Raw genomic sequence first — 113,938 nt, forward strand, 5'->3', positions numbered from 1 at the left:
ACCAATACTAATTGCCCGTGAGGCTTGACCATATAACACCCAAGCAATTTGACTACTCTAACGAGCATCAGATTGCGGTGTGTGAAGACGAAAATGAACCGAAAGTTCGACGCTCACAAGCACCGAAAGCTGTCACATACCCAATTTGCTGAAGCGAGGCATAAGCCACGATTCAGTACCCGAATTTCTTGACGACCATAGAGCATTGGAACCACCTGATCCCATCCCGAACTCAGCAGTGAAACGATGCATCGCCGATGGTAGTGTGGGGTTTCCCCATGTGAGAGTAGGTCATCGTCAAGATTAAATTCCAAAACCCCATTTGCGAAAGCAGATGGGGTTTTGTTTTGGGCGGTCGAAAAGTCCCCAAATACTCGGCGTGATCACTTCATCGGTGCTTTCAGCTCCGCATTAATCTGGTTTTTCATACATGCTCGGTGGCGCTGGCACCCAAATGCGTTCGACGCGCTGAGCGCTCTCCAGTAGCTGCTAGAGGCTTGTAAGTGCGCGATGAATGGTAGGCGGGCATTGCGCTGACAGCGCGTGTCAGAGCGCGCCTGGAGAGGGGCGTTGGCGTGGTGCACCGCTCACAAAAGAACAGCTTTGCAGGTGATGCACTTTTCTACAGGCGAAAAAAAAGACCTTGAATTTCAAGGTCTTTTTTTAAGATGGTGCCCCGAGGGAGACTCGAACTCCCACTCCTTTCGAAAACGGATTTTGAATCCGCCGCGTCTACCAATTCCGCCATCAGGGCTCAATGGCGGCGAAGTATAGAGATGAGATTACCGTTGGTCAATCACCTTTCATGGTCAATTTTGACTAATTCCGCTAGACTTCCCGGCCCTGCTAGACGAACTCCATCATGCGCGTTGCTGACTTTACTTTTGAACTCCCTGATTCGCTGATCGCTCGCCACCCTTTGGCCGAGCGTCGCGCCAGTCGACTGCTGACCCTGGACGGGGTGAGTGGCGTCCTCGCACACCGTCAATTCACTGATTTGCTTGAGCATTTGCGCCCTGGCGATCTGATGGTGTTCAACAATACCCGAGTGATTCCGGCGCGGTTGTTTGGCCAGAAAGCATCTGGCGGCAAGCTGGAAATTCTGGTTGAGCGAGTACTGGACAGTCATCGCGTACTGGCCCATGTGCGCTCGAGCAAGTCGCCGAAACCGGGTTCTTCCATACTGATCGATGGCGGTGGCGAAGCCGAGATGGTGGCGCGTCATGATGCGCTGTTCGAACTAAAGTTTGCCGAAGAGGTATTGCCGCTGCTGGAGCGCGTCGGCCATATGCCGTTGCCTCCCTATATAGACCGTCCCGACGAAGACTCGGACCGCGAACGCTATCAGACGGTTTACTCCCAGCGCCTCGGCGCCGTTGCTGCACCGACCGCAGGCCTGCACTTCGATCAACCGCTGCTCGATGCGATTGCCGCCAAGGGCGTCGAGACCGCCTATGTGACCCTGCACGTGGGGGCCGGCACGTTTCAACCGGTGCGTGTGGATAACATCGAAGACCACCATATGCACAGCGAGTGGTTGGAAGTCAGCCAGGAAGTGGTGGACGCTGTCGCGGCGTGCAAGGCGCGTGGCGGACGCGTAGTCGCAGTGGGCACCACCAGTGTGCGCTCGTTGGAAAGCGCGGCCCGTGATGGCGTGCTCAAGCCGTTCAGCGGCGACACCGATATCTTTATCTTCCCAGGCCGGCCATTCCATGTGGTCGATTGCCTGGTGACCAACTTCCATCTGCCCGAATCCACGCTGTTGATGCTGGTTTCGGCATTTGCCGGTTACCCGGAAACCATGGCCGCTTATCAAGCCGCCATCGCCAACGAGTACCGTTTTTTCAGCTACGGTGATGCGATGTTTATCACCCGTAACCCGGCGCCGCGCGGCCCAGAGGAACAATCATGAGTCGTATGTCGTTTGAATTGCTGGCCACGGATGGTAAAGCTCGCCGCGGCCGTTTGACCTTCCCGCGCGGCACCGTCGAGACCCCGGCTTTCATGCCGGTCGGCACCTACGGCACCGTCAAAGGCATGCTGCCGCGTGACATCGTCGCCACCGGCGCCGAGATCATCCTCGGCAACACTTTCCACCTGTGGCTGCGCCCGGGCACCGAAGTGATCAAGAAGCATGGCGACCTGCATGACTTCATGAAGTGGCAAGGCCCGATCCTGACCGACTCGGGTGGTTTCCAGGTGTTCAGCTTGGGCGCCATGCGCAAGATCAAGGAGGAGGGCGTGACCTTCGCCTCGCCGGTGGACGGTTCCAAAGTGTTCATGGGCCCGGAAGAGTCGATGCAGGTCCAGCGTGACCTGGGCTCCGATATCGTGATGATTTTTGACGAGTGCACGCCGTACCCGGCTGACGAAGACGTCGCGCGGATCTCCATGGAGTTGTCCCTGCGTTGGGCCCAGCGTTCGAAGAATGCCCACGGCGACAACACCGCTGCGTTGTTCGGTATCGTCCAGGGCGGCATGCACGAAAGCCTGCGCAAACGCTCGCTGGAAGGCTTGGATAAGATCGGTTTTGACGGCCTGGCCATCGGCGGTTTGTCGGTGGGCGAGCCCAAGCACGAAATGATTAAGGTGCTGGATTACCTGCCGGGCCTGATGCCGGCTGACAAACCTCGTTACCTTATGGGCGTTGGCAAACCGGAAGATCTCGTAGAGGGTGTGCGCCGCGGTGTGGACATGTTCGATTGCGTGATGCCAACCCGTAATGCCCGCAATGGGCATCTGTTCATCGATACAGGCGTGCTGAAGATCCGTAACGCGTTCCATCGCCATGATGATTCGCCGCTGGATCCCACCTGTGATTGCTACACCTGCCAGAACTTCTCCCGTGCTTATCTGCACCATCTGGACAAGTGTGGGGAAATGCTGGGTAGCATGTTGAATACCATCCACAATTTGCGTCACTACCAAGTCCTGATGGCTGGTTTGCGCGAGGCTATTCAACAGGGTACATTGGCCGCCTTCGTCGATGCCTTCTATGCCAAGCGCGGGCTCCCTGTGCCGCCCTTGGACTGAGTTTTCCGACCCTAAGATTCACTATTTGCAACTGGAGTGCTAAATGAGCTTTTTTATCTCTAACGCCATGGCTGATGCCGCTGCGCCTGCTGCTGCCGGCCCTATGGGCGGTGGTTTCGAGTGGATTTTCCTGGTCGGCTTCCTGGTCATCTTCTACCTGATGATCTGGCGTCCACAGGCCAAGCGCGCCAAAGAGCAGAAAAACCTGCTGGGCAGCCTGCAGAAAGGTGACGAAGTTGTGACCACTGGCGGCATCGCCGGCAAGATCACCAAGGTTTCCGATGCTTTCGTGGTTCTGGAAGTTTCCGACACCGTAGAAATGAAGTTCCAGAAGGGCGCCATCGCCGCCACGCTGCCAAAAGGCACGCTCAAAGCGATCTGAGTAACAACCTTTACCAATCGACGGGGCGCGCAAGGCGCCCCGCGTTATAAGCGGGCGGCGTGATGCTGAACAAATACCCTCTGTGGAAATACGTACTGATCCTGGCGGTGCTGGCGATCGGTTTTATTTATTCCGCTCCCAATCTCTATCCTGATGACCCGGCGATCCAGATCACTGGCGCCAGCACTTCGCTGCAGGTCAATCAGGCCGACCTGGAACGCGCGAGCAAAGCGCTCGTTGACGCGGGTATCCAGGTCAAGGCGGCAACGTTGGCGGCTGATTCGAAGGGCGGCTTGCTGCGCCTGACCAAGGCAGAAGACCAATTGCCGGCCAAAGATGTCGTGCGCAAGGCCATGGGTGACGACTATGTTGTCGCACTCAACCTGGCACAGACCACGCCAACCTGGCTGCGCAAGATTGGCGCGCACCCGATGAAGCTGGGTCTGGACTTGTCCGGTGGCGTGCACTTCCTGCTGGAAGTCGACATGGACAAAGCCCTCGACGCTCGACTGAAGGTCTACGAAGGCGACGTGAAGAGCCTGCTGCGTAAAGAGCGCCTGCGTTATCGCAGCCTGCCGCAGCTCAACGGTGCCATCCAGCTGGGCTTCTCTGACGAAGCTTCCCGCGAACAGGCCCGTGCACTGATCCGCAAAAACTTCAACGATTTCGACATCGTACCGGCCGACCTCAACGGTCAACCTGTACTGCGTCTGGCGATGACCCCGGCCAAGCTGGCGGAAATCCGTGAATACTCCATCAAGCAGAACTTGACCACGGTACGTAACCGCGTCAACGAACTGGGTGTGGCTGAGCCAATCGTTCAGCGCCAGGGTGCCAACCGTATCGTGGTTGAACTGCCGGGCGTACAGGACACCGCTGAAGCCAAGCGTATCCTGGGTAAAACCGCCAACCTGGAATTCCGTCTGGCGGCTGAGCCGGGTGCTACTCGCGCCACTTCCGAAGAGTTCGAGTTCCGCGAAGGCAACCGTCCTCCTGCGTTGATCGAGCGTGGCTTGATCATCACCGGTGACCAGGTGACTGACGCCAAGGCTGGTTTTGGCGAGCACGGCACCCCTGAAGTTAACATCCGTCTGGATGGCCATGGCGGCGAACTGATGAGCCGCGCCACGCGCAGCAACGTCGGTCGCAGCATGGCGGTGATCTTCATCGAGCAACGCCCGGTGACCACCTATACCAAGCAGATGGTCAACGGCGTCGAGAAAGACGTGCCGGTTCAGACCTTCAAGGAAGAGAAGAAGATCATCAGCCTGGCGACCATCCAGTCGCCACTGGGTGCTCAATTCCGTATCACTGGCTTGAACGGCCAGGGCGAATCCTCGGAGCTGGCCCTGCTGCTGCGTGCCGGTGGCCTGGCTGCCCCAATGTACTTCGCTGAAGAACGTACCATCGGCCCGAGCCTGGGTGCCGACAACATCACCAAGGGTATCGACGCGGCCTTGTGGGGCATGCTGTTCGTGTCCCTGTTCATCATCGCCATCTACCGCTTCTTCGGTGTTATCGCCACCGTGGCCCTGGCGGGCAACATGGTCATGCTGCTGGCCCTGATGTCGCTGCTGGGCGCTACGCTGACCTTGCCAGGTATCGCCGGTATCGTACTCACCATGGGTATGGCGGTAGATGCCAACGTACTGATCTTCTCGCGGATTCGTGAAGAGATCGCCAATGGCATGACCGTACAGCGTGCAATCAACGAAGGCTTCGGCCGGGCATTTACCGCGATTCTCGACTCCAACCTGACCACATTGTTGGTGGGTGGGATTCTCTTCGCCATGGGTACCGGCCCGGTCAAGGGCTTTGCGGTGACCATGTCCCTCGGTATCTTTACCTCGATGTTCACGGCCATCATGGTGACCCGCGCAATGGTCAACCTGATCTATGGCGGGCGTGACTTCAAGAAGTTGTGGATTTAAGGGGCTGCCATGTTACGTACAATCAACTTCATGGGCGTTCGCAACGTTGCGTTCGGCGTCACCGTGCTCCTTACCGTTCTGGCGTTGTTCAGCTGGTTCCATAAGGGCCTGAACTACGGTCTGGACTTTACCGGCGGTACGCTCATCGAGCTGACCTACGAGAAACCGGCCGATGTGACCCTGGTGCGCAACGAGCTGGTCAAGGCCGGCTATCACGAAGCCATCGTGCAGAGCTTTGGTGCCACCACCGACCTGCTGGTGCGTATGCCTGGCGAAGACCCGCAACTGGGTCACCAGGTAGCCGAGGCCTTGCAGAAGGTCGGCGGCGACAACCCTGCGTCGGTCAAGCGTGTCGAGTTCGTGGGCCCGCAGGTCGGTGAAGAACTGCGCGACCAGGGCGGCCTCGGCATGCTGATGGCGCTGGTCGGCATCATGATCTACCTGGCGTTCCGCTTTCAGTGGAAGTTCGGTGTCGGCGCCATTGTGTCGCTGATCCATGACGTGATCGTCACCGTGGGTATCCTCGCGTACTTCCAGATCACGTTCGACCTGACCGTACTGGCCGCTGTACTGGCGATCATTGGTTACTCCCTCAACGACACCATCGTGGTATTCGACCGGGTTCGTGAGAACTTCCGTGTACTGCGCAAGGCGTCGCTGATCGAGAACATCAACGTCTCGACCACCCAGACCCTGTTGCGGACCATGGCGACGTCGATTTCCACTTTGCTGGCGATCGCTGCGCTGATGATTTTCGGTGGCGACAACCTGTGGGGCTTCTCCCTGGCGCTGTTCATCGGCGTTCTGGCGGGCACCTACTCGTCGATCTACATCGCCAACGTGGTGCTGATCTGGCTGAACCTCAACAGCGAAGACCTGATCCCTCCGGCCAGCACTGGCAAGGAGGTTGACGACCGTCCTTGATGGGCGTTTGTTGATCGGCTGTGACAAGAAAGGCGCGAGTATTGAACTCGCGCCTTTTTTTTTGCTCCAAGGCTGGGTATAGCGCGGACGTTTCGGTCCGCTTGTGATGGTCAGGAGGTTCACGTGAACAAGTCGTTGCTGGTTGGTGCGGTATTGGGTGCTGTCGGTGTGACTGCCGGGGGTGCTGTTGCCACCTACAGCCTGGTAAAAAGCGGCCCTGAGTATGCGCAAGTGCTGGCGGTGCAGCCGGTTAAAACCCAGATAAAAACTCCCCGTGAGGTCTGCAAGGACGTCACCGTGACCCGGCAGCGTCCGGTGCAGGATCAGCATCAAATCGCCGGTACGGTCGTAGGCGCCCTGGCGGGTGGTTTGCTCGGCAACCAGATCGGTGGCGGTAATGGCAAGAAGCTGGCGACTGTAGCCGGCGCGGTGGGTGGCGGTTACGCCGGTAACAAGGTTCAGGAAGGCATGCAGAACCGCGATACCTACACCACCACGCAAACCCGTTGTAACACCGTCAACGACATCAGCGACAAGGTGGTCGGGTACGACGTGCGTTACAACCTGGATGGCAAGGAAGGTTCCGTGCGTATGGAGCGTGACCCTGGCAGCCAGATTCCAGTCGACAAAGAGGGTCGCCTGATCCTGGGTCAGAACCAGCAGTAACCGGTTCTACAGGCATAAAAAAAGCACCCCTCGGGGTGCTTTTTTGTGCTCGCTCGCTTAGCGCTTCAGCGATGCAGGCAGGTGCGGCTGGATGGCCGTCAGTACTGCCTTGAAGCATTTGGTGTTGCCGGCAACGACGTGGCCTTTCTCAAGGAAATCGTGACCGCCCGTGAAGTCGCTCACCAAGCCACCTGCTTCTTGGATCAGCAGGGCGCCTGCAGCCATGTCCCACTCGGACAGGCCCGACTCCCAGAACGCATCGAAACGACCAGCAGCCACATAAGCCAGGTCCAGGCTCGCGGCACCGGCACGACGGATGCCGGCAGTCTGGCCAACGAGGGCGCGGAACATGCCCAGGTAGTTTTCCAGGTTGTCCATCTGGTCATCACGGAACGGGAAGCCGGTACCCAGCAGGGCGCCGTCCAGGCTGGTGCGACCGCTGACGCGAAGGCGACGACCATTCAGCTGGGCGCCACGGCCACGGCTGGCGGTGAATTCTTCTTGGCGGACTGGGTCCAGGACGACGGCGTGTTCCAGGCGACCACGGTATTTGCACGCGATGCTCACGGCAAAGTGCGGGATGCCGCGCAGGAAGTTGGTGGTGCCATCCAGTGGGTCGATGATCCACAGATAGTCTTCGCCTTCGCCGCTGCCTTTGTGCAAGCCGGTTTCTTCACCGAGGATGCCGTGGGTAGGGTAGGCCTTGCGCAGGGCATCGATGATTTTCTGTTCGGCGGCGCGATCCACCTCGGATACATAATCCTTGGCGTCTTTTTCGTCGACCTTGATGGTATCCAGGCGCTCGATGGAGCGGAAGATCAATTCACTGGCGCTGCGGGCGGCGCGCAGCGCGATATTCAGCATGGGCTGCATGGATGTGTCACCTAAGGTTGTTAAAGAAAGCCGAGCATTCTAGCAGAAACTTTCTTCAGGTGAAGGACGACGTTAGCTTTCATGGCATAACCTTAGGCTGTTCTGTAAGATTTGCTCCCCTTTCCCGTGTCCGAGAGCGCCTCCCTTGCTGCAAAACATTCGTGTCGTCTTGGTCAATACCAGTCATCCCGGTAACATCGGCGGGGTGGCGCGAGCCATGAAAAACATGGGGCTGACGCGCCTGGTGCTGGTCGAACCGCGTGTGTTCCCGCACCACGAGGCTGATGCCCGTGCGTCCGGCGCTAATGACCTTCTTGAAAAAGCCCAGGTCGTCGCTACCTTGGAAGATGCCTTGGTCGGCTGCAACCTGGTGCTCGGCACCAGTGCTCGCGACCGTCGCATCCCTTGGCCGCTGCTGGATCCGCGTGAATGCGGCACCAAAGTGGTCGAAGAAGCCGCCGGCGGCGCTGAAATAGCCTTGGTCTTTGGTCGTGAGGACTCCGGCCTGACCAATGAAGAGCTGCAGCGATGTCATTACCATGTGCATATCCCATCGGACCCTGAATTCAGCTCGCTGAACCTCGGGGCGGCGGTGCAGGTGTTGACCTACGAAGTGCGCATGGCCTGGCTGGCCGCTGCGGGTCAGCCGAGCAAGGTAGAGAAGGAAGAGGTCGCGTCGACCAAAAGTGGCGAGTTGGCCACCATGGACGAGTTGGAGCGGTTCTATGAACACTTGGAGCAAACCCTGGTGGCCATCGAATTCCTCGATCCGGAAAAGCCGCGGCACTTGATGGCACGCCTGCGTCGCCTTTACGGACGTAGCTCGGTCAGCCGGGCAGAAATGAACATATTGCGTGGCATCCTCACGGAAACCCAGAAAGCGGCCCGTGGCGAGCTTCTTAAGCGGAAGGATTAAAAATGTTCGAGCGTTTGCGAGAAGATATCCAAAGTGTTTTCCACCGTGACCCGGCGGCGCGCAACGCTTTTGAAGTGCTGACCTGCTATCCGGGCATGCACGCCATCTGGATTCACCGCCTTTCCGGTGCCCTGTGGGGCATGGGCTGGAAATGGCTGGCGCGGTTGGTGTCGAACTTCGGGCGGTGGATGACGGGGATCGAGATTCATCCGGGCGCCAAGGTGGGTCGTCGTTTCTTCATCGACCATGGCATGGGTATCGTGATTGGCGAGACTGCCGAGATCGGCGATGACGTGACCCTTTATCAGGGTGTGACCTTGGGCGGGACCAGTTGGAACAAGGGCAAGCGCCACCCAACTCTGGGTGATGGTGTGGTGGTAGGTGCGGGCGCGAAGGTGCTCGGCCCGTTCACTGTCGGCGCGGGCGCCAAGGTCGGCTCCAATGCGGTGGTGACCAAGGCTGTGCCGCCAGGTGCAACCGTTGTAGGTATTCCTGGCCGAATCATCGTCAAGCCGGAAGTCGGCGACGAGCAGGAAGCCAAGCGCAAGGCCATGGCTGAGAAAATCGGCTTCGATGCCTATGGCGTCAGCGAAGACATGCCTGACCCGGTGGCGCGAGCCATTGGCCAGTTGCTGGATCACCTGCAAGCGGTGGACGGCAAGCTGGATGGCATGTGCGGTGCGCTGAAGGACCTGGGCAGTCCGTACTGTGCGAAGGATCTGCCTGAGCTGCGCGAAGAAGACTTCGCCGAGATCAAGGCCGAAACCAACCAGCAAGCTAGCTAAAGTACTTATTCCTGTAGGAGTCCGGCTTGCCGGCGATGGCGTCGTTAAGGTCGCTATCGCCGGCAAGCCGGGCTCCTACAAGGTTTACGCTTTATCGGCCACATGATGTTGAATGTGCCATTACCTCTCGCACCCTGCTATGATTCGCGCGCCCTTTTTACGGGTAATCCTGACTAAAGTACTAGGTCTTATAGTTGACTTAAATACTCGGGAATCGCATACTTGCCCACATTCTGAAACACCTTGGTAATTGTCCATGAGACTGACTACAAAAGGCCGATACGCGGTGACCGCCATGCTTGACCTGGCTTTGCACGCGCAAACTGGGCCGGTGTCCCTGGCCGATATCTCCGAGCGCCAAGGCATTTCCCTGTCCTATCTCGAGCAACTGTTTGCCAAGTTGCGCCGTAGCAACCTGGTTTCCAGTGTCCGCGGCCCAGGCGGCGGCTATCAGTTGTCCCGCGACATGCAGGGTATCCAGGTGGCTCAGGTGATCGACGCGGTCAACGAATCCGTCGACGCCACCAAATGCCAGGGCCTGGGTGATTGCCACGCCGGCGACACCTGCCTGACACACCACCTGTGGTGTGACTTGAGCCTGCAGATCCATGAGTTTTTGAGTGGTATCAGCTTGGCTGATCTTGTGACTCGCCGTGAGGTGCAAGAAGTAGCCCAGCGTCAGGACCAGCGCCGTTGCAACACCAAGGCGCCGCGTCTGGACAAGATCGAAGCGTCCGCCGTCGAGTGACAGCCGAAGAGCTAACGGCACGCCAGCCAGCCTGATTTAGGAGAAAGTCCATGAAATTGCCGATTTACCTTGATTACTCAGCGACCACCCCGGTTGATCCGCGTGTCGCGCAAAAGATGAGCGAATGCCTGCTGGTTGACGGAAACTTCGGCAACCCGGCCTCCCGTTCCCATGTATTCGGCTGGAAAGCCGAGGAAGCGGTCGAGAACGCTCGTCGCCAAGTCGCTGACCTGGTCAACGCCGACCCACGGGAAATCGTCTGGACCTCCGGTGCTACCGAGTCTGACAACCTGGCAATCAAGGGCGCGGCGCATTTCTATGCGACCAAGGGCAAACACCTGATCACCACCAAGATTGAGCACAAGGCTGTCCTCGACACCATGCGCCAACTGGAGCGTGAAGGTTTCGAGGTCACCTACCTCGAGCCAACCACCGACGGTATCGTCACCCCGGCCATGATCGAAGCGGCCCTGCGTGAAGACACCATCCTGGTTTCCGTGATCCACGTGAACAACGAAATCGGCACCATCAACGACATCGCGGCCATCGGCGAGCTGACCCGCTCGAAGGGCATCCTGCTGCACGTCGACGCTGCTCAGTCCACCGGCAAGGTCGACATCGACCTGTCGAAACTGAAAGTCGACCTGATGTCGTTCTCTGCCCACAAGACCTACGGCCCTAAGGGCATCGGCGCCCTGTATGTGAGCCGCAAGCCACGTGTGCGCATCGAAGCCACCATGCACGGCGGCGGTCACGAGCGCGGCATGCGTTCGGGCACCCTGGCGACTCACCAGATCGTCGGCATGGGCGAAGCCTTCCGTGTAGCCAAGGAAGACATGGCTGCCGAAAACGTGCGCATCAAGGCCCTCAGCGATCGCTTCTACAAGCAGGTCGAGAACCTTGAAGAGCTGTACATCAACGGCAGCATGACCGCCCGTGTACCGCACAACCTGAATTTGAGCTTCAACTACGTCGAAGGCGAGTCGCTGATCATGGCGCTCAAGGATCTGGCGGTTTCGTCCGGTTCGGCCTGCACCTCGGCGTCCCTTGAGCCTTCGTACGTACTGCGCGCCCTGGGCCGCAACGACGAACTGGCACACAGCTCGATCCGCTTTACGTTCGGCCGTTTCACCACCGAAGAGCAAGTCGACTACGCCGCGCAGAAAGTCTGCGAAGCCGTCAACAAGCTGCGCGTTCTGTCGCCGCTGTGGGACATGTACAAAGACGGTGTCGATATTTCCAAGATCGAGTGGGCGGCACACTAAATATAGAAGCCGCCACCCAAGCTCTGTAGGAACGTGGCGGAAAACGCAGGCGTTTCTACAGGGTTCCAGAGCGGCCCTGATGAGTGAGGATTCAGTACCATGGCTTACAGCGAAAAGGTCATCGACCACTACGAAAACCCGCGCAACGTCGGCAAGATGAACGCGGAAGACCCTGATGTCGGCACCGGCATGGTCGGCGCTCCGGCGTGCGGCGATGTGATGCGCCTGCAGATCAAGGTCAACGACGCTGGCGTTATCGAAGACGCCAAGTTCAAGACCTACGGCTGCGGTTCGGCCATCGCCTCCAGCTCCCTGGCGACCGAATGGATGAAAGGCAAGACCCTGGATGAGGCTGTGACTATCAGCAACACCCAGCTGGCCGAAGAACTGGCCCTGCCGCCAGTGAAAATCCACTGCTCGGTACTCGCAGAAGACGCCATCAAGGCGGCCGTTCGCGACTACAAGCAGAAGAAAGGCTTGATCTAAGCATTTGGCGACGAGTAAGGAGTCAACGATGGCTATCAGCATGACAGAAGCGGCTGCACAGCACATTCGCCGCTCCCTGAATGGGCGCGGTAAAGGTGAGGGGATTCGTCTGGGTGTTCGCACCACAGGCTGCTCCGGCCTTGCCTACGTGCTGGAGTTTGTCGACGAAGTGGTTGCGGAAGACCAGGTGTTCGAAAGTCACGGCGAGAAAGTGATCATCGACCCTAAAAGCCTGACCTACCTGGACGGCACCGAGCTCGATTTCGTCAAGGAAGGGTTGAACGAAGGCTTCAAGTTCAACAATCCCAACGTGCGCGGTGAATGTGGCTGCGGCGAAAGCTTCAACATCTGAGGCTATTCGTGGGTACTCCTTGTCATTTCGCTTTATTCGAGCTGCAGCCGAGCTTTCGGCTGGACCTTGAGCAGCTTGCCACGCGCTACCGAGAACTGGCGCGTGGCGTGCATCCGGACCGCTTTGCTGACGCCTCCGAGCGTGAGCAACGCCTGGCGCTGGAGCAATCGGCCAGCCTCAACGAAGCCTATCAGACGCTCAAAAGCCCCCCCAAGCGCGCGCGTTACCTGCTCGCGATGAATGGTGGCGAGTTGCCGCTGGAAGTCACGGTTCACGACCCGGACTTCTTGATGCAGCAGATGCAGTGGCGCGAAGAACTCGAAGACTTGCAGGACGAAGCCGATCTGGCCGGCGTCGCAGTCTTCAAGCGTCGTCTGAAAACGGCCCAGGATGAACTCAACGAAAGCTTCGCAGCCTGTTGGGATGATGCTGCGCAACGTGAACAGGCCGAACGCCTGATGCGGCGCATGCAGTTCCTCGACAAGCTCACCTACGAAGTGCGCCAGCTAGAAGAGCGCCTCGACGATTAACCCAGTGTGCTGCCCGTGATGCACGCCTGATAGACAGATAAGACCTGATTACCATGGCCCTACTGCAAATCGCCGAACCCGGCCAAAGCCCTCAACCGCACCAGCGTCGCCTGGCGGTCGGGATTGACCTGGGCACCACCAATTCCCTGGTTGCTGCCTTGCGCAGCGGCCTGTCCGAGCCGTTGCCCGACGCTGATGGCCAGGTGATCCTGCCGTCTGCCGTGCGTTATCACGCTGATCGCACCGAAGTCGGTGAGTCAGCCAAGCTGGCAGCCTCTAGCGATCCTCTGAACACTGTGCTGTCGGTCAAGCGCTTGATGGGTCGTGGTCTGTCCGACGTCAAGCAATTGGGCGACCAACTGCCATACCGCTTTGTTGGCGGTGAATCCCACATGCCGTTCATCGACACCATCCAGGGCCCGAAAAGCCCGGTGGAAGTGTCGGCCGATATCCTCAAGGTGCTGCGCCAACGCGCGGAGAAAACCCTGGGCGGCGAACTGGTCGGTGCCGTAATCACCGTTCCGGCTTATTTCGATGACGCTCAGCGCCAGGCCACCAAGGACGCGGCAAAACTCGCCGGCCTGAACGTACTGCGCCTGCTCAACGAACCGACTGCGGCGGCCGTGGCTTATGGCCTGGACCAGCACGCCGAAGGCCTTGTCGCTATTTACGACCTGGGCGGCGGCACCTTTGATATTTCTATCCTGCGCCTGACCGGCGGCGTCTTCGAAGTGCTCGCGACCGGCGGCGACAGCGCCCTGGGCGGCGATGACTTCGACCACGCCATTGCGGGCTGGATCATCAGCAGCGCCGGCTTGTCTGCCGACCTGGACCCGGGCGCGCAGCGCAACCTGCTGCAAACTGCTTGCGCGGCCAAGGAAGCGCTGACCGATGCTGCAAGTGTTGAAGTTTCCTACGGCAACTGGTCGGCCCAACTGACGCGCGAAGCCTTCGATGCGTTGATCGAACCGATGGTTGCCCGCAGCCTGAAAGCCTGCCGCCGCGCGGTGCGCGATTCCGGTATCGAGCTGGAAGATGTCGGCGCCGTGGTCATGGTCGGTGGCTCCACCCGTGTGCCGCGCGTGCGTGAAGCCGTCGCCGAAGCCTTCGGTCGCCAGCCGCTGACTGAAATCGACCCGGATCAAGTGGTCGCCATCGGCGCTGCGATCCAGGCCGATACCCTGGCCGGTAACAAGCGCGATGGTGGCGAACTGCTTCTGCTCGACGTGATCCCGCTGTCCCTGGGTCTGGAAACCATGGGTGGCTTGATGGAGAAGGTGATTCCACGCAACACCACCATCCCCGTCGCCCGCGCCCAGGACTTCACTACTTACAAAGATGGCCAGACGGCCATGATGATTCACGTGTTGCAAGGTGAGCGCGAGCTGATCAGCGACTGCCGCTCCCTGGCGCGCTTTGAATTGCGCGGCATTCCGGCGATGGTGGCGGGTGCGGCGAAGATTCGCGTGACCTTCCAGGTTGACGCCGATGGCCTGTTGAATGTGGCCTCGCGAGAGCTGGGCTCAGGCGTTGAGGCGAGCATCCAGGTCAAGCCGTCCTACGGCCTCACCGACGGTGAAATCGCCAAGATGCTCAAGGACTCGTTCCAATATGCCGGTGACGACAAGGTCGCCCGGGTATTGCGTGAGCAGCAAGTCGACGCCCGGCGCCTGCTCGAAGCGGTGCAGGGCGCGCTGGATGCTGACGGCGAGCGCCTGTTGGATGCCGAAGAGCGCATGGTCATCGACCTGCAAATGCAGGAACTGGCCGAACTGATGAAAGGCGACGATGGTTATGCCATCGAGCAACAGACCAAGCGCCTGTCCCAAGTGACCGATGCCTTTGCCGCCCGTCGTATGGACCAGACGGTCAAAGCCGCCTTGGCGGGACGCAACCTGAATGAAATCGAGGAATAATTAATGCCGCAGGTCATTTTTCTGCCACACGCCGAGCATTGCCCGGACGGTATGGTCGTGGAGGCTGAGACCGGCAAGTCCATCCTCGAAGTTGCCCATGACAACCACATCGAGATCGAAAGCGCCTGCGGCGGTGTGTGTGCTTGCACCACGTGCCACTGCGTCATCCGCGAGGGCTTCAACAGCCTGGAAGAGGCTGACGAGCTGGAAGAGGACTTCCTTGACCGCGCGTGGGGCCTGGAAGCGACTTCGCGTCTAAGCTGTCAAGCAAAGGTCGGGACGGAAGACATCACCGTCGAAATTCCGAAATATTCCCTCAACCATGCCGCCGAAGCGCCGCATTGATTCAAGGAAATGTCATGAGCCTGAAATGGGTTGATGTACAAGAAATCGCTATACAACTTGCTGAAGCTCATCCGGAGTTCAATCCTCTGACTGTCAACTTCGTCAAGCTGCGCAATCTGGTGATGGAGCTGCCGGACTTCGATGACATCCCTGATCGGGGTGGCGAGAAGGTCCTGGAGGCGATTCAAGGCCTGTGGATCGAAGAAGCAGACTGAGCCGCCTTTTTACGCAGTTAGGCAATACCCAATAACCCGCGTATAATTCGCGGGTTTAATTTTTCGTAAATTACCGTTTCTGGAGTTACACCATGGCTGTTCAACGTACTTTCTCCATCATCAAGCCTGACGCTGTTGCAAAAAACGTCATCGGCGAGATCACCACTCGTTTCGAAAAAGCCGGCCTGAAGGTTGTAGCTTCGAAACTCAAGCAACTGTCCAAAGCCGAAGCTGAAGGCTTCTACGCTGAGCACAGCGCTCGTGGTTTCTTCGGCGACCTGGTTGCCTTCATGATCTCCGGTCCTGTTGTTGTTCAGGTTCTGGAAGGCGAAAACGCTATCGCTCTGAACCGTGAGCTGATGGGCGCTACCAACCCTAAAGAAGCTGCTGCCGGCACTATCCGTGCTGACTTCGCTGAATCCATCGACGCCAACGCTGTACACGGCTCGGACTCCGAAGCTGCCGCTGCTCGCGAAATCTCGTACTTTTTCGCTGCTACTGAAGTAACCGCTCGCTAAGCATCGGCTTAAAGAGTGAGGGTGAATCCATGACTACATCGACTGTTAAAACCAACCTGCTGGGTCTGACCCAGCCGGAAATGGAGAAATTCTTCGACTCAATCGGGGAGAAGCGTTTCCGTGCCGGTCAGGTAATGAAGTGGATTCACCACTTTGGCGTCGACGATTTCGATGCCATGACGAACGTCAGCAAGGCCCTGCGCGACAAGCTCAAGGCCATTGCTGAGGTCCGTGGTCCCGAAGTGGTCAGCGAGGACATCTCCAGCGACGGCACCCGCAAGTGGGTGGTGCGCGTGGCGTCCGGCAGCTGCGTCGAGACGGTGTACATTCCCCAGGGCAAACGTGGCACCTTGTGCGTTTCGTCCCAGGCAGGCTGTGCCCTGGACTGCAGTTTCTGCTCCACCGGCAAGCAAGGCTTCAATAGCAACCTCACCGCCGCCGAAGTGATCGGCCAGGTGTGGATTGCCAACAAATCCTTTGGCAGCGTCCCGGCGACCGTCGACCGTGCCATCACCAACGTGGTGATGATGGGCATGGGTGAGCCGCTGCTGAACTTCGATAACGTCATTTCGGCCATGCACCTGATGATGGACGACCTGGGCTACGGCATCTCCAAGCGCCGTGTGACCCTGTCGACCTCCGGCGTGGTACCGATGATCGATGAGCTGGCCAAGCACATCGACGTCTCCCTGGCGTTGTCGCTGCATGCACCGAATGACGCATTGCGTAACCAATTGGTGCCAATCAACAAGAAGTATCCGCTTAAGATGCTGCTCGAATCTTGCCAGCGCTATATGGCAACGTTGGGCGAGAAGCGAGTGTTGACCATTGAGTACACCCTGCTCAAGGACATCAACGACAAGGTCGAACACGCGGTCGAGATGATCGAGTTGCTCAAGAACACCCCGTGCAAGATCAACCTGATTCCGTTTAACCCGTTTCCACATTCTGGCTACGAGCGGCCGAGCAACAACGCTATCCGCCGTTTCCAGGATCAACTGCACCAGGCCGGCTACAACGTCACCGTGCGCACCACCCGTGGTGAAGATATCGACGCCGCCTGTGGCCAATTGGTAGGGCAGGTGATGGACCGCACCCGCCGCAGCGAGCGTTATATTGCCGGGCGTGAGTTGAACGCCCCCGACGATCTGCCGCTGATTGCTGTGAATCGAATCTGAGAGAGGATCTCTATGCCCTTGCGCCTTGCGCTGCTTTTGCTTGTTACCGGTCTCGTGGCCGGTTGTGTTTCATCGGGTCATGAGAGCCCTTTGCAAACCGGTAAAGGCCGTGACGAGGCGCGGGTTGCCTATGTGCAACTGGGCTTGGGTTACCTTCGACAAGGCATGAGCGAACAGGCCAAAGTGCCGCTGAAGAAGGCCTTGGAGCTGGACAGCGATGATGCCGACGCCAATGGCGCACTGGCGTTGGTGTTCCAGGCCCAGGCCGAGCCTGAACTGGCCGAACAGTATTTCCACAAGGCTCTGGCCTCCCGTCCTGCCGACCCGCGGCTGCTGAACAATTACGGCAGCTTCCTGTTCGAGCAGAAGCGTTATGACCAGGCCGCCCTTTATTTCCAGCAAGCCAGCGCTGATACCCTCTATCCTGAGCGTTCGCGGGTATTCGAGAACCTTGGGGTGACCTCGATGCGCTTAGGTCAACGCGACAGCGCCCGCCAGCAACTGGAAAAAGCCCTGTATTTGAACAGTCGCCAGCCTCGGGCATTGCTCGAAATGGCTGAGATATCCTTTGATGACAGGCATTATGTGCCAGCACGTGACTATTACGAGCGTTTTAGCCTGCTCAGTGGGCAAAATGCACGTAGTCTATTGCTCGGCGTGCGCCTGGCGACGGTTCATGAAGAACGCGACACGGCCGCACGTTTTGGCCAGCAACTCGAACGACTCTATCCCGGTACGCCGGAATATCAGCAATACCTGTCGGAGCAATGATGAAAGCGGCGCACCCGGAAGTTGTAGCAGCTAATCGCGTAAACCCAGGCGACACCTTGCGCCAGGCCCGCGAAAGCAATGGTTGGTCGCTGGCGGAAGTGGCCCTCAAGCTCAATTTGACCACGACGTCCCTGGGCAACTTGGAAGCTGGCGCGTTCGATAAGCTGCCTGGGCACACCTTTGCCCGCGGCTATATCCGTGCCTATGCCAAATTGCTGGGTATCGACCAAGCCATACTGGTCCAGGAATTCGACCAATTTACCGGCACCGACTCCCAGGGCAGCAATGTCCACGGCCTGGGGCGCATCGAAGAGCCGGTGCGGGTTTCCCACACGATTTTGCGAATTGTCAGCCTGTTGCTGCTGATCGCGGTCATTGGTGGCGGTTTCGTCTGGTGGCAAGACCAGACCTCCCAGCGGGCCAAGGACTTGACCAGCAACGCAATGGAGCACGTCGAAGTCGAGAGCGCTGACGGTACCACCCAGATTCACCCGCTGGATGAGCCGGAAGACCAGGCCGTTGCCGAAAGCCAGGCCGCGCCGGAAGCACCGGCTGCCACCGAGCAGCCAGCCGCACCGGAAACCGCGCCAGCCGCGACTGCTGCCGCGCCGGCTCCTGCAACGCCTGCTGCCCCGGCTCACACTCCGGCCGCTCCAGTGCAGACGCCAGCGACTCCGGCTCCAGCCGCTCCAGCCGCTCCTGCTGCCCCTGCGATTTCGCCGCCCACCACCCCAGCGTTGATCGCCGGTGATGGCCGTGTACAGATTACCTTCATCGCTGACTGCTGGACGCAAGTCACCGATGGCAACGGCAAAGTGCTGTTCAGCGGTCTGAAGCGTAAGGGAGATACGCTCGACCAGGGCGGCAAGCCTCCTTTGACGCTGCGTCTGGGCTTTGCCCGTGGCGCGCAAGTGGCCTACAACGGCCAGCCTGTGGACGTAGCGCCGTTCACCAGTGGCGAGACCGCTCGCCTGAAGTTGGGACAATAGTCATGCACGGCGAATCTCCAATCAAACGTCGCGTATCGCGCAAGATCTGGGTCGGCTCGGTGCCGGTGGGTGGCGATGCCCCCATCGCGGTACAAAGCATGACCAACAGCGACACCAATGATGTGGCCGCCACGGTTGCCCAGATCAACCGTCTGGAAGCAGCCGGCGTGGACATCGTGCGCGTCTCCGTGCCGGACATGGATGCTGCCGAAGCCTTTGGCCGCATCAAGCAATTGGTCAAGGTGCCATTGGTTGCTGATATTCACTTCGACTACAAGATCGCATTGCGCGTGGCAGAGCTGGGTGTGGACTGCCTGCGTATCAACCCGGGCAACATCGGTCGTGAAGACCGTGTGCGTGCGGTGGTTGATGCGGCTCGCGACCGTGGCATTCCAATCCGTATCGGCGTCAACGCCGGTTCCCTGGAAAAAGACCTGCAAAAGAAATACGGCGAACCTACCCCAGCGGCGCTGGTTGAATCGGCGCTGCGCCACGTTGAGCACCTTGAACGCCTGAATTTCCAGGACTTCAAGGTCAGCGTAAAGGCCTCCGACGTGTTCATGGCGGTAGAAGCCTACCGCCTGCTGGCCAAGGAAATTGTGCAGCCGTTGCACCTGGGTATTACTGAAGCGGGCGGTTTACGCTCAGGCACAGTGAAATCTGCGGTAGGTCTCGGTATGCTGCTCGCCGAAGGGATTGGCGATACTATCCGCATCTCGCTGGCAGCAGACCCTGTAGAGGAAGTGAAAGTCGGTTACGACATTCTCAAATCCCTGCGTTTGCGTTCCCGTGGCATCAATTTCATTGCCTGCCCGAGCTGCTCGCGGCAGAACTTCGACGTGGTTAAAACCATGAACGACTTGGAATTGCGCCTTGAAGACCTGCTGGTGCCGCTGGATGTTGCAGTGATCGGTTGCGTGGTCAACGGGCCGGGCGAGGCCAAAGAGGCCCATGTGGGCCTGACCGGTGGTACGCCGAACCTGATCTACATCGACGGCAAGCCGTCGCAGAAGTTGACGAATGACAATCTGGTGGATGAGCTGGAAAAGCTGATCCGCGAGAAAGCGGCCGAAAAGGTCGCGGCTGACGCAGCGCTGATCGCGCGCGGCTGATTGAACGAATTTAAGGATTTGATGTGAGCAAGTCTCTGCAAGCCATTCGTGGCATGAACGACATCCTGCCGGAACAGACGCCGCTGTGGCGCTATTTCGAGGGCACTGTCGCGCGCCTGCTGGATAACTACGGTTACAAGCAGATCCGCATGCCGATCGTCGAGTTCACCGAGCTGTTCAAGCGCTCCATCGGTGAAGTGACCGACATCGTCGAAAAAGAGATGTACACCTTTGAAGACCGCAACGGCGACTCCCTGACCCTGCGTCCGGAAGGCACTGCCGCCTGCGTCCGCGCTGTGCTTGAGCATGGCCTCACCGGTGCTGGCCAGCCGCAGAAGTTGTGGTACATCGGCCCGATGTTCCGCCACGAGCGTCCACAGAAAGGCCGTTATCGCCAGTTTCACCAGATCGGCCTGGAAGTGTTCAACATCGACGGCCCGGACATCGACGCCGAGCTGATCGTCCTGACCTGGCGCCTGTGGGGCCTGCTGGGCATCCGCGACGCGGTCAAGCTTGAACTCAACAGCCTGGGCACCAGTGAATCCCGCGGCCGCTACAAAGTGGCCCTGGTCGAGTACCTGTCCGCCCACCTGGACAAGTTGGACGAAGACAGCCAGCGCCGTCTGAAGACCAACCCATTGCGCGTCCTCGATACCAAGAACGCCGATACCCAGGCCGTGCTGGTCAATGCGCCGAAAATGGCCGACTACCTGGACGACGAGTCCCGTATCCACTTCGAGGGCCTCAAGGCTCGCCTGGATGCTGCCGGTATTCCGTTCGTGATCAACACCAAGCTGGTGCGCGGCCTCGATTACTACAGCAAGACCGTGTTCGAGTGGGTCACCGACAAACTCGGCGCCCAGGGCACCGTGTGTGCTGGTGGTCGTTACGACGGCCTGGTCGAGCAGATGGGCGGCAAGCCGACCACCGGCGTGGGCTTCGCCATGGGCATCGAGCGGCTGATCCTGCTGCTGGAAACCCTGGAGCAGGTCCCGGAAGAGATCTCCCGTCAGGTGGACGTGTACCTGTGCGCCTTTGGCGAGGCCGCCGAACTGGCTGCCCTGGCCCTGAGCGAAAAGGTTCGCGACCAACTGCCGAACCTGCGTCTGCAAGTCAATGCCGGCGCTGGCAGCTTCAAGAGCCAATTCAAGAAGGCCGACAAGAGCGGTGCGCTGTATGCACTGATCCTCGGCGATGACGAGCTGGCCCAGCAAGTGATAGGTTTCAAACCCCTGCGTGGCCAGGGCGAGCAACAGAACATTGCCTTTGATGCGCTCGCTGCGCACTTGGCCACCTGCGTCGTGCAGGGTTGAAGCTGTCGAACAGCCGAATTTAGCGATTAAGGAGTATTGGGGTGTCGAGTTCTGATGATGATCAACTGGCCGAGTTCAAGGACTGGTGGCAGCGTAACGGCAAGCCCCTGGTTACTGGCGGTCTGCTGGCTTTAGTGGTGGTGTTCGGCTGGCAAGCCTGGACCAAGTATCAGGCTAACCAGTCCCAAGGCGCCTCGATCCTCTATCAGCAATTGCTGGAAACCACCCTGACGCCGGACGGCAAGCCTGATCCTGCGCAGGTTGCAGACCTGGCCGGCAAGCTGAAGAATGAATTCGGCGGTAGCACCTACGCCCAATACGGCAGCCTGTTCGTCGCGAAAGTCGCGGTCGACACCGGCAAGCTGGATGACGCCGCCGCTGAGCTGAAGGCTATCGCCGACAAGCCGACCAACCCGACCCTGGGTGAAATCGCACGTCAGCGCCTGGCTCAGGTACTGGCGGCACAGAACAAGGCTGACGAAGCACTCAAACTGCTCGACGGCGATGCTGACAAGGCATTTGTAGCCACTCGCGAAGAGCTCAAGGGCGACCTGTTGGTCCAATTGGGTCGTACCGACGAAGCCAATGCTGCGTACCAAAAAGCCAAGGCGGCGCTGTCTGATGAAGCGGCGGTCGGTGGCTTACAAATCAAGCTGGACGACTTGGCCAAAGGGGATGCGTGACGTGATCCGTTGGAAACATGCAGCATTGCTGGCTCTGGCCGTTCTGGCCGCGGGTTGCAGCAGCAACAGTAAAAAAGAACTGCCTCCGGCCGAGCTGACCAGCTTCAAGGAAGAAGTGGTCCTGCAAAAGCAGTGGAGCCGCTCCATCGGTGACGGTCAGGGCGAGACCTACAACATGTTGGTACCGGCAATCGACGGTGACAACATTGTGGCCGCTGACGTGACCGGCGTGGTGATCTCCATGGATCGCATGAACGGTGACGTGAAGTGGAAGAAAGACCTCGAATTGCCAGTCTCCGGCGCCGTCGGCGTGGGTTACGGCATGGTGATGCTCGGCACGCTGAAAGGCGAAGTCGTGGCCCTGGACTCCAGCACCGGTGAAGAGAAATGGCGCGCTCGCGTGACCAGTGAAGTCCTTGCACCGCCTGCCACCAACGGCGATATCGTCGTGGTGCAAACCCAGGACGACCGTGTAATCGGCCTCGACGCCAGCACTGGCGAACAGCGTTGGTTGTACGACAGCACCCCAGCGGTGCTGACGTTGCGCGGTACCAGTGGTCCGATTGTGACCAACAATCTGGCCGTTGCAGGCCTGTCGACCGGTAAAGTGGTCGCCCTGGATACCCAGAACGGCGTGCCGGCCTGGGAAACCCGTGTGGCCATCCCGCAAGGTCGTTCCGAGCTGGACCGCGTAGTGGACATCGACGGCGGCCTGCTGCTGTCCGGTGAAACCCTCTACGTCGCTACCTACCAGGGCCGTGTTGCCGCACTGGACCTGCAGAGCGGTCGCGTTAACTGGCAGCGTGATGCTTCCAGCTACGCCGGTGTCGCCCAAGGGTTTGGCAGCGTCTACGTAAGCCTCTCGTCCGGCACCGTTGAAAGTGTCGACGAACGTTCCACTACCGCGCTGTGGAGCAACGACTCCCTGGCTCGCCGTCAACTGTCGGCACCGGAAGTGTTCTCCAGCTACGTCGCCGTGGGTGACTTCGAAGGCTACCTGCACCTGCTGAGCCAGGTGGACGGTCGCTTCGTGGGTCGCGAGCGTATCGACAGCGATGGCCTGCGTGCGCGTCCGCTGGTCGTGGGTAACATGCTTTATGTGTTTGGCAACAGCGGCAAGCTGGAAGCCCTGACCATCAAGTAAGAACTATGCTTGGGGTAACACCCAGGCGGCCCCGCTTCGGCGGGGCATGCGGCATTTGATTATGCTGCCCCGAGCACCAGCCGCTGCCCTGCAGCGGCTTTTGTATTTTCTGAAATAACGAAGTGGAGAGCCGCATGGTTCCCGTAATCGCCCTGGTGGGCCGACCTAACGTCGGCAAGTCCACCTTGTTCAACCGCCTGACCAGGACTCGCGACGCCATCGTCGGCGACTTGTCCGGTCTGACCCGTGATCGCCAATACGGTGAGGCAAAGTGGCAAGGGCGCTCCTACATTATTGTCGACACCGGTGGTATCTCTGGTGACGAGCATGGCATGGACGAAAAGATGGCCGAGCAGTCTCTGCTCGCCATTGAAGAAGCCGATGTCGTGTTGTTCCTGGTGGACGCCCGTGCGGGCTACACCGCTGCTGACCAAATGATTGGCGAGCACCTGCGCAAGCGCAACAAGCGTTCCTATCTGGTCGCGAACAAGATCGACAACATCGATCCTGAAGCGGCCCGTGCCGAATTCAGCCCGATGGGCCTGGGCGATGCGATTCCGGTCGCCGGCGCTCACGGTCGCGGTATCACCCAGATGCTGGAAATTGCCCTGCGCGATTTCCCTAAGGATGATGTCGAGGAAGAAGAAGGCGAAGAGGAAATCGTTGCCGAAGGCGAGGAAGCCAAGCGCATTCCTGGCCCGAGCGAAAAAGACGGTATCAAGATCGCCATCATCGGCCGCCCTAACGTCGGCAAGTCGACGCTGGTCAACCGCATGCTCGGTGAAGACCGGGTTATCGTCTACGACCAACCCGGCACCACCCGCGACAGCATCTACATCCCGTTCGAACGCAACGAGGAAAAGTACACGCTGATCGACACCGCCGGTGTGCGCAAGCGCGGCAAGATCCACGAGGAAGTTGAAAAGTTCTCGGTGGTGAAAACCCTGCAGGCGATCAAAGACGCCAACGTGGTGATCTTTGTGATGGACGCCCGCGAAGGCGTGGTGGACCACGACCTCAACCTGCTGGGCTTTGCCCTGGAGGCCGGTCGGGCACTGGTGATCGCGATCAACAAGTGGGACGGCATGACGCCGAGCGAGCGCGATTTCGTCAAGATCGAGCTGCAACGCCGCCTGTTCTTCGTCGAGTTCGCCGATATCCACTTTATCTCGGCACTGCACGGCACCGGCGTGGGCAACCTCTACGCGTCCGTACAGAACTCGTTCAAGTCTGCGGTCACCCGCTGGCCGACCAATCGCCTTACCCAGATCCTGGAAGACGCCGTTGGTGAGCATGCGCCGCCGATGGTCAACAACCGCCGGATCAAACTGCGTTACGCCCACTTGGGTGGTGCCAACCCGCCGATTATCGTGATCCACGGTAACCAGATCGAGAAGGTGCCGAAGTCCTATGTGCGTTACCTGGAAAACACCTACCGCCGTGTCTTGAAACTGGTCGGTACGCCGATCCGTATCGAGTTCAAGGGGGGCGAGAACCCATACGAAGGCAACAAGAACACACTGACTGACCGTCAGGTGAACAAGAAGCGTCGTTTGATGACTCACCACAAGAAGGCCGACAAGAAGCGCCGTGACAAGAAATAACGGCAGCTTCAAGTTGTGAGAGAGGGCTCCTTTGGAGCCCTTTTTTGTGCGCGGTGGTTTGTGCCTTGACCCGGTGCAGTTGGCAGCTTAAAACTTGGGGCTCATCTGCAGGGGCCTTTCGATGATCACCAGTAAGCTGCCGAATGTCGGCACGACCATTTTCACCACCATGTCGCAACTCGCGGCCGAAACCGGCGCGCTCAACCTGTCCCAGGGCTTCCCGGACTTCAATGGCCCCCAGGCTTTGCTCGACGCTGTGGGCAAGCACATCGCCCTCGGTCACAACCAATATGCCCCTATGACCGGTCTGCCGGTGCTGCGTCAGCAGGTGGCCGCCAAGATTGCCCGCAGTTACGGCGCCACGGTCAATGCCGACAGTGAAGTGACCATCACCCCTGGCGCCACCGAAGCGATCTTCTGCGCGATCCAGGCAGTGATTCGCACGGGCGATGAAGTGATCGTGTTCGACCCCAGCTACGACAGCTATGAGCCTTCGGTGGAGCTGGCTGGCGGTTGCTGCGTGCATGTGCAACTGAGCCTGAACGGCTTTACCCTCGACTTCGAGAAGGTCAAGGCGGCGCTGTCACCGCGCACGCGCATGATCATTCTCAATACCCCGCACAACCCTACAGGTGCCTTGATCAGCCGCGCCGAGCTGGACCAATTGGCCGAACTGATCCGTGACCGTGATATCTATCTGGTCAGCGACGAAGTCTACGAACACTTGGTATTCGACGGCGTGTCTCACGTCAGCGTGTTGGCCCACGAAGAACTCTACCAGCGCGCGTTTGTGGTCAGCTCTTTCGGCAAGACCTATCACGTCACTGGCTGGAAAACCGGCTATGTCGTCGCACCGCCAGCCCTCACCGCCGAATTGCGTAAAGTGCACCAATACGTCAATTTCTGCGGCGTGACCCCACTGCAATACGCGCTGGCCGACTTCATGGCCGAACACCCGGAACACGTCGACGAATTACCGGCGTTCTACCAGGCCAAGCGTGACCTGTTCTGCGACCTGTTGGCGCCGTCCCGTTTCAGCTTTACCCGAGTGACCGGTACCTACTTCCAACTGGTGGATTACTCACAGATCCGCCCGGACCTGGATGACGTCGCCATGTCCTTGTGGATGACCCGCGAACACGGTGTGGCCACCATCCCGGTTTCGGTGTTTTACCAGACCCCACCCCAAGGCCAGCGCCTGGTGCGCCTGTGCTTTGCCAAACGCGAGGAAACGCTGCGCCAAGCGGCGGAAAAACTATGCGTGATCTGAGTGCACTGCCGAACCTGAACATCGCCCTGGTCCAGACCAGCCTGGCCTGGCATGACCGCCAGGCCAACCTCGAACATTTCGAACTGCTGTTGGAGCAAGCCAAAGGCGCCGACCTGATTGTGTTGCCCGAGATGTTCACCACAGGCTTCTCGAAGGAGTCGCAAGCCCTTGCAGAGCCTGAAAACGGCCCGACCCATCACTGGCTCCAGGCCCAGGCGGCGAAGTACAACGCGGTGATTACCGGCAGTGTGATCATCCAGGCCGCCGACGGCAGCCACCGCAACCGCCTGCTGTGGGCGCGGCCGGATGGCGAGGTGCTGCATTACGACAAGCGCCATCTGTTCCGCATGGCGGGTGAGCATAATCACTACACGCCGGGCGAACGCCAGGTGCAGTTCGAATTGAAGGGTTGGCGTATTCGCCCGTTGATTTGCTACGACCTGCGCTTCCCGGTATGGAGCCGCGACGCCCAGGACACCGACCTGCTGCTGTACACCGCCAACTGGCCGGGTGCGCGGCGTTCACACTGGAACCGGCTGCTGCCGGCGCGGGCTATTGAAAACCTGTGCTACGTGGCGGCAGTGAATCGGGTGGGCACGGATGGGAAGGGCTTTGCTTACACTGGGGACAGCCAGGTGTTGGACTTCCAGGGTGAGACCCTGCTGAGTGCGGGGGAAGCGGACGGCGTATTTCAGGTGAGCCTGGACGCGGCGGAATTGGCGGCGTATCGCACCCGGTTTCCAGCCAACTTGGATGCTGACAGCTTCCAGTTCCTGTAGGAGCGAGCTTGCTCGCGAAAAACCTTAACAATAACGCAGCGCTATCAGGTAGCCAGCGGTGCCCTTGCGTTTTTCGCGAGCACGCTCGCTCCTACAAGGTCCGGAAACAGAAAGGCCCCTGGGTTCTTACCCAGGGGCCTTTTGTATGACAGCGAAACGTTTACGCCGCCTTGGCTTCCTGCTGGCTCAGCGAACGGTTCAGCGCGCTGAACAGCGCCTTGAAGCTGGCGGTGGTGATGTTTTCATCAATACCCACGCCATGCACCGGACGCTCACCGTTCACACGCAGCTCGATGTAGGCCGCGGCTTTGGCGTTGGTGCCTGCGCCGATTGCATGTTCGTTGTAGTCCATGATCTCCACACCAATCGGCAGGCCTGCCACCAGCGCTTCCAACGCGCCGTTGCCTTTGCCTTTCCAGTGCAGGTTGGTTTCGCCCTGGCCCTTGCCGGAGACTTCCACCTCGACAAAGCTGTTACCGTTTTCTTCCTGCAGGCGATGGCTGACCAGCGCGTACGGGGTGTTGGCTTGCAGGTATTCACGCTGCAGCAAGGCGTAGATCTGCGGCGCTGTCATCTCCAGGCCCACACGGTCGGTTTCGGCCTGTACCACTTGGCTGAACTCGATCTGCATACGACGCGGCAAGCTGATGTCGTATTCCTGCTCCAGCAGGTAGGCGATGCCGCCTTTGCCCGACTGGCTGTTCACGCGAATCACCGCCTCGTAGCTGCGGCCGATGTCGGCCGGGTCGATCGGCAAGTACGGCACTTCCCACAGCGCATCGTCTTTCTGCTGGGAGAAACCTTTGCGGATCGCGTCCTGGTGAGAGCCGGAGAACGCGGTGTGCACCAGGTCGCCGACGTACGGGTGACGTGGGTGCACCTGGATCTGGTTGCATTCCTCGACGACCTTGCGCACGCCGTCGATGTCGGAGAAGTCCAACTGCGGGTCGAGGCCCTGGGTGTACATGTTCAGGGCCACGGTGACGAGGTCGACGTTACCGGTACGCTCGCCGTTGCCGAACAGGCAGCCTTCGACACGGTCGGCGCCGGCCATCAGGCCCAGCTCGGTGGCGGCAACGCCAGTGCCACGGTCGTTGTGGGTGTGCAGGCTGATGATCACGCTGTCACGACGGTTGATATGGCGACCGAACCACTCGATCTGGTCGGCATAGATGTTCGGCGTGGCGCATTCCACGGTAGCCGGCAGGTTGAGGATCATCTTGTGCTCAGGCGTCGGGTTCCACACCTCGATCACCGCATCACAGACTTCCTTGGCAAACTCCAGTTCGGTGGCGCTGAAGGTCTCCGGGGAGTATTCGAAGGTCCACTGGGTTTCCGGCTGCTGGGCGGCGTATTTGACGAACAGCTTGGCCGCGTTGACCGCGATGGCCTTGATACCGTCCTTGTCCTGGTTGAACACGATGCGGCGGAAGGACGGCGACGTGGCGTTGTACAAGTGCACGATGGCCTTCTTGGCGCCGCGCAGGGATTCGAAGGTGCGTGCGATCAAGTCTTCACGGCCCTGGGTCAGCACCTGGATGGTGGTGTCCTCGGGGATGTGGTTGTCTTCGATCAGGGTACGTACGAAGTCGAAGTCGGTTTGCGAGGCGGCTGGGAACGAGGCTTCGATTTCCTTCACGCCGACGGCAACCAGGGTCTTCCAGAAACGCAGCTTTTTCACCGCGTCCATCGGCTCGATCAGCGACTGGTTGCCATCACGAAGGTCCGAGCTGCACCAGATCGGCGCTTCGGTGATGGTCTTCGACGGCCAGGTGCGGTCCGGGATGTCGATGGTCGGGAACGCGCGGTACTTCGAAGACGGGTCTTTGAGCATGCTCATCGGGAAATCCTTTGTTGTAGGGGCCGAGAAAAGGCGGCCTGCCGTGGAACTGTTATTGGGGATAAATCGCGGGACGAGGCAGATCGATTCAGCCTGGCAGTCGTGCGCTGACGAGGCACAGGCTGCGGTGCTGGCGGAGCTGAATGAGGGTGTGAGAGGTTTTCATAAGCCCAACCCTAACCGTCGGGGTGAAAGATGGCAAGCAGTCGCGAAAAATTGAGAGAAGTTCTGCTATCTACGCAGGAAACGAGATTTTGTGCCTGGGGATTTGTCGAAGGCTGGTTTTAATTGCGCGCCCATTATCAGGCGCGCAATCGAGCGTTTCAGGGCTGGAACGCGCCAATAAAGATCGCCGGGTCGACTCGCGCGTCGTTCAGGCTGACGTTCCAGTGCATGTGCGGCCCGGTCGCGCGGCCTGTGGCACCGACTTTACCCACCACCGCGCCACGCGCGAGCTGGTCACCGACTTTCACGTCGATCTTCGACATGTGGCAGAACATGCTGATAAAGCCCTGGCCGTGGTCAACGAACACGGTATTGCCGTTGAAGAAGTAGTTGCCTACCAAAATCACTTTGCCGTTGGCCGGCGTCTTGATCGGTGTACCGGCCGGCACGGCAAAGTCCAGGCCCGAATGGGGATTGCGCTCTTCACCGTTGAAGAACCGCCGCACGCCAAACTTGCTCGACAGCGGCCCGTTTACCGGTTTGTCCAGCACCAGGTTGCTCGGCAGGCTCGGGCTGAAACTTCGGTAAGCCTTGATCTGCACCGCCAGCTCCGCCTCGATGCGTTTCAGCTGCGCCGGGTCGGGGTTCACCTGGCTTTTGTTTTTCAGGGTGATGCGTTGTTCCGGGTACTTCTTGTAGCCAACGATAAACGGCAGGTTGCGCCCGCCGCTGCTGATGCGTTCGTTGCCTGGCTTGACCGTCAATGGAATACCGACAATCGCCAGCCAGTTGTCCGCCTCTTTCACCACCAGCACCGGCTTGCCCTGATAGGTGGCTTTTGGCGCCGCTGCTGCGGGGCCCAGCTCAACCACGGCAACGCCACCCGGCACTGGCTTGTTCAAGGTACGGGTGATGTAGCTGTCGGCGTTGGCGTTGAAGGCGAGGCAAAACAACATCAGCAGGCTAAAGAGACGTGGCATCAATCAATCCAATAACGAAAGGGTGACGGGTGTCAGGTGGTTGTCTTCCACCCGCACTTGCAATTGGCCTTCACCGAGGCGCGCGGTGAGGCGCTGGCCGGTGTGGGTTTGCGCGGCATTGCGAATCGCTTGGCCGCGCTCGTCCAGCAGGATGCTGTAGCCGCGGCCCAAGGTCGCCAGCGGGCTGACCACCTGCAGCGTCTGCACCTGGCTCTGCAGTTGCAGGCGCCGGGCCTTGAGGCCTTCGCGCATGGCGCGGGGCAGGCGTTCGGCGAGGCTGTCCAGGCGCTGGCGCAGCAGTGCCAGTTGGCGACCGGGGTGCTGGCCGGCGAGGCGGGTTTCCAGGCGGATCAGGCGCTCACGGCGGGTATTGAGGCTGCGCTCGAACGCACGGCGCAGGCGCATGTCCAGGTCATCGAGGCGCTGGGCTTGCTGACGCAGACGTTCGCCCGGGTGACGCAGGCGTCGCGCCATGCCCTCCAGTCGCAGGCGGTCATGGCTCAGGCGATTGCGCATCAGCATCACCAGGCGGCGGTGCAGGTTCTCGACCTGGCGCACCAAATGGCCGGCGTCCGGTGCCAGTAATTCAGCAGCAGCAGAAGGGGTAGGGGCGCGTACGTCGGCCACGAAGTCGCTGATGGATACATCGGTTTCATGGCCGACAGCGCTGACGATTGGCGTGACGCAGGCGTCCACCGCGCGGGCTACGGCTTCTTCGTTGAAGCACCAGAGGTCTTCCAGCGAGCCGCCGCCACGGGCCAGGATCAGCGCATCGAAGCCGCGTGCATCGGCCAGTTTCAGTGCGCGCACAATCTGCGGGATGGCTTCGCGGCCTTGCACGGCGGTGGGGATCAGGGTCAGTTCAATGTTTGGCGCACGACGGCGGAACACGCTGATGATGTCGCGAATCACCGCGCCGGTCGGTGAACTGATAATGCCGATGCGCCGAGGGTGCGCCGGCAGCGGCACTTTGCGCTCGGCGCTGAACAGGCCTTCGGCGCTGAGCTTTTCCTTCAGCGCGTCGAACGCCAGGCGCAGTGCTCCATCACCGGCTGGCTCCACGGTGTCGAGGATCAGTTGGTAATCACCACGCCCCTCGAACAGCGAAACCTTGCCGCGTACCTTCACCGCCAGGCCGTCCTTCAGCGCCTGGCGTACCCGCGCGGCGTTGTTGCGAAACAGCGCGCAACGCACCTGGGCGCCGCTGTCCTTGAGGGTGAAATACACATGGCCAGAGGCCGGGCGGGCGAGATTGGAGATCTCGCCTTCGACCCAGATATTGGTGAACACGTCTTCCAGCAACACCCGCGCACGGCCGTTCAGCTGGCTGACAGTCAGGACTTCGCGGTCCAGGCCCAGACGGGCAAAAGGATCTTTAATCATGGGCGGCAGTTTATAGGCATTCGTGCAAGGTTTGGCAGAATTGCTCCACCAGCGCGCTCGGCCTCTGCGCGCAGGCCAGGGCCACGGTGCTGAGGCAGTCCGGGTCGGCCAGGGGCAAAAAGTGCACATTGGCAGGCGCGATGTCCTGCATGGATTTTGGTAACAAGGCAATACCGAAGCCGGCCTGGATCAACTGCAATTGGGTGGTCTTGCGTGACATCACCCGTGCAGCCTTGGGGAAAAATCCCGCACGCATGCACAATTCGGCTGACAGATAACTCAAGCCGCCGCGCTGGGGATGGGGGATCGAGATAAACGCTTCGTCCTTCAATTGCCCCAGTTCGATGGGCGCATTGCTATGTGCCAGCCCATGATTCGGCGGCACCGCCAGCAACAGTTGCTCGCTGTATAAAGGCACGACTCGCACGCCTTCGCGCTGGCGCAACACGGGCAGGCGCAACAGCCCGAGTTCCAGGCGACTGTCGGCGATTTCTTCCAGCTGCGCTTCGGAGGACAGCTTGACAATGTCCATCGACACCCCAGGGCAGCGTTCGAGCAAGGTGCTGATGCCTTGCAGCAATGGGCCGCTCATCGGCACAGTGCTTGAATGGCTCAGGCGCAGCGTACCCAGTTCGCCATTACCCACCTGTGTCGCCATTTCGCTGGCCTTGAGCAATTCGCTCAGCAGGTTGCGTGCTCGCGGATAGAAGGCCTCACCCGCAGCGGTCAGTCGTGGTTGGCGTGCAGTACGCTCGAACAGTGGCGTTTGCAGCTGGGCTTCCAGCTCCTTGATCTGCCGGCTCAAGGCGGACTGCGCCACAAACAGGCGCTCGGCGGCGGCGCTGAAGCTGCCGCTGTCGGCGATTTCGACGAAGTAACGCAGTTGGCGGGTGGAAATCACGCGTCATGCCTTTTCGAGATGGGTGGAGGGCTTTGAAGATATTAGTCGCATCTCTCGGCGCTGGCTAAAGTGAAGGTCATCTCTAGCAAGGAATGACCCATGAACCCGGTTGAACTGATGAGCCAGTGGTCGTTTGGTGGTGTGGATTGGCTGGTGATCGGCCTGGGCATTGTCGTGGCCTATATCGTGTTCGGTATCGCGGGATTTGGCACCGCATTGGTGGCGGGGCCGCTGCTGATCCTGTTCATGCCGCTGTCGAAGATCATCCCACTGCTGGTGCTGCTGGATTTTGTCGCAGCGTTTGGCAACCTGCTGCAATCGCGGCAGGACGTGAACAAGCCGGAGTTGCTGCGCTTGCTGCCGTGCATGGCGATCGGTTGCACACTGGGCGTGGTGTTTTTGCTCAATCTGCATTCGGACCTGCTACTGCTGCTGATGGGCTTGTTTATCAGCGTCTATGCGGTCTACAGCTTGGCAGTGAAGGCACGGCCAGCCCAACTGGCGGCGGGTTGGTCGGTTCCCATGGGCACCGTCGGTGGTTTGTTCGGCGCATTGTTTGGCAGTGGCGGCTTTCTCTATTCGATCTATCTCAATAGCCGCCTGCCCAAGGACGCCGCGCGCGCCACCCAGAGTGCGTTGATCAGTTGCAGCACGGTGGTGCGCCTGAGCCTGTTCCTGGTAGCCGGGGTGTATGCTGATTTGCCGCTGTTGATGTTGGCGGTGTGCCTGCTGCCGGCGATGGCCCTCGGGCTGTGGTGTGGGCGTAGGCTGACGATGCGTATGTCCCGTGAGGCGTTTGTAAGACTGGTGACCTGGCTGGTGCTGGCGAGCGGTATTGCACTGATCGGACGCTACCTGAGCACTTGACCTGTGTGGGGCAGGGATTAAGCTGCCAGCCTTCAGGGCCTCATCGCCGGCAAGCCGGCTCCTACATTGAAATGCGATCAACTGTAGGAGCCGGCTTGCCGGCGATAGCGCCAGTGGCCACACCGCAGGACTCTCATGAATTCCCAAAGCATCCTTGTTCCGAAAATCTCCACTTTGCCCGTCCACGAACCCCGCGCCCGGGCAATCGTGCGCTGGCTGGTGCGCAAGAACATCATCAAGGAAGAACTCACCACTTGCGGCCGTACCGGCAATCGCATGGGCTATGCCCTCGCCGATGGCGCTCGCGCCGTGGTGTTGTACCCCGAGGCGCTGCCGTTCAACGAGCCGATCAACGGCCTGGAGATCATCTACAAGCGCTGCATCTACACGCCGGCCAAGGGTTTCCTCGAAGAAGCCGGTTGCCCGGAATGCCGCAAGGAAGTCGGTGAAGCCCTGTTCGAAAGCCTCGAAGACTGGATGCCCGGCCACACCGACAACTTCACCTGCCCGCTGTGTGGGCATGAAGACGACATCAACGGGTTCCTGTTCCTACAGCAATGCGGGTTTTCCAACCTGGGATTTATCTTCAACAACTGGGCGGAGGCCGGGTTCAAGCAGAGTTTTATCGATGAATTTGCCGATTGGCTGGACCAGAAGATGAGTTGGGTCAAAGTCGAGTTGTAACTCACTGCCGCGCACCCCCTGTAGGAGCCCGGCTTGCCGGCGATAGCGCCCAATGGTCGAGCGCCAGGCTCAAGGGCCTCATCGCCGGGAAGAAGGCTCCTACAGAGGGCTGTTTTTCCCCATCTATCAGTATTACCAAGTTTGTCAGAGTTTTACATTGAGCCCGGCAGGGTGCATGTATATAATGGCGCGCTTCCATTTTCCCGCTCGGGAGCCCCCGCGATGCTGCGTATCAGCCAAGAAGCTCTGACATTCGACGACATTCTCCTAGTGCCCGGTTATTCCGAGGTGCTTCCTAACGAAGTCAGTCTCAAGACCCGCCTAACCCGTGGCATCGAGCTGAATATTCCCCTTGTTTCCGCTGCCATGGACACCGTCACTGAAGCCCGCCTGGCCATCGCCATGGCTCAGGAAGGCGGCATCGGCATCATCCACAAGAACATGACCATCGAGCAGCAAGCTGCCGAAGTGCGCAAGGTCAAGCGTTACGAAGCTGGTGTGGTGAAAGATCCGATCACCATCGAAGCCGACGCCACCGTGCGCGACCTGTTCGACCTGACCCGCCTGCACAACATCTCCGGTGTTCCGGTGCTGCACGATGGCGACCTGGTCGGTATCGTCACTTCCCGTGACGTGCGTTTCGAGAACCGTCTTGAAGTCACCGTCCGTGAAGTGATGACGCCCAAAGAGCGTCTGGTCACTGTCAAGGAAGGCGCCGACAAGAACGATGTGCGCGAACTGCTGCACAAGCACCGCATCGAGCGTGTGCTGATCGTCGACGACAAATTCGCCCTCAAAGGCATGATGACCGTCAACGACATCGAAAAAGCCAAGGCTTATCCGCTGGCCAGCAAGGATGACCAAGGTCGTCTGCGCGTTGGCGCGGCGGTCGGCACCGGTAAAGACACGGGCGACCGTGTTTCGGCCCTGGTCGCTGCCGGCGTTGACGTGGTGGTGGTCGACACCGCCCACGGTCACTCCAAAGGTGTGATCGACCGCGTGCGTTGGGTCAAACAGAATTTCCCTGACGTGCAAGTGATCGGCGGCAACATCGCCACCGGCGCTGCCGCCAAGGCCCTGGCCGAAGCGGGCGCGGATGCGGTCAAGGTCGGTATCGGCCCAGGCTCGATCTGCACCACCCGTATCGTAGCGGGTGTGGGCGTGCCGCAAATCAGCGCCATCGCCAACGTCGCCGCAGCCCTTGAAGGCACTGGCGTACCGTTGATCGCCGACGGCGGCATCCGTTTCTCCGGTGACCTGTCCAAGGCCATCGTAGCCGGTGCTTCCTGCGTGATGATGGGCTCGATGTTCGCCGGTACTGAAGAAGCGCCAGGCGAGATCGAACTGTTCCAGGGCCGTTCGTACAAGGCTTACCGTGGCATGGGTTCGCTGGGCGCCATGTCCCAGGCGCAAGGCTCTTCCGATCGTTACTTCCAGGACTCCTCGGCAGGCGCCGAGAAGCTCGTCCCGGAAGGCATCGAAGGCCGTGTGCCGTACAAAGGCACTCTGAGCGCAATCATCCACCAACTGATGGGCGGCCTGCGTTCCTCGATGGGCTACACCGGCAGCGCCGACATCGAAGAAATGCGCACCAAGCCAGAGTTCGTACGGATCACCGGCGCCGGCATGGCTGAATCCCATGTCCACGACGTGCAGATCACCAAGGAAGCGCCAAACTACCGCGTAGGTTGATGCTTCCAGCAAACTGTTAAGTAACCGGGGCTGTTCTTCAGCCCCGAGTTGTTTCTGATTCATTAGACGAGACTGACTTCATGGCCCTCGACATTCACGCCCACCGCATCCTGATCCTCGATTTCGGTTCCCAGTACACCCAACTGATCGCCCGCCGCGTGCGCGAAATCGGTGTGTACTGCGAACTGCATCCGTTCGACATGGACGACGAAGCGATCCGCGAATTCGCACCGAAAGGCGTCATCCTCGCCGGTGGCCCCGAGTCCGTGCACGAAGCCAACAGCCCGCGCTGCCCGCAAGCCGTATTCGACCTGGGCGTACCGGTCTTCGGCATTTGCTACGGCATGCAAACCATGGCCGAGCAACTGGGCGGCAAGGTCGAAGGTTCCGAGCTGCGTGAATTCGGTTATGCCCGTGTCGATGTGGTCGGCAAGAGCCGCCTGCTGGACGGCATCGAAGACCACGTCGACGCCGACGGCCTGTTCGGCCTCGATGTGTGGATGAGCCATGGTGACAAGGTCACCAAGATGCCGGAAGACTTCCACATCCTGGCCAGCACCCCGAGCTGCCCGATCGCCGGCATGTTCAGCGACGAGCGCCGCTACTACGGCGTGCAGTTCCACCCGGAAGTGACCCACACCAAGCAAGGCGGCCGCATCCTGTCGCGCTTCATCCTCGACATCTGCGAGTGTGAGGCCCTGTGGACCCCGTCGAAAATTGCTGAAGATGCCATCGCCCAGGTTCGCGCCCAGGTCGGCACCGACAACGTATTGCTCGGCCTGTCCGGCGGCGTTGACTCCTCCGTGGTCGCAGCCCTGCTGCACAAAGCCATCGGCGACCAACTGACTTGCGTGTTCGTCGACAACGGCCTGCTGCGCCTGCACGAAGGCGAGCAAGTAATGGCCATGTTCGCCGAGAACATGGGTGTCAAAGTGATCCGCGCCAATGCTGAAGATCAGTTCTTGAACAACCTGGCCGGCGAGTCCGACCCGGAGAAGAAGCGCAAGATCATCGGTCGCACCTTCATCGACGTGTTCGATGCCCAGTCCAACAAACTGGACAACATCAAGTTCCTCGCCCAGGGCACCATCTACCCTGACGTGATCGAGTCGGCCGGTGCCAAGAGCGGCAAGGCCCACGTGATCAAGTCCCACCACAACGTGGGTGGCCTGCCTGAGGAAATGAACCTCAAGCTGGTAGAGCCGCTGCGCGAACTGTTCAAGGACGAAGTCCGCCGTCTGGGCCTGGAACTCGGCCTGCCGTACGACATGGTCTACCGCCACCCATTCCCGGGCCCGGGCCTGGGCGTGCGTATCCTCGGTGAAGTGAAGAAGGAATACGCCGACCTGCTGCGTCGCGCCGACCACATCTTCATCGAAGAACTGCGCAAGGCCGACTGGTACCACAAAGTCAGCCAGGCATTCGTGGTGTTCCAGCCGGTGAAATCGGTTGGCGTTGTCGGTGACGGTCGTCGTTACGCCTGGGTCGTGGCCCTGCGTGCCGTAGAGACCATCGACTTCATGACCGCACGTTGGGCACACCTGCCGTACGAACTGCTGGAAACTGTCAGCGGCCGTATCATCAACGAGATCGAAGGCATTTCGCGCGTGACTTACGACGTATCGAGCAAGCCGCCGGCGACGATTGAGTGGGAGTGATCCTGCAGTAGCAGGTGAACGCTGAACAACAAAACCCCGGCCATGTGCCGGGGTTTTGTGTTTATGGAATACGGTAAATGGATCACCCCGATTCTCTGTAGGAGCTGGCTTGCCAGCGATGAGGCCCATGAATGATGTGGCGGGTTCAAGGATGCCATCGCCGGCAAGCCGGCTCCTACAGTGGGCGCGTCAGGCTGCTCAACGCCGCGCAATATCCGAAAAGTAAAACTTATCCAACGTATGCCGCGACTCGGTGTACTCGAACTGCCGCCCGTCCTGCAAAAACGTCTGGTTACTCACCACGATCACATGGCTCTGCCCTTCGAGGTCGAGGTGTGTCTGGTCGTCCTTGCCGCGGGGCAGGGCTTCGATGGTGCGTTGGGCGTAGGCGATTTGCAGCTGCAACGTCTGTTCGATAAACGCGTAGATCGACTGTTCGGCGATGTCGCGGTCCAACCCCGGAATCACCTCGGCAACGAAATGGTTGATGTCGAGGATCACCCGTTTGCCGCCGATGCGCCGTACCCGTTTGATGCGGGTGATCAGGGTGCCGGGTTCGGCTTCGATGTGTTGCAGCAGTGAGCCTTCCAGCGGGAATTGAGTGAATTCGACCACTTCGGTACGTACGTCATCGCCCAGGTCGGCGTGGGTTTCGTGGAAGCTGACGATGCCGCCCAGTTGGAACTCGATCGGGTTGGGCGACAACACGAAAGTGCCCTTGCCGTGGATTTTTTGCGCAAAGCCACGCTCCTGCAACTGCTCGATGGCCCGACGCACGGTGCCTCGGCTGGCCTGGTAGCTGTCCATCAGTTCTGTTTCGGAGGGAAGGCGTGTGCCGCGCTGCAGGCGTTCGGTGGTGATGCTGGCAAGCAGATCCGTATAGATCTGGTTGTATTTGCTCATGGGGATGGCTCTTTGCCGGGGTTGCGGTCAAGGCAGGAACCTTAGTGGCAGAGCGGGGGTTTGTCCATTAGACCCTTGGATTTATGCGGCTTGTAGCCATGCGCTGTCCTACAAAAAATAAACAAAATGTAACTCGTACAGACGAGTTGTTGCTTTAACTCGTACAGACGAGTACTTTTGCCCTCGGCGTGCTGCCAATGACTGCCCCCAAATAAAAAAATCAAAGTGGAAACCAAGCATGAGCCACGACTATTCGACTATCGCCCGCGAGATTCTCGAGAACCTCGGGGGCAGCGACAACCTTGAGCAAGCTGCCCACTGCGTCACCCGTCTGCGCCTGGCGCTCAAGGACCCGAGCCTGGTCAACGGCAGTGCGCTGAACCAAGTGGATCTGGTCAAGGGCTCGTTCTTCACCGGCGGCCTGTTCCAGGTGGTGATCGGCCCCGGCGAAGTGGAAAAAGTCTACGCCGCCCTGCGCGAGCAGACCGGTCTCGCTGCCGCCACCATCGCCGACGTGAAGAAGAAGGGCGCCGACAAGACCAACGCCATGCAGCGTCTGGTGCGGGTGTTCTCCGACGTGTTCATGCCGATCCTGCCCGCGCTGATCATTGCCGGCCTGTTGATGGGCGTGAACAACCTGATGGGCGCCAAGGGCATGTTCATCGAGGGCAAGACGTTGCTGGAGGCCTACCCGAATCTGGATGGCCTGTGGAGCCTGATCAACCTGATGGCCAACACCTCGTTTGTGTTCCTGCCGGCGCTGGTGGGCTGGTCGGCGGCCAAGCGGTTTGGCGGCAGTGAAATCCTCGGCATCGTGCTTGGCCTGATGCTGGTGCATCCGGACCTGCTCAACGCCTGGAACTACGGCAAGGCGGTCGCCGGTCTCGACGGCCAGAGCCTGCCGTACTTCGATATTTTCGGCTGGTTCCAGATTGAAAAAGTCGGCTACCAGGGGCAGATCCTACCGATCCTGATGGCCGCCTATGTGATGAGCGTGATCGAGAAATGGTTGCGGGCGCGAGTGCCCAACGCGATTCAATTGCTGGTCGTGCCGATCACCACCATCGTCGTCACCGGCGTGTTGGCCCTGGCCATTATCGGTCCGGTAACGCGTCACCTCGGCATCCTGATCACTGAAGGCGTGGTCACCTTGTTCGACCTGGCACCGATGGTCGGCGGGGCGATTTTCGGCCTGCTGTATGCGCCGTTGGTGATCACCGGCATGCACCACATGTTCCTCGCCGTGGACCTGCAGCTTATTTCTACTCAGGGCGGCACCTTTATCTGGCCAATGATCGTCATGTCCAACCTGGCCCAGGGCAGCGCTGCGCTTGCGGTGTTCTACATGACCCGCAATGCGCGGGATAAAAGCATGGCGTCGACCTCGGCGATTTCGGCTTACTTCGGCATTACTGAGCCGGCGATGTTCGGGGTGAATTTGCGTTTCAAGTTTCCGTTCTATGCGGCCTTGGTGGGCTCGGGATTGGGCAGCATTTTCCTCGCGCTGAACAAGGTGCAGGCCTCGGCCATCGGGGTGGGAGGCTTGCCTGGGTTTATCTCGATCGTGCCGCAATCCATCGCGGTGTTTGTGATTGGCATGGTCATCGCGATGGTGGTGCCGTTTGTTTTGACCTGTGCGTTGAGCATCAAGATTGTTCGGCCTGGGTACAGGGTCGCCTGACCCGACGCCATCGCAGGCAAGCCAGCTCCCACATTTGAAACGCGTTCCCCTGTGGGAGCCGGGCTTGCCCGCGATGAGGCCCGAGAGGCCTGTACACAAATCAACTGAAGGAACCCACCATGCAAGACTGGCAACACTCGGTGATCTACCAGATCTACCCGAAAAGCTTCCACAGCCATGCGGGTAACGCCACCGGTGACCTGCTGGGCATCGTGGACAAACTCGACTACCTCAAATGGCTGGGTGTCGACTGCCTGTGGATCACCCCCTTCCTGCGCTCGCCGCAACGGGACAACGGCTACGACATCAGCGACTACTACGCCATCGACCCCAGCTACGGGACCATGGCCGATTGCGACCTGCTGATCAGTGAAGCGGCCAAGCGCGGCATCAAGTTGATGCTGGATATCGTGGTCAACCACACCTCCATCGAACACGAATGGTTCCAGCAGGCACGCAGTAGCCTCGACAACCCTTACCGCGATTTCTACATCTGGCGCGACCAGCCGAACAACTGGGAATCCAAGTTCGGCGGTTCGGCCTGGGAATACGAGGCGCAAACCGGCCAGTACTTCCTGCACCTGTTCGACCACACCCAGGCCGACCTGAATTGGGACAACCCCAAGGTGCGCGCCGAAGTGTTCAAGCTGATGCGCTTCTGGCGCGACAAGGGCGTGGGCGGCTTCCGCCTGGATGTGATCAACCTGATCTCCAAGCCCGCCGATTTCCCCGAGGACAACACCGACGGCCGTCGCTTCTACACCGACGGCCCGAACGTGCACGACTACCTGCAGGAAATGCACCGCGAAGTCTTCGAAGGGCATGACTTGATCAACGTCGGTGAGATGTCGTCCACCAGCCTGGAACACTGCATTCGCTATTCGCGGCCGGAGTCGAAAGAGCTGTCGATGACCTTCAACTTTCATCACCTGAAAGTCGATTACCCGAACCTGCAGAAATGGGTGAAGGCCGATTTTGACTTCCTGCAACTCAAGCGGATCTTCTCCGACTGGCAACTGGGCATGCAGGCCGGTGGTGGCTGGAATGCGCTCTTCTGGTGTAACCACGACCAGCCACGGGTGGTCTCGCGTTTCGGCAATGACGGCGAGCATCGCGTGGTCTCGGCCAAGATGTTGGCGACTGCGCTGCACTTCCTCCAGGGCACGCCGTTTGTGTACCAGGGCGAAGAGCTGGGCATGACCAATCCTGGCTTCGACAGGATCGAGCAGTACCGCGATGTAGAGACCTTGAACATCTTCCGCCTCAAGCGCGATGCGGGTGAGTCCGAGGCGTCGAGCATGGCCGCGATCATGCAGAAGTCCCGCGACAACGGCCGTACGCCGATGCAGTGGAGTGCCGGGGAAAATGCCGGTTTCAGCAGCGGTGAGCCGTGGATTGGCATTCCGGCCAACGCGGCGCAGATCAACGTCGAAAGCCAACTGGATGACCCGGACTCAGTGCTGCATCACTACCGCGCGCTGATCGCCTTGCGTCGTCACGAACCGCTGATCCAGAAGGGCGTGTATCGCCAACTGCTGCAGGACCATTTGCACGTCTGGGCCTACCTGCGCGAGGGCCATGGCGAACGCCTGCTGGTGCTGAACAACTTCTACGGCACGCCCTGCGAAATCCAGCTGCCGGACAACGTGATCAACCCGGCCGGCGAACAGCGCCTGCTAATCAGCAACTACCCCGACTGCCCGCAACGTACCGCCACGGTAGCGCTGCGTCCCTACGAATCGTTTGTGCTGCACCTGAAAGACTGAAACACCGCGACCCACTGTAGGAGCCGGCAAGCCGACTCCTACAAGGGAGCGTGCACCACGCAATAACAATAAGAAAAAATATTAGGAGCGTTTTATGAAAACAAGAATAAAGCTGGGCCTCGTTGCGTCTTGTCTAAGCCTGCCGTTTGGCGCTCAAGCCCTGGAATTTGCCGGTTACCTGCGCAGCGGCGCGGGCACCTCGACGGGCAGCGGTCCACAGCAATGTTTCCAACTGCCGGGGGCGCAATCCAAATACCGCCTGGGTAACGAATGCGAACAATACGCCGAGCTGGAACTGCGCCAGGACCTGCTCACCCTCGACGACGGCTCGGTGCTCAGCGTCGATGCCATGGCATCGCTCTACAACAAGTACGACCGTGAGCTGAAGTTCCAGGGCGAGAACAATGGCTCGGCGCGCATGCCGCAGATGTATGCGCAATGGTCCAACCTGCCCAGCCTCAATGGCGGTTCGGTGTGGGCCGGTCGGCGTTACTACAAACGAAACGACATCCATATCTCAGACTTCTACTATTGGAACCAGAGCGCCACGGGTGGGGGGATCGAGGACGTGCTGATCGGCGACCTCAAGTACAGCTACGCGATTTCCCGCAAGGACAACCTGTACCAGAAGGAATACGCCACCCGTCACGACTTCAACGTCGCAGGTTTCAAGACCAACCCCGGCGGTGAGCTGGAATTGGGCTTGAGTTACATCGAAAAAGCCGGCGGGCGCGACACCAACAGCGGTTGGGCGATCACCGCGCAGCACGTGCAAAAACCTTTCCTCGGTGGCAAGAACAAGTTCGCTTTGCAGTACGGCGAGGGCCCCGGCACCGGCCTGGGTTACACCGGCAATACCTTCCTGGACAACAGCAGCAAAAGTTACCGCGCCGTGGAGTTTTTCGACTGGCAGGTGACCCCGCGTTTTGGCGGGCAGATCGAGGCCGTGTATCAGAAAGACATTCGCCCAGGCTCAAGCGACCAGACCTGGATGTCCCTCGGTGTGCGCCCGGCATACGCCATCAGCGAGCAATTCAAACTGGTCACCGAGCTTGGGCATGATCAAGTCGAGGCCACGGGCGGAACGCGCAAGCTGAGCAAATTTACCTTCGCCCCGACCTGGTCGCCCAAAGGCCCGGATTTCTGGGCTCGTCCGGAGGTGCGCTTGTACTACACCTATGCAACCTGGAACGAAGCGGCCAAGCGTGCGGCGAATGAATTGGCGGCGGGGTCGGCGTTGTCCGATACCGGTGCCTATGGCACGGCGCGACATGGGTCGAACTTTGGCGTGCAGGTTGAGTACTGGTGGAAGTAATCCTTCCTCCGCTCAATGATATCTACAGAACAAAACAGCAGGTGAAGTCATGACCACAACTCAACCCCTGGAATTGCTGGCGCCCTTGTCGGGTGTGCTGCTGGCGCTGGACAAGGTGCCGGACCCGGTTTTCTCCAGCCGCCTGATCGGCGATGGCCTGTGCATCGACCCCACGTCGCAGACGCTCTGCGCGCCGCTGGCCGGGGTGATCAGCAATATTCAGGACAGTGGGCATGCGGTCAGTGTCACCGACGACAACGGCGTCCAGGTGCTGATGCATATCGGCCTGGACACCGTGAACCTGGCGGGCCAGGGTTTCACCCGGTTGGTGCAGGAAGGCCAGCGGGTGGAGGTCGGGCAGCCGTTGATCGAATTCGATGCCGACTACGTGGCACTCAACGCACGCAGTTTGCTGACCTTGATGCTGGTGGTCAGCGGCGAGCCCTTCAGCCTGTTGGCGGACGGCCTGGTGCAAATGGGCCAGCCGCTGTTGCAGTTATCCCCAAGTGCGGTCGTGGAAGCAGCGGACGAAGAGGAGGGCGATGCAGTGTTCTCCAAGCCGCTGACCTTGCCCAACGCCAACGGCCTGCACGCCCGCCCGGCAGCGGTATTTGCCCAGGCGGCGAAAGGTTTCAACGCCAGTATTTACCTGCACAAGCAAACCCAGAGTGCCAACGCCAAATCGCTGGTGGCGATCATGGCGTTGCAAACCGTGCAGGGCGATACCTTGCAAGTGAGCGCGGCGGGCGAGGACGCCGAGGCGGCGATCAAGGCGCTGGTGGTCTTGTTGGCTGAAGGCTGTGGCGAGGTAGTGGCAAGCATTGCCGAGCCGGTCGCAACGCAGTCGCCGGCAACCTTGCTGCGGGGCGTGTGCGCATCACCGGGCTCGGCGTTTGGTCAGGTCGTTCAAGTGACCGAACCGGAGTTAATCATCACGGCGCAAGGCACGGATGAAGCAACGGAACGCGCTGCTTTGACGCGCGGCTTGCTCGCCGCCACTGAAGCGTTGCAGGTTTTGCAGGACAAGGCGGCTGGCAGCGCTCAGGCCGAGATTTTTCGCGCGCATCAGGAGTTGCTCGAAGACCCGACCTTGCTGGAACATGCCCACCGCCTACTGGCTGAAGGCAAGAGTGCCGCGTTCGCCTGGAACAGTGCGACGCTCGCGACCATCAAGCTATTCCAGGGGTTGGGCAACGCGCTGATCGCTGAGCGTGCGGCAGACTTGGCGGACGTCGGCCAGCGCGTGCTGAAACTGATCCTGGGCATCCAAGACAGCGCCTGGGAGTTGCCGGAGCGCGCGATCCTGATCGCCGAACAACTGACGCCTTCACAGACCGCCAGCCTTGACACACGCAAGGTGCTGGGGTTTGTCACTGTCGGTGGTGGCGCGACCAGCCACGTCGCAATCCTCGCCCGTGCCCTGGGCCTGCCGGCTATCTGCGGTGTTTCGGCTCAGGTGTTGGCGGTGGCCAATGGCAAGCAGGTGCTGCTCGACGCCGACAAAGGCGAGCTGCACCTCGAACCGAACCTGGCCGAAATCGAGCAGCTGGACGTTGCGCGTAAACAACAGGTGCTCCGCCATCAGCGCGATGTGGCGCAGGCGTCGTTACCTGCCACTACCCGCGATGGTCATCACGTTGAAGTCACTGCCAACGTGGCTTCGTTGCAGGAAGTCGAGCAATCCCTGACCCTCGGCGGCGAAGGCGTCGGCCTGCTGAGATCGGAGTTCCTGTATCTGGATCGCAACCGTGCCCCAAGTCCCGACGAACAGGCAGCGACCTACACCGCGATCGCCCGTGCCCTGGGCACCGAGCGCAACCTGGTGGTGCGCACCCTCGACGTGGGTGGCGACAAACCCTTGGCCTATGTGCCGATGGACGCCGAGACCAACCCCTTCCTCGGTCTGCGCGGCATTCGTTTGTGCCTGGAACGCCCGGAACTGCTGCGCGAACAATTCCGCGCGATCCTCGCCAGCGCCGGTTTTGCACGGCTGCACATCATGTTGCCGATGATCAGCCTGCTGTCGGAACTGCACCTGGCGCGCAGGATCCTTGAAGAGGAAGCACTGGCGCTGGGGCTCACCGAGTTGCCAAAGCTGGGCATCATGATTGAAGTGCCGTCCGCCGCGCTGATGGCGGATGTGTTCGCGCCCCATGTAGATTTCTTCTCTATCGGCACCAACGACCTGACCCAGTACACGCTCGCCATGGACCGCGACCACCCGCGCCTGGCCAGTCAGGCCGACAGCTTCCATCCGGCGGTACTGCGCCTGATTGCCGCCACGGTCAAGGCCGCCCATGCCCATGGCAAGTGGGTGGGTGTGTGCGGCGCGTTGGCGTCCGAGGCGCTGGCGGTACCCGTATTGATCGGGCTGGGTGTGGACGAGTTGTCGGTCAGCGTGCCGTTGATCCCCACCATCAAAGCCACTGTGCGCGAGCTGGACCTGGCTGACTGCCAGATCATTGCCCGCCAGGTCCTGGGCCTGGAAGAAGCCGCCCAGGTGCGTGAGGCCTTGCGCCAATATCACGCGGCCACCGTAGAAACCTCACCTGTCGTGGAGCACTGAGTATGTTCGAGAAATTGCAGCGGGCGTTCTGGAAGGCCCTGACGCCGGATTTGATTGCCGAGACGGCCACTGCGCCGACGCAGAGCCTGTTGTCGGTCGAGGTGCTGAACGCGTTGGGTGGGGCGGATAACCTCAAGTCGCAGCAGCGTGTGGCGCTGACGCGGGTGAGGGTGCAGTTGCAGGATGTGGCGAAGGTGGATACTACGGCGTTAAAGGCAGCGGGGGTGCCAGGTGTGATGGTGCTGACGGGCGGAGTGGTGCATCTACTCACCGGCCTTTAAGCCTAGTGGAGATCCAAATGTGGGAGCGGTGTTTGGGAGTGTGTCTTACAACTGCGGGTTATCTTCTGGCGGCTTGGTCTTGTCCACACCCGGCACATGCAAGTTGCCTTCGACCACCTGGTTGCCTTCCAACTGCGGCTGGGTCACCCAGGTAAGGATGTCGTAGTAACGCCGGATGTTCGCCACGAAGTGCACCGGCTCACCACCCCGGGCATAACCGTAGCGGGTCTTGCTGTACCACTGCTTCTGCGACAGGCGCGGCAGCATCTTCTTCACGTCCAGCCACTTGTTCGGGTTCAGGCCTTCACGTTTGGCCAAGGTGCGGGCATCTTCCAGGTGACCGGTGCCGACGTTGTAGGCGGCGAGGGCAAACCAGGTGCGATCCGGCTCGGCAATGCTGTCGTCCAATTCATCCTTGATCTTGGCCAGGTACTTGGCGCCACCCATGATGCTTTGCTTGGGGTCCAGGCGGTTGGACACGCCCATCGCCTGGGCGGTGTTCTGGGTCAGCATCATCAGGCCGCGCACGCCGGTCTTGGAGGTGACGGCCGGCTGCCACAGTGACTCCTGATAGCCGATGGCTGCCAGCAGGCGCCAATCGACCTTTTCTTCCTTGGCATAAGCGCGGAAGTGTTTCTCGTATTTGGGCAACCGCTGCTGCAGATGCTGGGCAAAGGTGTAGGCGCCTACATAACCCAGAACATCGACATGCCCGTAGTAGCGGTCTTTCAGACGCTGCAACGTACCGTTCTTTTCGACTTTATCCAGGTAGCTGTTGACCTCGTTGAGCAGGCTGTTGTCTTCACCGGCGGCCACCGCCCAGCTCTGGTTGCTGGCGTTGCCCAGGTCGAACGCCACGCGCACGTTGGGGAAGTACACCTGGTTCATCGCCACTTCGTTGGAGTCCACCAGGGTCAGGTCGATTTGCCCTTCGTCCACCATGCGCAGCAGGTCGACCACCTCAACGGCGTCGGATTCTTCGTATTCAATCGCAGGATTCTGCTTTTTCAGCGCCGCCAGTTGCTCGGCGTGGGTGCTGCCCTTGAGCACCATGATCTTCTTGCCCACCAAATCGGCCGCGTTGGTCGGGCGCGACTGGCCGTTGCGGTAGATGATCTGCGGGGTGACTTCTAAATAAGGGTGGGAGAAACGCACCTGCGTCTGGCGCTGCTCGCTGCTGACCAGGCCGGCCGCTGCGAGAACCGGGCCGTTGGGTTTGCCCAGTTGGCCGAACAGGTCGTCGAGGTTGTCGGCGGTCTCGATCTCCAGCTTCACGCCCAGGTCATCGGCAAAGCGCTTGACCAGTTCGTATTCGAAACCGGTTTCACCGTTGCGGTCCTGGAAATAGGTCGCCGGGCTGTTCCGGGTGACCACCCGCAATACGCCATCCTCCTTGATTCGCTCGAGCGTGCTGGGTTTATCAACACAGGCGCTGAGCATCAGGAAGAGTCCGGTGGCGATGAGCCATTTGGCGCATCGCGGGCGCAAAGCAGTTGGGGAGAACATCTGCGCAGTATACGCAAACGGCCCACGGCGCCATATCTCGACAGCGCGGGTCTTGTCTGCTAGCGCCGGTAAAACTGTGCTGCAGCCCGCAGAAACGGGGCTTGGCGCGCGATTGTGACGGTTAAAATAACTGCGCCGGATGCCGGGCATGCCCCCTCTAAAGGGGGGTAATCCGGCCAACTGACGTCCGGCAGCAGCCACCGGTAGCGTTTCGGGTGCCGTTGGCGGCGGTTTACGCTAGAATGCACGGCCTCAAAGCACACCCCCTTCCCGAGGCTGTCCCGAAGATGTTGATCCTGCGCGGCGCTCCTGCCCTTTCTGCCTTTCGCCACAGCAAACTCCTTGAGCAACTGAGCCAAAAGGTTCCAGCTGTTACAGGCCTGTACGCTGAATTTGCTCACTTCGCCGACGTTACCGGCGTGTTGACCGCCGACGAACAGCAAGTGCTGGCACGCCTTCTGAAGTACGGCCCAAGCGTTCCGGTTCAAGAGCCTAATGGCCGCTTGTTCCTGGTTCTGCCGCGGTTCGGCACCATCTCGCCCTGGTCGAGCAAGGCCAGCGATATCGCCCGCAACTGCGGCCTGGAAAAAATCCAGCGCCTGGAGCGTGGTATCGCGTTCTACGTCGCCGGCCAGTTCAGCGATGGCGAAGCCGAGCTGATCGCCAGCAGCCTGCACGACCGCATGACCCAGATCATCGTCAGCCAGCTGGAACAGGCTGCCGGCCTGTTCAGCCACGCCGAGCCCAAGCCGCTGACCGCGATTGACGTGCTCGGCGGTGGCCGCGCCGCCCTCGAGAAGGCCAACACCGAGCTGGGCCTGGCCCTGGCTGAAGACGAGATCGACTACCTGGTCAACGCCTTCAACGGCTTGAAGCGCAACCCGCACGACATCGAACTGATGATGTTCGCCCAGGCCAACTCCGAGCACTGCCGTCACAAAATCTTCAACGCCAGTTGGGACATCGACGGCGAAAGCCAGGAAAAAAGCCTGTTCGGCATGATCAAGAACACCTACGTGATGCACAGCGAAGGCGTTCTGTCGGCTTATAAAGACAACGCCTCGGTGATCGTCGGCTCCGTCGCCGGCCGTTTCTTCCCGGACCCTGAAACCCGCCAGTACGGCGCGGTGCAGGAGCCGGTGCACATCCTGATGAAGGTTGAGACCCACAACCACCCGACCGCGATTGCCCCGTTCCCGGGCGCAGCCACAGGTTCCGGCGGCGAAATCCGTGACGAAGGTGCTACCGGCCGAGGCGCCAAGCCAAAGGCGGGCCTGACCGGTTTCACCGTGTCCAACCTGCAGATCCCAGGCTTTGAACAGCCATGGGAAGTGCCGTACGGCAAGCCTGAGCGCATCGTCACCGCGCTGGACATCATGATCGAAGGCCCGCTGGGCGGCGCCGCGTTCAACAACGAATTCGGGCGTCCGGCGCTGACCGGTTACTTCCGTACCTTCGAACAATCCATCACCACCCCGCGTGGCGATGAAGTGCGCGGCTACCACAAGCCAATCATGTTGGCCGGCGGCATGGGCAACATCCGTGAAGAACACGTCAAGAAAGGCGAGATCCTGGTCGGCTCCAAGCTGATCGTGCTCGGCGGCCCGGCGATGTTGATCGGCCTGGGCGGCGGCGCCGCTTCTTCCATGGCCACCGGCACCAGCTCGGCAGACCTGGACTTCGCTTCCGTACAGCGCGAAAACCCAGAGATGGAGCGTCGCTGCCAGGAAGTCATCGACCGTTGCTGGCAGTTGGGTGACAAGAACCCGATCAGCTTCATCCACGACGTCGGCGCGGGTGGTCTGTCCAACGCCTTCCCGGAACTGGTCAATGATGGCGACCGTGGTGGCCGTTTCGAACTGCGCAACATTCCTAACGACGAGCCGGGCATGGCCCCGCACGAAATCTGGAGCAACGAATCCCAGGAGCGCTACGTTCTGGCAGTCGGCGCTGAAGACTTCGCACGCTTCCAGGCCATCTGCGAACGCGAGCGTTGCCCGTTTGCGGTAGTCGGCGAAGCCACTGCCGAGCCACAGCTGACGGTTACCGACAGCCACTTCGGCAACAGCCCGGTGGACATGCCGCTGGAAGTGCTGCTGGGCAAAGCCCCGCGCATGCACCGTTCGGCTGTACGTGAAGCCGAGCTGGGCGATGATTTCGACCCAAGCCAACTGGAACTGGCCGACAGCATCGAACGCGTGTTGCACCACCCGGCCGTGGCGAGCAAAAGCTTCCTGATCACCATCGGCGACCGCACCATCACCGGCCTGGTGGCCCGTGACCAAATGGTCGGCCCGTGGCAGGTTCCGGTGGCTGACGTTGCCGTTACCGCCACCAGCTTCGACGTCTACACCGGTGAAGCCATGGCCATGGGCGAGCGCACACCGCTGGCCCTGCTCGACGCCCCGGCGTCGGGCCGCATGGCCATTGGTGAAACCCTCACCAACATCGCGGCTTCGCGCATCGGTAAATTGTCCGACATCAAACTGTCGGCCAACTGGATGTCCGCTGCCGGCCACCCGGGTGAAGACGCGCGCCTGTACGACACCGTCAAGGCGGTCGGCATGGAGCTTTGCCCTGAGCTGGGTATCACCATTCCGGTGGGTAAGGACTCCATGTCCATGGCCACCCGTTGGAACGAAGACGGCATCGACAAGACGGTCACCTCGCCGCTGTCGCTGATCGTCACCGGTTTCGCACCGGTCACTGACATCCGCCAGACCCTGACCCCGCAACTGCGCATGGACAAGGGCACCACCGACCTGATCCTGATCGACCTGGGCCGTGGCCAGAACCGCATGGGCGCCTCGATCCTGGCGCAGACCCATGGCAAGCTCGGCAAGCAGGCACCGGACATCGATGACGCCGAAGACCTCAAAGCCTTCTTCGCCGTGATCCAGGGCCTGAACGCCGACGGCCACCTGCTGGCTTACCACGACCGTTCCGACGGTGGTTTGCTGACCAGCGTTGTCGAGATGGCCTTCGCTGGCCACTGCGGTCTGAACATCGTGCTCGACAGCGTTGCCGAGGATGCTGCCGAAATCAACGGCATCCTGTTCAACGAAGAGTTGGGTGCGGTGATCCAGGTTCGCCAAGACGCTACACCGGACGTACTCGCCCAATTCAGCGCCGCTGGCCTGGACGACTGCGTGGCCGTGATCGGCCAGCCGATCAACAACGGCGAGATCAACATCTCGTTCAACGGCGACACCGTGTTTGCTGGCCAGCGCCGCTTGCTGCAACGCCAGTGGGCCGAGACCAGCTACCAGATCCAACGCCTGCGTGACAACGCCGACTGCGCCGAACAGGAATTCGACGTGATCCTGGAAGAAGACAACCCGGGCCTTAGCACCAAGCTCAGCTTCGACGTCAACCAGGACATCGCCGCGCCTTACATCAAGAAAGGTATCCGCCCACAGGTTGCCGTACTGCGTGAGCAGGGCGTCAACGGCCAGGTGGAAATGGCGGCTGCGTTCGACCGCGCCGGTTTCAATGCGATCGACGTGCACATGAGCGACATCCTCGCCGGTCGCGTTGACCTCAACGAGTTCAAAGGCCTGGTAGCCTGCGGCGGTTTCTCCTACGGCGACGTGCTGGGTGCCGGTGAAGGCTGGGCCAAGTCGGCCTTGTTCAACAGCCGTGCCCGCGATGCGTTCCAAGGCTTCTTCGAGCGCAACGACAGCTTCACCCTGGGTGTGTGCAACGGTTGCCAGATGATGTCCAACCTCAGCGAACTGATCCCGGGCAGCGAGTTCTGGCCGCACTTCGTGCGCAACCGTTCCGAGCAGTTCGAAGCCCGTGTCGCCATGGTGCAGGTGCAGGAGTCCAACTCGATCTTCCTGCAAGGCATGGCCGGTTCGCGCATGCCAATCGCCATTGCCCACGGTGAAGGCCATGCCGAGTTCGAAAGCGAAGAAGCGTTGCTCGAAGCCGACCTGTCCGGCACCGTCGCCCTGCGTTTTGTCGACAACCACGGCAAGGTCACCGAGACCTATCCGGCCAACCCGAACGGCTCGCCGCGCGGCATCACCGGCCTCACCAGCCGCGACGGTCGCGTGACCATCATGATGCCGCACCCGGAGCGTGTATTCCGCGCCGTGCAGAACTCGTGGCGTCCGGAAGAGTGGAACGAAGACGGCGCCTGGATGCGCATGTTCCGTAACGCTCGCGTGTGGGTGAACTAAGACGGTGTACAAGCTCGCCTTCTTTGTGCCCGACAGCCACGTGGAGACGGTGAAGACCGCCGTCTTTGCCGCTGGCGGCGGGCGCATCGGCAACTACGACAGCTGCGCCTGGCAAGTGCTGGGCCAGGGCCAATTCCGCGCGTTGGACGGCAGCCAGCCGTTTATCGGGCAGGTGGGCCAGGTTGAAGTGGTTGAAGAATGGAAGGTTGAGCTGGTGGTGGCGGACGAGTTGATCGTGGCTGTAGTGGCGGCGCTCAAACTCAGTCACCCGTATGAGACACCGGCGTATGAGGTGTGGCAGTTGGCGGATTTTTGATTCGTTGGCTGCATAAACACGAAACCCGCTGGGCCAGTTTGGTCAGCGGGTTTTTTGTCGGCTGTTAGGGCCTCATCGCGGGCAAGCCCGGCTCCCACATTCGACCGCGTTGTCATGTCGTACATCAATCACTGTGGGAGCTGGCTTGCCTGCGATGGCGTCGGTACAGGCGCCTCAGATCTCTCCCACAGGTCTTTCAGGTTGTCCCTCGGAACTCCTCTCACTAATCTTCACCAGTCGCTGCCAATTCAGCGACCGGGACTGCAAGCCCGCCGAAATCATGTGTTGGACATGAATGAGATTCCTGGTCTCAACACTCCAGTCGCCAGTTAAGGCCAATCGCTGGCAAGCCAGCTCCCACATTTTGAATGTATTCACAGATAAAAAATGTGGGAGGCGGGCTTGCCCGCGATGGGGCCTGTTCAGGCAAAGATTTGTTAGGCCCCAGCCACAATCTGGCGACCGCTGACCAACCGCTCCAACGCGTCACCCAAGCCCGACGCTTTGTCACCAATCAACAAGTGCCAAACACCGCTTTCCAGCTGGCTCACACCCTGGCAACCCAGAGCCGTCAGGTCAGCTTCAGACAACACCGAGTCATCCCCTAACTCCACCCGCAACCGCGTCATCGCCACCGCTTCCAACTGGCGAACATTCCCTCGGCCACCCAAGGCATTCAGCCACTTCTCGGCTTCCTGCACATTCACCGCCACCGGTTTATCCACAGACGCAACCGCCACCGGCGCACTGGCAACAAACGAAGGCATGGCCAACCGAATCTCATCGGCAATGCTGTCTGCCATCGGCCCGACCACCACCTGCAAACTGCCGCCGTTACCTGGCCGGACGACCGCCATGGCACCCAGGGCTTTCAGCTGCGCATCCACCGCCTTGTTGCGATCCACCATGTCCAACCGCAGGCGCGTGGTGCAGGCGCCAACGCTCAGCAAATTCTGCGCACCGCCCAAGGCCTGGATGTAGGCCGTAGCGCGCTGGTTATCCGTCATCACCTCAGCCTGCACCACCTGGATATCTTCCCGCCCCGGCGTTTTCAGGTTGAAGCGGCGAATGCAGTAGTTGAACACGCTGTAGTAGATCAGCGCATAGGCCAAACCAACCGGGAATACCAGCCAGCCGTTGGTGGACTTGCCCCAGCCCAGCACCATGTCGATAAACCCACCGGAGAAGGTAAAGCCCAGGTGGATATTCAGCATATTGGTGACCGCCATCGACAGGCCGGTCAGCACCGCATGGATCAGGTACAGGAACGGTGCGAGGAACATGAACGCGAACTCAATCGGCTCGGTCACCCCGGTCAGGAACGAGGTCAGCGCCATCGATAGGAAAATCCCGCCCATTACTTTGCGGCGCTCGGGCAAGGCGTTGCGGTACATCGCCAGGCACGCGGCAGGCAGACCGAACAGCATCACCGGGAACATGCCGGTCATGAACTGGCCGCCTTTGGGGTCGCCAGCGAAGTAGCGGGTCAGGTCGCCCGTCACCACCGCGCCGGTGGCCGGATCGGTGAAGGTGCCGAACACAAACCACGCCATGTTGTTGAGGATGTGGTGCAGCCCGGTGACAATCAGCAGGCGGTTGAACACGCCAAACACAAACGCACCCAGGCTGCCGCTTTCCATCAACAACACGCCGAAGCTGTTGATGCCGTGCTGGATCGGCGGCCAGATCAAACCAAAGATCACGCCCAATCCGACCGCACTGAACCCGGTGACGATCGGCACGAACCGTCGTCCACCAAAGAACGCCAGGTACTCCGGTAGCTTGATGTCCTTGAAGCGGTTGTACAGCCCGCCTGCCATCAGGCCGCTGGCGATACCGGCAAGCATGCCCATGTTGATGGACGTGTCCATCACCTTGAGCGTGGAGACCATCACCAGGTAACCAATCGCACCCGCCAAACCGGCCGTGCCGTTGTTGTCGCGGGCAAACCCCACGGCAATGCCGATGGCGAAGATCAGCGCCAGGTTGGCGAAGATCGCCTGCCCGGCGTCGTGCATCACCGCGATGTTCAAAAGATCGGTGTCGCCCAGGCGCAGCAAGAGGCCGGCGATCGGCAGGATCGCAATCGGCAGCATCAGTGCACGGCCCAGGCGTTGCAGGCCTTCGATGAAATGTTGGTACATGGCGAGTCTCCTTTTTTCTTGTTGTTGTCAGCTCAGCGGCCAGTGGTGTTGACAGGCTTGGCGAACGGCTTTGGCGCTGCTCAGGTCGACCAGCCCTTGGCTCAGTTGCCGGCATTGCGCCGCGTCCAGGTGGCGGACACGGTCCTTGATTTCTCCGATCTGCGGCGGGCTTACCGACAGCTCGCTGACACCCAGGCCCACCAGGACCGGTGTGGCCAACGGGTCGGAGGCGAGGGCGCCACACACACCGACCCAGCGCCCGTGTTTTGCAGCCCCAGCACAGGTCTGCGCGATCAGCCGCAGCAGCGCCGGGTGCAGCGCATCGACGCGCGCGGCAAGGCCGGCGTGGTCGCGGTCCATGGCCAGGGTGTACTGGGACAGGTCATTGGTGCCGATGGACAGGAAGTCCGCGTGCTTGGCCAACTGCTCGGCCATCAGCGCGGCGGCGGGCACTTCGATCATCACGCCCAGTTCGGGGCGCTGGGTCAGTTCCAGCTCCACGCACAACTCATCCAAACGCTGGCGGATCTGCAGCAGCTCATCCACTTCACTGACCATCGGCAGCAGGATGCGGCAGCGCTCCAGTGGGGAGACCTGCAGCAGCGCGCGCAGTTGCTGGTCGAGCAGTTCCGGGCGCATTTGGGCCAGGCGAATACCGCGCAGGCCCAGCACCGGATTCGCTTCGACCGGCAGCGGCAGGTAGTCGAGCTGCTTGTCGCCGCCCACGTCGATGGTGCGGATGATCACCGACTTGTCGCCCATGGCATCCAGTACGGCTTGGTAGGCCTGGCGCTGCTCCTGTTCATCCGGTGCAGTGCGACGATCAACGAAGAGAAATTCGGTGCGCAGCAGGCCGACGCCATCGGCGCCATTTTCAAACGCCACCAGGGCTTCGGCACTGGAAGCGACATTGGCGGCCACTTCGATGGTCACGCCATCGCTGGTGCGCGCCGGCTGTTGAGCCTGGGCCTGTTGCTGCTGGCGACGCAGTTTCTGCGCGTCACGAATCTGGTGCACTTCGGCGTGGCGCGCGTCGCTGGGTGCCAGTTCCAGGCGGCCGTTGGCGGCGTCCAGCACCACACGTTGACCTTGGGGCACATCGAGGACTTCGGCACCCAACGCCACCACGCAGGGCAAACCTTTGCCGCGAGCCAGGATCGCCACGTGAGAGGTGGCGCCGCCTTCGGCCATGCAAATGCCGACGGCCTGTTGCGCGCTGAGTTGCAGCAGGTCTGAGGGGGTCAGTTCGTGGGCGCTGACAATCGACCCCGCGGGCAATTCGAAATGCCAGGCCTCACCCAGCAACGCACGCAGTACCCGTTGTTGCAAATCACGCAGATCGTTGGCGCGTTCGGCAAACAGTGGTTTGCCCAGGGCCAGCAATACCGCGCATTGCGCCTGGATTGCATCGCGCCAGGCGTGAGTCGCTGCGCTGCCTTTTTCGATGGAGCCGGTCGCGGCTTCCAGCAGGTTAGGATCCTCCATCAGCGCGAGGTGGGCGGCGAAGATGTCTTCTTCCTCGACGTTCTTGCGCTGGCGCGCTTGATCCAGAGTGATGCGAATTTCGCTGCGCACTTGCTCCAGGGCGGTGTCCAGGCGTTGCAGCTGCTCATCGGCAGTATGGTGGCCGGCGTCTGCCGGCAGTTCGATACCCGCCAGGCGGAACAGCGGCCCACATACGAGACCCGGAGCAGCACACACACCTTGCAACACGCCGGCTTCGGCGTTGGCTCGGCGTGGGGTGGCAACGACGGGGGCGTGGTGTTCGTGCTTGATGGCGGCGGACAAGGCCGCGACCAGTGCCTGCAACGCCGCCTCCGCATCCTTGCCGCGACAGCTCACACGCACTTCATCCCCTTCGCCAATACCCAGTCCCATCAAGCCAATCAAGCTGTCACACGAAGCTGATTTTTCACCGAAATGCAGCTGTGCCTGGCTGCTGAAACCCTGGGCCGTCTTGCGGATCAACGCCGCCGGACGCGCATGCAAACCACCGCGATGCGTGATGCGCACGCTGGCGCTGACTTCAGTGTCCGAGTTATCCACAGCGGTTTGAACCGCTGCCGCCGAACGCGCCACGACCTGCAACAACGGCTCGCCGACCTTGATCGATTGCCCGGCTACCGAACGCAATTCGAAACGTTCGCCATTGGTCAGGATGATCAGGCTGATCAAGCTCTTGCACTGGCGCGCAATGCGGTCCAGGTCAAACTGCACCAATGCTTGCCCCTTGCTCACCTTCGCGCCTTCCTTCACCAGCAAGGCAAAGCCTTCGCCGTTCAGTTCCACCGTATCGATGCCCACATGCATCAACACCTCGGCACCGTTCTGGGCGCGAATCGTCAGGGCGTGCCCGGTGCGCGCGACATGGATGATCACGCCGTCACAGGGCGCATGCAGGCAATCGTTCAGGGGGTCGATGGCAATACCATCGCCCATGGCGTGGCTTGCAAACACTTCATCAGGAACGTCGCCCAGGGTCAGCACGGGCCCGCTTAACGGGGCGCTGAGGGTCAATTCATTATTGTTGTAGGGCATCGGCACGGTACTCATCAGGAAAACGCCACTCAGTGAGTGCGGGTAACTTTGCTCAGGTGACGCGGCTGGTCCGGGTCCATGCCTCGGGCTTGCGCCAAACCTGCCGCCATCACGTAGAAACTCTGGATTGCCAGGATCGGGTCCAGGGTCTGGTGTTCGGCGCGGCTCAGGGTCAGGTCGCGCTCGACGATGTCATCCGGCGCAGCCAGCAATACATGGGCGCCGCGCTGGCGCATGTCGGCGGCCAGGCTCAGCAGGCCGGCTTGCTCGGCGCCGCGTGGGGCGAACACCAGCAAGGGGTAATTCTTGTCGATCAAGGCCATCGGCCCGTGACGCACTTCGGCGCTGCTGAAGGCTTCGGCCTGGATCGCCGAGGTTTCCTTGAGCTTGAGTGCAGCTTCCTGGGCGATGGCGAAACCGGCGCCGCGACCGATGACCATCAATTGCTGGCAGTCGCGCAGGGCGTCGATGGCAACCGTCCAATCTTGCTTGGCGGCGGCACGCAGGTCATCGGGCAGGGCGCGGCAGGCTTGCAGCAACTCCGTTTCCTGGTTCCAGTGGCCAATCAGCTGCGCGCTGGCGCTGAGGGTGGCGATGAAGCTTTTGGTCGCGGCCACACTGTGTTCCGGCCCGGCGCACAGCGGCACATGGAATTCGCAGGCGGCTTCCAGCGGCGAGTCTTCGGCGTTGACCAGCGAAATGCTCAGGGCACCGCGTTTACGTAGCAGACGCAGGCTGTTCACCAAGTCCGGACTTTGCCCCGACTGGGAGAAACCAAACGCCACCTGGCCGCTGACTTTCATTGGTGCCTGCAACAGGGTCACTACCGACATAGGCAACGACGCCACCGGAATGCCGACGTGCTGCATGGTCAGGTAGGCGAAATAGCTGGCGGCATGGTCCGAGCTGCCACGGGCGATGGTCATCGCCACCTGCGGCGGCTGACGGCGCAGGCGGCCGGCGATTTCCTCCAGCGCCGGGTCCAGGCGTTGCAGTTGGGCGGCCACGGCGTCGCAGGAGGCCAGGGCCTCTTCAAGCATTTTTGAAGTCAATGGTTTCTCCTTCGACCATTACGTCGGTGAGTGTCAGGGAGCGGTCCAGGCGCACGCAGTCGGCAAAGCTGCCGGGTTGCAGGCGGCCGCGTTCTTCCAGGCCCAGGTAGTCCGCAGGAAATTGCGACAGGCGCTGTGAGGCTTCGCTGATGGGCAGGCCGATCTTCACCAGGTTGCGCAGCGCCTGGTCCATGGTCAGCGTGCTGCCGGCGAGGGTGCCGTCGGCCAGGCGTACGCCGCCCAGGCATTTGGTCACGGTGTGGCTGCCCAGCTTGTATTCACCGTCGGGCATGCCGGCGGCGGCGGTGGAATCGGTGACGCAATACAGGCATGGGATCGAGCGCAACGCCACGCGCATGGCGCCGGGGTGAACGTGGAGCAGATCCGGGATCAATTCGGCGTATTTGGCGTGGGCCAACGCGGCGCCGACGATGCCCGGCTCGCGGTGATGCAACGGGCTCATCGCGTTGTACAAATGGGTAAAGCTGGTGGCTCCGGCGGCGAGGGCGGCGACGCCTTCTTCGTAGCTGCCCAGGGTGTGGCCGATCTGCATGCGCACGCCGCGTTCGCTGAGGGCGCGGATCAGGCCGTCGTGGCCGGCGATTTCCGGCGCGATGGTGATCACGCGAATTGGCGCCAGGCGCAGGTAGGCTTCCACTTCGGCCATCAACGCGGTGTGGGCGAAGTTGGGTTGGGCGCCGAGTTTTCCGGGATTGATGTAGGGCCCTTCCAGGTGCACGCCGAGTACACGGGCGCTGCCGGTAGGACGTTGCTCGCAGAACGTGCCGAGCTGGCCAAGCACGCTTGAGATTTCCTCCACCGGAGCGGTCATGGTGGTGGCCAGCAACGAGGTAGTACCAAAGCGCACATGGGTGCGGGTGATCGTCTCGAAGGCATCGCGGCCTTCCATGATGTCCGCGCCGCCACCGCCGTGCACATGCAGGTCGATAAAGCCCGGCAGCAGGTAGGGCAACTCGTTTTCAGCCGGGTCGCAGGGCGTGCCTTCGATGGCGACGACCTTGCCGTGCGCGTGCACCAGGCGGCCGCGAATCCAGCCGCTGGGCGTGAGGATGTTGTCTTCGGACATGGGCAGTTCTCTAAATTCGCAGTTCAGCGGAATAGTCGTGGCGACGCAGTTCTGCGACGAAGTCGTAGTAGTCGTTGCGGCAGTAGGTGTCGGTGATTTCGATCGGGGTGTTATCGGCGGTGTAGCCGACCCGGGTCATCAGCAGCATGGCGGTGCCGGGGGCGATGCCGACCAGCTTGGCGAACTCGTCCGAGGCGTTGATCGCCTGGATATGCTGCAGGGCGCGCACCACCGGTTTGCCGATGCCTTCCAGGTACTCGTACAGCGAGTGGCCGATGGCTTGTGGCTGTGGCAGCACCGAGGCGGGCATGGTGGTCATTTCAATTGCCATCACCGTGTCATCCGCCTTACGCAAGCGCTTGAGGCGAGCCACTTTGTCGGCGGGCGACAGGCCCAGGCGGATCATCTCTTCGTGGGTCGGCTGGGTCAGTTCACGCTCCAGCCATTGGGAGCTGGGCACGAAACCCTTGAGCCGCAGCATTTCGCTGAACCCCGACAGGCGCGACAGCGGCTGTTCCAAACGTGGCGAAATATAGGTGCCGGAACCTTGGTTGCGGCGGATCAGCCCTTGGGCAAACAACACTTCCAACGCCTTGCGTGCGGTGACGCGCGAAATGCTCAATTGCTCGCTGAGAACGCGTTCTGACGGCAGTGCCTGCTCGGACGTCCACTGGCCGGCATGGATCGCCGCTTCCAGTTTGCGCGCCAATTGCAGGTACAGCGGCGTGGATTGTTTGTCGTCGGGGCGCAGGGCCAGGATGGGATTCATCGTTAAGGTTTCCGATGCGGTTATTGGAGTGTTGTCGCCCGGTATGGGCCGGAAATTAATACCACTTAAATACCATGTCAATGCAGTCAAAATGGTGCAGGCATTGGTTTTCGGGCTCTGTAATGGGGCCTGGTATAAAGTGGTATTAGAGAGGTCTTTATCACGCGCAGAACTGCGCAGCCCGCGGGGGTGAACTGGTATTCACCGGCGGGCACGGGGCAGGGCAGGAATTTTTTCGAATTATTTTACGAACGGTACGAGATTACGGACGAATCTCGATCAGGGTGCCGTCTTTGACCAGGTTCCACACTTCGCGCATGTCCACGTTGCGCATGCCGATGCAGCCGTCGGTCCAGTCCAGGGTGTGGAACCACTGTTCCGGGTAATCCTCGGTGTCGGGGGTGCCGTGGATCATGATCATGCTGCCGGGCTTCACGCCTTCGCGGCGGGCGCGGGCGGCGTCGCTGATGTTTGGGTAGGAGATGTGCATGGCCAGGTTGAAGCGGTCGCTGGTCTTGCGCCAGTCGATCCAGTACAGGCCCTCTGGCGTACGGCGGTCGCCCTCGATCAGCTTGTGGCCCTTGGGGTTCTTGCCCAGGGAAATGCGGTAGGTCTTGAAAGGCTTGCCGTCGTTGATCAACTGCAATTGGTGGGCAGACTTGAGCACCAGGACTTTTTCGACAGGCTTGCCGCCCAGGGTTTGCACCGTAGAGGCTGGTGACAGCGTGGTGAACGACAGGCAGAGCAGGGCAAGCACCCAGCGCATCAAAGACGGTATCCCCAGTGTCATGGCGCGGGCTTTCCCATCGCCGGCACGGCTTCGCTGCGCACCGGGAACGACTGTTGCCTGCGGTCAGCGAAAAAGTATTCCAGGGTACGCCCGACCGTGCGGAAAGCCAGCTCGGACCAAGGGATGTCGGCTTCATCGAACAGCTGCACTTCCAGGCTTTCGGGGCCGGCGGCGAAGTCCAGGTCGAGCAGGTCGGCGCGGTAGAAAATATGCACCTGGTTGATGTGTGGCACGTCGATCAGCGTATAGATGTTCAGGTTGTGCACGCGGGCGCAGGCTTCTTCCAGGGTTTCGCGCATGGCGGCCTGTTCCACGGTCTCGCCGTTTTCCATGAAGCCGGCGGGCAGGGTCCAGTAGCCCAGGCGCGGTTCGATGGCGCGACGGCACAGCAGCACTTTATCGCCCCACACGGGTACGGTGCCGGCGACGATGTTGGGGTTCTGGTAGTGGATGGTCGAGCAGTGATCACACACAAAGCGCAGGCGGCCGTCGCCTTCGGGGATGCGTTGGGTGACCGGTTTACCGCACTGGCTGCAGAAATTCATGCTGGGGTTCCTGGAAAGTGCGTCTATCTTGGCGTGACGGGCAGGGCGCTGCAACAAGTTGTCGTTTAGCGACACGGCGCGGGTTTTGGGGTTGGGCGCCCGCGAGCTTTGGTGCATGATGCAAGGTAGCCAACAGACCGAGATGACTCATGCTGGACGAGCTACTTCGCCGGGTAAGCAATCACACCCCCCATACGCTTGAAACCGACGGGCGTTTCCCCGAGGCCGCGGTGCTGGTGCCGATTACCCGCAGTGACGAACCTGAGCTGATCCTGACCCTGCGCGCCAGTGGCCTGTCGACCCATGGTGGCGAAGTGGCCTTTCCCGGCGGGCGCCGTGACCCCGAAGACCCGGACCTGATCTTCACCGCGCTACGTGAAGCGGAAGAAGAGATCGGCCTGCCACCCGGCCTGGTGGAAGTCATCGGCCCGCTGAGCCCATTGATCTCCCTGCATGGCATTCGGGTCACGCCGTATGTCGGCGTCATCCCCGATTACGTCGAATACCTGGCCAACGATGCCGAAATTGCCGCCGTCTTCAGCGTGCCTTTGGACTTCTTCCGACAGGATCCGCGCGAACATACCCACAGGATCGATTACCAGGGCCGTAGTTGGTACGTGCCCAGCTATCGATTCGGCGAATACAAGATCTGGGGGCTGACGGCGATCATGATCGTCGAGTTGATCAACCTCCTCTATGACGATGCCAAGATCAGCCTGCACCAACCACCCAAGAGTTTCATCAACATCTAAGCCATCGCTTGAATGGCAACGCCGTGAGGAAACACCATGAAATACCGCCTGGGCGACGCCCGCGTCGAGACGCATCCACACAGCTGGGTGGCGCCGAATGCCACGCTGGTGGGCAAGGTCAAGCTGGAGGAGGGCGCCAATGTCTGGTTCAACGCGGTGTTGCGTGGCGACAACGAACTGATCCTGATCGGCAAGAACAGCAACGTGCAGGACGGTAGCGTGATGCACACCGACATGGGCTACCCGCTGACCCTGGGCACCGGCGTGACCATTGGCCATAACGCCATGTTGCACGGCTGCACGGTGGATGATTACAGCCTGATCGGCATCAACGCGGTGATCCTCAATGGCGCCAAGATCGGCAAGCACTGCATCATCGGCGCCAATTCGCTGATCGGCGAAGGCAAGGAAATTCCCGATGGTTCGCTGGTGATGGGTTCGCCGGGCAAGGTGGTGCGTGAATTGACCGACGCACAGAAGCGCATGCTTGAAGCCAGCGCCGCGCACTATGTGCATAACTCGCAGCGTTATGCGCGTGACCTGGTTGAGCAGGAAGAATGAGCCCGATCGAGCGCCCCGTTGCGTCGCCGTGCGTGAGCATTTGTGCATTGGATGACGACGATATTTGTACTGGCTGCCAGCGCACGGTGGATGAGATTACGCGTTGGAGTCGCATGGATAACGCCGAGCGCCGGGTGGTGTTGGGGTTGTGTCATGAGCGGGCGGTGACGAGTGGGCTGGTGTTTATGGTTTCCGGGAAATCCGGCGGCTGAGTGCTATCCCCTGTAGGAGCGAGCTTGCTCGCGAAAAACTCGATGACACCGCGTATAGTCAGGTACCCCGCGTAATCGTTAATGTTTTTCGCGAGCAAGCTCGCTCCTACAGGTTTTCGCCCCATGCTCTTCCTGATCGCCTACATCAGCAGCGTCGTGCTGATCAACTTCGCCTTCTCCACCGCCCCGCACCTGGACGTTATCTGGTCTGCTTGGGGTGGCCTGGTCTTTATCCTGCGCGACATGGTGCAAACCCGCTTCGGCCACGGTGCGATCATCGCCATGCTGGCTGCGCTGGTGCTGTCGTATGTCACGTCCGACCCAGCCATCGCCCTGGCCAGCGCCACGGCCTTCGCGGTGTCCGAGTGCATCGACTGGCTGGTGTTCAGCATCACCAAGCGCCCGTTGCACGACCGCCTGTGGATAAGTTCGGCGCTGAGTATTCCTCTCGATACCTTCATCTTCTTCGGCTTGATCGGCGCGCTCACCCCAGCGGTAGTGGGCACCGCGCTGGTGTCGAAATTCGCCGGGGTCACGGTGGTGTGGTTGATCATGGCCTGGCGCATCCGCAAGCGCGCCGTCGTCAACTGAGGCCAATTGCTGCAGTTCATGTAAAATGCCGGCCTTTCTCCCAATGATCCGCTCCCCTGAGGACCTGAGATGACCCGAATCGGAACTCCATTGTCGCCAACCGCGACCCGCGTTTTGCTGTGTGGCTGCGGTGAGCTGGGCAAGGAAGTGGTAATCGAACTGCAACGCCTGGGCGTTGAAGTGATTGCCGTGGATCGCTACGCCAATGCGCCGGCCATGCAGGTGGCGCACCGTAGCCACGTGATCAACATGCTCGACGGCGCTGCGTTGCGTGCGGTGATCGAGGCCGAGAAGCCGCACTTCATCGTGCCGGAAATCGAAGCCATCGCCACCGCGACCCTGGTAGAACTGGAAGCCGAAGGCTTCACCGTGATCCCGACCGCGCGCGCCACCTCGTTGACCATGAACCGTGAAGGCATCCGCCGCCTGGCCGCTGAAGAGCTGGACCTGCCGACCTCGCCGTACCACTTCGCCGATACCTTCGAAGACTACAGCAAAGCCGTGCAGGACCTGGGCTTCCCCTGCGTGGTCAAGCCGGTGATGAGTTCGTCGGGCAAAGGCCAGAGCCTGCTGCGCAGCGCCGATGATGTGCAGAAAGCCTGGGACTATGCCCAGGAAGGTGGTCGTGCCGGTAAAGGCCGCGTGATCATCGAAGGCTTTATCGACTTCGACTACGAAATCACTCTGTTGACCGTGCGTCACATCGGCGGCACCACGTTCTGTGCCCCGGTCGGTCACCGTCAGGAGAAGGGCGACTACCAGGAATCCTGGCAGCCGCAGGCCATGAGCCCGATTGCCCTGGCAGAGTCCGAGCGTGTTGCCAAAGCGGTGACCGAGGCCCTGGGAGGTCGTGGTCTGTTTGGCGTTGAGCTGTTCATCAAGGGGGATCAGGTGTGGTTCAGCGAAGTCTCGCCGCGCCCGCATGACACCGGTTTGGTGACCTTGATTTCCCAGGACCTGTCGCAGTTTGCGCTGCATGCGCGCGCAATCCTGGGCCTGCCGATCCCGTTGATCCGTCAGTTCGGGCCTTCGGCCTCGGCGGTGATCCTGGTAGAAGGCCAGTCGACCCAGACTGCGTTCGCCAACCTCGGTGCTGCGCTGAGCGAGCCGGACACGGCGTTGCGTCTGTTTGGCAAGCCGGAAGTGAATGGCCAGCGCCGCATGGGCGTGGCGCTGGCGCGGGATGAGTCGATTGAAGCGGCTCGGGCTAAGGCGACCCGTGCTTCGAAGGCTGTTGTAGTAGAGCTGTAAGGCAGGCCCTGTAGGAGCGAGCTTGCTCGCGAAGGCATTTCAGGCGCATTGCGGCGTCGGATGTACCTTTTTCGCGAGCAAGCTCGCTCCTACAGGTGATTCGGTCTATCAGACGACCTTGTTCAAGTCATTATCCCGCGTCTCTTTCAGGCACAGCACAGCAATCAAGCTGAGCAATGCTGCCGCCGACACATACCCGCCGACATAACTCAGCCCACCCATCGCCACCAGCTTGGTCGCGAAAAACGGTGCGGCCGACGCGCCTACAATCCCGCCCAGGTTATACGCCGCCGAAGCACCGGTATAACGCACGCGGGTCGGGAACAGTTCCGGCAGCATGGCGCCCATCGGCGCGAAGGTCACGCCCATCAGGAACAGCTCCAAGGCCAGGAACAGCGCTACGGCCCAGGTCGAACCGTGAGTCAGCAGCGGTTCCATGGTGAAGCCCGACAGGATCGCCAGGATCGCGCCGACAATCAGCACCGGCTTGCGTCCGTAGCGATCACTGGCCAGCGCCGCCAATGGCGTCGCCAGTCCCATGAACAGCACCGCAAAGCACAGCAGACCGAGGAAGGTCTCGCGGCTGTAGCCCAGGGTTGAAACGCCATAACTCAGGGAAAACGCGGTGGTGATATAGAACAGCGCGTAACACACCACCATCGACGCAGCGCCCAGCAACACCGGCAGCCAATGCTGGCTGAACAACTCCACCAGTGGCACCTTGACCGGCGCTTCCTTGGCGACGGCGTTGGCGAACACCGGCGTTTCGTGCAGCTTCAGTCGCGCGTACAGGCCAACCATCACCAGCGCAGCGCTGAGGATGAACGGGATGCGCCAGCCCCAGCTGCGGAACTGCTCGTCGTTCAGGCTCATGGCCAGAATCAGGAACAAGCCGTTGGCGGCCAGGAAGCCGATCGAAGGGCCCAATTGCGGGAACATGCCAAACCAGGCGCGCTTACCCTTGGGCGCGTTCTCGGTGGCCAGCAGCGCCGCGCCGCCCCACTCACCGCCCAAGCCGAGGCCTTGGCCGAACCGCAGCACACACAACAGGATCGGCGCCCAGGCCCCGATGCTGTCATAGCCGGGCAGCAAGCCAATCAGCGTGGTACATACGCCCATCAGCAGCAGTGACGCCACCAGTGTGGATTTACGCCCGATGCGGTCGCCGAAGTGGCCGAACAGCGCTGAGCCCAGCGGGCGGGCGATGAAGGCGATACCGAAGGTGAGGAATGACGCCAGCATCTGTGCGGTGCCAGAGGTCTGCGGGAAGAACACCGGGCCGATCACCAGCGCAGCGGCCGTGGCGTAGATATAGAAGTCGTAGAACTCGATGGCGGTGCCGACGATGCTCGCCGTGGCGACCCGTGCAGTCGAGTTGGTCGGGGCGGCGGCGGGCGCGGCCTCGTTGTAGGTGGTGCTCATGGTGGTGTCCCTGATGGTCATTGCGCGTTTGGACGCGGATTATTATTGGTCGAACACCCATGGATCAGGGTTGTGCGCGGGCAGGCTCGGGATGGGAGCGAACACCGGTCGGACACGATAAGGCGGTGCCTGGACACGCTGGGTGCGGGTAGCACGCGGTCGGGCGCGGCTCTGGTAAGCCGCACCGATTATAGGAAGGGGTTTGAACATACAACAAGGGGGCTGACACGCCGCAAATCAAAATGTGGGAGCGGGCTTGCTCGCGAAAGCAGTGGGTCAGTCAGCTCATCTTCAGCTGGTCTACCGCATTCGCGAGCAAGCCCGCTCCCACAGGGAGAATGTGTTTCGCCAGCAGCTTATACGGCGACCGGCATTCGGCTGGTGTGCCAGATCAGCACCTTGCTCACCCGGTTGTCCTCGGTCTCGAGGATTTCCAGGCGGTAGCGCCCGATTTTCAGGCACACCGCGCAATCGGGAATGGTCTCCAGCGCTTCGGTGACCAGGCCGTTGAGGGTCTTGGGGCCGTCGCTGGGCAGGTGCCAGTTCAGGCTCTTGTTGAGTTCGCGGATCGATGCAGCGCCATCGATGATGTAGCGGCCGTCCGGCTGAGGCTCGATATGCGGGTTGTCGGCACTCTGCTCGCTTTCGAATTCGCCGACGATTTCTTCGAGAATGTCTTCCAGGGTCACGATACCCAGCACTTCGCCGTATTCATCCACCACCATGCCCAGGCGGCGCTGCTGCTTGTGAAAGTTAAGCAGTTGCAGTTGCAGGGGCGTGCTTTCCGGGACGAAGTAGGGTTCGTGGCAGGCGGCGAGCAAGGCCTCTTTGGTCAGGCTGGCGTCGGGCAGCAGGTGCTGGATCTGCCGGGTGTTGAGCACGGCCTGCACTTGGTTGATATCACTGTGGAACACCGGCAGGCGCGTACGCTGGGAGGTGCGCAGTTGCTCGATGATCTCTTCGATCGAGTCGTCCAGGTTGATGCCGTCCACTTCACTGCGCGGCACCAGGATGTCGTTGACAGTGATGTTGTCCAGGGCGTGGATGCCGGGCATGCCAGGGGTGTGGCCTTCGTCGGATTCGGCTTCCCGCTCGTCGTCATGGTCGGGCAGCGGTTCGTCGCTCTGTTTCACCACGCCGGATTTGCGTGCGAACGGGCGCAGCAGCAACAGGCTGATGCCATTGAGCAGCCAGGCCAGCGGGTAGAGGATTTTCAGCGGCACGCCCAACAGCGTATTGCCAAAGCCCAGCACGGCCTGCGGATGGCGGACGGCGAGGGCGCGGGGCAGGTAGTCGGCCAGAACCAGCAGGATCGCGCAGGAGATCATCCAACCCAGCCAGGGCCCGTTCTGCGCCCAGGCATAGATGGCCAGCAGCGTGCAGAGGATCACCACGGCGGCGCGACACAGGCTGTTGCACAGGATCAGGCTGTTACGCGGAAAGCTCAGGCGGGTGGCGGCCTTGTCGCCCTGGCGTGTGCCGGGGCGCAGGGCCAGCAGGTGTTGTTGCGCGGCTTCGATGGCGGTGAATAGTGCGGCCCATAGGACCAGCAGGGCGATTACCGCGAGCATCGGCTCCAGTGGCAGGTTGTCCATGATCGCTGCCCGTCAGATATGCAGGATGTATTCGCGGACCAGCTTGCTGCCGAAATAGGCCAGCATCAGCAGGCAGAAACCGGCCAGGGTCCAGCGGATCGCCTTGTGCCCGCGCCAGCCGAGGCGGTTGCGGCCCCACAGCAACACGCTGAACACCACCCAGGCCAGGCACGCTAGCAGGGTCTTGTGCACCAAGTGCTGGGCGAACAGGTTTTCGACGAACAGCCAGCCGGAGATCAGCGACAGCGACAACAGCGTCCAGCCGGCCCACAGGAAGCCGAACAGCAGGCTTTCCATGGTTTGCAGCGGCGGGAAGTTCTTGATCAGCCCCGAGGGGTGCTTGTGCTTGAGTTGGTGGTCCTGCAGCAGCAGGAGCAGGGCCTGGAACACCGCGATGGTGAACATGCCGTAAGCGAGGATCGACAGCAGGATGTGCGCGAGGATGCCCGGCTCTTCATCAATCACCTGCACCGTGCCGGTCGGGGCGAATTGCGCCATCAGTACCGTAAGCATCCCCAGCGGGAATAGCAGCACCAGCAGGTTCTCGACGGGAATCCGGTAGCAGGCCAGCAGGGTCAATGCGATGACGGCAGCCGCGATGAGGCTGGCGGCGCTGAAAAAATCCAGGCCCAGGCCGACGGGCGTCATCAAATGGGTAAACAGGCTGGCAGCATGGGCCAGCAGGGCGAGGACGCCAAGGCCGACGAGCAGGCGTTTGTCCGCCTTGGCGCCTTGGGCCAGACGAGTGCTCTGGTAGAGAGTCGCAGCGGCATACAAAATGGCGGCGGCGAGGCTGGGTAGCAAACTGGGTGACAAAGGGAGCATAAATCCTGTTAGGCAAGCCCGAAAGGCGCTGAGTTTGGCATACCCCCGCGTAACACGAAAGACTCTCAAGCCAGACAGCGGGTGTGCATGGCGGCAGTCTTCGCTATAATCCGCGACCTGCCCACGCCGCAGGCTCACCGAGCGCTGTTTTTAATAGCGATTTACCACAGCCTGGGCCGCCATTACCTCGGTCTATGAATAGGGCCTGAAAGGATCGCGCATGTTTGAAAATCTGACTGACCGTCTCTCGCAGACGCTGCGCCATGTCACCGGCAAGGCCAAGCTGACCGAGGACAATATTAAAGACACCCTGCGTGAAGTGCGCATGGCGTTGCTGGAAGCCGACGTGGCTTTGCCGGTGGTGAAGGACTTCGTCAACTCGGTCAAAGAGCGCGCGGTGGGCACCGAAGTGTCTCGCAGCCTCACGCCGGGCCAAGCCTTTGTGAAGATCGTCCAGGCCGAGCTCGAAAGCCTGATGGGCGCGGCCAATGAAGACTTGAACCTCAGCGCCGTGCCGCCGGCCGTCGTATTGATGGCCGGTCTGCAAGGTGCGGGTAAGACCACCACCGCCGGCAAGCTGGCGCGCTTCCTTAAAGAGCGCAAGAAGAAGTCCGTGATGGTGGTGTCGGCCGACGTGTACCGTCCGGCGGCCATCAAGCAGTTGGAAATGCTCGCTGGCGAAGTAGGCGTGACTTTCTTCCCGTCCGACCTGAGCCAGAAGCCGGTCGACATCGCCAACGCGGCTATTAAAGAAGCCAAGCTGAAGTTCATCGAAGTGGTCATCGTCGATACCGCCGGTCGCCTGCACATCGACGAAGAGATGATGGGCGAGATCAAGGCGCTGCATGCCGCGATCAACCCGGTCGAGACGCTGTTCGTGGTCGACGCCATGACCGGCCAGGATGCGGCCAATACCGCCAAGGCCTTTGGTGACGCACTGCCGCTGACCGGCGTGATCCTGACCAAGGTGGACGGTGACGCCCGCGGCGGTGCTGCGCTGTCGGTACGTGCCATCACCGGCAAGCCGATCAAGTTCATCGGTATGGGCGAGAAGAGCGAAGCGCTCGAGCCGTTCCACCCAGAGCGTATTGCCTCGCGCATCCTCGGCATGGGCGACGTGCTCAGCCTGATCGAGCAGGCCGAAGCCACGCTCGACAAGGACAAGGCCGACAAGCTGGCCAAAAAGCTGAAGAAGGGCAAGGGCTTCGACCTCGAAGACTTCCGCGACCAGCTGCAACAAATGAAGAACATGGGCGGTCTTGGCGGCCTGATGGACAAACTGCCGAACATCGGCGGTGTGAACCTGGCGCAGATGGGCAATGCCCAGGGCGCGGCAGAGAAGCAGTTCAAGCAGATGGAGGCCATCATCAACTCCATGACCCCGGCCGAGCGCCGCGATCCCGAGCTGATCAGCGGTTCGCGCAAGCGCCGGATCGCCATGGGTTCCGGCACCCAGGTGCAGGACATCGGTCGCTTGATCAAGCAACACAAGCAGATGCAGAAGATGATGAAGAAATTTTCCGCCAAGGGCGGAATGGCCAAGATGATGCGCGGCATGGGCGGTATGTTGCCCGGCGGCGGGATGCCAAAGATGTAAAGAATTCGAGCAGAAGTTCGCTTCTGCTCCGACCCACAGGGATGTGGGATCTCCAGCAAACCCGCCGTTGGCGGGGGCTGACCGGCCGTTTTAACCGACGGCTCTATAGCAGATCTGAGTGGCACGCTGATAGGCGCCAGAAAAAGACATTTGCAAAAGTCCGGATATTCCTTAGAATATGCGGCCTTTCGGGCACCTATGCCCGCTGTGCATTTAGATTTGCAGCACCGACTACAGGAACGATGTTCACATGCTAACAATCCGTCTTGCCCTTGGCGGCTCCAAAAAGCGCCCGTTTTACCACTTGACCGTAACCGACAGCCGCAACCCGCGTGACGGTTCGCACAAGGAACAGGTTGGTTTCTTCAACCCTGTTGCTCGTGGTCAAGAAGTTCGTCTGTCCGTGAACCAAGAGCGCGTAGCCTACTGGCTGAGCGTGGGTGCACAGCCATCCGAGCGCGTTGCAAAACTGTTGAAGGACTCGGCTAAGGCCGCAGCCTGAGCAATATGAACGCGACGCCAGCTGTTGCTGATGATTTGATCGTTATCGGCAAGATTTACTCTGTTCATGGCGTTCGCGGCGAAGTGAAGGTGTATTCCTTTACTGATCCGACTGAAAACCTGTTGCAGTACAAGACCTGGACGCTCAAGCGCGAAGGTAGTGTGAAGCAGGTTGAGCTGGTCAGTGGACGCGGGAGCGATAAGTTCCTGGTCGCAAAGCTCAAGGGTCTTGATGACCGTGAAGAAGCTCGTCTTCTGGCCGGTTATGAGATCTGCGTGCCGCGAGACCTGTTCCCTGAATTGACCGACGGTGAGTACTACTGGTACCAGCTGGAAGGTCTGAAGGTTATTGATCAACTCGGGCAATTGTTCGGGAAAATCGATCATCTTCTGGAAACCGGCGCCAATGATGTAATGGTGGTCAAGCCTTGCGCTGGCAGCCTGGATGATCGCGAACGCCTGTTGCCCTATACCGAGCAATGCGTGTTGGCCGTCGACCTGGCAGCGGGCGAGATGAAGGTGGAATGGGACGCGGACTTCTAAGCGTGGCTAATTTGCGCATTGAAGTGATCAGTTTGTTTCCCGAGATGTTTTCCGCCATCAGCGAGTACGGCATCACCAGTCGGGCGGTGAAACAGGGGCTGTTGCAGCTCACCTGTTGGAACCCGCGAGACTACACGACGGATCGACATCACACTGTAGACGATCGCCCATTTGGCGGTGGTCCGGGCATGGTGATGAAGATCAAGCCCCTGGAAGACGCGTTGGTTCAGGCCAAGGCCGCCGCCGGGGAGAAGGCGAAGGTAATTTACCTGTCCCCTCAAGGCCGCCAGCTGAAACAGGCTGGGGTCCGCGAACTGGCGAATGAGGAAGCACTGATCCTGATTGCCGGTCGCTATGAAGGCATTGACGAGCGTTTTATTGAAGCTCATGTCGATGAAGAGTGGTCGATTGGGGACTATGTCCTGTCTGGCGGCGAGCTGCCGGCGATGGTCCTGATAGATGCGGTTACACGACTGCTGCCTGGAGCTTTAGGGCATGCGGACTCCGCGGAGGAAGATTCCTTCACGGATGGTTTGCTGGATTGCCCGCACTACACCCGACCGGAGGTGTATGCGGATCAGCGTGTTCCCGACGTATTGCTAAGTGGCAATCACGCACACATCCGGCGTTGGCGTTTACAGCAGTCCCTTGGTCGGACCTATGAACGACGCGCCGATCTTCTGGAAAGCCGCTCGCTTTCTGGAGAAGAGAAGAAGCTGCTCGAGGAATACATCCTCGCGCGGGACGATAGTTAACAACGTATCGATGGTAGGTCCATTGACTTACCTTAGGAGCACAGCATGACTAACAAAATCATCCTTGCACTCGAAGCAGAGCAGATGACCAAAGAGATCCCTACCTTTGCCCCGGGCGACACCATTGTCGTTCAGGTGAAAGTGAAGGAAGGCGACCGTTCGCGTCTGCAAGCGTTCGAAGGCGTGGTAATCGCCAAGCGTAACCGTGGTGTGAACAGTGCTTTCACTGTTCGTAAAATCTCCAACGGTGTTGGCGTAGAGCGTACTTTCCAGACCTACAGCCCGCAAATCGACAGCATGGCCGTCAAGCGTCGCGGTGACGTACGTAAAGCCAAGCTGTACTACCTGCGTGACCTGTCCGGTAAAGCAGCTCGCATCAAGGAAAAACTGGCTTAAGTCCAGCTTCCCGATGCAGAAAAAAGCAGCCTACGGGCTGCTTTTTTGTGCCTGAAATTTGTCTATTTGCCGGTATTTGTCCATGACCACCCGCCTCGAAGAAATCCAGCGCCGCACCGACCTGTCCGTGACCCACGTGACCAAGGCCGTGTTCCCGCCGACCACCAACCACCACAACACCCTGTTCGGCGGCACCGCCCTGGCGTGGATGGATGAAGTGTCGTTCATTACCGCCACGCGCTTTTGTCGCTTGCCGCTGGTGACGGTGTCTACCGACCGTATCGACTTCAATCATGCGATCCCGGCCGGCTCCATCGTTGAGCTGATCGGTCGCGTAATCAAGGTGGGGAACACCAGCCTCAAGGTTGAAGTGGAAGTGTTCGTAGAGAGCATGAGCGCCGATGGCCGCGAGAAGGCGATCCAAGGTGTGTTCAGTTTTGTGGCGATTGATGCCGATAAGCGTCCGGTGCCTGTGCTGCCTGGGTTTGTAGACTGATCCTGGACCGAGCCGCGGCCATCGCAGGCAAGCCAGCTCCCACATTTGATCGGTGGAGGTTACAAATCAGTGACCCGACACAAAACCCCTGTGGGAGCTGGCTTGCCTGCGATAGGATCTAACAGACACTACAGTAATCCGCCTGAGCCCCCATGCCCGCCATCGACAACCCTCTGATCGACCGCTTCCTTGACGCACTGTGGCTGGAAAAAGGCCTGTCAGACAACACGCGCCAGGCCTACCGCAGCGACCTGGCGCTGTTCAACGGCTGGCTACAGGAAAAAAACCTCGAATTGATCAACGCCGGCCGCGAGCTGATCCTCGATCACCTGGCCTGGCGTCTGGAGCAGAACTACAAGCCACGCTCCACCGCGCGATTCCTTTCCGGTGTGCGTGGGTTTTATCGCTATCTGCTGCGGGAAAAGTTGATCGCCCTCGATCCCACCCTGCAAGTCGACATGCCACAACTCGGCAGGCCATTGCCCAAATCCCTGTCGGAAGCCGACGTGGAGGCCTTGCTCGCCGCGCCGGATTTAAGTGAGGCCATCGGCCAGCGCGACCGTGCCATGCTGGAGGTGTTGTATGCCTGCGGCCTGCGGGTGACCGAATTGATTAGCCTCACCCTGGAGCAAGTCAACCTGCGTCAGGGCGTGCTGCGGGTGATGGGCAAGGGCAGCAAGGAACGGCTGGTGCCGATGGGCGAAGAGGCGATTGTCTGGGTCGAGCGTTATATGCGTGATGCTCGCAGTGAGCTGCTTGGCGGGCGGCCCAGCGACGTGCTGTTCCCCAGCCTGCGCGGCGAGCAGATGACCCGGCAGACCTTCTGGCATCGTATCAAGCACCAGGCCAAGATCGCCGGTATCGGCAAGACCTTGTCACCCCACACGTTGCGCCATGCATTTGCCACGCATTTGCTCAACCACGGTGCGGATTTGCGCGTGGTGCAAATGTTGCTCGGCCATAGCGACTTATCCACAACCCAAATCTACACCCACGTCGCGCGTGCACGTTTGCAGGATATGCACGCCAAGCACCACCCGCGAGGCTGAAAACCGCCAATTTATCCCGTCACGGGCTGCCCTGCGGCCCAACTGTGGTAGGCTTTGCCGGTTAGCAAAGGGGACGGCCCATGCCCGAGTTTCCACATCGGTGCTACTGCTCCCGTCCCTGCATCTGCCTTCAGGAGTTCCCATGCGCTTGACCCAGATTATTGCCGCCGCAGCCATTGCGTTGGTTTCTACCTTTGCCTTCGCCGATGACGCTGCCGAGCAGACCATCCGCAAGAGCCTGGCCAACCTGCAACTCGATACCCCGATCGAAAGCATCAGCGCCAGCCCGATGGCCGGCCTGTATGAAGTCAAGCTCAAGGGCAGCCGCGTGCTGTACGCCAGTGCCGACGGCCAGTACATCGTCCAGGGTTACCTGTTCCAGCTGAAGGACGGCAAGCCGGTCAACCTCACCGAGAAAGCCGAGCGCCTGGGCGTGTCCAAGCTGATCAATGGCATTCCGGTAGCAGAAACCGTGGTTTACCCGGCCATCGGCGAGACCAAGACCCATATCACCGTGTTCACCGATACCACTTGCCCGTACTGCCACAAGCTGCACGCCGAAGTGCCGGCGCTGAACAAGCTGGGCGTGGAAGTGCGCTACGTCGCGTTCCCGCGCCAGGGCCTGGGTTCGCCGGGTGACGAGCAGTTGCAAGCCGTGTGGTGCTCGGCCGACAAGAAAGCAGCCATGGACAAGATGGTCGATGGCAAGGAAATCAAGGCGGCCAAATGTGCCAATCCGGTTTCCAAGCAGTTCGCCCTGGGCCAGTCCATCGGCGTGAACGGTACACCGGCCATCGTTTTGGCTGACGGCCAAGTGATTCCGGGCTACCAGCCGGCACCACAAGTTGCCAAACTGGCGCTCAGTGCCAAATAAATCAGTATCGTCGAAATGTCGACGATCAAGGCTCGCTGACACGTCAGCGGGTCGTTAATTGCAAGCCGCAGTCGTGCGGCTGTTTTCCACGGCCGACCTAGCGTCGGCCGTTTCATGGGGAGTTCTTCAGTGAAACCGGTCAAAGTAGGCATCTGTGGGTTAGGGACCGTCGGTGGCGGCACCTTTAACGTACTTCAGCGTAACGCTGAGGAAATTTCCCGCCGCGCAGGTCGCGGGATTGAAGTGGCGCAAATTGCCACGCGTTCGCCAAAGCCTCAGTTCGAAACGACCGGTATTGCGATTACCAACGATGTCTTCGCCGTTGCCACCAACCCTGAAATCGATATCGTCATCGAGCTGGTCGGCGGCTACACCGTGGCCCGTGAGCTGGTGCTCAAGGCCATCGAGAACGGCAAGCACGTGGTTACCGCCAACAAGGCGCTGATCGCCGTGCACGGCAACGAGATCTTCGCCAAGGCGCGTGAGAAGGGCGTGATCGTGGCGTTCGAAGCCGCCGTGGCCGGTGGCATCCCGGTGATCAAGGCGATCCGTGAAGGCCTGTCCGCCAACCGCATCAACTGGGTGGCCGGCATCATCAACGGCACCGGTAACTTCATCCTTACCGAAATGCGCGAAAAGGGCCGCACCTTCGAAGACGTGCTTGCCGAAGCCCAGGCCCTGGGTTACGCCGAAGCCGACCCGACTTTCGACGTGGAAGGTATCGACGCCGCTCACAAGCTGACCATCCTGGCGTCCATCGCCTTTGGTATCCCGCTGCAGTTCGACAAGGCCTACACCGAAGGCATCACCAAGCTGACCACCGCCGACGTGAACTACGCCGAAGCCTTGGGCTACCGCATCAAGCACCTGGGCGTCGCGCGTAGCACACCTGCGGGCATCGAGCTGCGTGTGCACCCGACGCTGATCCCGGCCGACCGCCTGATCGCCAACGTCAATGGCGTGATGAACGCTGTGATGGTCAACGGTGATGCGGCCGGTTCGACCCTGTTCTACGGCGCCGGTGCCGGCATGGAGCCGACCGCTTCGTCGGTGATCGCCGACCTGGTGGATGTGGTCCGCGCCATGACCAGCGACCCGGAAAACCGCGTGCCGCACCTGGCCTTCCAGCCGGATTCGCTGTCGGCGCACCCGATCCTGCCGATCGAAGCCTGCGAAAGCGCCTACTACCTGCGCATCCAGGCCCAGGACCATCCGGGCGTGTTGGCCCAGGTCGCCAGCATCCTGTCGGAGCGCGGTATCAATATCGAGTCGATCATGCAGAAGGAAGTCGAGGAGCAAAACGGCCAGGTGCCGATGATCCTGCTGACTCACCGCGTGCTCGAACAGCACATCAACGATGCCATCGCTGCCCTGGAAGCCCTGCAAGGCGTGGTCGGCCCCGTGGTGCGGATCCGCGTCGAACACCTGAACTAATGGTTTTGCTGCAAGGGCCCCGCAGGTTCGGCGGCCCTTGTTCAAGAATGCTCTAGAGGAGCCAGTCATGCGTTATATCAGCACCCGCGGCCAGGCACCGGCCCTGAATTTCGAAGACGTCCTGCTGGCAGGTCTTGCCACCGACGGCGGCCTGTACGTGCCGGAAAACCTGCCACGTTTCACCCAAGAGGAAATCGCATCCTGGGCTGGCCTGCCGTACCACGAACTGGCGTTCCGCGTGATGCGCCCGTTCGTCACCGACAGCATTCCGGATGCGGACTTCAAGAAGATCCTGGAAGAAACCTACGGTGTCTTCTCCCACAATGCCATCGCGCCACTGCGCCAGCTGAATGGCAACGAATGGGTACTGGAGCTGTTCCACGGCCCGACCCTGGCATTCAAGGACTTCGCCTTGCAACTGCTGGGTCGCCTGCTCGACTACGTGCTGGAGAAGCGCGGGGAGCGCGTGGTGATCATCGGCGCCACCTCCGGTGATACCGGCTCGGCGGCCATCGAAGGCTGCAAGCATTGCGAAAACGTCGACATCTTCATCCTGCACCCGCACAAGCGCGTGTCGGAAGTGCAGCGTCGCCAGATGACTACCATCTTTGGTGAAAACATCCACAACATTGCCATCGAAGGCAACTTCGATGACTGCCAGGAAATGGTCAAGAACAGCTTTGCTGACCAGAGCTTCCTGAAGGGCACACGCCTGGTAGCGGTGAACTCGATCAACTGGGCGCGGATCATGGCCCAGATCGTTTACTACTTCCACGCTTCCCTGCAGTTGGGCGGCCCGGCGCGTTCGGTGTCGTTCTCGGTGCCTACCGGCAACTTTGGCGATATCTTCGCCGGTTACCTGGCGCGCAACATGGGCCTGCCGATCAACCAATTGATCGTCGCCACCAACCGCAACGACATCCTGCACCGCTTCATGAGCGGCAACCAGTACGTCAAGGAAACCCTGCACGCCACCCTGTCGCCGTCGATGGACATCATGGTCTCGTCGAACTTCGAGCGCCTGCTGTTCGACATGCACGGTCGTAACGGTGCAGCGATTGCCGGCTTGATGGACACCTTCAAGAGTGGCGGCGGTTTTAGCGTGGAAGAAGAGCGCTGGACCGAAACCCGCAAGCTGTTCGATTCCCTGGCCGTGGACGATGCACAGACCTGCGAAACCATCGCTGAAGTCTATGCCCAGACCGGCGAGCTGCTCGACCCGCACACCGCTATCGGTGTGAAGGCTGCCCGCGAATGCCGCCGCAGCCTGGACATTCCGATGGTGATCCTGGGCACCGCCCACCCGGTTAAATTCCCGGAAGCGGTAGAGAAGGCTGGTGTTGGCAAGGCGCTGGAGCTGCCTGTGCACTTGGCGGACCTGTTCGAGCGTGAAGAGCGTTGCACCGTGTTGGCCAATGACCTGAAGGCTGTGCAGGCGTTTGTGAGCCAGCACGGAAATCGTGGCAAGCCGCTCTGATTCAATGGCTTCGCGAGGTTGCTCAAGCCCGTCTTAGTGACGGGCTTTTTCATTGGGGCAGGCCATACTCCAACGGGCAACCGACAACAAAAAACAAGGAAACCAATACGGTGCTTTTATTGAGCCGAAGATGCATGTGGCTGGTGTGTCTGCTCTTGTTCGGTCATCTGTCGACGACCCTGGCAGCCGTTAGCCTGCCCTTCAAACTGGTCCCGGCATTTACGCCTCTGGCACCCTTGCCTTTGACGGCCGCCGAGCAGCAATGGCTGGCGACCCATCGAACGCTGAAGGTTGGTATCTCCATTGATGATTACCAGCCGATTGATATTACCCGCGACCATAATCGCTACCAGGGCATCAGCGCCGACTACCTGAGCCTGATCGGCGCGCGCCTCGATGTGCCCATGCAGGTGATGGGCTTCGCTGAGCGGGCGCAAGCGGTGGAAGCCTTGCGCAGTGGGGCGATTGATATTCTGACCAGCGCCAATGGCTATGAGCGGGATGTGCCTGGGTTGCGGTTTACCCGGGACTACATGCCGGATCGTTCGGTGGTTGTCGTGCGCCGCGACGACGCCACGCAGAACGAGGACCTCGCGGACAAGAAGGTGGTTTTGCTGGAGGGATATGCCAATGTCGGCAATGTGCATCGGGCCTATCCCGCCAGTCATATCATACTGGCTCCGAACCTTTACAGTGGCTTGGAGGCGTTGAACCAAGGGGATGCCGATGCCTTTATCGGCAATGAAGTGATCGTGCGTGCCTACAAGTCGCTGCGTCCTTACCTGGGTTTGCAGATAAAAGTGGAAAGCCGGCTGGCGCCGATTGGTTTTGCCTTTGCCTCCCGTGCGGCGGACTCTTTATTAGGCGCCATGCTGGACCGTGCCCTGGCGAGTATCGACGAGTCGATACAGCGTGAAATCCTGGCGCGCTGGACCACTGGCCTGGGGGTGGACATCGCCGCAGACCGCATTGTGTTGTCGGCCCAGGAGCAAGCGTGGCTGTTGCACCATCCTCATGTGGTGGTGGCGTCCCAGCAACAGTCGCCGTACATCTTCAAAGACAAGGACGACCAATGGGTCGGCCTGAACGTCGATCTGCTAAACCGGATTTCACGCATGACGGGGTTGCAGTTCGTGATGGAGGAGGTGTCTTCCACCGCGCAGACCCTGGAGTTACTGGCAGCGGGCAGGGCGGATATGAACACCACGCTGGCCGAGAATCAGGAGCGCAGGCAATTCCTGGATTTCAGCCATGGTTTTGGTGGCGCCGGATGGGTGTTTATCCAGCGCAGCGACACGCCATTACTGGTCAGTTTGAGTGAACTGTCCGGCAAAGTATTGGCGTTGCCGGCACGCCATGTACTGGAAAACTTTATTCGTCGTGAACACCCAGACATCGAAATTCTCTCTGTCGATAACTATACCCAGGCCCGTGATCAAGTGATCCAGGGGCACGCGGCAGCGACTATCCAGAATGAAGTGGAGGTGCAGAGTTACCCGTCCGACGGCTTGCGTATCGGGCGTAGTGTCGAGGGCAAGTGGTCGTCCAACAGCCTTGTGGTGCGCAAGGATCAGCCCGAGCTGCTGAGTATTGTGAACAAGGCTTTGGAAGCGATGCCGGTGGCAGAGTTGAGCGCGCTGCGCTTGCGCTGGCTGGGCGCGGTGCCCATCCCTACATCGGCATGGCAGCGTGTGCCGCCATGGGCCTATTGGACGGTCGCCATGGCGCTGTTGTGTGTGTTGGTATCGCTGGCCTGGAATAGCCGGCTCAAGCGTCAGATCCAGCAGCGCTTGGTGGCCGAGCAACGACTGAGCGATCAGTTGGCCTTCAAGCGTGCCTTGCTCGACGGCATGCCCAACCCGGTTTTCGTACGTGACCTGGCTGGGCGGTTGGTGACCTGTAACACCAGCTATGAGCAGCAGTTGGCCACCCGGCGCGAGCAGATCCAGGGCCTGACCTTGATGGAGAGTGGCTTGATGCCAGAGGCTACTGCCGCACGCCTGCATGCAGGGCACATGGAGCAGTTGGCAACGCAGCGATCGTTATTTGTTGATCGCCAGTTGGAGTTCAACGGCGGCACTTTCCACGTGTATCAATGGACGGTGCCGTTTTTCGACGCGCGCGGCCAATTGCAGGGATTGCTCGGGGGGTGGATCGACATCAATGAGCGCAAAGTCCTGGAACATCAGTTGATGGACGCACGCCAGGCTGCTGACGAAGCGAATTACGCCAAAAGTGCATTTCTCTCGACGCTCAGCCACGAAATTCGTACACCGATGACCGCCATCATCGGCTTGCTTGAATTGGAACAAGAACGCGCCCTGGCCGAGGGCAAACGCGTTTCCGAAGCGCTACAGGTGGCCCATCGTTCGGCACGAGAATTGATTGAGTTAATGGGCGATAGCCTGGACCTGGCCAAGATCGAAGCAGGCCATTTGCAACTGGCGCCGCAGACCACTGACCTGAAAAGTTTTTTCGAGGGGATCCAGCGCCTGTTCGAAGCCACCGCACGTAAAAAAGGCCTGCATTTGACCCTGGCGTTTGACCCAGCGGCGCAAGGGAATTATTGGTTCGACCCGCTGCGTTTGCGGCAGGTCATGCACAACCTGCTGGGCAATGCGTTGAAGTTTACCGAGCAGGGTGAGGTCCGCCTCAGCGTCGTCACCCTGTGCGATGAGTCAGGCGCTGAATACCTGCATGTGTGTGTTGCAGACAGTGGGCCGGGGATTGGCGTCGAACAACAGGCCCGGGTGTTCAAGCCTTTTGTCCAGGTCAGCCCGCTGACGGCGGCTCAGCATGGCGGGACGGGACTGGGCTTGAGCATTTGTCAGCAACTGGTGGAGTTGATGGGCGGCACGATCTCCCTGAGCAGCGCGGCGGGCGAGGGCACGACGGTGTGCATTGACCTGTATCTGGAACGGGTCAGTGGCGACGACATGCCCGTTGTGCCTGAGGTGACCCTGCCGAGTGTCGGTCGCCGTTTGTCGGTGCTGGTCGTGGATGACCTGCCCGCCAATCGTCTGGTACTGGCTCAGCAGCTTCAATTCCTCGGTCATCGGGTGGTGGCCCACGACTCGGCTGAGTTGGCCTTGCAGCATTGGCGAGATGACGCCTTTGACGTGCTGGTGACCGATTGCAACATGCCGGGTATGTCCGGCTACGCCTTGAGCGAAGCGGTCCGCGGGATTGAAGCGCAGGAGCGACGACCGCGCTGTGCGTTGGTAGGTTGTACCGCCAATGCCATGGAGGATGAGCACCAGCGTTGTCTTGAGGTGGGGATGGATGAACTGCTGGTCAAGCCGGTTACCCTTGAACACTGGGCCAGGGTACTCGCCCGCGTGGCGCCGTTGCGCACCTTCAATATCCAGACCTTGCATGCGATGACCCAGGCCGATGGGCCGGTGCTGCAGCGAATGCTGGAGGAGCTGGCGAAGAGTCTTGAACATGAGCACGACGCGATCAAGGCGGCGTTGGCGGAACAGGATTTCCCCCGGGTGATGGCCTCGCTGCATCGCCTCAAGGGCATTTGCTGCCTGGTGGATGCGCTGCCCCTTGCCAAGGCGTGTGTGGGGCTTGAAAGCTGCCTGCGTGAGCAACGTATTGAAGAAGTTCAACCCCTGTGGCTTGTGCTGAATGAAGCGCTGGCAGAGTTTAAAGTTGAGCTGGGGGCTCATTTGAATCCGCAAGAATAGGACGTGTCCTATGGGGCGCGCAGGGCCTTTTGAGTAGCCTGCGCCACCTCGCTTTTACGTCGTAGAGTTTTTCATGCGCTCCCTCAATGTCTTGATCCTCGAAGATAACCCGTTCCAACTGATGGCCCTGCACCAGATGCTCAATGCCAATGGTGTATTTAATGTAATGACGGCCGAAACAGTAGAGGCCGCCCGGCAGTCGTTGGCGAGCAAGGGGCCGGTAGACATTGCTATTTGCGACCTCTATCTGGAGCAAGGCGATGCCCTTGAGCTGATTCGCGAATTGGGCGAGCTGCGGCAGACTCAGGTGCTGATCCTGTTAAGCAATGCTGAGCCCAACGTATTGGAGGGTGTCGCCAACATGGCGCGTCAGGCCGGGTTGAATGTGCTCAGGTGTTTGCCCAAACCCGCCTCGGCACAGCTGATCGGGCAACTGCTGACGGTTTGCCGGCAACACTTACGCCCAGGGCCGCAGGTAGTGTCCTGGGAGAGGGTACGCCAACTGTTGGGGGTGAATGAGCAGGATGAATTGCCGCCTTCGGTGGATGCCTGCCAGGTAGCCATCGCGCGCTACGCCAGCGCCAGCTTTCAGCCTATCGTTTGCCAGGCAGGCGTATTGCAAGGGGTTGAGGTGCTGGCGAGGTGGTACCTACCTGAGGGAGAAGTGTTGCTACCGCATGAATTCCTGCCGGTGCTGGAGTTTGCCGGTATGGAGGAGGCATTTACCTGGCATGTGATGGAAGAGGCCCTAGGCCTTGTCAGCCAGATAGCGTGGGATACGGGCGAGATCTTGCCAGTGGCGGTGAACATTCCCGGGCGGATGCTGGAGCATGCGCATTTTCCCCAGAGGCTGCAGCGCCTGCTGCAACGCTATGCCGTGCCCGCCCATAGCCTGACGCTGGAACTGGTCGAAACCACCCGCTTGAACACCGACAGTGCTCATGTCAGCAGCTTGCTACGTTTGCGGATGATCGGTTGCAAATTGTCTATCGGTGACTTCGGCGTCGGCGGTACGAGTTTGCAGCGTTTGCTGGAGCTGCCTTTCACCGAGCTGAAAATACCACCGGCCTTTGCCTGTGGAATGGCGGGCGATGAGCGCAAAGTGGCCGTCGTTGCAGGCGCCATGAGCATGGCCAGCCGCATGGGCATGAACGTGGTGATGGCGGGCATTGAAACGACAGCCGATCGTGATGCGGCCTGTGCACTGGGCCCTGCCTGGTTGCAAGGCCGCCTGATTGCCCCGCCGATGGACGCTCAGGCACTTAAAGAGTGGCTCGGCCATGAGGCTAGGCCAACCCATGCTCCTGCACGTAGATAAACAATGATGCGTCGGTACTGAGCCCTAGCTTGCGCATGGCGCTCACTTTTTGCGCACTGACTGTCTGCTTGCTGCGATGCAGTTGTGCCGCAATCTCACCAACGGTCAGCCCTCTCGCCAGCAGGCGAATCACTTCCAGTTCGCGGGGCGACAGTTGCTCGTGGGACTGCAATCGATCAGTGCCCACGGCGCTCAGTGACTGGCGAATGGTGTGGGCCACATAGCATTGCTGCTGGCGTACCCGCCGGACGGCTTCAGGCAATTCATTCGCGAGGCTGGCTTTACTCAGCAGGCCCATGACACCCAGCTCCAGAATGGCGTGAAACAACCCAGCGTTGTTGAGCATGGTCACCACGACGATGGGCAGCGTTGGGTGATGCCGGCGCAGTTGTTCGATCAGTCGCAAACCGTCGGCCTGGGGTTCGGCGGGCATCATGAAATCGGTGATCAACAGGTCGCAGGCACAGTGTTGCAGCAATTGGGCAAGGGACTGGGGTGAGTTGGCTTCGCCGACGATTTCCAACTGTTCATCGCGTTCCAAGACGGCTCGCAGACCAATCAGGAAAATGGGATGGTCGTCGGCAAGGATGATGCGCAAGGGTTTTTCAGGTGCGCTTCTCAAGATAGATTCCCCGGACAATTCGGGGATTTTAGCCTGTTAACCCAGTGATGGTGGAAAGTGGGGTGTTCACGGTGCACAAAAACGCCGCTTTCCCTTCCTTGGGGCAGCGGCGTTTTCTGTTTCTGGCAGGCCCGGTCTAGTGTTACGAGAATAGTTTCTGCGCGACGACTATGACGGTGCCGACTGCGGCATAGAACCCTGTCGCGATACCCACCGGGTACCAGAAAGTCTCACAGGTTATCTTCAGGGATTCTTTGTTGAGTTTGTTCTGCTCTGCGTTCATACGTGCGATTTCAGCAAAAATACGTGAGACCTCGGCGTGCATTCTGTCTGTCGATGTTTGCTGTTCATTGTGTTCCGCCATCATCTTCATCCTTCGCAATAAGGGCCTTTTGACCTGCGCTTTTATCTGCGTAGCAGCTATACCAGCGCTCACCGAGTATAGGATTCACCTCGGGTCTCGGCCCTCGGCCAACCCCAAAACAGCCGCCCATTGCGTAAGCAGTTATGTGCAGCCGTTTTTTCCCTGTCATGTTGCAAGCGCATGCTGGAATCCGTCACCCCCTGACGGCCCCATAAAGACGATAAAGCGAACTTTCCTACGTCACAAACAGTCACTTAGGATAGATGCAGCTCCCGTTGAAACGATTGTTCCCGAACTATTGAGTGGTGATCGAGATGGAAAGTATCAGCCTATTGCTCGAAGAAGCACTGAGCCCTTATCAGGTTACGCTGACCACCTCTGGTGTGCAGGACGAGTGCCTGGTAACCGTGAAGAATCCTGCTGGCGCCATTGTGGTCGAACGTGAAGTCGACCGCGCCCAATTGATGGACAAACGCGTGCTGGTGGATGTGGTGGATTGCCTGCTGCGTGACATCAAAATTGCCGAAGGGCGCGTCGAACCCTCGGTCATCGCGGCCTTGCGCAACGCAGCCCAGACCCGCAACGCCACCGCCGCATGAAGAATTGTTTAATTATGGAAACTTCCTACAGCGTGGCCGGTCAGATTTCGTAACAGCAAGAGCAAACATTGTGCTCCGGTGTTTGTGCCTTGTTGTACTGGTCTTTGTAGGCCACGTTTAACCCCGAAGTGTCTCCCCACGCTCCGGGGTTTCTTTTTGCCTGCGATTTGTCAGGGGGCCGGCGAGTCCTGGAAAAAACTCGGGTTATCGCGCAGATACTGTTCACGCATGACGGGGTCCAGCCATGAGGCGTAGGACTGCTGTATCTGCTCTTGTGGGATTTCGCGCAGGATCTGGTTGATCCTTTCGATGGCTTGGCGTCCCTGGGGCGTATCCGAGCAACCGATGTGCGTCCGTTGGTAAGGCGCCGAGCCTTTGATGGGGTAGAACATCAAGTCGTCCGAGACGATGCCCTGCTGCATCGCGTGATAGCGGATTTCCGGCCAATAACCCAACACCGCCTCCAGTCTGCCCAGGCGCTGCATCTGCAACAGGCTACCCAAGGCGTCGTTGCCGTAATGCAGTGCGAGCTTGTGCGCATCAGCGTGCTTGAGCTGTTCATCGATGACAGGCCCGTAGCTGCGCTCGGCGATGGCTCCCACCCTAGACGTGTGAGCATCGAGGAACGCCTGCAGGTCAAACTGGCCTTGCGTGATGTAGGGCGCCATGGCGTCCTGCTGGTCGTGTCGGATGGTGACGCCATTGCCGGCCACCACAAACGCCTGGCTGGAAAACACGATGTACCTGGCCCGTTCGGCCGTCCACAGCAATGACGGATCACAGGTGAACGTGGGCTCACGCAGCATTTGCATGCCCCGTGCGCGATTGACGTGCAGCACTTGGTGGCGGTACTCCGGCAGGCGTTCGATGAGTATCGGCAGTAACTGGTCCAGCGCACCCTGGCCTTTGCGTGGGCCTTCGAAAATGGTCAGGGGAGGCAGGTCACGTAATAGCCAGACCAGCGTGTCTTCAGCATTGGCGGTCGGGCCCCAGGCGAGCATGACGCCGAGGCAAAGCTGAGCAAGCGTGCGGATCATCAGATCGCGCCTGCCTCACGTAAACGCACAATGGCGGCAGCGTCATAACCCAGCCCGCCCAGCACCTGGCTGTTATGTTCACCCAACTGCGGCCCGACCCATTCGCAGCTGCCCGGCGTGTCCGACAGCTTGGGCACGATGCCCGGCATCTTGAAGTCCTTGCCGCCAGGCAACTTGGCCTTGAGGAACATCTCCCTGGCGAGGAATTGCGGGTCGCCGAGCATGTCTTCGGCGCTATAGATGCGGCTGGCGGGCACTTCGGCCTTATTCAGGATCTCTACCACCTGACCCAGCGGCAGCGAGTTCACCCAGCGATCAATTACCCCATACAGCTCATCACGGCGGCTATCGCGCCCGTCATTGCTGGCAAGTGCAGGATCGTTGGCGAGGTCTTCTCGACCGATGGCCGACATAAAGCGCTTGAAGATCGCATCGCCGTTGGCGCCAATCTGTACATGCTTGCCATCGGCGCTGGTGTGGATCGAGGACGGCGTGATGCCGGGCATGATGTTACCGGTGCGTTCGCGGATGAAGCCAAACACGTCGAACTCCGGAATCATGCTCTCCATCATGGCGAAGATGGCTTCGTACAGCGCCACATCCACCACTTGCCCCAAACCGCCATTGACTTCGCGATGACGCAGCGCCATCAACGCACCGATCACCGCCCATAACGCGGCGATCGAGTCGCCGATCGAAATACCGGTGCGGACCGGCGGGCGGTCTTCAAAGCCGGTGATGTAGCGCAGGCCGCCCATGGATTCGCCCACAGCACCAAACCCTGGCTGATCTTTCATCGGCCCGGTCTGGCCAAAGCCGGAGAGACGTACCATCACCAGCTTGGGGTTGAGGGCGTGCAGGGTTTCCCAGCTCAGGCCGAGTTTTTCCAGCACACCGGGGCGGAAATTCTCGATCAGGATGTCGGCGTCGGCCAACAGTTGCTTGAGGATGGCCAGACCGTCGGGGTGCTTGAGGTTCAGCGTCAGCGACTGTTTGTTACGCGCCTGCACGAACCACCACAGCGATGTGCCCTCGTACAGCTTGCGCCATTTGCGCAGGGGGTCGCCGCCGTCGGGAGACTCGACCTTGATCACGTCGGCGCCGAATTCCGCACAGATACGGGAGGCAAACGGGCCGGCGATCAGGGTGCCGAGTTCGATGACTTTCAGTCCGGCAAGCGGTTTGGCGTTGAACGACATGAGGATCCTTGTCTGCGCAGGGCGTGGGTGTGATGCCTTTTAACATAGGCGAGTAGCCCTGGGCAGCGCAGGATTCGTTGAATAGCCTCGCCATCGGTTAGACTGGCCGCCTTTCCCTGTCTCTAGAAGCCCGTTCATGGCCCAGCCGTCCACGACCTACAAATTCGAACTCAACCTCACCGACCTCGATCGCTCGGTGTACGAGAGCGTCAAACAAACCATCGCCCGCCACCCGTCGGAAACCGAAGAGCGCATGACCGTGCGCCTGCTGGCCTACGCCCTCTGGTACAACGAGCAGTTGTCGTTCGGGCGCGGCCTGTCAGATGTAGACGAACCAGCCCTGTGGGAAAAAAGCCTGGATGATCGGGTTTTGCACTGGATCGAAGTCGGCCAGCCCGACGCCGACCGCCTCACCTGGTGCTCGCGCCGCACCGAACGCACCAGCCTGCTGGCCTACGGCAGCTTGCGCGTGTGGGAAGGCAAGGTAGTGCCGGTGGCGAATAACCTGAAAAACGTACACATCGCCGCCGTGCCCCAGGAAGTCCTGGAGACCCTGGCCAAGGACATGCCCCGCGTCATCAAGTGGGACGTGATGATCAGCGAAGGCACGATGTTCGTCACCGACGACCGTGGTCAGCATGAAGTCCAACTGCAATGGCTGGTCGGCGAACGCGGCTGAGACTGTAGGAGCCAGCTGTTGTGGTGAGCAAGCTTGCTTGCGCTGGGGTGCGAAGCGCCCCCCAAAAAGCGAGAGGCTGCTACGCAGCCCACGGGAGCAAGCTCCCTCGCCACAACAAGCCAGCTCCCACAGCTGATCTGCGTTGCCTTTAGCATTGCTAACTAACTGTCAAATAGAAGAGAAGCTCCCGTCACCCCATGCGTATCGATCCTCGCCCGTTGCCCGCCGTCCTCCCGTTTCTCGGTGAACTGCCACCGCTGTTGACCCGTCTCTACGCCGCGCGCGGGGTGCAGTCCGAGGCCGAGCTGGATAAAAGCCTGGCCCGGTTGATTCCCTATCAGCAGCTCAAAGGGATTGATGCGGCGGTGGACTTGCTGGTGACCGCATTGGAGCAGCGCCAGCGTATCTTAATCGTCGGTGACTTCGACGCCGATGGCGCCACCGCCAGCACTGTAGGCACCCTGGGCCTGCGTTTGCTCGGTGCGGCCCATGTCGATTACCTCGTGCCCAACCGTTTCGAGTACGGCTACGGCCTGACTCCGGAAATTGTCGCTGTCGCCCTGCAGCGCGAGCCGCAGTTGCTGATCACCGTGGACAACGGCATTTCCAGCGTCGAAGGCGTGGCGGCGGCGAAAGCGGCGGGGTTGCAGGTGTTGGTGACGGACCACCACTTGCCTGGTGATGAGTTGCCGGCGGCAGATGCCATCGTCAATCCGAACCAGCCCGGCTGTGAGTTTCCGAGCAAGGCCCTGGCCGGCGTGGGTGTGATCTTTTACGTGCTGATGGCACTGCGTGCGCGCCTGCGCAGCTTGGGCTGGTACGACAACAAGCCGCAACCCAACATTGGTGAATTGCTCGACCTGGTTGCCCTGGGCAGCGTGGCCGACGTAGTGCCCCTGGACGCCAACAACCGCATCCTCGTGCATCAAGGCCTGGAGCGTATCCGCGCTGGCCGTGCGCGGCCGGGGATCAAGGCGATCCTGGAAGTGGCCAAGCGCGACGCGGCACGCATCACTTCTACTGACCTGGGCTTTATCCTCGGCCCGCGCCTGAATGCCGCCGGGCGCCTGGATGACATGAGCCTGGGGATCGAATGCCTGTTGACCACCGACGTTGCCGCTGCCCGTGAAATGGCCGCGCAACTGGATGGCATGAATCAGGACCGTAAATCCATCGAGCAAGGGATGCAGCGCGAGGCCTTGGCCCAGCTCAAGGACCTGCCGGTGGAGTCGATGCCCTATGGCTTGTGCCTGTTCGACCCGGAATGGCACCAAGGTGTGATCGGCATTCTGGCGTCGCGCATGAAGGAGCGGTATTTCCGACCGACCATCGCCTTTGCCGACGCCGGTGATGGCCTGTTGAAGGGCTCAGGGCGCTCTGTGCAGGGTTTTCATATCCGTGACGCCCTGGCGGTGGTCGCGAGCCAGCATCCCAACCTGATCGCCAAATACGGCGGCCACGCCATGGCGGCTGGCCTGACACTGCGCGAGGAAAATTTCCCACTGTTTGCCGAAGCCTTTGATGCTGAAGTGCGTCGGCAACTGCGTGAGGAAGACCTGACCGGACGCTTGTTGTCGGATGGCACTCTGGCGGTGGAAGAGTTTCACTTGGAACTGGCCCGCGCGTTGCGACATGCCGGGCCGTGGGGGCAGCACTTTCCCGAGCCGGTCTTTCACGGTGTATTCCAGTTGGTAGAGCAGCGCGTGGTGGGTGAGCGGCACCTGAAGGTGGTGCTCAAGACTGAATGCGGGTCAGTGAAACTCGATGGCATTGCCTTTGGCGTGGACCGTGAGGTCTGGCCGAACCCGACCGTGCGTTGGGTGGAGTTGGCGTACAAGCTGGATGTGAACGAGTTTCGTGGGAATGAGACTGTGCAACTGATGATTGCCCACATCGAACCGCGCTAGACGCTGTAGGAGCAAGCTACCTGGGGTGAGCGGGCTTGTGTGGTGAGCGGGCTTGCCCCGCGCTGGGCTGCGCAGCAGCCCTAAAACCAAACGCCGCATTCTGTCAGACAGAATGCGGCGTTCTTATTGGGGCGGCTTCGCCACCCAGCGCGGGGCAAGCCCGCTCACCACAAAAGCCAGCTCCCATGGGGGAAGAGCTTATTCGGTTTTGGCCTGATGCTTCACGATGATATCCACCAAGCGCTTTGCCAGCGCCGGGTAGTTCTCATCGAAGTGATGCCCACCTGGCAACTTCAACGCTTCACCCACGGCTGTCTTGTCCGTGCAGCCGCTCTCGTCGACCTCTTCCGCGCCGTAGATGCACACCACTTTCTCAGGGGGCAGCTTGGCCATTTCCGGCCCAGTGGCGGCTTCTTTACCGGCGTTGCCCAACCAGCCTTCCACTTCAATTTCGAAGCTGCCCGTGCGCGCGAACGCCAGCAGAATGATCGCGTCCACGCGCTGCTGCTCGTTTTCCGGCAGGCGGTTGTAGATGGCCGGCAATACATCGGCGCCGAACGAATAACCGGTCAGTACGAAGCGCTTGGTGCCCCATTTCTGACGGTAGTGCTGCATCAGTTCGGTGAGGTCCTTGGCGCTTTGTTCCGGGGTCTTGTGCTGCCAGTAGTAACGCAGAGTATCGATACCCACCACCGGGTAGCCGATCTTGGCCATTTCACCGGCCACGTCACGGTCCAGGTCACGCCAGCCGCCATCACCGGAGAGGAACAGGGTGACGGTATCTTTCGCTTGGCCGGCCGGGACTTCAACCACCGGAATCGCCAGGCCGCCGTTGTCCGAACCTACCAGTTGCTTGCGCAGCTCGTTGTTCAGCACTTGCGGGTAGTGAATGTCGTAGTCGCTGATACTGGTGGTGGCGCGCGGGGTGTCACGTACGAAACTGGCGCTTTCATCGTCAGGGTTATCGTTCCAGGCCACCAGCCAATTGCCGTGTGCGGCTGTCTTTGGCAGTGGATCCTTGCAGCCTTCCTGCACCAAGGCGAAGCCGACGGAGATGGCGTTGGCCTTGTCGTCGTTCTGGGTGGCCAGCCAGCGCCAGGCGAGGGCGGCGCCAGGGCCGATGCCGCTGACCAGCGTTGCTTGGCCCTTGAGCTGGCCCAGGGCGTTTTGCAGTGCTTGTTCCTGCAGCTTGCAGTCGTCCTTGGGCAGGATCACCTGGACAATCTGCGCCTTGCCGCCTTGGCTCAAGGCGACCAGTTGGCTGTCGGTCAGGATTTCATCGGGCATCACGGCCACGGCCACACGGGCTTTCGGCGTTCCGTACGGGGTTACCCGGGTCATCACCGAGCCATCGGCCTGGGGCAGTTGCTCCAGGGTTGGCTGCGGGGCAGGGCGGTTCCAGTACCAATAGCCGCCACCCAGGATCAGGGCGAGCAGCACTACAAAGGCCAACACATACCGCCAGGAGCGTCGAATCATCAGCGTTTCACCAATCCAGTCAAGCCGCCCGCGATCAGGGCGGCGGTATCGGCCAGTGCCACCAGCGGATCAAGTCCTGCGGGCACGGCCATGTAACGGGGTTCCCAGTCAGGCTGGAACTTGTCTTTGAAGCGGCGCAAACCTTGGAAGTTATACAGTTGCTCGCCACGTCGGAACACCATCGAGCCCAGGCGTTGGGTCAGCGGGGCGCCGCGTCGTGGTTGCAGGCCCGACAACGGCACCATGCCGAGGCTGAAGCGGGCGTAGCCGTGACTCTTATAGTGTTGAATCAGGCCGACCATCATGAACTCCATGGTCAGCTTGGGTGCGTCCGGGTGGGCGCGCATCAGGTCGAGACTGGCCAGGTCGTGGTTGTAGGTCTCGAGCAGGTTGGCGAAGGCCACCGGGCGCCCTTCGAAGCGAATGATCGCGATGCGAAAGTGCTTGAGGTAATCGTCGCTGAAACGTCCCAGGGAGAAGCCTTTTTCCCGTACGTTCTTACCGGTCAGCCAGGCATCGGAGATTACCTTGAGCTCGTCCATCGGCGCGGTGCCCGGCTCGCAGATCTCCAGGGACAGGCCGTCCCGCGAGCCGCGGTTCCAGGTGTAGCGCAGATCCTTCATCTCTTTGCCCTTGGCTTCCAGGTCAAAGCGTTTCAGGTCGACGCGGGCTTCTTCGCCCAGCTTGATGGCGGTGAGGCCGATGTCCATGTAGTACGGCAGGTTCTCGGCGCGGACCTGGTAGAACACCGGGCGCGCATGGTGAATGTCGCACAGGTCACGGAACTGCCAGATCATCTCGGCCCGTGGCTGGGTCGGGCCAATCGGGTCGTACAAGGCTACCAGGCTGCGGCCGCGACGGGCGTACATGAGGAAAGCTTCATCATTGGGGTGGAACAGCAGCGCTTTGTCGCCGGTAAGCGCCAGGCCTCCGTCGGGCTGGGACGAGGCCATCAGGATCTTGCTGGCGCGCTCCAGTTCGTCTGGCGTCGGCAAGTGGATCACCGGGCGCGCGGTGCGCAGCAGCCAGGTCAACGACACGATCACTAGCACCACGGCGGCGCCCAGCAGCGAGCGCAGGCCGCGTGGAGCGTTGGCGTCCAGGGTGAACTGCCACCACAGTTGATGGCTGTACGGTACGTCTTGATAAGCGAACAATAGCAGCCAGATCGAAGCGCCCAGCACGCAGACACTGGCCACCAGGTACAGCGGCGAGAAGGGCAGTTCGGTGAGGCGGCTGGCGCGATAAAACGAGCGTCGGAAGATCGCCAGCAGGATCGCGGTCATGGTCATCAGGCTGGCTTCTTCCCAGTCGAACCCCTTGAGCAGCGAGAGCAGGGCGCCGACCAACAGCAGCACCATGGTCAGCATCCAGGCAGCCGACAAACGTCGACGCAGACCCTGGGCCAGCAACAGGCAAAGCACGCCGATCAGGCTGGCGCCAAAGTGCGAGGCGTCAATCAGGCGGTGGGGAATCAGGAAGCCGATGTTTTCCAGGCGTGAGTCGATTTCGGGCGTGGCGCCAGAGAACAGCAGGACCACGCCGGACAAAAAAACCAGCACGGCCAATACTGGCGCTGCCAGCCCCGAGGCGACCCGCAGGCTTTGCTGGGTCTGGAACAGGCGCTGTGCTTCGTTGACCAGCAGGAACACGCAGGCGATCAGCAGCGGCAACACCACGTAGATCATGCGATACAGCAGCAGGGCGGCGGCCAAAGGCGCGGCGCCCAGTTTGTCGGCGAAGGCCGCCAGCAGGATCGCTTCGAATACGCCCACACCGCCCGGCACATGGCTGAGCACACCAGCGGCCAAGGCCAGCAGGTACACCAGCAGGAAGGGCCCGAACGGCGGCGCTTCCGGCAGCAGCATATAAAGGACAGTGGCGGCAGCGGCCACGTCCAGCGCGGTAATGATCAGTTGCAGGAAGGTCAGGCGGCGACCCGGCAGGCGCAGGGTTCGACGACCGGCTTTTACCAGCAGGTTATCCGGGTAGGGTTGTTCCGGCAGGCGACGGCGATAAATGCCTATGCACAACACCGCCGACAACAACAGCACCGCGCCAGCAATACCGCCCAGCACAGCCTGTGGCAAATGCAGGTAGGTCGATGCGGCGGGCAGGTTGCTCAGTGTCGCCAATGCAGCCAGTGGCGGCAGTGCAGTACCGAGCGCCAGGCTGGCGAACACTGTCATGTGCGCGACTTCCGAAGCCCCGATGCCATGGCGTGCATATAAACGGTAACGCACCGAACCGCCGGAGAGCATCGACAGGCCAATCGCATTGCCGATGGCGAAGGCGGTAAAGCCACCGAGGGCCAGGGTTTTGGCGGGCAGGTTCACGCCCGCGTAGCGCGCGCCGGAAAATTCGTAGCCCAATAGAATGACGAAACCGGCGACTGCCGCCGCAAACGCACCCAGCAAGGCGGGCTTGGGCACTTCCAGGATCGAGTCGTGGAGGGCGTAGAGGTCCAGTTCCAACAGCAGGTGTCGGCAGGCGATCAGGGCGATGGCGAACAATAATAGGGTGACGGCCAGCCCGATGGGTTGCCGGTACTTGCTCACCAGATCCAGCCAACGTAAACGAGTGGGTGTGATCGGTTGTTCTGCTGTGACAGTGTCTTGTGGTTCAGACGAGTTGGCGCGCATCAATCACCTCGTGGATTGTGCGCGACAGGATGGAGGTATCCAGCCAAGTTACCAATCCCTATGGACAAAATAATTACAAATATTAACGCGTATCACCGGGTGCGGCGACAGCGGCCATTGGTCGTAGAGGGTAGCGATTGAGCATTCAGCATAGCTTGCAAAGAGATGGACTCAACAAACCGTGTAGGGTTTCATGAAAGATGCCATGCCATTGTTTCAGAAGAACTTTTTCACCGGATACAAAAAAGGCCACTCTTTCGAGTAGCCTTTTTTGATGTTTGGTTGCGGGAGCCGGATTTGAACCGACGACCTTCGGGTTATGAGCCCGACGAGCTACCAGACTGCTCCATCCCGCGTCTGTGGGCGGCATTCTACAGCCCAACGGCGGGGTGTCAACCGTTAATGGGCTGATGGGTCAAATAAGTGTGAATTTGTCGTTACACGTTGACCAAGAACGGTAAGTGCGCGACGAGTAAAGAGTTTTTTGTCTTACAATTTTCGTACAGGAAGGAAAAACGAGCACGCACAAAAAAGGCCACTCTTTCGAGTAGCCTTTTTTGATGTTTGGTTGCGGGAGCCGGATTTGAACCGACGACCTTCGGGTTATGAGCCCGACGAGCTACCAGACTGCTCCATCCCGCGTCTGTGTGTCGGCATTCTACAGAGGAACGCAGGTGTGTCAACCCGTGAATCGAAGAAAAGCGCTTGTGGTTCAATCGGTTAGCTCTCCAAGGTGGCCTCTCGATACCCCGCCAGCCCAGTGTGGCTGAGGGTTTCAGCTCTATCAGCAGGTAAAATTCGATTGAGAAAATAAATTCATCCGGGATTTTTCCTACCGCTCAAGCGGAAGAATCAAACTACTGGTGCTATATACAGGTGTGAATGCGATACTGGCCACCCGTAGGTACACACCCCCGTTTATATGACGCAGCGCAAAATCATCCACGTCGACTGTGATTGCTTCTACGCCGCCATCGAGATGCGCGATGACCCGAGCCTGGCGCAAAAACCGCTGGCGGTGGGTGGCTCGGCCGACCGGCGCGGGGTGATCGCCACCTGCAACTACGAGGCGCGGGCCTATGGCGTGCGCTCGGCCATGTCGTCACGCCATGCCTTGAAGCTGTGCCCGGACCTGACCATCGTCAAGCCGCGCATGGATGCCTATAAGGAAGCGTCGAAGGAAATCCAGACCATCTTTCGCGACTACACCGACCTGATCGAGCCGTTGTCACTGGATGAAGCCTATCTGGACGTGTCCGACAGCCCGCATTTCGGCGGCAGTGCCACGCGTATTGCCCAGGATATTCGCCGGCGTGTCTCCAACCAGTTGCACATCACCGTGTCCGCCGGCGTGGCGCCGAACAAGTTCCTGGCCAAGATCGCCAGTGATTGGAAGAAGCCCAACGGACTCTTCGTGATCACCCCGGACCAGGTTGAAGACTTCGTCTCGCAGTTGCGCGTGAGCAAGTTGCACGGTGTGGGCAAGGTCACGGCGGACAAACTGGCGCGCCTGGGAATCGAAGACTGCCTGCAGTTGCGCGAGTGGAACAAGCTGGCGTTGGTGCGCGAATTCGGCAGTTTTGGCGAGCGGCTGTGGAGCCTGGCCCGTGGGATCGATGACCGCGTGGTGCAGAACGACAGTCGCCGGCAGTCGATCAGTGTGGAAAATACCTACGACGTGGACCTGCCGGATCTCTCAAGTTGCCTGGCCAAACTCCCCAAGCTGATGGAAACCCTGGCCGGACGCATGGCGCGCATCGACAGCAGTTACCGGGCAGGCAAGCCGTTCGTTAAGGTGAAATTTCATGACTTTACCCAGACCACCTTGGAGCAGGCGGGGGCAGGGCGGGATCTGGAGAGTTATCAGCAACTGCTGACGCAAGCGTTTAACCGCGGTGGGAAGCCGGTGCGGTTGCTGGGGATTGGGGTGCGGTTGCTGGACCTGAGTGGTGGTAACGAGCAATTGGAGCTATTTACCCCTCTGTAGGAGCGAGCTTGCTCGCGAAGAACGCATCGGCACCGCGTTCATTCAGAATGCCCGCGTCATCGTTGACGTTTTTCGCGAGCAAGCTCGCTCCTACAAGGTTCAGCGTGCGCCTGGATCTGCGACGAGACGCCCCGCATCCTTGGTCAACGCCTGCAGGAATTCCTGCTGCAACTCGGGATCATTGCGGGTCAGTTCGATCAGGCTTTGCTCCAGCTCGCTGGCTTCTTCTTCCAGGCCCAGTTCAGACAAGCGCTTGACCCTATGCACCCACTGACTGACTTCGTCATCTTCCAGGTCGTCGTAGATCAGTCCGTGGGCTTCCAGCAACTTATTGCGCAAGGTGCTGCTGACCGCCAGCGTGGAGTCCGAATGCACGTCGTCCTGGCCATCTTCCACGCTGATCTTCAAGGTCGTTACGCGGTTCAGGTCCTGCTCGGCAAACGGGCTGTCCAACAGGTTCAGGCGCAATACGCCGTTACGGTCGGTGGTCAGCTCATGGACTTGCTTGCCGGCGGTAACTTGCACCGGGCGTTCGCTCCAGGGCAGGCTCGAATACTCCACGCGCTTGTCGCGCTGGACTTCATCAATGCCCGCCAGGTTCTGTTGCGCACGGCCGTGGGACTGCACGTTCATGAACGGGTTTAGGCCGTCCACGCCGTAGATCAGCCAGTCACGCGTCACACTGGTCGGCAGGTTGCCAAGGGCGAATACGTTCACCACATTGGCGCCCGCGCCGGCCACCAGGGCTACGGCACCCAAAGGCATCTCATAGAGTTTGCGCCAGGGCTGGTAGGGCGTGTAGCGGTCGTAACGACGGGTGACTTCGAACTCGGTGACCTCGAAGGTCTTCTGTTCGTGAATGCGGACCCGGCGTTGCGGCAGCTCCAGCACTTTGGGTTCGCCTACATCAATCTGCAGGCTGTGGTCGAGCAACTTACGCTCGACCCGCTCCTCGTGCTCACTGCGTTGCGACATCTGGTTGGCGCAGCCGCTGACCAGCAGGGCACCGCACAAGGCGGCGCCCCCCAGGGCTCTGGTGTTTCGCTTGAACATGACTTCTCTTGATCTGGTTTTCAGCGACGAATACGCGCCTGAAGGAAAGACAGCACGTCAGCCACCGGCAACGGTTGGGCTTCGGCTTCGGTCCGGCTCTTGTATTCCAGATTGCCATCGGCCAGGCCGCGGTCACTGACCACGATCCGGTGCGGGATGCCAATCAATTCCATGTCGGCGAATTTGATGCCCGGGCTGGTTTTCTTGTCCCGGTCATCCAGCAACACTTCAAAACCGGCGGCCGTCAGATCGGCATACAGTTTGTCGGTGGCTTCGCGTACTTGCTCGGTTTCATAACGCAGCGGCACCAGAGCCACCTGGAACGGCGCGAGGGCGTCACTCCAGATGATGCCTTTCTCATCGTTGTTCTGCTCGATGGCAGCGGCAACCACGCGCGATACGCCAATGCCGTAGCAGCCCATCTCCAGGGTGATCGGCTTGCCGTTCTCGCCCAGCACTTCGCACTTCATCGCCTTGCTGTACTTGTTGCCCAGCTGGAAGATGTGCCCGACTTCGATGCCGCGCTTGATTTCCAGGGTGCCCTTGCCATCCGGGCTTGGGTCTCCGGCCACCACGTTGCGCAGGTCGGCCACGGTCGGAACCGGCAGGTCACGCTCCCAGTTCACGCCGAAGTAGTGCTTGTCGTCGATGTTCGCGCCGATGCCGAAGTCGCTCATCAGCTCGACCGAACGGTCGATGATGATCGGCAGCGGCAGGTTCAGCGGGCCGAGCGAACCTGCGCCGGCGCCAATGGCGTCACGCAGTTCGGCGTCGGTAGCCATGACCAGCGGGCTGGCCACGCCAGGTTGCTGGGCCGCCTTGATTTCGTTGAGTTCGTGGTCGCCACGGATCACCAGGGCGATCAGCTTGCCTTCTTCTTCGGCGCGCACGATCAGGGTCTTGATGGTCTTTTCAATCGGCAGATTGAATTTTTCCACCAGGGCCGCGATGGTCTTGGTCTCAGGTGTGTCCACCAGGCGCAGCTCTTCAGCCGGTGCTGGACGGGAAGTCTCCCGTGGCACGGCTTCGGCTTTCTCGATGTTCGCCGCGTAGTCGGAGCCGTTGCTGAACACGATATCGTCTTCGCCGGACTCGGCCAGTACGTGGAATTCGTGGGAACCGGCGCCGCCGATGGAGCCGTTGTCCGCTTCAACCGGACGGAACTTCAGGCCCAGGCGCGTGAACACGTTGCAGTAGGCCTGGTGCATGCGGTCGTAGGTGACCTGCAGTGACGCCTGGTCGGCGTGGAACGAGTACGCATCCTTCATGATGAATTCGCGGCCGCGCATCAAACCGAAGCGTGGACGGATTTCGTCACGGAATTTGGTCTGGATCTGATACAGGTTCAGCGGCAGCTGTTTGTAGCTGCTCAGCTCGTTGCGCATCAGATCGGTGATCACTTCTTCGTGGGTCGGGCCGGCGCAGAAGTCGCGGCCATGACGATCCTTGAAGCGCAGCAGCTCAGGGCCGTACTCTTCCCAGCGCCCGGATTCCTGCCACAGTTCAGCCGGTTGGGTACTCGGCATCAACACTTCCAGAGAGCCGGCAGCGTTCATTTCTTCACGAACGATGGCTTCGACCTTGCGCATCACCTTCAAGCCCATGGGCAGCCAGGTGTACAGGCCGGAGGCCAGTTTGCGGATCATACCGGCGCGCAGCATCAGCTGATGGCTGATCACGACCGCGTCGGAAGGCGTTTCTTTCTGTGTGGCGAGCAAATATTGACTGGTACGCATGGTAGGCCGTTGTCGGTTGCTTGGACTTGAAATGACTCTGGATTGTACGGGCGCAAACTGCCGCCGTACAGGCATCAGAATGTAGGGATGTCTGTAGTGAGGGAGCTTGCTCCCGTTCGACAGCGCAGCTGGAGCCGGCTTTTGGGGCTGCTTCGCACCCCAGCGGGAGCAAGCTCCCTCACCACAAAAGCATGTGTGTCAGTCTTCCTGCGGTGGATTCAACCGAATTCGCCGATTCTCCTGAAACCAATGCAGCGCAATCAGCAGCAACGTCGGCACACCCAGCATGCAGGTGATCAGGAAGAAATTGTGATAGCCGAACTTCTCCACCATCACCCCCGAATACCCACCGATCAGCCGCGGCAGCAACAGCATGATCGAGCTGAGCAACGCATATTGGGTGGCGGAGAACTTCAGGTTGGTCAGGCTGGAAAGGTAGGCTACGAATGCCGAGGTCGCCAGCCCCGAGCTGAAGTTATCCAGGGAAATGGTGAAGATCAGCATCTGCAGGTCCGGGCCCATGTCGGCGAGCATCACGAACAGCAGGTTGGTGCCAGCCGAGGCCACACCGCCGATGAACAGGATCGGCAGGATGCCGAAACGCACAATCAGCAGGCCGCCCATGCCGGCGCCAAGCAAGGTCATGATCAGGCCGAAGATCTTGCTGACCCCGGCGATCTGGTCCTTGGTGAAGCCCTGGTCGATGTAGAACACGTTAGCCATCACGCCCATCACGGTGTCGGACATGCGATAGGTAGCGATCAGCCCCAGCAGCAACAACGCCTGCCAGCGGTAGCGCAGGATAAAGTCGTTGACCGGCGTCAGCACCGGCGCCAGGCCACGGCGGCCCATGGCCGAGAGGCATAGGGTGGTGAGCGTTATATAGAGGATGGCCCGCAGGAATGCGCGGTCTTCCATCAGCAAGTCCCACAGGCTCATGCCATGGAACAGCACGCTTTCGAAGTCAGTGTTGAACAGTTGGGTGAACATGGCCGGCACCGACACCAGCAACACGATCAGTACAAACACCGAAACCAACTGATGCACAAAGCTGTAGCGCCCGGCCTGCAATTGAGTGCGCAGTGGCACATTCGGTTCGCGCATGAAGAAGGTGGTCAGCAGCGCCGGGATCATCAGTACCCCGAACAGCACATAGGTGCCGGTCCAGGCCGAGTGTTTATAGTTGAAGCCGGTGGAGCCGAAACCTTCGGCAAAAAACAGTGCGCCCGCTGTGGCGAGCAGGGCTGCAATGCGATAGCCGGACATGTAGCTGGCGGCCAGAGCAGCCTGGCGGCTGTCGTCGGCGATTTCCAGGCGATAGGCGTCGACGGCGATGTCCTGGGTGGCGGACGCAAAGGCAACGATGACCGCGATAGCGATCAGCCAGGACAAGTGTTTCTGCGGGTCGCAAAAACCCATGCCGATCAATCCGAGGATCACCAGCGACTGGGCCAGCACCAGCCAGGAACGGCGGCGCCCGAGTTTGCCGAGCAACGGCAGGCGCCATTGGTCGAGCAGCGGCGACCACACCCACTTAAAGGCATACGCCAAACCGATCAAGCTCGCGTAGCCGATGGTTTCGCGCGCCACACCGGCTTCGCGCAACCACACTGAAAGCGTCGAGAACACCAACATGTAAGGCAGGCCGGCGGCAAAGCCGAGCAACAACAGGACTAACGTCGAGGGGCTGGCATAGGCGGCGAGCGCGGCGCGCCAGGTTTTACGGGGCATGGGCTGGAGTCTGCCTCAGATTTGCGGAAACAAAGCGCGCACTCTAACCGCTGTGCTCTACCGGGCGCCAGCCATGGCGCTGAATATCAACGCGATTGTTGCGGACAGTGACGCCTTCATCGCGCAAACGCGCGCGTTGCTCGTCACCCGAGGCACTGCCCACCGGCAGACTTATCCGACCGCCGGCACCCAGCACGCGGTGCCAGGGCAGCTTGGTGTCTTCGGGAAGCTGGCTTAGCGTACGGCCAACCCAGCGCGCCGCACGCCCGAGCCCTGCCAAGTGGCCCAGCTCACCGTAGCTCACCACGCAGCCTGCGGGCACTTGGGCCAGGGTCAGGTAGAGCGCGGTGCGGCGCATTTCGGCGGGGCTTTGTGGTGTTTCGGCGGGCTGATTCACGGTAGGCATATCCATTGATACCGACGGCACAATTGTAGGAAAGGTCTGTAAGTGTGCTGATGAGAATTGAACTCAACATAAATCCTTGAGTCAGTCCTAGCTATCTAACACGATAACCGCCCTTTTTCGCCAACCTTGAGCTCCTTATCCGCTTATGCTGTCCAGAACCCTGCTGTGCCTCGCTGTTTTCAGCGCCTCCACGCCTTTGCTGGCCGATACCGTCTGGTTGAAAAACGGTGACCGCCTGACGGGCAAGATCAAGGTCTTCGACGGTGGCAAGCTGCTGATCCAAACCGATTACGCAGGCGCCATCCCGGTAGACTGGAAACAGGTGAAAACCCTGGAGAGCGACCAGGAACTGCTGGTCAAGCAGGACGCCTATACCGGCGAGAAGGCCAAGTCCCTAAAAGCGGCGGACGATGGCAAAGTGGTCCTGGCCAACGGCGAAGCGCCCAAGACCGTCGAACTGGCCAGCATCCAGCAGATCATCAAGCCCAAGCCGGTGGTTGAAGACCTGGTGTGGAAGGGCAATGTAGACATGGCGCTGGACTATAAACGCGCCGATAAAGACACTAACGACTACGACATCGACTTCAAGACCACCGCCCGCCATGGTCAATGGCGCCATACCGGGCAGGGCGAGTACAACCGCGAGTTCCAGGACGACGTCACCACCACCGACAACTGGGCCCTGGAATACGACCTCGACCGTTTCCTGACCGAGCATTGGTTCTGGCAGGGGCGCTTGACCTACAAGCGCGACAAGGTTGAAGACCTGTCCCGTCAGCGCACCGTCGGCACGGGCCCGGGCTATCAGTTCTGGGACGATGAGTTGGGCGCGTTCTCCCTGGGCTCGCTGGTCAACCGCACCGACTATGAATACGCCGACGGCGGCAAGGACAACTTCTATTCCCTGGCCATGAAGTGGAATTACAACCGCTACCTGGTGGGCAAGACCGTCGAGTTCTTCACCAACGGCGAAGTGGGCAAGCCCATCGGCGGTCCGGCGGAATACTCGTTGGACGCAGAAATGGGCCTGCGCTACAAGGTCACCGAGTGGGCGTCGCTCAACCTCAAGGCCGAACGCGACGTTATCAGTGGAGACTCCGACAGCAGCCTGAGCAAAACCCGCTATACCGCAGGCTTTGGCGTGGCCTGGTAACACGGGCGTACAAAACCTGCTTGGCAACCTTTGCCGATAATGATTACCTTGCGTTGAGATTCATTCCCATAGGCCCATAGGCCCATAGGTCATGGAGCGGCTGAATACCCGAGGAGTCATACGTTGAGCGCACAGGTTGCCAAGAACGCCCGAGAGCTGTTGCTCAAGGAATACCGTGGGGCTCTCGCCACACAGTCCAAAGCCATGCCCGGCTTCCCTTTCGGCTCGGTAGTGCCGTATTGCCTGGACGAGCAGGGCCGCCCGCTGATCCTGATCAGCCGCATTGCCCAGCATACTCACAACCTGCAGAAAGACCCCAAGTGTTCGCTGCTGGTGGGTGAGCGCGAGGCGGATGATGTGCAGGCCGTCGGGCGCCTGACCTACCTGGCTGAAGCCGAAAAACTGGAGGAGGGCGCTGCCATCGAGGCGGCGGCCGAGCGTTATTACCGCTACTTCCCCGATTCAGCCAACTACCACAAGGCTCACGATTTCGACTTCTGGGTGCTCAAGCCGGTGCGTCACCGTTATATCGGTGGTTTTGGCGCGATTCACTGGGTCGATCAGTTGACGTTGGCCAACCCGTTTGCGGGCAAGGCCGAGCGCAGCATGATCGAACACATGAACAGCGATCACACCAAGGCCATTGCCCATTACGTCGACCTCACCGGTTTGCCGACTTCCGAGCCTGCCCAGTTGGCCGGTATCGACAGCGAAGGCATGCACTTGCGTATAGGCCAATCCTTATATTGGTTGCCGTTTGCGGAGTCTTGCAACACGCCGACACAAGTGCGCGAAGCCTTGGTTTCATTGGCTCACGCCGAGGTCTGGCCGAAAAAAGAAGCCGCTGACGCTTGAATTCACGAAACGGCGACGTCATCTAAGGTGGACTGGCAAGGCATTCTTGCGTTGAGGAACCATTTGATGCGCCCTTTTTTGTTGCTCTTTCTGCTGTTCCCGGTGTTGGAGCTGTTCGTATTCGTTCAAGTCAGCAGTGCGATCGGCTTTTTCCCGGCCCTGTTGCTGATCATTCTCGGCTCGATGCTCGGCGTTCTGGTGCTGCGCGTCGCCGGCCTGGCCACAGCGCTGCGTGCCCGTGAAAGCCTTAACCGGGGCGAACTGCCCGCGCAAACCATGCTTGAAGGCCTGATGATGGCCCTGGCCGGTGGCCTGCTGATCCTGCCAGGTTTCATCAGCGACGTGGTCGGCCTGGTGATGTTGCTGCCGTTTACCCGCAAATTGCTGGCAGGCAAGATGCGCCAGCGCGCCGAAGAGGCAGCGATTCGCCAGCGTGCGTTCGCCGATGACCTGCAACCCCGTGGCGGTCCGGCCCCGCGCCAGCCGCTGGGGCGTGAAGGTGATGTGATCGAAGGTGAGTTCGAGCACCGCGACAGCAAATAACCGCTTAGCTGGCACGGCACCTCTGGGTGCCGTGCTGCTTTCAGTCGTCGGCACACGCAAAAAAATTACGCCACGGCCCCTTGTAATAAGCTTATGCGCCCTTATGTAACGGTCACCGCAAGGTTTCTGGTGGCGACACCAGACAGACTTCCGCGTCTTGCTTGGCGAGGCGCGACCGGCACAGCCGGAATACACCCCGCCGGTATTGACACCGGCCGATGAAAAACACAATTAGGAGAGATCGACAATGAGCAAGCTTCGTCCTCTGCACGACCGCGTCGTAATCCGTCGTAGCGAAGAAGAAAAGAAAACCGCTGGCGGTATCGTTCTGCCAGGTTCGGCTGCTGAAAAAGCCAACCACGGTGTGATCGTCGCTGCGGGTCCAGGCAAAACCCTGGAAAACGGTGAAGTGCGTGCTCTGGCCGTTAAAGTCGGTGACAAGGTTGTATTCGGCCCTTACTCCGGCAGCAACACTGTGAAAGTTGACGGCGAAGACCTGCTGGTCATGGCTGAGAACGAGATTCTCGCCGTACTGGAAGGCTGATTTCCCCGCTCATTTTCCCGTTACTCCAAAGTATTTAAGGATTATCGATCATGGCTGCTAAAGAAGTTAAATTCGGCGATTCCGCCCGCAAGAAAATGCTCACCGGTGTCAACATCCTGGCTGACGCAGTAAAAGCGACCCTGGGCCCGAAAGGCCGTAACGTGATCATCGAGAAGAGCTTCGGCGCTCCGACCATCACCAAGGACGGCGTTTCTGTAGCAAAAGAAATCGAACTGGAAGACCGTTTCGAAAACATGGGCGCGCAGCTGGTCAAAGACGTTGCCTCCCGTGCCAACGATGACGCAGGCGACGGCACCACCACCGCTACCGTCCTGGCTCAGGCCATCGTCAACGAGGGCTACAAAGCCGTCGCTGCCGGTATGAACCCAATGGACCTGAAGCGCGGTATCGACAAGGCGACCATCGCTATCGTTGCCGAGCTGAAAAACCTGTCCAAGCCATGCGCTGACACCAAGGCTATCGCTCAGGTAGGCACCATCTCCGCCAACTCCGACAGCTCCATCGGCGACATCATTGCCGAAGCCATGGAAAAAGTCGGCAAAGAAGGCGTGATCACCGTTGAAGAAGGCACTGGCCTGGAAAACGAACTGTCGGTTGTTGAAGGCATGCAGTTCGACCGTGGCTACCTCTCTCCGTACTTCGTCAACAAGCCAGAAACCATGGTTGCCGAGCTGGACAGCCCGCTGATCCTGCTGGTTGACAAAAAGATCTCCAACATCCGCGAAATGCTGCCAGTACTGGAAGCCGTTGCCAAAGCCGGCCGCCCACTGCTGATCGTTTCCGAAGACGTTGAAGGCGAAGCCCTGGCGACTCTGGTTGTGAACAACATGCGTGGCATCGTTAAAGTCGCAGCCGTCAAGGCTCCAGGCTTCGGCGACCGTCGCAAGGCCATGCTGCAGGACATCGCCGTTCTGACCGGCGGTACCGTTATCTCCGAAGAGATCGGCCTGAGCCTGGAAAGCGCTACCCTGGAAAACCTGGGCAGTGCCAAGCGCGTGACCATCTCCAAAGAAAACACCATCATCGTTGACGGTGCTGGCGTTGAGCAGGATATCCAGGCTCGCATCACCCAGATCCGTGCCCAGGTTGCCGAGACTTCGTCCGACTACGACCGTGAAAAACTGCAAGAGCGTCTGGCCAAGCTGTCCGGCGGCGTTGCAGTGATCAAGGTTGGCGCCGGTTCCGAAGTTGAAATGAAAGAGAAGAAAGCCCGCGTTGAAGACGCCCTGCACGCAACCCGCGCAGCCGTTGAAGAAGGCGTGGTACCTGGCGGTGGCGTTGCGCTGATCCGTGCTCTGGAAGCCCTGGCCAACCTGACCGGCGACAACGCTGACCAGAACGTCGGTATTGCCGTACTGCGTCGCGCTGTTGAAGCACCACTGCGCCAAATCGCTGCCAACTCCGGCGACGAGCCAAGCGTTGTGGTCAACGAAGTCAAGAACGGCAAAGGTAACTACGGTTACAACGCTGCGACTGGCGTCTACGGCGACATGATCGAAATGGGCATCCTGGACCCTACCAAGGTAACCCGTTCCGCGCTGCAAGCAGCAGCCTCCATCGGCGGTCTGATCCTGACCACCGAAGCTGCAATCGCTGACAAGCCGAAGGCTGAAGGCGCAGCTGGCGGCGGTATGCCAGACATGGGCGGCATGGGCGGCATGGGTGGCATGGGCGGCATGATGTAAGCCAGCCTTACCCGGCTAATAAAAAACCCGCCTGCAGTAATGCAGGCGGGTTTTTTTATGGGCGACTGTTCGCTCAGCCGATTCCGCGTCGTCGCAATAGCTTCTTGAACGTCATCCCGCGGGCCAGGGTGGGTTGGCCGATAAAGAGCACACGTGCAGCGGACCACGGTGCAGTCGCACTGTCGAAAGGCTCTTCGGTAGGCACATGTGCGGTTGTGCTGGGTATGGGGCGCCCCCAGTGGCAGGCCAGCAGTGAACTGGCGGCGATACACAGCGACAGCATCAACGTGGGCAGATGTTTCTTGGGGGGACGCATGAACGGGCTCTCCAACCGGATCCAAAGGACGGGACCCAGGGTGCAGGGGCTCTCCTGGATCAGGTGGCGAGATTACGGAGAATGCCAGCGGTGCACTGTCACAGGCTGTAACACGTTGGTTACTGGGGGCGTAGGGGCAGGATCAGAGTCAGACGTGCACCGCCCAGCGGGCTGCGCGCAACGGACAATTCACCGCGATGCCATTGGGTCGCGCGCTTGGCCAGTGCCAGGCCGAGGCCGAAGCCGCTGGGCTCATCGCCGCCCATGGCCAGGCGCACAAACGGTTCGAATACCTTTTCGCGGTTTTCGGCGAGGATGCCAGGGCCGTCATCGTCCACATGTAGCACAAGATGCTGCTCATCTTCGCAGGCAGCGCTGACGCACACTTGGTCGCGGGCATAGGTAATGGCGTTGCTTAACAGGTTGCGCACGATCAAATGCAGCAAGGCGCGGTCGCCGATCAGTTGCAGATCCACCGGTTCCGTCTCCAGGCTCAGGCGGCGACGGTGCCCGTCGAGCAAGGCGAACTCCTGATGCAGCCAGTCACGGATTGGAATGGGTTCATGCTGCAGGTCGGTGGGCGCACCGGCCATCCGGGCAAAGGCCAGGCTGGCGCGGACCAGGGCTTCGAGTTCTTCCACATCGGTTTGCAAGCGTTCCTGCAGGCGCGTGCGCGTGAGGGGATCGTCGCTTTTGCTCAGCAGGGTCAAGGCGAAACGCATTCGTGCCAGAGGCGTGCGCAGTTCGTGGGAAACGGCTTGGGACACCTCCCGGTGACGCTCGCTCATGGCGGTAATGTCCTGCGCATGTTGTTGCACGGTTTGCAGCAACGGCGTCCATTCCTTGCCCATGGCCGGCAGCATGGCGTTGGGCGTGCGAGCCAGGGTGCCCAGGCAGGCATTAAGTGCTTCTACATCGGCGCTGCGCTGGCGACGTGCGCGCAGACCCAGCCACATCCACAGCACCAGGGGCAGGCCGGCCACGCACGCGGTGATGCCATAGACCGGGAATTGCAGGAGGTCCTTGACCTCAGCCGTTCCCCACATCGGGCCGAACTGGATCAGGGTCGTGTCGTCGAGCGGAAAGTAAGTGATGTCTTCATCGCTGCTCTGCGCCGGTTGTTGGTGTTTGAGCATGATCAGGGTTTCGGGCGGCAGTTCGATCGCGTCCAGTTTGACCAGGCTGATCGGGTACTGGAAGCGCGTACGCAACGCGTCCATGCGCGCTTCACGCTGCTCGGCCGGCAAGGGCTTGAGCTGCTCCGCCACGAGGTAGCCGGGCCCGGCCATCAAGCGCAAAAAGCTGTATTCGCCGACGAACACCGAGGCGTTGGCGCACAGCCACAACAAATAAAGGGTCAACGCGCCCCAGATGGTACCGGCCACGATTGCGATCCAGGGCCGCACTTTAGAGAGCATGCCGAGCGCCTTGCGGGATTTCGACAAACAGATAGCCCTGGGCCGTGATGGTCTGGATGGTCACCGGGCAGCCCAGGCTCATCAGCTTCTTGCGCAGGCGCGAGACGCGCATGTCCACGGAACGATTGAGGCCGTCGTATTCCAGGCCACGCAGGCTTTGCAGGAGTTGTTCCCGGGTCAGCAACACCCCGCAATGGCGGGCGAAGATCGTGAGTAAGTCGAACTCGCCCACCGAAAGCTGCAAGGGCACCTCATCGAGCCAGGCGAAATGGTTGCCGAGGTCCAATCGAAACGTGCCCCACTGGTAATACGCACGCGGGGCTTGCGGATGGCGCCGCAGCAACGAGCGGATCCGGGCCAGCAACAGCAGCGGGTCGACCGGCTTGACCACATAGTCGTCCGCGCCGACGGTGAACCCGGTCAATTGCTCGGCGTTTTCGTCCAGCGCCGTCATCATCAGGATCAAGCCGGGGTACTGGTCGCGGATCTGTCGGCACAGGGTAAAGCCGTCGATGCCCGGCAACATTACATCCAGGATCAGCAACGCCGGCTGTTCGTCGCGTATACGCTGGGCCGCGCGGTCGCCGCGATGTTCCACCGCCACGGTAAACCCTTCGGCGCGCAGGAACTCGGCGGTCAGCGCGGCCAGAGGGCGGTCATCTTCGATCAGCAGCAGCGTGTCGGACATGAAAGGGCGTCGTCGCCAGAGAATGGGCGCAAGTGTTACGCCCTTGAATAGGGGAGGCAAGGGCCGTTTGTTTGGCGGCCATTTAAGCGCTGGCCCTGTCATCGGTTTGTGAAGCTATAGTGAAAATCTCGTTCAACTAAAATATCGGTTGAAAAGCTTAATCGACGGGTCTCACAGGCCTATCCCTGAGCCACACTTGGCCTTAAGCTGCGCGAGCCAACACGGCCGTTACCGCGTACGGAGACACTGCCCATGCGAATTCTATTGGTTGAAGACAACCGCGATATTCTGGCCAACTTGGCCGATTACCTGGGGCTAAAAGGCTATACCGTGGACTGTGCGCAGGACGGTTTGTCGGGCCTGCACCTGGCCGCTACCGAGCATTACGACCTGATCGTGCTCGACATCATGTTGCCCGGCATCGATGGCTACACCCTGTGCAAACGCCTGCGCGAAGATGCGCGCCGCGATACGCCGGTGATCATGCTCACCGCCCGCGACCAATTGGATGACCGGCTGCAGGGCTTCAAGTCCGGCGCCGATGACTACCTGCTCAAGCCGTTTGCCCTGTCCGAACTGGCCGCGCGCATCGAAGCCGTACTGCGCCGCGCCCAGGGTGGCGGTCGTCGCGCCCTGCAAGTCGCCGACCTGCATTACGACCTCGATACCCTGGAGGTGACCCGTGAAGGCCGCCTGCTCAAACTCAATCCGGTCGGCCTGAAGCTGCTGGCGGTGTTGATGCAGAAGAGCCCGCACGTGCTGCGCCGCGAAATCCTTGAAGAAGCGCTGTGGGGCGACGACTGCCCGGACAGCGACAGCCTGCGCAGCCATGTCCATCAATTGCGCCAAGTGATCGACAAGCCGTTCGCCAAGCCACTGCTGCAAACGGTGCACGGCGTCGGTTATCGCCTGGCTGAGGGTCGAGATGGAGTTTAAGCAAAGCCTTGCCCAACGGATCATCATTGCCTTTGCCTTGATGAGTGCGTTGGTGGCGGGAGCCTTCGCCATGGGCATTGTCGCGACAGTGCACCTGGTGGAAGAGAAGTTGATCTCGGCGGGCCTGGGCGGTGACCTGCAACGCTTGCTGCTGATGGACACGGTCGAAGACTGGCGGCACCGGCCCGAGCCGGATCAGCTGTTTTACTTCAGTGGCGGCCCTGGCGATTTTGAGTTGCCCAAGGATTTGCGCCACCTTGAACCCGGTTTCCATGAAGTGTTCCGCGAAGCGCTGTCGTACCACGCCATGGTCGAAGTGGTTGATGGCCGGCGCTACGTGCTGCTGCAGGATCAGAGCGATTTTGAAGAGCGCGAGCGCGTGCTGTTTGCCGTGGTGCTGGTGGGTTTCGTACTCAGCCTGGCGCTGGCGGTGTTCCTGGGTTGGGTGCTGGCGCGCAAAGTCATGGCGCCGGTTGTGCGGCTGGCCCGCCAGGTGCGCCACCGTGACCAACTGCTGGGCCTGGCCCCGCCGCTGGCGCCGGACTACGCAGCGGATGAAGTGGGTGAGTTGGCCGTGGCCTTCGATGCCACGCTGGGGCGCCTGCGTCAGGCGCTGTCCCGTGAGCAGTTGTTCACCAGCGATGTGAGCCACGAATTGCGCACGCCGTTAATGGTATTGGCCAGCTCTTGCGAACTGCTGCTGGAAAACCCGGCCATTGACCAGCGGGGACGTAACCAGGTGCTGCGTATCGCCCGGGCTTGCGAAGAGATGCGCGAACTGGTGCAGACCTTTCTGATGCTGGCCCGTGCCCAGCACGATGAATCGGCCATGTCGCAGCAGGTCAACCTCGCGCAGGTGGCCGATGATCTGCTCGGCATCTGGCGCGAGCCCATCGAGCAAAAAGGCCTGGAGCTGATCTACAACCCCGGTAACCCTCTGGATACGCGCTATAACACCACCTTCCTGCACGCCGTCATGGGCAACCTGCTGCGCAACGCCCTGCATTACACCGAGCAAGGGTTTATCCGCCTGACCCTGGAACCCACGGGCTTTGTGGTGGAAGACAGCGGCGTCGGTATTCCCGAAGACAAACGTGAGGCGATGTTCGAGCCGTTTGTACGCGGCAGCGAGAAGCGTGGAGAAGGCCTGGGCCTGGGGTTGTCACTGGTCCAGCGCATCTGCGAGAACCAGGGCTGGACCGTGAGTCTCAGCACCATGGAGCCCAACGGCTGCCGCTTTCATGTGCAATTGAGTCAGGTCTAGGCCTGACTTCGCCCTCTGCCGTTATCCTGCCAGAGATCCCGGTAAATCGGCGAAGATGGCCCCATGCTATTGCTTGTGTCTGTAAAGTCTTGAAATGTATGAGATTGGACAGGACAAGTTTTTCACAACGGGTTGACCTGTTGATCACAGTGCGCTGTTTACTTTTGTAGGCATCAGCAACTGGAGATCCGTTGATGTCTACCCCGATCAAACTCGAATTTTCCGAAAAGTACGACGACGAGCACGCGCAGAATTATTTGCTCAAACATCAGGACAATCTGGCCCGTCGACTGTCTCACAAACGCGACGAGCAATTGGCCCGTGGCGCTCTGGCGATGGCCGGCGAGCCGGGGCTGGTGTTGGATCTGCCGTGCGGTGCGGGGCGCTTCTGGCCATTGTTGGCGGAAAAACCCAATCGCGTGATTATCGGCGCGGACAACTCGGCCTCCATGTTGAAGGTCGCGACGGTCGCCCAGCCCGCTGACGTCGTGAAACGGGTACGACCTTTGCAGACTTCTGCTTTTGATATCGATCTACCGGATAACGCTGTCGACAGTATTTTCTGCATGCGCCTGATGCACCACATTGGTGATCCAGCGCATCGGTTGGCGATACTGCGGGAGTTTCAGCGTGTTACACGTGACAGCGTGATCCTTTCGCTGTGGGTGGACGGCAATTTCAAGGCCTGGAAGCGCAAGCGCACCGAACTGAAACGTCGCAAGAAGGGTGAGCAGGAAGGTTACCAAAACCGGTTTGTGTTACCGGCTGCTACTGTTGAAGCAGAATTCGAGGAAGCCGGTTTTCGTGTCCAGGAGTCCCTGGACTTCATTCCGCTCTACGCCATGTGGCGAGTGTATGTATTGCGCAAGAGGTAACAGGATGGCAGTTGAGTGCATAGCAGGCAGTCATGTAGCTCCCGAAGAACGATTTGATTACTTCTGGCGCCAGCAGGGCGAGTGGGTTGAAGAACCCAACCGTCGGCGAGGTGGAGAAAGCGGCGTGCAGCGCGTGATGAGCGCCAATGGACGTTTGCTTTACAGCAAGCGTCAGACCGGACATATCTACCGCAGTTGGTTACATCCGTTTGGCCGTCCCACCGTGTTGCGTGAGCGGGATGCGATCAAGGGCCTGCGCCTGTTGGATGTACGCGTGCCCGAAATGGTTTTTTGCGAGGCGCGCCGCGACCCTGAGCACCGCTGGCAGGCGCTGCTGGTGACCGCAGCCCTCGACGGCTTCGACGAAATCGAAAACTGGTACGCCGCCGGTGGTCGTGAACAGTACGGCGAGTTGGTGCATGAGCGCGTGCTCAAGGAATTGGCCGGTACGCTGGCGCGTATGCATCGTGGGCGCTGGCAGCATGGTTGCTTGTACATCAAGCACATTTTTGTAAGGGTGACCGGCCAGGGCGACTCGGCCAACGTCGAAGTGGCGCTGCTGGATTTCGAGAAATGCCGCCAGCGCTTGACCGCTTATCGGGCCGCTTCCCATGACATGCTGCAACTGCGCCGCCATTCGTCGTGGAATGACGCGGACTGGAAGAAACTCAGCTACTTTTACGAGACGGCGTTTGGCAGCGCTATCAAGGGTTTAACCAGATGAAGCTAGAAATAGCACGAGGTTTGTTTTTGGTCGGGGCGCTGGGTGTTGCAGCCTTGGCGCTGGCGGCCTGGGAACAGCCTCGCACACAGGTGCTCAGTGCAACGCAGGGTGGCGCGCAATGTCTGTTGCCGCGCGTCGCCAAGGCGAGCACTGCGGCCAAGCCTGATCATGAGTTGTTGCTGTTCATGTTCGGCATGTCTCAAGGGATGAGGCCACAGAGTTGAAACGATTCAAACCCCCAGGAAAGGGCCTTGCGATGCGAGGCCTTTTTTTTCACCAAATTTTATCTGCTTTGGCCTGCGGTCTATAGACATAAACCCGTCAAATCAGATGCAGATGGTTATCCCAGAGCCCTGCCGGCAATTCCAACGGTTTTGCTACCAACGGTTTCTGACGGCAGTCGTAGAACCGGCAACGGCCTTGGCCGGAGGTCACGATAAAGCCATCCTCGACTGCGCCGACTCCAGCACAGTCGGGTAGCGGTCCATCCAGGCGCAACTCGCCACTGTCCATGTCCCAGATAAAGAAGCGGTTGCCCCGAGGAGCCGTCAACGCGACCAGGCGCAACTCGCTGTGCACCGCGACGCTGGCGGTGTAGTGCCCCATGGCCTGCAACTGCTCATCGGCCACCGGGAACGCCACGAATGGCTGGCCCGGCCGTTTGATTGCCAACAACTCGGAACGCTCCTGTGACGCCCCCATGAACTGCTGCCCGGTAAGGATGGTACCGTCGCTGGCGATCCCCATATGGCGCACGCTGTTCATCTGCTGGCCCAGGGTTTCCTTGCTGATCAGCGTGCCATCGCGGTGCATCAGCACCAGGCTTGGCTCCATGGCGTTGAGGTTCATTTCCACGCGGCTTTCGGCTTCGGTGCGAATGCCGCCGTTGGCGACCACCAGCGTCTCACCGTCGGGCATCCACGACACTTGGTGCGGGCCGATGCCGTGGGTGGAGATCTCGCCGGTATGCACCAACCGCTCGCCTTCGAACCTGTACACGCCGAGCAGGCCACGGCCGGGGTCGGTCGTGTCGTTCTCGGTGGCGTACAGCCAGTCGCCGCTCTTGTGAATGACCGCGTGGCCATAGAAGTGGCGATTGGCCTTGGAGGTGATGGTTTGCAGCAGCGTGCCATCGCGCAGGTCGATCAGGTAACTCTCGGTGCCCGGGCGACGGGCGACAAACAGCGCAATCGGCAGCGTAGGGTGGTTGATGATGTCGTGGCAGCGTTGGCCGACCTGGGTAGCAAACACTTGCTTGCCGTCCAGGTGATAGCCCACGGCGTAGTGCTTGCCGTCTGCATCATCCCGCGCCGACAGCAGCAGCGGGCCCTTGTCTTTCCCTTTGAACAGCGTCCAGCCGCCCAAAGTGAGTGCACTGAGCAGCACGCTGCCAACCGCCAAAGCCTGTCGCCTGAGCATCATCAGTCACCGTCGTTGGCGTTAAAGCCCAGTTGGATACCCAGCGCCTTGGCCAATTCGCCTTCGTGCAGGCGGTGGACGACGTTGAGGCTGTCGTAGATATCGTTGAGCTGCTGGCGCCCGGCGTCGTCGGCCAGCAGTTCATTGAGGGTGCGCTGGTTGCTGGCGAACAGTTTGAGGGACGCGGCATAGGCGGCGTCGATCTTGTCGGCCAGCGGCTTCTGTTCGGACGGCAGCAGGCCACGCAGGCCTTTGTTGTCGACGCCGACCCATACGGTCTGGGCGGCGGCGAGGCTGGCTTCGAGGCTTTGCAGGGACGACTGGCTGCGCCATGCATCGGCTTGGAATGGCTGCGGGATGCCCTTGGTCTGGCGGCCCATCGGCGTGCCGAGTTTTTTCTTCAGGGTGTCCAGTGCGGTCACTTGAACGCGCAGCAGATCGGCAATGGCTTCGTGGGAATCGGCGTAACGCTGGTTCGGAAACTTGGTCATCTGCGCCAGCATGCCGTCGGTGCTGTTCCAGCTGGCCAGGATTTCTTCGGCCAGGGCCTTCTGACGGTCGCCGATGGCCACCAGCAGCGGGCAGTAACGGGCCTTTTGTGCGTCGTCGGCAATATCGGTCTTGGCGTCATAGAGGATGTATTCGTAGGCCGACAGGCCTTGCACCACCACGCTGGACTTGGCCAGGGCGGCGCCATCGATCTGCGGCTGGCTGGCGACCAACTGCTCGACCTGGCGGCCGACCAGGTTCTTCTTGTCTGGCCAGAACTGCACCTGCCACGAACGGTTGCCTTCGGCCAGCGGGCCGATCAACAGCGGTTGCAGCTCGGCCCAGGCCTTTTGCGCATGCAGGAAGTCGGCACGGGCAGTGTCCAGGCTCTCTTTGCCTTGGCAGTAGGCCAGGGCGCTGACGGCCAGTTGGCGGTCGGCTTCGACCCAACGGCTGTAGGTCGGCAGGATCACTTGCTTGGCAATGGCCGCCGAGGTCACCGCTTGCGGGTCTTGCGGCGAGCAGGCGCCGAGGGCGAGGGCGGCCAGGCTGGTGAACAACAACTTGGGACGGAACATGTCGAGCTCCCTTCTGTAATTGGGGCGAAGCTTATAAAGAATTCAGGAACGCCAGCAACGCAGCGCGCTGCTCGGCATTAAAGGACAACACATGCTGCTGCGCCGCTTGTGCTTCACCGCCGTGCCACAGCACGGCCTCCAGCGGGTTGCGGGCGCGGCCGTCATGCAAGAACTGGGTGTGGCCACTCACGGTTTGTGTCAGGCCGATGCCCCACAACGGCGGCGTGCGCCAATCGCGGCCACCGGCTTTGAATTCGCTACGGTTGTCGGCCAGGCCTTCGCCCATGTCGTGCAACAGCAGATCGCTGTACGGACGAATCACTTGGTTGGCCAGCTCAGGTTCAGCGGCATTGGCCGCCGTGGTGAACACGGGTTTGTGGCAACCCTGGCAACCGGCCTGGTAGAACAGGTTTTTGCCGGCCAGCACCTGCGGCGTGTTGACGCCACGGCGCGCCGGCACGGCGAGGTTACGGGTATAGAACAGCACCAGGCGCAGGATGTTGTCGCTGACTTCCGGCTCGCCATCGGGGCCATTGCCGTTGGGGGCCTGTTTGCAGGCGACTTGGGCATCGGTGCAGTCATCGAAGGGTCTCAACGAGGTGGTGAGGCCCATATCACCAGAAAACGCGTGAACATTTTGTTGATTGAGGTTGGGTTGCCCGGCTTTCCAGCCAAATCGCCCGAGCACGGTTTTTTGCTGCGCGTCGTCCCAGACCCAATTGGCGCGGCCGACGATGGCTTCTTTGTCGGCGGTCTTCGGGTTGGTGTTGCGCAGGATATCGGCGTCGCTGATGGCTTCGAGCAGGCCCAGGCCGATCATGGGCGGGGCGATGCGTGCGGAAAAACGCGTATCCGGATGCATCGGGCCGTAGCCGAGCTGGGTGATTTGCAGGTCCGGCTTGCGCAACTCGACCACCGTGCCGTCCTTGAACGTCACGTTGACCGGTGTGTAGTCGACTCGCACCTTGCCTTCAGGCAGCACGCCTGGCACGGCCATGTCCTGCAGTTGCCCGCCGTAGACCGGCTCGGGCACCACGCCGACCTGTTCGATGAGCTTGGCATACGGCGCTGCATCCGGAATCGACAGGCGTACCAGCATCGACACCGCATTGGGGGCGTCGGGCAATGGCGGATGTCCCCGTCCGTCCTTTATATGGCAGTTCTGGCACGCATTGGTATTGAACAGTGGGCCCAAGCCATCACGCGCGGTGGTAGTGGACGGCGCGATCACCCAGGGGCTGCGAAAGAAGCTGTTGCCCACGCTGAAGTCCAAGCGGCGGGTGGGCGACAGGTTGGCCGAGGGCAGG

Annotated in this window: 102 protein-coding genes, 3 tRNA genes and 1 rRNA gene (1 of these 106 cut by a window edge); 70 read left to right on the top strand and 36 right to left on the bottom strand. The window is 60.3% G+C overall.

All coding sequences use genetic code 11. The annotated features are described in order from the left end of the window. The first annotated feature begins 187 nt into the window (after nt 1–187). Nucleotides 188–303: ribosomal RNA gene (rrf, locus tag ACP7C6_RS08320) — 5S ribosomal RNA — on the top strand. 366 nt (nt 304–669) lie between these two features. Here the strand turns inward: rrf and ACP7C6_RS08325 are convergent. Continuing rightward, nucleotides 670–754: transfer RNA gene (locus ACP7C6_RS08325), tRNA-Leu, on the bottom strand. Between the two features lie 108 nt (nt 755–862). On the opposite strand from ACP7C6_RS08325, the gene queA reads away from it, so the two are divergent. The 6 genes from queA to ACP7C6_RS08355 all read left to right on the top strand — a co-directional run bounded on the left by queA (nt 863) and on the right by ACP7C6_RS08355 (nt 6,936). Then, entirely contained in the window at nt 863–1,912 is a 1,050-nt protein-coding gene (gene queA, locus ACP7C6_RS08330) for a tRNA preQ1(34) S-adenosylmethionine ribosyltransferase-isomerase QueA (protein WP_028617855.1), read from the top strand. A 5-nt stretch (nt 1,913–1,917) separates the two neighbouring features. After that, nucleotides 1,918–3,033, top strand: a complete 1,116-nt coding sequence (tgt, locus tag ACP7C6_RS08335) for a tRNA guanosine(34) transglycosylase Tgt (protein WP_003175976.1) — start codon at nt 1,918–1,920, stop codon at nt 3,031–3,033. A 43-nt stretch (nt 3,034–3,076) separates the two neighbouring features. Beyond that, the gene (gene yajC / locus ACP7C6_RS08340) at nt 3,077–3,415 is read left to right on the top strand and encodes a preprotein translocase subunit YajC (RefSeq protein WP_003175975.1); all 339 of its coding nucleotides are present in this window, start codon (nt 3,077–3,079) and stop codon (nt 3,413–3,415) included. A 62-nt stretch (nt 3,416–3,477) separates the two neighbouring features. Beyond that, nucleotides 3,478–5,346, top strand: a complete 1,869-nt coding sequence (gene secD / locus ACP7C6_RS08345) for a protein translocase subunit SecD (RefSeq protein WP_028617854.1) — start codon at nt 3,478–3,480, stop codon at nt 5,344–5,346. Between the two features lie 9 nt (nt 5,347–5,355). After that, complete coding sequence (gene secF / locus ACP7C6_RS08350) at nt 5,356–6,270, top strand: protein translocase subunit SecF (protein WP_028617853.1); 915 nt, start codon at nt 5,356–5,358, stop codon at nt 6,268–6,270. Between the two features lie 123 nt (nt 6,271–6,393). Then, nucleotides 6,394–6,936: a glycine zipper 2TM domain-containing protein gene (locus ACP7C6_RS08355; protein WP_010207894.1), complete on the top strand. Its 543-nt coding sequence runs from the start codon at nt 6,394–6,396 to the stop codon at nt 6,934–6,936. Nucleotides 6,937–6,993: 57 nt separating this feature from the next. Here the strand turns inward: ACP7C6_RS08355 and suhB are convergent, their stop codons facing one another. After that, nucleotides 6,994–7,809, bottom strand: a complete 816-nt coding sequence (gene suhB / locus ACP7C6_RS08360; RefSeq protein ID WP_003175971.1) for an inositol-phosphate phosphatase — start codon at nt 7,807–7,809, stop codon at nt 6,994–6,996. Between the two features lie 145 nt (nt 7,810–7,954). Between suhB and trmJ the strand changes: the two genes are divergently transcribed. The 21 genes from trmJ (at nt 7,955) to ACP7C6_RS08465 (ending at nt 26,728) form a co-directional block, all read left to right on the top strand. Further along, complete coding sequence (gene trmJ / locus ACP7C6_RS08365; protein ID WP_010207895.1) at nt 7,955–8,725, top strand: tRNA (cytosine(32)/uridine(32)-2'-O)-methyltransferase TrmJ; 771 nt, start codon at nt 7,955–7,957, stop codon at nt 8,723–8,725. A gap of 2 nt (nt 8,726–8,727) precedes the next feature. Beyond that, nucleotides 8,728–9,510, top strand: a complete 783-nt coding sequence (gene cysE / locus ACP7C6_RS08370; RefSeq protein WP_028617852.1) for a serine O-acetyltransferase — start codon at nt 8,728–8,730, stop codon at nt 9,508–9,510. 256 nt (nt 9,511–9,766) lie between these two features. After that, nucleotides 9,767–10,258 (top strand): Fe-S cluster assembly transcriptional regulator IscR, encoded by a 492-nt coding sequence (gene iscR, locus ACP7C6_RS08375; RefSeq protein ID WP_003194020.1) that lies wholly within the window; start codon nt 9,767–9,769, stop codon nt 10,256–10,258. A 50-nt stretch (nt 10,259–10,308) separates the two neighbouring features. Further along, a complete protein-coding gene (locus ACP7C6_RS08380; RefSeq protein WP_010207898.1) occupies nt 10,309–11,523 on the top strand; it encodes an IscS subfamily cysteine desulfurase in 1,215 nt (404 codons plus the stop codon). 99 nt (nt 11,524–11,622) lie between these two features. Continuing rightward, nucleotides 11,623–12,009 carry a Fe-S cluster assembly scaffold IscU gene (gene iscU, locus ACP7C6_RS08385; protein ID WP_003175965.1) on the top strand — a complete coding sequence of 129 codons (387 nt, stop codon included), beginning with the start codon at nt 11,623–11,625 and terminating at the stop codon, nt 12,007–12,009. A gap of 28 nt (nt 12,010–12,037) precedes the next feature. Further along, on the top strand, nt 12,038–12,361 hold the full coding sequence (iscA, locus tag ACP7C6_RS08390) for an iron-sulfur cluster assembly protein IscA (RefSeq protein WP_003175963.1): 324 nt from the start codon (nt 12,038–12,040) through the stop codon (nt 12,359–12,361). An 8-nt stretch (nt 12,362–12,369) separates the two neighbouring features. Then, entirely contained in the window at nt 12,370–12,891 is a 522-nt protein-coding gene (gene hscB, locus ACP7C6_RS08395) for a co-chaperone HscB (protein WP_028617850.1), read from the top strand. Nucleotides 12,892–12,944: 53 nt separating this feature from the next. After that, nucleotides 12,945–14,807, top strand: coding sequence for a Fe-S protein assembly chaperone HscA (hscA, locus tag ACP7C6_RS08400; RefSeq protein WP_426108612.1), 1,863 nt, complete (start codon nt 12,945–12,947; stop codon nt 14,805–14,807). 3 nt (nt 14,808–14,810) lie between these two features. Next, entirely contained in the window at nt 14,811–15,152 is a 342-nt protein-coding gene (fdx, locus tag ACP7C6_RS08405) for an ISC system 2Fe-2S type ferredoxin (RefSeq protein ID WP_015885743.1), read from the top strand. Nucleotides 15,153–15,166: 14 nt separating this feature from the next. After that, a complete protein-coding gene (gene iscX / locus ACP7C6_RS08410) occupies nt 15,167–15,367 on the top strand; it encodes a Fe-S cluster assembly protein IscX (protein ID WP_426108613.1) in 201 nt (66 codons plus the stop codon). A gap of 92 nt (nt 15,368–15,459) precedes the next feature. Beyond that, entirely contained in the window at nt 15,460–15,885 is a 426-nt protein-coding gene (gene ndk / locus ACP7C6_RS08415; protein ID WP_003175956.1) for a nucleoside-diphosphate kinase, read from the top strand. A 29-nt stretch (nt 15,886–15,914) separates the two neighbouring features. Continuing rightward, nucleotides 15,915–17,063 (top strand): 23S rRNA (adenine(2503)-C(2))-methyltransferase RlmN, encoded by a 1,149-nt coding sequence (gene rlmN, locus ACP7C6_RS08420; protein WP_236318901.1) that lies wholly within the window; start codon nt 15,915–15,917, stop codon nt 17,061–17,063. 12 nt (nt 17,064–17,075) lie between these two features. After that, the gene (pilW, locus tag ACP7C6_RS08425) at nt 17,076–17,834 is read left to right on the top strand and encodes a type IV pilus biogenesis/stability protein PilW (protein WP_068938117.1); all 759 of its coding nucleotides are present in this window, start codon (nt 17,076–17,078) and stop codon (nt 17,832–17,834) included. Beyond that, complete coding sequence (locus tag ACP7C6_RS08430) at nt 17,834–18,823, top strand: RodZ domain-containing protein (protein WP_122685585.1); 990 nt, start codon at nt 17,834–17,836, stop codon at nt 18,821–18,823. Before pilW ends, ACP7C6_RS08430 begins: the two co-directional genes overlap by 1 nt. A 2-nt stretch (nt 18,824–18,825) precedes the next feature. After that, the gene (ispG, locus tag ACP7C6_RS08435) at nt 18,826–19,935 is read left to right on the top strand and encodes a flavodoxin-dependent (E)-4-hydroxy-3-methylbut-2-enyl-diphosphate synthase (protein ID WP_003175952.1); all 1,110 of its coding nucleotides are present in this window, start codon (nt 18,826–18,828) and stop codon (nt 19,933–19,935) included. Nucleotides 19,936–19,958: 23 nt separating this feature from the next. After that, entirely contained in the window at nt 19,959–21,248 is a 1,290-nt protein-coding gene (gene hisS, locus ACP7C6_RS08440; protein ID WP_027605419.1) for a histidine--tRNA ligase, read from the top strand. A gap of 41 nt (nt 21,249–21,289) precedes the next feature. Beyond that, nucleotides 21,290–21,931: a YfgM family protein gene (locus ACP7C6_RS08445; RefSeq protein WP_016977673.1), complete on the top strand. Its 642-nt coding sequence runs from the start codon at nt 21,290–21,292 to the stop codon at nt 21,929–21,931. Continuing rightward, entirely contained in the window at nt 21,924–23,075 is a 1,152-nt protein-coding gene (gene bamB, locus ACP7C6_RS08450) for an outer membrane protein assembly factor BamB (protein ID WP_122554808.1), read from the top strand. The genes ACP7C6_RS08445 and bamB overlap by 8 nt, the downstream gene beginning before the upstream one ends. A 134-nt stretch (nt 23,076–23,209) precedes the next feature. Next, on the top strand, nt 23,210–24,679 hold the full coding sequence (der, locus tag ACP7C6_RS08455; protein WP_016977675.1) for a ribosome biogenesis GTPase Der: 1,470 nt from the start codon (nt 23,210–23,212) through the stop codon (nt 24,677–24,679). 121 nt (nt 24,680–24,800) lie between these two features. After that, complete coding sequence (locus tag ACP7C6_RS08460; RefSeq protein ID WP_028617842.1) at nt 24,801–25,949, top strand: pyridoxal phosphate-dependent aminotransferase; 1,149 nt, start codon at nt 24,801–24,803, stop codon at nt 25,947–25,949. Beyond that, on the top strand, nt 25,937–26,728 hold the full coding sequence (locus ACP7C6_RS08465; protein ID WP_426108614.1) for an amidohydrolase: 792 nt from the start codon (nt 25,937–25,939) through the stop codon (nt 26,726–26,728). Before ACP7C6_RS08460 ends, ACP7C6_RS08465 begins: the two co-directional genes overlap by 13 nt. A 160-nt stretch (nt 26,729–26,888) precedes the next feature. Here ACP7C6_RS08465 and leuA read toward each other — a convergent pair whose 3' ends face one another. The 4 genes from leuA to ACP7C6_RS08485 all read right to left on the bottom strand — a co-directional run bounded on the left by leuA (nt 26,889) and on the right by ACP7C6_RS08485 (nt 31,997). Beyond that, the gene (gene leuA, locus ACP7C6_RS08470; RefSeq protein ID WP_016977678.1) at nt 26,889–28,568 is read right to left on the bottom strand and encodes a 2-isopropylmalate synthase; all 1,680 of its coding nucleotides are present in this window, start codon (nt 28,566–28,568) and stop codon (nt 26,889–26,891) included. Between the two features lie 323 nt (nt 28,569–28,891). Then, nucleotides 28,892–29,713: a M23 family metallopeptidase gene (locus tag ACP7C6_RS08475; RefSeq protein ID WP_028617839.1), complete on the bottom strand. Its 822-nt coding sequence runs from the start codon at nt 29,711–29,713 to the stop codon at nt 28,892–28,894. Between the two features lie 3 nt (nt 29,714–29,716). Beyond that, the gene (xseA, locus tag ACP7C6_RS08480) at nt 29,717–31,096 is read right to left on the bottom strand and encodes an exodeoxyribonuclease VII large subunit (protein WP_426108615.1); all 1,380 of its coding nucleotides are present in this window, start codon (nt 31,094–31,096) and stop codon (nt 29,717–29,719) included. A 10-nt stretch (nt 31,097–31,106) separates the two neighbouring features. Continuing rightward, complete coding sequence (locus ACP7C6_RS08485; protein WP_426108616.1) at nt 31,107–31,997, bottom strand: LysR family transcriptional regulator; 891 nt, start codon at nt 31,995–31,997, stop codon at nt 31,107–31,109. A gap of 99 nt (nt 31,998–32,096) precedes the next feature. Between ACP7C6_RS08485 and ACP7C6_RS08490 the strand changes: the two genes are divergently transcribed. From ACP7C6_RS08490 to guaA, 4 genes are all read left to right on the top strand, one after another. Next, nucleotides 32,097–32,864: a sulfite exporter TauE/SafE family protein gene (locus ACP7C6_RS08490; protein WP_426108617.1), complete on the top strand. Its 768-nt coding sequence runs from the start codon at nt 32,097–32,099 to the stop codon at nt 32,862–32,864. A gap of 135 nt (nt 32,865–32,999) precedes the next feature. Beyond that, complete coding sequence (locus ACP7C6_RS08495; RefSeq protein ID WP_028617835.1) at nt 33,000–33,548, top strand: hypothetical protein; 549 nt, start codon at nt 33,000–33,002, stop codon at nt 33,546–33,548. Between the two features lie 222 nt (nt 33,549–33,770). Beyond that, the gene (gene guaB, locus ACP7C6_RS08500; RefSeq protein ID WP_016977684.1) at nt 33,771–35,240 is read left to right on the top strand and encodes an IMP dehydrogenase; all 1,470 of its coding nucleotides are present in this window, start codon (nt 33,771–33,773) and stop codon (nt 35,238–35,240) included. A gap of 80 nt (nt 35,241–35,320) precedes the next feature. Beyond that, on the top strand, nt 35,321–36,898 hold the full coding sequence (guaA, locus tag ACP7C6_RS08505) for a glutamine-hydrolyzing GMP synthase (protein WP_028617834.1): 1,578 nt from the start codon (nt 35,321–35,323) through the stop codon (nt 36,896–36,898). A gap of 198 nt (nt 36,899–37,096) precedes the next feature. On the opposite strand, the gene treR is transcribed toward guaA, so the two are convergent. Then, nucleotides 37,097–37,801 (bottom strand): trehalose operon repressor, encoded by a 705-nt coding sequence (gene treR / locus ACP7C6_RS08510; protein ID WP_028617833.1) that lies wholly within the window; start codon nt 37,799–37,801, stop codon nt 37,097–37,099. 238 nt (nt 37,802–38,039) lie between these two features. Between treR and treP the strand changes: the two genes are divergently transcribed. The 5 genes from treP to ACP7C6_RS08535 all read left to right on the top strand — a co-directional run bounded on the left by treP (nt 38,040) and on the right by ACP7C6_RS08535 (nt 45,410). Beyond that, the gene (gene treP / locus ACP7C6_RS08515) at nt 38,040–39,482 is read left to right on the top strand and encodes a PTS system trehalose-specific EIIBC component (protein ID WP_028617832.1); all 1,443 of its coding nucleotides are present in this window, start codon (nt 38,040–38,042) and stop codon (nt 39,480–39,482) included. Nucleotides 39,483–39,601: 119 nt separating this feature from the next. Continuing rightward, nucleotides 39,602–41,248 (top strand): alpha,alpha-phosphotrehalase, encoded by a 1,647-nt coding sequence (gene treC / locus ACP7C6_RS08520; RefSeq protein ID WP_353632197.1) that lies wholly within the window; start codon nt 39,602–39,604, stop codon nt 41,246–41,248. Between the two features lie 94 nt (nt 41,249–41,342). Further along, a complete protein-coding gene (locus ACP7C6_RS08525) occupies nt 41,343–42,563 on the top strand; it encodes a maltoporin (RefSeq protein ID WP_028617830.1) in 1,221 nt (406 codons plus the stop codon). Between the two features lie 49 nt (nt 42,564–42,612). Beyond that, nucleotides 42,613–45,129 carry a phosphoenolpyruvate--protein phosphotransferase gene (ptsP, locus tag ACP7C6_RS08530; RefSeq protein WP_426108618.1) on the top strand — a complete coding sequence of 839 codons (2,517 nt, stop codon included), beginning with the start codon at nt 42,613–42,615 and terminating at the stop codon, nt 45,127–45,129. 2 nt (nt 45,130–45,131) lie between these two features. Next, on the top strand, nt 45,132–45,410 hold the full coding sequence (locus ACP7C6_RS08535) for a PTS transporter subunit EIIB (RefSeq protein WP_028617828.1): 279 nt from the start codon (nt 45,132–45,134) through the stop codon (nt 45,408–45,410). Nucleotides 45,411–45,455: 45 nt separating this feature from the next. Here ACP7C6_RS08535 and mltF read toward each other — a convergent pair whose 3' ends face one another. Further along, a complete protein-coding gene (gene mltF, locus ACP7C6_RS08540) occupies nt 45,456–46,916 on the bottom strand; it encodes a membrane-bound lytic murein transglycosylase MltF (protein ID WP_426108619.1) in 1,461 nt (486 codons plus the stop codon). Between the two features lie 287 nt (nt 46,917–47,203). Between mltF and purL the strand changes: the two genes are divergently transcribed. Continuing rightward, the gene (gene purL, locus ACP7C6_RS08545; RefSeq protein WP_426108620.1) at nt 47,204–51,100 is read left to right on the top strand and encodes a phosphoribosylformylglycinamidine synthase; all 3,897 of its coding nucleotides are present in this window, start codon (nt 47,204–47,206) and stop codon (nt 51,098–51,100) included. A 4-nt stretch (nt 51,101–51,104) separates the two neighbouring features. Next, nucleotides 51,105–51,416 (top strand): NGG1p interacting factor 3 protein, NIF3, encoded by a 312-nt coding sequence (locus ACP7C6_RS08550; protein WP_028617825.1) that lies wholly within the window; start codon nt 51,105–51,107, stop codon nt 51,414–51,416. Nucleotides 51,417–51,853: 437 nt separating this feature from the next. Here ACP7C6_RS08550 and nagE read toward each other — a convergent pair whose 3' ends face one another. From nagE to ACP7C6_RS08585, 7 genes are all read right to left on the bottom strand, one after another. Next, entirely contained in the window at nt 51,854–53,560 is a 1,707-nt protein-coding gene (gene nagE, locus ACP7C6_RS08555; RefSeq protein WP_028617824.1) for an N-acetylglucosamine-specific PTS transporter subunit IIBC, read from the bottom strand. A gap of 27 nt (nt 53,561–53,587) precedes the next feature. Next, complete coding sequence (gene ptsP, locus ACP7C6_RS08560) at nt 53,588–56,098, bottom strand: phosphoenolpyruvate--protein phosphotransferase (RefSeq protein ID WP_426108779.1); 2,511 nt, start codon at nt 56,096–56,098, stop codon at nt 53,588–53,590. 29 nt (nt 56,099–56,127) lie between these two features. Next, complete coding sequence (locus ACP7C6_RS08565) at nt 56,128–57,138, bottom strand: SIS domain-containing protein (RefSeq protein WP_426108780.1); 1,011 nt, start codon at nt 57,136–57,138, stop codon at nt 56,128–56,130. Beyond that, nucleotides 57,131–58,237 carry an N-acetylglucosamine-6-phosphate deacetylase gene (gene nagA, locus ACP7C6_RS08570; protein ID WP_028617821.1) on the bottom strand — a complete coding sequence of 369 codons (1,107 nt, stop codon included), beginning with the start codon at nt 58,235–58,237 and terminating at the stop codon, nt 57,131–57,133. The genes ACP7C6_RS08565 and nagA overlap by 8 nt, the downstream gene beginning before the upstream one ends. A 10-nt stretch (nt 58,238–58,247) precedes the next feature. Then, nucleotides 58,248–59,006, bottom strand: coding sequence for a GntR family transcriptional regulator (locus ACP7C6_RS08575; protein WP_016977704.1), 759 nt, complete (start codon nt 59,004–59,006; stop codon nt 58,248–58,250). A 262-nt stretch (nt 59,007–59,268) separates the two neighbouring features. Continuing rightward, the gene (locus tag ACP7C6_RS08580) at nt 59,269–59,772 is read right to left on the bottom strand and encodes a L,D-transpeptidase family protein (RefSeq protein WP_028617820.1); all 504 of its coding nucleotides are present in this window, start codon (nt 59,770–59,772) and stop codon (nt 59,269–59,271) included. A 20-nt stretch (nt 59,773–59,792) separates the two neighbouring features. Further along, nucleotides 59,793–60,341: an NUDIX hydrolase gene (locus tag ACP7C6_RS08585; protein ID WP_028617819.1), complete on the bottom strand. Its 549-nt coding sequence runs from the start codon at nt 60,339–60,341 to the stop codon at nt 59,793–59,795. Between the two features lie 149 nt (nt 60,342–60,490). Between ACP7C6_RS08585 and ACP7C6_RS08590 the strand changes: the two genes are divergently transcribed. The 5 genes from ACP7C6_RS08590 to purT all read left to right on the top strand — a co-directional run bounded on the left by ACP7C6_RS08590 (nt 60,491) and on the right by purT (nt 63,708). Beyond that, the gene (locus tag ACP7C6_RS08590; RefSeq protein ID WP_016971944.1) at nt 60,491–61,093 is read left to right on the top strand and encodes a CoA pyrophosphatase; all 603 of its coding nucleotides are present in this window, start codon (nt 60,491–60,493) and stop codon (nt 61,091–61,093) included. Nucleotides 61,094–61,129: 36 nt separating this feature from the next. After that, the gene (locus ACP7C6_RS08595) at nt 61,130–61,654 is read left to right on the top strand and encodes a gamma carbonic anhydrase family protein (protein ID WP_028617818.1); all 525 of its coding nucleotides are present in this window, start codon (nt 61,130–61,132) and stop codon (nt 61,652–61,654) included. After that, complete coding sequence (locus ACP7C6_RS08600) at nt 61,651–61,866, top strand: DUF1289 domain-containing protein (protein ID WP_073860040.1); 216 nt, start codon at nt 61,651–61,653, stop codon at nt 61,864–61,866. Before ACP7C6_RS08595 ends, ACP7C6_RS08600 begins: the two co-directional genes overlap by 4 nt. Nucleotides 61,867–61,989: 123 nt before the next feature. Continuing rightward, a complete protein-coding gene (locus ACP7C6_RS08605; protein WP_426108621.1) occupies nt 61,990–62,457 on the top strand; it encodes a preQ0 transporter in 468 nt (155 codons plus the stop codon). Nucleotides 62,458–62,526: 69 nt separating this feature from the next. Beyond that, nucleotides 62,527–63,708 (top strand): formate-dependent phosphoribosylglycinamide formyltransferase, encoded by a 1,182-nt coding sequence (gene purT, locus ACP7C6_RS08610; RefSeq protein ID WP_017139720.1) that lies wholly within the window; start codon nt 62,527–62,529, stop codon nt 63,706–63,708. A 108-nt stretch (nt 63,709–63,816) separates the two neighbouring features. Here the strand turns inward: purT and ACP7C6_RS08615 are convergent, their stop codons facing one another. The 3 genes from ACP7C6_RS08615 to ACP7C6_RS08625 all read right to left on the bottom strand — a co-directional run bounded on the left by ACP7C6_RS08615 (nt 63,817) and on the right by ACP7C6_RS08625 (nt 67,550). Beyond that, nucleotides 63,817–65,130, bottom strand: a complete 1,314-nt coding sequence (locus ACP7C6_RS08615; protein WP_033898588.1) for an MFS transporter — start codon at nt 65,128–65,130, stop codon at nt 63,817–63,819. A 356-nt stretch (nt 65,131–65,486) separates the two neighbouring features. Then, a complete protein-coding gene (locus ACP7C6_RS08620) occupies nt 65,487–66,725 on the bottom strand; it encodes a transporter associated domain-containing protein (RefSeq protein WP_028617816.1) in 1,239 nt (412 codons plus the stop codon). A gap of 12 nt (nt 66,726–66,737) precedes the next feature. Next, nucleotides 66,738–67,550: a cytochrome C assembly family protein gene (locus ACP7C6_RS08625; RefSeq protein WP_426108622.1), complete on the bottom strand. Its 813-nt coding sequence runs from the start codon at nt 67,548–67,550 to the stop codon at nt 66,738–66,740. A gap of 220 nt (nt 67,551–67,770) precedes the next feature. Here ACP7C6_RS08625 and ffh point away from each other — a divergent pair, with 220 nt between their 5' ends. The 12 genes from ffh (at nt 67,771) to ACP7C6_RS08685 (ending at nt 81,682) form a co-directional block, all read left to right on the top strand. Next, the gene (ffh, locus tag ACP7C6_RS08630) at nt 67,771–69,147 is read left to right on the top strand and encodes a signal recognition particle protein (RefSeq protein ID WP_426108623.1); all 1,377 of its coding nucleotides are present in this window, start codon (nt 67,771–67,773) and stop codon (nt 69,145–69,147) included. Between the two features lie 250 nt (nt 69,148–69,397). Next, the gene (gene rpsP / locus ACP7C6_RS08635; RefSeq protein ID WP_003175899.1) at nt 69,398–69,649 is read left to right on the top strand and encodes a 30S ribosomal protein S16; all 252 of its coding nucleotides are present in this window, start codon (nt 69,398–69,400) and stop codon (nt 69,647–69,649) included. 5 nt (nt 69,650–69,654) lie between these two features. Further along, nucleotides 69,655–70,191 carry a ribosome maturation factor RimM gene (gene rimM / locus ACP7C6_RS08640; protein ID WP_028617814.1) on the top strand — a complete coding sequence of 179 codons (537 nt, stop codon included), beginning with the start codon at nt 69,655–69,657 and terminating at the stop codon, nt 70,189–70,191. Next, on the top strand, nt 70,173–70,946 hold the full coding sequence (gene trmD, locus ACP7C6_RS08645) for a tRNA (guanosine(37)-N1)-methyltransferase TrmD (RefSeq protein ID WP_016977714.1): 774 nt from the start codon (nt 70,173–70,175) through the stop codon (nt 70,944–70,946). Before rimM ends, trmD begins: the two co-directional genes overlap by 19 nt. 45 nt (nt 70,947–70,991) lie before the next feature. After that, on the top strand, nt 70,992–71,342 hold the full coding sequence (rplS, locus tag ACP7C6_RS08650) for a 50S ribosomal protein L19 (protein WP_003175895.1): 351 nt from the start codon (nt 70,992–70,994) through the stop codon (nt 71,340–71,342). 82 nt (nt 71,343–71,424) lie between these two features. Beyond that, the gene (locus tag ACP7C6_RS08655; protein ID WP_003193963.1) at nt 71,425–71,838 is read left to right on the top strand and encodes an acyl-CoA thioesterase; all 414 of its coding nucleotides are present in this window, start codon (nt 71,425–71,427) and stop codon (nt 71,836–71,838) included. A 152-nt stretch (nt 71,839–71,990) separates the two neighbouring features. Beyond that, nucleotides 71,991–72,887, top strand: a complete 897-nt coding sequence (gene xerD, locus ACP7C6_RS08660; protein ID WP_426108624.1) for a site-specific tyrosine recombinase XerD — start codon at nt 71,991–71,993, stop codon at nt 72,885–72,887. Nucleotides 72,888–73,029: 142 nt separating this feature from the next. Continuing rightward, a complete protein-coding gene (locus tag ACP7C6_RS08665) occupies nt 73,030–73,761 on the top strand; it encodes a thioredoxin fold domain-containing protein (RefSeq protein ID WP_010207987.1) in 732 nt (243 codons plus the stop codon). 129 nt (nt 73,762–73,890) lie between these two features. After that, a complete protein-coding gene (locus ACP7C6_RS08670) occupies nt 73,891–75,195 on the top strand; it encodes a homoserine dehydrogenase (RefSeq protein ID WP_010207988.1) in 1,305 nt (434 codons plus the stop codon). A gap of 67 nt (nt 75,196–75,262) precedes the next feature. Next, entirely contained in the window at nt 75,263–76,672 is a 1,410-nt protein-coding gene (gene thrC, locus ACP7C6_RS08675) for a threonine synthase (RefSeq protein ID WP_426108625.1), read from the top strand. A gap of 134 nt (nt 76,673–76,806) precedes the next feature. Next, complete coding sequence (locus ACP7C6_RS08680) at nt 76,807–80,364, top strand: transporter substrate-binding domain-containing protein (protein ID WP_426108626.1); 3,558 nt, start codon at nt 76,807–76,809, stop codon at nt 80,362–80,364. Nucleotides 80,365–80,437: 73 nt separating this feature from the next. Continuing rightward, entirely contained in the window at nt 80,438–81,682 is a 1,245-nt protein-coding gene (locus ACP7C6_RS08685) for an EAL domain-containing response regulator (protein WP_028617809.1), read from the top strand. On the opposite strand, the gene ACP7C6_RS08690 is transcribed toward ACP7C6_RS08685, so the two are convergent. Both ACP7C6_RS08690 and ACP7C6_RS08695 read right to left on the bottom strand, forming a co-directional pair. Beyond that, nucleotides 81,651–82,304, bottom strand: a complete 654-nt coding sequence (locus ACP7C6_RS08690; RefSeq protein ID WP_028617808.1) for a response regulator transcription factor — start codon at nt 82,302–82,304, stop codon at nt 81,651–81,653. The two genes, ACP7C6_RS08685 and ACP7C6_RS08690, sit on opposite strands and share 32 nt — an antisense overlap. A gap of 142 nt (nt 82,305–82,446) precedes the next feature. Next, a complete protein-coding gene (locus ACP7C6_RS08695) occupies nt 82,447–82,668 on the bottom strand; it encodes a hypothetical protein (RefSeq protein ID WP_049711681.1) in 222 nt (73 codons plus the stop codon). Between the two features lie 314 nt (nt 82,669–82,982). Here ACP7C6_RS08695 and ACP7C6_RS08700 point away from each other — a divergent pair, with 314 nt between their 5' ends. After that, nucleotides 82,983–83,267, top strand: coding sequence for a DUF3509 domain-containing protein (locus ACP7C6_RS08700; protein ID WP_028617806.1), 285 nt, complete (start codon nt 82,983–82,985; stop codon nt 83,265–83,267). A 170-nt stretch (nt 83,268–83,437) separates the two neighbouring features. Here ACP7C6_RS08700 and ACP7C6_RS08705 read toward each other — a convergent pair whose 3' ends face one another. Next, the gene (locus ACP7C6_RS08705; protein ID WP_122685553.1) at nt 83,438–84,304 is read right to left on the bottom strand and encodes a TIGR02285 family protein; all 867 of its coding nucleotides are present in this window, start codon (nt 84,302–84,304) and stop codon (nt 83,438–83,440) included. Next, complete coding sequence (locus tag ACP7C6_RS08710; protein ID WP_028617804.1) at nt 84,304–85,503, bottom strand: CaiB/BaiF CoA transferase family protein; 1,200 nt, start codon at nt 85,501–85,503, stop codon at nt 84,304–84,306. Before ACP7C6_RS08710 ends, ACP7C6_RS08705 begins: the two co-directional genes overlap by 1 nt. A gap of 136 nt (nt 85,504–85,639) precedes the next feature. Here ACP7C6_RS08710 and ACP7C6_RS08715 point away from each other — a divergent pair, with 136 nt between their 5' ends. After that, the gene (locus ACP7C6_RS08715; protein WP_016977727.1) at nt 85,640–86,182 is read left to right on the top strand and encodes a YaeQ family protein; all 543 of its coding nucleotides are present in this window, start codon (nt 85,640–85,642) and stop codon (nt 86,180–86,182) included. Between the two features lie 197 nt (nt 86,183–86,379). Next, on the top strand, nt 86,380–88,089 hold the full coding sequence (recJ, locus tag ACP7C6_RS08720) for a single-stranded-DNA-specific exonuclease RecJ (protein WP_028617803.1): 1,710 nt from the start codon (nt 86,380–86,382) through the stop codon (nt 88,087–88,089). 198 nt (nt 88,090–88,287) lie between these two features. Here the strand turns inward: recJ and ACP7C6_RS08725 are convergent, their stop codons facing one another. The 4 genes from ACP7C6_RS08725 to ACP7C6_RS08740 all read right to left on the bottom strand — a co-directional run bounded on the left by ACP7C6_RS08725 (nt 88,288) and on the right by ACP7C6_RS08740 (nt 92,852). After that, on the bottom strand, nt 88,288–89,568 hold the full coding sequence (locus ACP7C6_RS08725; protein WP_028617802.1) for a virulence factor family protein: 1,281 nt from the start codon (nt 89,566–89,568) through the stop codon (nt 88,288–88,290). Then, complete coding sequence (gene mprF / locus ACP7C6_RS08730; protein WP_028617801.1) at nt 89,568–92,210, bottom strand: bifunctional lysylphosphatidylglycerol flippase/synthetase MprF; 2,643 nt, start codon at nt 92,208–92,210, stop codon at nt 89,568–89,570. The genes ACP7C6_RS08725 and mprF overlap by 1 nt, the downstream gene beginning before the upstream one ends. Before the next feature lie 279 nt (nt 92,211–92,489). Further along, nucleotides 92,490–92,566 (bottom strand) — tRNA-Met (locus tag ACP7C6_RS08735). Between the two features lie 209 nt (nt 92,567–92,775). Beyond that, nucleotides 92,776–92,852 (bottom strand) — tRNA-Met (locus ACP7C6_RS08740). Nucleotides 92,853–93,132: 280 nt separating this feature from the next. Here ACP7C6_RS08740 and dinB point away from each other — a divergent pair. Continuing rightward, entirely contained in the window at nt 93,133–94,197 is a 1,065-nt protein-coding gene (dinB, locus tag ACP7C6_RS08745) for a DNA polymerase IV (RefSeq protein WP_426108627.1), read from the top strand. A 99-nt stretch (nt 94,198–94,296) separates the two neighbouring features. On the opposite strand, the gene ACP7C6_RS08750 is transcribed toward dinB, so the two are convergent. The 4 genes from ACP7C6_RS08750 to ACP7C6_RS08765 all read right to left on the bottom strand — a co-directional run bounded on the left by ACP7C6_RS08750 (nt 94,297) and on the right by ACP7C6_RS08765 (nt 99,123). Next, nucleotides 94,297–95,250: a hypothetical protein gene (locus ACP7C6_RS08750; RefSeq protein ID WP_028617799.1), complete on the bottom strand. Its 954-nt coding sequence runs from the start codon at nt 95,248–95,250 to the stop codon at nt 94,297–94,299. A gap of 20 nt (nt 95,251–95,270) precedes the next feature. Next, complete coding sequence (locus ACP7C6_RS08755; RefSeq protein ID WP_028617798.1) at nt 95,271–96,986, bottom strand: proline--tRNA ligase; 1,716 nt, start codon at nt 96,984–96,986, stop codon at nt 95,271–95,273. Between the two features lie 198 nt (nt 96,987–97,184). After that, nucleotides 97,185–98,717, bottom strand: a complete 1,533-nt coding sequence (locus ACP7C6_RS08760) for an AmpG family muropeptide MFS transporter (protein WP_028617797.1) — start codon at nt 98,715–98,717, stop codon at nt 97,185–97,187. Nucleotides 98,718–98,760: 43 nt separating this feature from the next. Next, nucleotides 98,761–99,123 (bottom strand): MGMT family protein, encoded by a 363-nt coding sequence (locus ACP7C6_RS08765; protein ID WP_426108628.1) that lies wholly within the window; start codon nt 99,121–99,123, stop codon nt 98,761–98,763. A 145-nt stretch (nt 99,124–99,268) separates the two neighbouring features. On the opposite strand from ACP7C6_RS08765, the gene ACP7C6_RS08770 reads away from it, so the two are divergent. The 5 genes from ACP7C6_RS08770 (at nt 99,269) to groL (ending at nt 103,924) form a co-directional block, all read left to right on the top strand. Beyond that, on the top strand, nt 99,269–100,276 hold the full coding sequence (locus ACP7C6_RS08770) for a DUF481 domain-containing protein (protein WP_025854818.1): 1,008 nt from the start codon (nt 99,269–99,271) through the stop codon (nt 100,274–100,276). 123 nt (nt 100,277–100,399) lie between these two features. Next, entirely contained in the window at nt 100,400–101,131 is a 732-nt protein-coding gene (locus tag ACP7C6_RS08775) for a HugZ family protein (RefSeq protein ID WP_028617796.1), read from the top strand. A gap of 66 nt (nt 101,132–101,197) precedes the next feature. Continuing rightward, nucleotides 101,198–101,674, top strand: coding sequence for an FxsA family protein (locus ACP7C6_RS08780; protein WP_016975517.1), 477 nt, complete (start codon nt 101,198–101,200; stop codon nt 101,672–101,674). A gap of 247 nt (nt 101,675–101,921) precedes the next feature. Beyond that, entirely contained in the window at nt 101,922–102,218 is a 297-nt protein-coding gene (locus ACP7C6_RS08785; protein ID WP_017846112.1) for a co-chaperone GroES, read from the top strand. A gap of 50 nt (nt 102,219–102,268) precedes the next feature. Continuing rightward, a complete protein-coding gene (gene groL, locus ACP7C6_RS08790; RefSeq protein ID WP_426108629.1) occupies nt 102,269–103,924 on the top strand; it encodes a chaperonin GroEL in 1,656 nt (551 codons plus the stop codon). Between the two features lie 73 nt (nt 103,925–103,997). Here groL and ACP7C6_RS08795 read toward each other — a convergent pair whose 3' ends face one another. From ACP7C6_RS08795 to ACP7C6_RS08805, 3 genes are all read right to left on the bottom strand, one after another. After that, on the bottom strand, nt 103,998–104,240 hold the full coding sequence (locus tag ACP7C6_RS08795) for a hypothetical protein (protein ID WP_134742985.1): 243 nt from the start codon (nt 104,238–104,240) through the stop codon (nt 103,998–104,000). A gap of 119 nt (nt 104,241–104,359) precedes the next feature. Next, a complete protein-coding gene (locus ACP7C6_RS08800; RefSeq protein WP_426108630.1) occupies nt 104,360–105,658 on the bottom strand; it encodes a sensor histidine kinase in 1,299 nt (432 codons plus the stop codon). Continuing rightward, nucleotides 105,648–106,346 carry a response regulator gene (locus ACP7C6_RS08805; protein ID WP_426108631.1) on the bottom strand — a complete coding sequence of 233 codons (699 nt, stop codon included), beginning with the start codon at nt 106,344–106,346 and terminating at the stop codon, nt 105,648–105,650. Before ACP7C6_RS08805 ends, ACP7C6_RS08800 begins: the two co-directional genes overlap by 11 nt. A 252-nt stretch (nt 106,347–106,598) precedes the next feature. Here ACP7C6_RS08805 and colR point away from each other — a divergent pair, with 252 nt between their 5' ends. The 5 genes from colR to ACP7C6_RS08830 all read left to right on the top strand — a co-directional run bounded on the left by colR (nt 106,599) and on the right by ACP7C6_RS08830 (nt 110,369). Continuing rightward, nucleotides 106,599–107,282, top strand: coding sequence for a two-component system response regulator ColR (gene colR / locus ACP7C6_RS08810; RefSeq protein WP_016975511.1), 684 nt, complete (start codon nt 106,599–106,601; stop codon nt 107,280–107,282). Then, complete coding sequence (locus ACP7C6_RS08815) at nt 107,272–108,546, top strand: sensor histidine kinase (RefSeq protein WP_028617792.1); 1,275 nt, start codon at nt 107,272–107,274, stop codon at nt 108,544–108,546. Before colR ends, ACP7C6_RS08815 begins: the two co-directional genes overlap by 11 nt. 194 nt (nt 108,547–108,740) lie before the next feature. Continuing rightward, nucleotides 108,741–109,421, top strand: coding sequence for a class I SAM-dependent methyltransferase (locus ACP7C6_RS08820; protein WP_028617791.1), 681 nt, complete (start codon nt 108,741–108,743; stop codon nt 109,419–109,421). Nucleotides 109,422–109,425: 4 nt separating this feature from the next. Continuing rightward, entirely contained in the window at nt 109,426–110,145 is a 720-nt protein-coding gene (locus ACP7C6_RS08825; protein ID WP_028617790.1) for a lipopolysaccharide kinase InaA family protein, read from the top strand. Further along, nucleotides 110,142–110,369 carry a hypothetical protein gene (locus ACP7C6_RS08830; protein ID WP_028617789.1) on the top strand — a complete coding sequence of 76 codons (228 nt, stop codon included), beginning with the start codon at nt 110,142–110,144 and terminating at the stop codon, nt 110,367–110,369. Before ACP7C6_RS08825 ends, ACP7C6_RS08830 begins: the two co-directional genes overlap by 4 nt. 97 nt (nt 110,370–110,466) lie before the next feature. On the opposite strand, the gene ACP7C6_RS08835 is transcribed toward ACP7C6_RS08830, so the two are convergent. The 3 genes in view from ACP7C6_RS08835 to ACP7C6_RS08845 are tightly spaced (at most 31 nt apart) and all read right to left on the bottom strand, a layout consistent with a single transcriptional unit that may run on beyond the window. After that, nucleotides 110,467–111,564 (bottom strand): DUF1513 domain-containing protein, encoded by a 1,098-nt coding sequence (locus ACP7C6_RS08835; protein WP_028617788.1) that lies wholly within the window; start codon nt 111,562–111,564, stop codon nt 110,467–110,469. A gap of 2 nt (nt 111,565–111,566) precedes the next feature. Continuing rightward, nucleotides 111,567–112,631, bottom strand: coding sequence for an imelysin family protein (locus ACP7C6_RS08840; RefSeq protein WP_016975505.1), 1,065 nt, complete (start codon nt 112,629–112,631; stop codon nt 111,567–111,569). A 31-nt stretch (nt 112,632–112,662) separates the two neighbouring features. Then, nucleotides 112,663–113,938 carry the 3' portion of a di-heme oxidoredictase family protein gene (locus ACP7C6_RS08845; RefSeq protein ID WP_426108632.1) on the bottom strand. 152 nt of this gene lie beyond the right edge of the window, so only the last 1,276 of its 1,428 coding nucleotides appear in the window; its start codon lies off the right edge, out of view — the gene reads right to left on this strand; the stop codon is at nt 112,663–112,665.

Source organism: Pseudomonas sp. TWR1-1-4 (genome assembly GCF_049897165.1).
GTDB classification, from domain to species: domain Bacteria; phylum Pseudomonadota; class Gammaproteobacteria; order Pseudomonadales; family Pseudomonadaceae; genus Aquipseudomonas; species Aquipseudomonas canadensis.

What these genes read in the sequence shown, in the direction of transcription:
- rimM (WP_028617814.1), top strand. Translation starts at nt 69,655, where the DNA reads ATGAACGCGACGCCAGCTGTTGCTGATGATTTGATCGTTATCGGCAAG.
- ACP7C6_RS08785 (WP_017846112.1), top strand. Translation starts at nt 101,922, where the DNA reads ATGAGCAAGCTTCGTCCTCTGCACGACCGCGTCGTAATCCGTCGTAGC.
- ACP7C6_RS08835 (WP_028617788.1), bottom strand. Translation starts at nt 111,564, where the DNA reads ATGCTCAGGCGACAGGCTTTGGCGGTTGGCAGCGTGCTGCTCAGTGCA.
- ACP7C6_RS08475 (WP_028617839.1), bottom strand. Translation starts at nt 29,713, where the DNA reads ATGCCACGTCTCTTTAGCCTGCTGATGTTGTTTTGCCTCGCCTTCAAC.
- purL (WP_426108620.1), top strand. Translation starts at nt 47,204, where the DNA reads ATGTTGATCCTGCGCGGCGCTCCTGCCCTTTCTGCCTTTCGCCACAGC.
- ACP7C6_RS08430 (WP_122685585.1), top strand. Translation starts at nt 17,834, where the DNA reads ATGAAAGCGGCGCACCCGGAAGTTGTAGCAGCTAATCGCGTAAACCCA.
- queA (WP_028617855.1), top strand. Translation starts at nt 863, where the DNA reads ATGCGCGTTGCTGACTTTACTTTTGAACTCCCTGATTCGCTGATCGCT.
- ndk (WP_003175956.1), top strand. Translation starts at nt 15,460, where the DNA reads ATGGCTGTTCAACGTACTTTCTCCATCATCAAGCCTGACGCTGTTGCA.
- ACP7C6_RS08725 (WP_028617802.1), bottom strand. Translation starts at nt 89,568, where the DNA reads ATGATTCGACGCTCCTGGCGGTATGTGTTGGCCTTTGTAGTGCTGCTC.
- ACP7C6_RS08575 (WP_016977704.1), bottom strand. Translation starts at nt 59,006, where the DNA reads ATGAATCCCATCCTGGCCCTGCGCCCCGACGACAAACAATCCACGCCG.
- iscX (WP_426108613.1), top strand. Translation starts at nt 15,167, where the DNA reads ATGAGCCTGAAATGGGTTGATGTACAAGAAATCGCTATACAACTTGCT.
- ACP7C6_RS08760 (WP_028617797.1), bottom strand. Translation starts at nt 98,717, where the DNA reads ATGCCCCGTAAAACCTGGCGCGCCGCGCTCGCCGCCTATGCCAGCCCC.
- ACP7C6_RS08715 (WP_016977727.1), top strand. Translation starts at nt 85,640, where the DNA reads ATGGCCCAGCCGTCCACGACCTACAAATTCGAACTCAACCTCACCGAC.
- treC (WP_353632197.1), top strand. Translation starts at nt 39,602, where the DNA reads ATGCAAGACTGGCAACACTCGGTGATCTACCAGATCTACCCGAAAAGC.
- ACP7C6_RS08695 (WP_049711681.1), bottom strand. Translation starts at nt 82,668, where the DNA reads ATGGCGGAACACAATGAACAGCAAACATCGACAGACAGAATGCACGCC.
- ACP7C6_RS08665 (WP_010207987.1), top strand. Translation starts at nt 73,030, where the DNA reads ATGCGCTTGACCCAGATTATTGCCGCCGCAGCCATTGCGTTGGTTTCT.
- ACP7C6_RS08680 (WP_426108626.1), top strand. Translation starts at nt 76,807, where the DNA reads ATGTGGCTGGTGTGTCTGCTCTTGTTCGGTCATCTGTCGACGACCCTG.
- yajC (WP_003175975.1), top strand. Translation starts at nt 3,077, where the DNA reads ATGAGCTTTTTTATCTCTAACGCCATGGCTGATGCCGCTGCGCCTGCT.
- ACP7C6_RS08625 (WP_426108622.1), bottom strand. Translation starts at nt 67,550, where the DNA reads ATGCTCCCTTTGTCACCCAGTTTGCTACCCAGCCTCGCCGCCGCCATT.
- ACP7C6_RS08825 (WP_028617790.1), top strand. Translation starts at nt 109,426, where the DNA reads ATGGCAGTTGAGTGCATAGCAGGCAGTCATGTAGCTCCCGAAGAACGA.
- nagE (WP_028617824.1), bottom strand. Translation starts at nt 53,560, where the DNA reads ATGTACCAACATTTCATCGAAGGCCTGCAACGCCTGGGCCGTGCACTG.
- hscA (WP_426108612.1), top strand. Translation starts at nt 12,945, where the DNA reads ATGGCCCTACTGCAAATCGCCGAACCCGGCCAAAGCCCTCAACCGCAC.
- dinB (WP_426108627.1), top strand. Translation starts at nt 93,133, where the DNA reads ATGACGCAGCGCAAAATCATCCACGTCGACTGTGATTGCTTCTACGCC.
- secD (WP_028617854.1), top strand. Translation starts at nt 3,478, where the DNA reads ATGCTGAACAAATACCCTCTGTGGAAATACGTACTGATCCTGGCGGTG.
- xseA (WP_426108615.1), bottom strand. Translation starts at nt 31,096, where the DNA reads ATGATTAAAGATCCTTTTGCCCGTCTGGGCCTGGACCGCGAAGTCCTG.
- ACP7C6_RS08380 (WP_010207898.1), top strand. Translation starts at nt 10,309, where the DNA reads ATGAAATTGCCGATTTACCTTGATTACTCAGCGACCACCCCGGTTGAT.
- tgt (WP_003175976.1), top strand. Translation starts at nt 1,918, where the DNA reads ATGTCGTTTGAATTGCTGGCCACGGATGGTAAAGCTCGCCGCGGCCGT.
- ACP7C6_RS08700 (WP_028617806.1), top strand. Translation starts at nt 82,983, where the DNA reads ATGGAAAGTATCAGCCTATTGCTCGAAGAAGCACTGAGCCCTTATCAG.
- rpsP (WP_003175899.1), top strand. Translation starts at nt 69,398, where the DNA reads ATGCTAACAATCCGTCTTGCCCTTGGCGGCTCCAAAAAGCGCCCGTTT.
- ACP7C6_RS08535 (WP_028617828.1), top strand. Translation starts at nt 45,132, where the DNA reads ATGTTCGAGAAATTGCAGCGGGCGTTCTGGAAGGCCCTGACGCCGGAT.
- ACP7C6_RS08780 (WP_016975517.1), top strand. Translation starts at nt 101,198, where the DNA reads ATGCGCCCTTTTTTGTTGCTCTTTCTGCTGTTCCCGGTGTTGGAGCTG.
- ACP7C6_RS08525 (WP_028617830.1), top strand. Translation starts at nt 41,343, where the DNA reads ATGAAAACAAGAATAAAGCTGGGCCTCGTTGCGTCTTGTCTAAGCCTG.
- der (WP_016977675.1), top strand. Translation starts at nt 23,210, where the DNA reads ATGGTTCCCGTAATCGCCCTGGTGGGCCGACCTAACGTCGGCAAGTCC.
- ACP7C6_RS08830 (WP_028617789.1), top strand. Translation starts at nt 110,142, where the DNA reads ATGAAGCTAGAAATAGCACGAGGTTTGTTTTTGGTCGGGGCGCTGGGT.
- fdx (WP_015885743.1), top strand. Translation starts at nt 14,811, where the DNA reads ATGCCGCAGGTCATTTTTCTGCCACACGCCGAGCATTGCCCGGACGGT.
- iscR (WP_003194020.1), top strand. Translation starts at nt 9,767, where the DNA reads ATGAGACTGACTACAAAAGGCCGATACGCGGTGACCGCCATGCTTGAC.
- ACP7C6_RS08615 (WP_033898588.1), bottom strand. Translation starts at nt 65,130, where the DNA reads ATGAGCACCACCTACAACGAGGCCGCGCCCGCCGCCGCCCCGACCAAC.
- leuA (WP_016977678.1), bottom strand. Translation starts at nt 28,568, where the DNA reads ATGAGCATGCTCAAAGACCCGTCTTCGAAGTACCGCGCGTTCCCGACC.
- ACP7C6_RS08765 (WP_426108628.1), bottom strand. Translation starts at nt 99,123, where the DNA reads ATGCCTACCGTGAATCAGCCCGCCGAAACACCACAAAGCCCCGCCGAA.
- rplS (WP_003175895.1), top strand. Translation starts at nt 70,992, where the DNA reads ATGACTAACAAAATCATCCTTGCACTCGAAGCAGAGCAGATGACCAAA.
- cysE (WP_028617852.1), top strand. Translation starts at nt 8,728, where the DNA reads ATGTTCGAGCGTTTGCGAGAAGATATCCAAAGTGTTTTCCACCGTGAC.
- ACP7C6_RS08685 (WP_028617809.1), top strand. Translation starts at nt 80,438, where the DNA reads ATGCGCTCCCTCAATGTCTTGATCCTCGAAGATAACCCGTTCCAACTG.
- ACP7C6_RS08465 (WP_426108614.1), top strand. Translation starts at nt 25,937, where the DNA reads ATGCGTGATCTGAGTGCACTGCCGAACCTGAACATCGCCCTGGTCCAG.
- ACP7C6_RS08600 (WP_073860040.1), top strand. Translation starts at nt 61,651, where the DNA reads ATGAGCCCGATCGAGCGCCCCGTTGCGTCGCCGTGCGTGAGCATTTGT.
- ACP7C6_RS08820 (WP_028617791.1), top strand. Translation starts at nt 108,741, where the DNA reads ATGTCTACCCCGATCAAACTCGAATTTTCCGAAAAGTACGACGACGAG.
- ACP7C6_RS08770 (WP_025854818.1), top strand. Translation starts at nt 99,269, where the DNA reads ATGCTGTCCAGAACCCTGCTGTGCCTCGCTGTTTTCAGCGCCTCCACG.
- ACP7C6_RS08605 (WP_426108621.1), top strand. Translation starts at nt 61,990, where the DNA reads ATGCTCTTCCTGATCGCCTACATCAGCAGCGTCGTGCTGATCAACTTC.
- ACP7C6_RS08580 (WP_028617820.1), bottom strand. Translation starts at nt 59,772, where the DNA reads ATGCGCTGGGTGCTTGCCCTGCTCTGCCTGTCGTTCACCACGCTGTCA.
- ACP7C6_RS08620 (WP_028617816.1), bottom strand. Translation starts at nt 66,725, where the DNA reads ATGGACAACCTGCCACTGGAGCCGATGCTCGCGGTAATCGCCCTGCTG.
- ACP7C6_RS08495 (WP_028617835.1), top strand. Translation starts at nt 33,000, where the DNA reads ATGAATTCCCAAAGCATCCTTGTTCCGAAAATCTCCACTTTGCCCGTC.
- ACP7C6_RS08460 (WP_028617842.1), top strand. Translation starts at nt 24,801, where the DNA reads ATGATCACCAGTAAGCTGCCGAATGTCGGCACGACCATTTTCACCACC.
- recJ (WP_028617803.1), top strand. Translation starts at nt 86,380, where the DNA reads ATGCGTATCGATCCTCGCCCGTTGCCCGCCGTCCTCCCGTTTCTCGGT.
- iscA (WP_003175963.1), top strand. Translation starts at nt 12,038, where the DNA reads ATGGCTATCAGCATGACAGAAGCGGCTGCACAGCACATTCGCCGCTCC.
- ACP7C6_RS08710 (WP_028617804.1), bottom strand. Translation starts at nt 85,503, where the DNA reads ATGTCGTTCAACGCCAAACCGCTTGCCGGACTGAAAGTCATCGAACTC.
- ACP7C6_RS08490 (WP_426108617.1), top strand. Translation starts at nt 32,097, where the DNA reads ATGAACCCGGTTGAACTGATGAGCCAGTGGTCGTTTGGTGGTGTGGAT.
- xerD (WP_426108624.1), top strand. Translation starts at nt 71,991, where the DNA reads ATGCCCGCCATCGACAACCCTCTGATCGACCGCTTCCTTGACGCACTG.
- thrC (WP_426108625.1), top strand. Translation starts at nt 75,263, where the DNA reads ATGCGTTATATCAGCACCCGCGGCCAGGCACCGGCCCTGAATTTCGAA.
- suhB (WP_003175971.1), bottom strand. Translation starts at nt 7,809, where the DNA reads ATGCAGCCCATGCTGAATATCGCGCTGCGCGCCGCCCGCAGCGCCAGT.
- nagA (WP_028617821.1), bottom strand. Translation starts at nt 58,237, where the DNA reads ATGTCCGAAGACAACATCCTCACGCCCAGCGGCTGGATTCGCGGCCGC.
- trmD (WP_016977714.1), top strand. Translation starts at nt 70,173, where the DNA reads ATGGGACGCGGACTTCTAAGCGTGGCTAATTTGCGCATTGAAGTGATC.
- ACP7C6_RS08705 (WP_122685553.1), bottom strand. Translation starts at nt 84,304, where the DNA reads ATGATCCGCACGCTTGCTCAGCTTTGCCTCGGCGTCATGCTCGCCTGG.
- ACP7C6_RS08565 (WP_426108780.1), bottom strand. Translation starts at nt 57,138, where the DNA reads ATGCTTGAAGAGGCCCTGGCCTCCTGCGACGCCGTGGCCGCCCAACTG.
- colR (WP_016975511.1), top strand. Translation starts at nt 106,599, where the DNA reads ATGCGAATTCTATTGGTTGAAGACAACCGCGATATTCTGGCCAACTTG.
- ACP7C6_RS08595 (WP_028617818.1), top strand. Translation starts at nt 61,130, where the DNA reads ATGAAATACCGCCTGGGCGACGCCCGCGTCGAGACGCATCCACACAGC.
- ispG (WP_003175952.1), top strand. Translation starts at nt 18,826, where the DNA reads ATGCACGGCGAATCTCCAATCAAACGTCGCGTATCGCGCAAGATCTGG.
- ACP7C6_RS08805 (WP_426108631.1), bottom strand. Translation starts at nt 106,346, where the DNA reads ATGTCCGACACGCTGCTGCTGATCGAAGATGACCGCCCTCTGGCCGCG.
- ACP7C6_RS08800 (WP_426108630.1), bottom strand. Translation starts at nt 105,658, where the DNA reads ATGCTCTCTAAAGTGCGGCCCTGGATCGCAATCGTGGCCGGTACCATC.
- ACP7C6_RS08755 (WP_028617798.1), bottom strand. Translation starts at nt 96,986, where the DNA reads ATGCGTACCAGTCAATATTTGCTCGCCACACAGAAAGAAACGCCTTCC.
- mltF (WP_426108619.1), bottom strand. Translation starts at nt 46,916, where the DNA reads ATGTTCTCCCCAACTGCTTTGCGCCCGCGATGCGCCAAATGGCTCATC.
- ACP7C6_RS08585 (WP_028617819.1), bottom strand. Translation starts at nt 60,341, where the DNA reads ATGAATTTCTGCAGCCAGTGCGGTAAACCGGTCACCCAACGCATCCCC.
- iscU (WP_003175965.1), top strand. Translation starts at nt 11,623, where the DNA reads ATGGCTTACAGCGAAAAGGTCATCGACCACTACGAAAACCCGCGCAAC.
- treR (WP_028617833.1), bottom strand. Translation starts at nt 37,801, where the DNA reads ATGAGCAAATACAACCAGATCTATACGGATCTGCTTGCCAGCATCACC.
- guaA (WP_028617834.1), top strand. Translation starts at nt 35,321, where the DNA reads ATGGCCCTCGACATTCACGCCCACCGCATCCTGATCCTCGATTTCGGT.
- guaB (WP_016977684.1), top strand. Translation starts at nt 33,771, where the DNA reads ATGCTGCGTATCAGCCAAGAAGCTCTGACATTCGACGACATTCTCCTA.
- purT (WP_017139720.1), top strand. Translation starts at nt 62,527, where the DNA reads ATGACCCGAATCGGAACTCCATTGTCGCCAACCGCGACCCGCGTTTTG.
- bamB (WP_122554808.1), top strand. Translation starts at nt 21,924, where the DNA reads ATGCGTGACGTGATCCGTTGGAAACATGCAGCATTGCTGGCTCTGGCC.
- treP (WP_028617832.1), top strand. Translation starts at nt 38,040, where the DNA reads ATGAGCCACGACTATTCGACTATCGCCCGCGAGATTCTCGAGAACCTC.
- ACP7C6_RS08655 (WP_003193963.1), top strand. Translation starts at nt 71,425, where the DNA reads ATGACCACCCGCCTCGAAGAAATCCAGCGCCGCACCGACCTGTCCGTG.
- rlmN (WP_236318901.1), top strand. Translation starts at nt 15,915, where the DNA reads ATGACTACATCGACTGTTAAAACCAACCTGCTGGGTCTGACCCAGCCG.
- mprF (WP_028617801.1), bottom strand. Translation starts at nt 92,210, where the DNA reads ATGCGCGCCAACTCGTCTGAACCACAAGACACTGTCACAGCAGAACAA.
- ACP7C6_RS08815 (WP_028617792.1), top strand. Translation starts at nt 107,272, where the DNA reads ATGGAGTTTAAGCAAAGCCTTGCCCAACGGATCATCATTGCCTTTGCC.
- secF (WP_028617853.1), top strand. Translation starts at nt 5,356, where the DNA reads ATGTTACGTACAATCAACTTCATGGGCGTTCGCAACGTTGCGTTCGGC.
- ptsP (WP_426108618.1), top strand. Translation starts at nt 42,613, where the DNA reads ATGACCACAACTCAACCCCTGGAATTGCTGGCGCCCTTGTCGGGTGTG.
- ACP7C6_RS08590 (WP_016971944.1), top strand. Translation starts at nt 60,491, where the DNA reads ATGCTGGACGAGCTACTTCGCCGGGTAAGCAATCACACCCCCCATACG.
- pilW (WP_068938117.1), top strand. Translation starts at nt 17,076, where the DNA reads ATGCCCTTGCGCCTTGCGCTGCTTTTGCTTGTTACCGGTCTCGTGGCC.
- ffh (WP_426108623.1), top strand. Translation starts at nt 67,771, where the DNA reads ATGTTTGAAAATCTGACTGACCGTCTCTCGCAGACGCTGCGCCATGTC.
- groL (WP_426108629.1), top strand. Translation starts at nt 102,269, where the DNA reads ATGGCTGCTAAAGAAGTTAAATTCGGCGATTCCGCCCGCAAGAAAATG.
- ACP7C6_RS08840 (WP_016975505.1), bottom strand. Translation starts at nt 112,631, where the DNA reads ATGTTCCGTCCCAAGTTGTTGTTCACCAGCCTGGCCGCCCTCGCCCTC.
- ACP7C6_RS08750 (WP_028617799.1), bottom strand. Translation starts at nt 95,250, where the DNA reads ATGTTCAAGCGAAACACCAGAGCCCTGGGGGGCGCCGCCTTGTGCGGT.
- ptsP (WP_426108779.1), bottom strand. Translation starts at nt 56,098, where the DNA reads ATGCCCTACAACAATAATGAATTGACCCTCAGCGCCCCGTTAAGCGGG.
- ACP7C6_RS08795 (WP_134742985.1), bottom strand. Translation starts at nt 104,240, where the DNA reads ATGCGTCCCCCCAAGAAACATCTGCCCACGTTGATGCTGTCGCTGTGT.